Source organism: Sorangium sp. So ce693 (assembly GCF_051521375.1).
GTDB lineage: Bacteria > Myxococcota_A > Polyangia > Polyangiales > Polyangiaceae > Sorangium > Sorangium atrum.
Genome location: NZ_CP150347.1, coordinates 3,922,672 through 4,038,014, shown reverse-complemented (window position 1 = coordinate 4,038,014; position 115,343 = coordinate 3,922,672). Strand labels below are relative to the sequence as shown.

75 protein-coding genes and 5 pseudogenes (2 of these 80 only partly in view) are annotated in these 115,343 nt (G+C 71.1%); 37 read left to right on the top strand and 43 right to left on the bottom strand.

The features are described from left to right. From WMF14_RS15400 to WMF14_RS15385, 4 genes and pseudogenes are all read left to right on the top strand, one after another. Window positions 1-1,092: pseudogene (locus tag WMF14_RS15400) on the top strand (integrase core domain-containing protein); it begins 71 nt to the left of the window's first position. An 868-nt stretch (window positions 1,093-1,960) separates the two neighbouring features. Then, window positions 1,961-2,443, top strand: a complete 483-nt coding sequence (locus tag WMF14_RS15395) for a CoA-binding protein (protein ID WP_437801733.1) — start codon at window positions 1,961-1,963, stop codon at window positions 2,441-2,443. Window positions 2,444-2,741: 298 nt separating this feature from the next. Further along, complete coding sequence (locus WMF14_RS15390) at window positions 2,742-4,907, top strand: SBBP repeat-containing protein (protein WP_437801731.1); 2,166 nt, start codon at window positions 2,742-2,744, stop codon at window positions 4,905-4,907. 365 nt (window positions 4,908-5,272) lie between these two features. Continuing rightward, window positions 5,273-6,640 carry an MFS transporter gene (locus WMF14_RS15385; RefSeq protein WP_437801730.1) on the top strand — a complete coding sequence of 456 codons (1,368 nt, stop codon included), beginning with the start codon at window positions 5,273-5,275 and terminating at the stop codon, window positions 6,638-6,640. Between the two features lie 190 nt (window positions 6,641-6,830). Here WMF14_RS15385 and WMF14_RS15380 read toward each other — a convergent pair whose 3' ends face one another. Then, window positions 6,831-8,036: a hypothetical protein gene (locus WMF14_RS15380; protein ID WP_437801729.1), complete on the bottom strand. Its 1,206-nt coding sequence runs from the start codon at window positions 8,034-8,036 to the stop codon at window positions 6,831-6,833. Window positions 8,037-8,593: 557 nt separating this feature from the next. Between WMF14_RS15380 and WMF14_RS15375 the strand changes: the two genes are divergently transcribed. Both WMF14_RS15375 and WMF14_RS15370 read left to right on the top strand, forming a co-directional pair. Continuing rightward, on the top strand, window positions 8,594-9,244 hold the full coding sequence (locus WMF14_RS15375) for a hypothetical protein (RefSeq protein WP_437801727.1): 651 nt from the start codon (window positions 8,594-8,596) through the stop codon (window positions 9,242-9,244). 60 nt (window positions 9,245-9,304) lie between these two features. Further along, window positions 9,305-9,496: a hypothetical protein gene (locus tag WMF14_RS15370; protein WP_437801725.1), complete on the top strand. Its 192-nt coding sequence runs from the start codon at window positions 9,305-9,307 to the stop codon at window positions 9,494-9,496. 87 nt (window positions 9,497-9,583) lie between these two features. Here WMF14_RS15370 and WMF14_RS15365 read toward each other — a convergent pair whose 3' ends face one another. From WMF14_RS15365 to WMF14_RS15355, 3 genes and pseudogenes are all read right to left on the bottom strand, one after another. Next, window positions 9,584-10,762 carry an ATP-binding response regulator gene (locus WMF14_RS15365; protein WP_437804219.1) on the bottom strand — a complete coding sequence of 393 codons (1,179 nt, stop codon included), beginning with the start codon at window positions 10,760-10,762 and terminating at the stop codon, window positions 9,584-9,586. Next, window positions 10,751-11,248 (bottom strand): annotated as a pseudogene (locus WMF14_RS15360) (PAS domain S-box protein); the annotation flags it as partial. The gene WMF14_RS15365 and the pseudogene WMF14_RS15360, both read right to left, overlap by 12 nt. Then, window positions 11,232-11,774: a hypothetical protein gene (locus WMF14_RS15355; protein ID WP_437804217.1), complete on the bottom strand. Its 543-nt coding sequence runs from the start codon at window positions 11,772-11,774 to the stop codon at window positions 11,232-11,234. The pseudogene WMF14_RS15360 and the gene WMF14_RS15355, both read right to left, overlap by 17 nt. Window positions 11,775-11,903: 129 nt before the next feature. Between WMF14_RS15355 and WMF14_RS15350 the strand changes: the two genes are divergently transcribed. Next, window positions 11,904-13,292, top strand: a complete 1,389-nt coding sequence (locus tag WMF14_RS15350; protein ID WP_437789980.1) for an IS1380 family transposase — start codon at window positions 11,904-11,906, stop codon at window positions 13,290-13,292. Window positions 13,293-13,455: 163 nt separating this feature from the next. On the opposite strand, the pseudogene WMF14_RS15345 reads toward WMF14_RS15350, so the two are convergent. The 3 genes and pseudogenes from WMF14_RS15345 to WMF14_RS15335 all read right to left on the bottom strand — a co-directional run. Continuing rightward, a pseudogene (locus tag WMF14_RS15345) lies at window positions 13,456-13,605 on the bottom strand (alcohol dehydrogenase); the annotation flags it as partial. Between the two features lie 160 nt (window positions 13,606-13,765). Next, complete coding sequence (locus WMF14_RS15340; protein WP_437789980.1) at window positions 13,766-15,154, bottom strand: IS1380 family transposase; 1,389 nt, start codon at window positions 15,152-15,154, stop codon at window positions 13,766-13,768. A gap of 36 nt (window positions 15,155-15,190) precedes the next feature. Continuing rightward, window positions 15,191-15,715: an iron-containing alcohol dehydrogenase gene (locus WMF14_RS15335; RefSeq protein WP_437801723.1), complete on the bottom strand. Its 525-nt coding sequence runs from the start codon at window positions 15,713-15,715 to the stop codon at window positions 15,191-15,193. Window positions 15,716-15,954: 239 nt separating this feature from the next. Here WMF14_RS15335 and WMF14_RS15330 point away from each other — a divergent pair, with 239 nt between their 5' ends. The 3 genes and pseudogenes from WMF14_RS15330 (at window position 15,955) to WMF14_RS15320 (ending at window position 18,914) form a co-directional block, all read left to right on the top strand. Beyond that, complete coding sequence (locus tag WMF14_RS15330) at window positions 15,955-17,343, top strand: IS1380 family transposase (RefSeq protein WP_437789980.1); 1,389 nt, start codon at window positions 15,955-15,957, stop codon at window positions 17,341-17,343. 252 nt (window positions 17,344-17,595) lie between these two features. Next, window positions 17,596-17,787 (top strand): annotated as a pseudogene (locus WMF14_RS15325) (IS4/Tn5 family transposase DNA-binding protein); the annotation flags it as partial. A 302-nt stretch (window positions 17,788-18,089) separates the two neighbouring features. After that, window positions 18,090-18,914 (top strand): hypothetical protein, encoded by an 825-nt coding sequence (locus tag WMF14_RS15320; protein ID WP_437804478.1) that lies wholly within the window; start codon window positions 18,090-18,092, stop codon window positions 18,912-18,914. A 39-nt stretch (window positions 18,915-18,953) separates the two neighbouring features. On the opposite strand, the gene WMF14_RS15315 is transcribed toward WMF14_RS15320, so the two are convergent. After that, entirely contained in the window at window positions 18,954-20,918 is a 1,965-nt protein-coding gene (locus tag WMF14_RS15315; protein WP_437801721.1) for a S9 family peptidase, read from the bottom strand. Between the two features lie 443 nt (window positions 20,919-21,361). On the opposite strand from WMF14_RS15315, the gene WMF14_RS15310 reads away from it, so the two are divergent. Continuing rightward, the gene (locus WMF14_RS15310) at window positions 21,362-22,138 is read left to right on the top strand and encodes a GNAT family N-acetyltransferase (protein ID WP_437801719.1); all 777 of its coding nucleotides are present in this window, start codon (window positions 21,362-21,364) and stop codon (window positions 22,136-22,138) included. Window positions 22,139-22,260: 122 nt separating this feature from the next. Here the strand turns inward: WMF14_RS15310 and WMF14_RS15305 are convergent, their stop codons facing one another. After that, entirely contained in the window at window positions 22,261-22,704 is a 444-nt protein-coding gene (locus WMF14_RS15305) for a hypothetical protein (RefSeq protein WP_437801718.1), read from the bottom strand. 175 nt (window positions 22,705-22,879) lie between these two features. Continuing rightward, window positions 22,880-24,079 carry a hypothetical protein gene (locus WMF14_RS15300; RefSeq protein WP_437801716.1) on the bottom strand — a complete coding sequence of 400 codons (1,200 nt, stop codon included), beginning with the start codon at window positions 24,077-24,079 and terminating at the stop codon, window positions 22,880-22,882. Window positions 24,080-24,362: 283 nt separating this feature from the next. On the opposite strand from WMF14_RS15300, the gene WMF14_RS15295 reads away from it, so the two are divergent. Then, the gene (locus WMF14_RS15295; protein WP_437801714.1) at window positions 24,363-25,508 is read left to right on the top strand and encodes an FAD-binding oxidoreductase; all 1,146 of its coding nucleotides are present in this window, start codon (window positions 24,363-24,365) and stop codon (window positions 25,506-25,508) included. A gap of 67 nt (window positions 25,509-25,575) precedes the next feature. Here WMF14_RS15295 and WMF14_RS15290 read toward each other — a convergent pair whose 3' ends face one another. The 4 genes from WMF14_RS15290 to WMF14_RS15275 form a co-directional block, all read right to left on the bottom strand. Further along, the gene (locus WMF14_RS15290; protein WP_437801712.1) at window positions 25,576-26,628 is read right to left on the bottom strand and encodes a hypothetical protein; all 1,053 of its coding nucleotides are present in this window, start codon (window positions 26,626-26,628) and stop codon (window positions 25,576-25,578) included. Window positions 26,629-26,677: 49 nt separating this feature from the next. Then, window positions 26,678-27,187: a hypothetical protein gene (locus WMF14_RS15285; protein WP_437801710.1), complete on the bottom strand. Its 510-nt coding sequence runs from the start codon at window positions 27,185-27,187 to the stop codon at window positions 26,678-26,680. A 66-nt stretch (window positions 27,188-27,253) separates the two neighbouring features. Next, window positions 27,254-28,918: an FG-GAP repeat domain-containing protein gene (locus tag WMF14_RS15280; RefSeq protein ID WP_437801708.1), complete on the bottom strand. Its 1,665-nt coding sequence runs from the start codon at window positions 28,916-28,918 to the stop codon at window positions 27,254-27,256. 281 nt (window positions 28,919-29,199) lie between these two features. Then, the gene (locus WMF14_RS15275; protein ID WP_437801706.1) at window positions 29,200-31,287 is read right to left on the bottom strand and encodes a hybrid sensor histidine kinase/response regulator; all 2,088 of its coding nucleotides are present in this window, start codon (window positions 31,285-31,287) and stop codon (window positions 29,200-29,202) included. Between the two features lie 199 nt (window positions 31,288-31,486). On the opposite strand from WMF14_RS15275, the gene WMF14_RS15270 reads away from it, so the two are divergent. Together WMF14_RS15270 and WMF14_RS15265 are read left to right on the top strand one after the other, a co-directional pair. Next, window positions 31,487-32,425 carry a PAS domain-containing protein gene (locus tag WMF14_RS15270; protein ID WP_437801704.1) on the top strand — a complete coding sequence of 313 codons (939 nt, stop codon included), beginning with the start codon at window positions 31,487-31,489 and terminating at the stop codon, window positions 32,423-32,425. After that, on the top strand, window positions 32,422-32,898 hold the full coding sequence (locus WMF14_RS15265; RefSeq protein WP_437801702.1) for a sensor histidine kinase: 477 nt from the start codon (window positions 32,422-32,424) through the stop codon (window positions 32,896-32,898). Before WMF14_RS15270 ends, WMF14_RS15265 begins: the two co-directional genes overlap by 4 nt. Here WMF14_RS15265 and WMF14_RS15260 read toward each other — a convergent pair whose 3' ends face one another. From WMF14_RS15260 to WMF14_RS15215, 10 genes are all read right to left on the bottom strand, one after another. Then, window positions 32,899-33,396 carry a response regulator gene (locus WMF14_RS15260; RefSeq protein WP_272103658.1) on the bottom strand — a complete coding sequence of 166 codons (498 nt, stop codon included), beginning with the start codon at window positions 33,394-33,396 and terminating at the stop codon, window positions 32,899-32,901. It lies immediately after the preceding gene. 14 nt (window positions 33,397-33,410) lie between these two features. Next, entirely contained in the window at window positions 33,411-38,861 is a 5,451-nt protein-coding gene (locus WMF14_RS15255) for a trifunctional serine/threonine-protein kinase/ATP-binding protein/sensor histidine kinase (RefSeq protein ID WP_437801699.1), read from the bottom strand. 324 nt (window positions 38,862-39,185) lie between these two features. Then, window positions 39,186-40,256 carry a hypothetical protein gene (locus tag WMF14_RS15250; RefSeq protein ID WP_437801697.1) on the bottom strand — a complete coding sequence of 357 codons (1,071 nt, stop codon included), beginning with the start codon at window positions 40,254-40,256 and terminating at the stop codon, window positions 39,186-39,188. A gap of 30 nt (window positions 40,257-40,286) precedes the next feature. Further along, window positions 40,287-41,408 (bottom strand): hypothetical protein, encoded by a 1,122-nt coding sequence (locus tag WMF14_RS15245; protein ID WP_437801696.1) that lies wholly within the window; start codon window positions 41,406-41,408, stop codon window positions 40,287-40,289. Window positions 41,409-41,717: 309 nt separating this feature from the next. Beyond that, on the bottom strand, window positions 41,718-42,776 hold the full coding sequence (locus WMF14_RS15240; protein WP_437801694.1) for a hypothetical protein: 1,059 nt from the start codon (window positions 42,774-42,776) through the stop codon (window positions 41,718-41,720). Further along, complete coding sequence (locus tag WMF14_RS15235; protein WP_437801692.1) at window positions 42,773-44,983, bottom strand: hypothetical protein; 2,211 nt, start codon at window positions 44,981-44,983, stop codon at window positions 42,773-42,775. Before WMF14_RS15235 ends, WMF14_RS15240 begins: the two co-directional genes overlap by 4 nt. Continuing rightward, the gene (locus WMF14_RS15230) at window positions 44,980-46,413 is read right to left on the bottom strand and encodes a hypothetical protein (protein ID WP_437804216.1); all 1,434 of its coding nucleotides are present in this window, start codon (window positions 46,411-46,413) and stop codon (window positions 44,980-44,982) included. The genes WMF14_RS15235 and WMF14_RS15230 overlap by 4 nt, the downstream gene beginning before the upstream one ends. Before the next feature lie 297 nt (window positions 46,414-46,710). Next, window positions 46,711-47,703: a hypothetical protein gene (locus WMF14_RS15225; RefSeq protein ID WP_437801690.1), complete on the bottom strand. Its 993-nt coding sequence runs from the start codon at window positions 47,701-47,703 to the stop codon at window positions 46,711-46,713. Between the two features lie 511 nt (window positions 47,704-48,214). Further along, window positions 48,215-49,762 carry a hypothetical protein gene (locus tag WMF14_RS15220; RefSeq protein ID WP_437801689.1) on the bottom strand — a complete coding sequence of 516 codons (1,548 nt, stop codon included), beginning with the start codon at window positions 49,760-49,762 and terminating at the stop codon, window positions 48,215-48,217. 45 nt (window positions 49,763-49,807) lie between these two features. Next, window positions 49,808-51,421, bottom strand: coding sequence for a hypothetical protein (locus tag WMF14_RS15215; RefSeq protein WP_437801687.1), 1,614 nt, complete (start codon window positions 51,419-51,421; stop codon window positions 49,808-49,810). Window positions 51,422-51,513: 92 nt separating this feature from the next. Between WMF14_RS15215 and WMF14_RS15210 the strand changes: the two genes are divergently transcribed. Continuing rightward, window positions 51,514-51,753, top strand: a complete 240-nt coding sequence (locus WMF14_RS15210) for a hypothetical protein (protein WP_437801685.1) — start codon at window positions 51,514-51,516, stop codon at window positions 51,751-51,753. Between the two features lie 77 nt (window positions 51,754-51,830). On the opposite strand, the gene WMF14_RS15205 is transcribed toward WMF14_RS15210, so the two are convergent. The 5 genes from WMF14_RS15205 to WMF14_RS15185 all read right to left on the bottom strand — a co-directional run bounded on the left by WMF14_RS15205 (window position 51,831) and on the right by WMF14_RS15185 (window position 59,847). Continuing rightward, the gene (locus WMF14_RS15205) at window positions 51,831-53,444 is read right to left on the bottom strand and encodes a reverse transcriptase family protein (RefSeq protein ID WP_437801683.1); all 1,614 of its coding nucleotides are present in this window, start codon (window positions 53,442-53,444) and stop codon (window positions 51,831-51,833) included. A 438-nt stretch (window positions 53,445-53,882) separates the two neighbouring features. Beyond that, window positions 53,883-56,033 (bottom strand): SWIM zinc finger family protein, encoded by a 2,151-nt coding sequence (locus WMF14_RS15200; protein ID WP_437801682.1) that lies wholly within the window; start codon window positions 56,031-56,033, stop codon window positions 53,883-53,885. Continuing rightward, window positions 56,030-57,739: a hypothetical protein gene (locus WMF14_RS15195; RefSeq protein ID WP_437801680.1), complete on the bottom strand. Its 1,710-nt coding sequence runs from the start codon at window positions 57,737-57,739 to the stop codon at window positions 56,030-56,032. The genes WMF14_RS15200 and WMF14_RS15195 overlap by 4 nt, the downstream gene beginning before the upstream one ends. A 118-nt stretch (window positions 57,740-57,857) precedes the next feature. Continuing rightward, window positions 57,858-58,979 (bottom strand): Kazal-type serine protease inhibitor family protein, encoded by a 1,122-nt coding sequence (locus WMF14_RS15190; RefSeq protein WP_272103644.1) that lies wholly within the window; start codon window positions 58,977-58,979, stop codon window positions 57,858-57,860. Between the two features lie 142 nt (window positions 58,980-59,121). Further along, window positions 59,122-59,847 carry a hypothetical protein gene (locus WMF14_RS15185; protein WP_437801678.1) on the bottom strand — a complete coding sequence of 242 codons (726 nt, stop codon included), beginning with the start codon at window positions 59,845-59,847 and terminating at the stop codon, window positions 59,122-59,124. A 125-nt stretch (window positions 59,848-59,972) separates the two neighbouring features. Between WMF14_RS15185 and WMF14_RS15180 the strand changes: the two genes are divergently transcribed. The 3 genes from WMF14_RS15180 (at window position 59,973) to WMF14_RS15170 (ending at window position 66,289) form a co-directional block, all read left to right on the top strand. After that, window positions 59,973-64,913 carry a sigma 54-interacting transcriptional regulator gene (locus WMF14_RS15180; protein WP_437801676.1) on the top strand — a complete coding sequence of 1,647 codons (4,941 nt, stop codon included), beginning with the start codon at window positions 59,973-59,975 and terminating at the stop codon, window positions 64,911-64,913. 355 nt (window positions 64,914-65,268) lie between these two features. Next, the gene (locus WMF14_RS15175) at window positions 65,269-65,712 is read left to right on the top strand and encodes a BON domain-containing protein (protein ID WP_272103638.1); all 444 of its coding nucleotides are present in this window, start codon (window positions 65,269-65,271) and stop codon (window positions 65,710-65,712) included. A 31-nt stretch (window positions 65,713-65,743) separates the two neighbouring features. Further along, window positions 65,744-66,289: a DUF3341 domain-containing protein gene (locus WMF14_RS15170; protein ID WP_272103636.1), complete on the top strand. Its 546-nt coding sequence runs from the start codon at window positions 65,744-65,746 to the stop codon at window positions 66,287-66,289. Between the two features lie 67 nt (window positions 66,290-66,356). On the opposite strand, the gene WMF14_RS15165 is transcribed toward WMF14_RS15170, so the two are convergent. Then, entirely contained in the window at window positions 66,357-66,956 is a 600-nt protein-coding gene (locus tag WMF14_RS15165; RefSeq protein ID WP_272103634.1) for a cysteine hydrolase family protein, read from the bottom strand. Between the two features lie 265 nt (window positions 66,957-67,221). Here WMF14_RS15165 and WMF14_RS15160 point away from each other — a divergent pair, with 265 nt between their 5' ends. Both WMF14_RS15160 and WMF14_RS15155 read left to right on the top strand, forming a co-directional pair. Beyond that, a complete protein-coding gene (locus tag WMF14_RS15160) occupies window positions 67,222-68,172 on the top strand; it encodes a Ku protein (RefSeq protein ID WP_437801673.1) in 951 nt (316 codons plus the stop codon). Between the two features lie 71 nt (window positions 68,173-68,243). Next, on the top strand, window positions 68,244-69,446 hold the full coding sequence (locus WMF14_RS15155) for a putative sensor domain DACNV-containing protein (protein ID WP_437801671.1): 1,203 nt from the start codon (window positions 68,244-68,246) through the stop codon (window positions 69,444-69,446). A 33-nt stretch (window positions 69,447-69,479) separates the two neighbouring features. Here the strand turns inward: WMF14_RS15155 and cheB are convergent, their stop codons facing one another. The 7 genes from cheB to WMF14_RS15120 are packed head-to-tail and all read right to left on the bottom strand — an operon-like array spanning window position 69,480 to window position 79,308. Beyond that, window positions 69,480-70,517, bottom strand: coding sequence for a chemotaxis-specific protein-glutamate methyltransferase CheB (gene cheB, locus WMF14_RS15150; protein WP_437801670.1), 1,038 nt, complete (start codon window positions 70,515-70,517; stop codon window positions 69,480-69,482). Continuing rightward, window positions 70,514-71,344, bottom strand: coding sequence for a CheR family methyltransferase (locus WMF14_RS15145; RefSeq protein ID WP_437801668.1), 831 nt, complete (start codon window positions 71,342-71,344; stop codon window positions 70,514-70,516). The genes cheB and WMF14_RS15145 overlap by 4 nt, the downstream gene beginning before the upstream one ends. A 10-nt stretch (window positions 71,345-71,354) precedes the next feature. Next, window positions 71,355-73,712 carry a HEAT repeat domain-containing protein gene (locus WMF14_RS15140; RefSeq protein ID WP_437801666.1) on the bottom strand — a complete coding sequence of 786 codons (2,358 nt, stop codon included), beginning with the start codon at window positions 73,710-73,712 and terminating at the stop codon, window positions 71,355-71,357. After that, a complete protein-coding gene (locus WMF14_RS15135) occupies window positions 73,709-76,258 on the bottom strand; it encodes a methyl-accepting chemotaxis protein (RefSeq protein ID WP_437801664.1) in 2,550 nt (849 codons plus the stop codon). The genes WMF14_RS15140 and WMF14_RS15135 overlap by 4 nt, the downstream gene beginning before the upstream one ends. Next, window positions 76,248-76,685 (bottom strand): chemotaxis protein CheW, encoded by a 438-nt coding sequence (locus tag WMF14_RS15130; protein ID WP_437801662.1) that lies wholly within the window; start codon window positions 76,683-76,685, stop codon window positions 76,248-76,250. Before WMF14_RS15130 ends, WMF14_RS15135 begins: the two co-directional genes overlap by 11 nt. Then, a complete protein-coding gene (locus tag WMF14_RS15125; RefSeq protein ID WP_437801661.1) occupies window positions 76,682-78,928 on the bottom strand; it encodes a chemotaxis protein CheA in 2,247 nt (748 codons plus the stop codon). The genes WMF14_RS15130 and WMF14_RS15125 overlap by 4 nt, the downstream gene beginning before the upstream one ends. Beyond that, window positions 78,925-79,308 (bottom strand): response regulator transcription factor, encoded by a 384-nt coding sequence (locus WMF14_RS15120; RefSeq protein WP_437329356.1) that lies wholly within the window; start codon window positions 79,306-79,308, stop codon window positions 78,925-78,927. The genes WMF14_RS15125 and WMF14_RS15120 overlap by 4 nt, the downstream gene beginning before the upstream one ends. Window positions 79,309-79,867: 559 nt before the next feature. Here WMF14_RS15120 and WMF14_RS15115 point away from each other — a divergent pair. The 4 genes and pseudogenes from WMF14_RS15115 to WMF14_RS15100 all read left to right on the top strand — a co-directional run bounded on the left by WMF14_RS15115 (window position 79,868) and on the right by WMF14_RS15100 (window position 84,574). Further along, window positions 79,868-82,396 (top strand): hybrid sensor histidine kinase/response regulator, encoded by a 2,529-nt coding sequence (locus WMF14_RS15115; protein WP_437801658.1) that lies wholly within the window; start codon window positions 79,868-79,870, stop codon window positions 82,394-82,396. A gap of 249 nt (window positions 82,397-82,645) precedes the next feature. Continuing rightward, window positions 82,646-82,765: pseudogene (locus WMF14_RS15110) on the top strand (chromate resistance protein ChrB domain-containing protein); the annotation flags it as partial. A 445-nt stretch (window positions 82,766-83,210) separates the two neighbouring features. Next, window positions 83,211-83,537, top strand: coding sequence for a hypothetical protein (locus WMF14_RS15105; protein ID WP_437801657.1), 327 nt, complete (start codon window positions 83,211-83,213; stop codon window positions 83,535-83,537). Window positions 83,538-83,575: 38 nt separating this feature from the next. Then, a complete protein-coding gene (locus tag WMF14_RS15100; RefSeq protein WP_437801655.1) occupies window positions 83,576-84,574 on the top strand; it encodes a DUF1259 domain-containing protein in 999 nt (332 codons plus the stop codon). A 97-nt stretch (window positions 84,575-84,671) separates the two neighbouring features. Here WMF14_RS15100 and WMF14_RS15095 read toward each other — a convergent pair whose 3' ends face one another. Beyond that, entirely contained in the window at window positions 84,672-85,052 is a 381-nt protein-coding gene (locus WMF14_RS15095) for a response regulator (protein WP_437801653.1), read from the bottom strand. A gap of 85 nt (window positions 85,053-85,137) precedes the next feature. Continuing rightward, window positions 85,138-88,284, bottom strand: coding sequence for an ATP-binding protein (locus tag WMF14_RS15090; RefSeq protein WP_437801651.1), 3,147 nt, complete (start codon window positions 88,282-88,284; stop codon window positions 85,138-85,140). Between the two features lie 362 nt (window positions 88,285-88,646). Between WMF14_RS15090 and WMF14_RS15085 the strand changes: the two genes are divergently transcribed. Continuing rightward, window positions 88,647-90,587: an ABC transporter ATP-binding protein gene (locus WMF14_RS15085; RefSeq protein WP_437801649.1), complete on the top strand. Its 1,941-nt coding sequence runs from the start codon at window positions 88,647-88,649 to the stop codon at window positions 90,585-90,587. Window positions 90,588-90,863: 276 nt separating this feature from the next. On the opposite strand, the gene WMF14_RS15080 is transcribed toward WMF14_RS15085, so the two are convergent. Further along, window positions 90,864-91,889: a phosphatase PAP2 family protein gene (locus WMF14_RS15080; protein WP_437801647.1), complete on the bottom strand. Its 1,026-nt coding sequence runs from the start codon at window positions 91,887-91,889 to the stop codon at window positions 90,864-90,866. Between the two features lie 978 nt (window positions 91,890-92,867). On the opposite strand from WMF14_RS15080, the gene WMF14_RS15075 reads away from it, so the two are divergent. Next, on the top strand, window positions 92,868-93,248 hold the full coding sequence (locus tag WMF14_RS15075) for a KGG domain-containing protein (RefSeq protein WP_437801646.1): 381 nt from the start codon (window positions 92,868-92,870) through the stop codon (window positions 93,246-93,248). A gap of 66 nt (window positions 93,249-93,314) precedes the next feature. On the opposite strand, the gene WMF14_RS15070 is transcribed toward WMF14_RS15075, so the two are convergent. Next, entirely contained in the window at window positions 93,315-95,123 is a 1,809-nt protein-coding gene (locus tag WMF14_RS15070; RefSeq protein WP_437801644.1) for a PE-PGRS family protein, read from the bottom strand. Between the two features lie 811 nt (window positions 95,124-95,934). On the opposite strand from WMF14_RS15070, the gene WMF14_RS15065 reads away from it, so the two are divergent. From WMF14_RS15065 to WMF14_RS15040, 6 genes are all read left to right on the top strand, one after another. Beyond that, complete coding sequence (locus WMF14_RS15065; RefSeq protein WP_437801642.1) at window positions 95,935-97,587, top strand: FAD-dependent oxidoreductase; 1,653 nt, start codon at window positions 95,935-95,937, stop codon at window positions 97,585-97,587. A 193-nt stretch (window positions 97,588-97,780) separates the two neighbouring features. Further along, window positions 97,781-98,848 (top strand): hypothetical protein, encoded by a 1,068-nt coding sequence (locus WMF14_RS15060; RefSeq protein WP_437801640.1) that lies wholly within the window; start codon window positions 97,781-97,783, stop codon window positions 98,846-98,848. After that, window positions 98,848-100,302, top strand: coding sequence for an SBBP repeat-containing protein (locus tag WMF14_RS15055; protein WP_437801639.1), 1,455 nt, complete (start codon window positions 98,848-98,850; stop codon window positions 100,300-100,302). The genes WMF14_RS15060 and WMF14_RS15055 overlap by 1 nt, the downstream gene beginning before the upstream one ends. After that, window positions 100,299-101,924 carry a thrombospondin type 3 repeat-containing protein gene (locus tag WMF14_RS15050; RefSeq protein WP_437801637.1) on the top strand — a complete coding sequence of 542 codons (1,626 nt, stop codon included), beginning with the start codon at window positions 100,299-100,301 and terminating at the stop codon, window positions 101,922-101,924. Before WMF14_RS15055 ends, WMF14_RS15050 begins: the two co-directional genes overlap by 4 nt. Window positions 101,925-102,214: 290 nt before the next feature. Continuing rightward, window positions 102,215-103,303: a hypothetical protein gene (locus WMF14_RS15045; RefSeq protein WP_437801635.1), complete on the top strand. Its 1,089-nt coding sequence runs from the start codon at window positions 102,215-102,217 to the stop codon at window positions 103,301-103,303. 233 nt (window positions 103,304-103,536) lie between these two features. Further along, window positions 103,537-104,892, top strand: coding sequence for a hypothetical protein (locus WMF14_RS15040; RefSeq protein ID WP_437801633.1), 1,356 nt, complete (start codon window positions 103,537-103,539; stop codon window positions 104,890-104,892). Window positions 104,893-104,916: 24 nt separating this feature from the next. Here the strand turns inward: WMF14_RS15040 and WMF14_RS15035 are convergent, their stop codons facing one another. Together WMF14_RS15035 and WMF14_RS15030 are read right to left on the bottom strand one after the other, a co-directional pair. Further along, complete coding sequence (locus tag WMF14_RS15035; RefSeq protein ID WP_437801631.1) at window positions 104,917-109,026, bottom strand: hypothetical protein; 4,110 nt, start codon at window positions 109,024-109,026, stop codon at window positions 104,917-104,919. 286 nt (window positions 109,027-109,312) lie between these two features. Continuing rightward, a complete protein-coding gene (locus tag WMF14_RS15030; RefSeq protein WP_437801629.1) occupies window positions 109,313-110,146 on the bottom strand; it encodes a TetR/AcrR family transcriptional regulator in 834 nt (277 codons plus the stop codon). 59 nt (window positions 110,147-110,205) lie between these two features. On the opposite strand from WMF14_RS15030, the gene WMF14_RS15025 reads away from it, so the two are divergent. The 5 genes from WMF14_RS15025 to mfd all read left to right on the top strand — a co-directional run. Then, the gene (locus WMF14_RS15025) at window positions 110,206-110,676 is read left to right on the top strand and encodes a hypothetical protein (RefSeq protein WP_437801627.1); all 471 of its coding nucleotides are present in this window, start codon (window positions 110,206-110,208) and stop codon (window positions 110,674-110,676) included. Further along, a complete protein-coding gene (locus tag WMF14_RS15020) occupies window positions 110,673-111,272 on the top strand; it encodes a hypothetical protein (RefSeq protein WP_437801625.1) in 600 nt (199 codons plus the stop codon). The genes WMF14_RS15025 and WMF14_RS15020 overlap by 4 nt, the downstream gene beginning before the upstream one ends. Continuing rightward, window positions 111,269-112,141: a hypothetical protein gene (locus WMF14_RS15015; RefSeq protein ID WP_437801623.1), complete on the top strand. Its 873-nt coding sequence runs from the start codon at window positions 111,269-111,271 to the stop codon at window positions 112,139-112,141. Before WMF14_RS15020 ends, WMF14_RS15015 begins: the two co-directional genes overlap by 4 nt. 246 nt (window positions 112,142-112,387) lie before the next feature. Then, on the top strand, window positions 112,388-113,311 hold the full coding sequence (locus tag WMF14_RS15010; RefSeq protein WP_437804215.1) for a transposase: 924 nt from the start codon (window positions 112,388-112,390) through the stop codon (window positions 113,309-113,311). 495 nt (window positions 113,312-113,806) lie between these two features. Then, window positions 113,807-115,343: the 5' portion of a transcription-repair coupling factor gene (mfd, locus tag WMF14_RS15005; RefSeq protein WP_437801621.1), read on the top strand. Its footprint extends 2,279 nt past the window's final position; the window shows 1,537 of its 3,816 coding nt (coding positions 1-1,537); its start codon is at window positions 113,807-113,809; its stop codon lies off the right edge, out of view.

The window sequence follows — 115,343 nt, the reverse complement described above, 5'->3', positions numbered from 1 at the left end:
GACGTTCGCGGAGCTGTGCCGGCGGTTCGGCATCAGCCGGAAGACGGGGTACAAGTGGGTGGAGCGCTACGAGCAGGCCGGACCGAGCGGGCTGGAGGAGCGGCGGCCCGTGGCTCACACGTTCCCGCATGCGACGCCAACGGGGCTCGTCGACGCGCTGATCGAGCTGCGGAAGGAGCGCCCCACGTGGGGGCCGAAGAAGCTGCGCGCCCGGCTGGAGAGCCTGGGCGTGGAGGGGCTACCGGCGGCAAGCACCATCGGCGAGCTGCTCAAGAAGCATGGGCTGATCCGGCCCCGTCGGCGGCGCGTGGTGACGCCACCGACCGCGATGCCGCCGCCGCTGGCTCCAGCGGAGCAGCCTAATGACACATGGTGCGTCGACTTCAAGGGGCATTTCGCGCTCGGCGACAAGACCCGGTGTCACCCGCTCACGTTGACGGATCAGGCGACGCGGTACTTGCTCAAGTGCGAGGGCGTGGCGAAGCCGGACGAGGCCTCGGTGCGGCCGCACTTCGAGCGCGCGTTCCGCGAGTTCGGGCTGCCGCACCGCATCCGCTCGGACAACGGCCCGCCGTTCGCCACGATCGGCATCGGTGGGCTCTCGGCGCTCTCGGTCAGCTGGATCAAGCTCGGCATTCATCCCGAGCGGATCGAGCCCGGTAGGCCGCAGCAGAGCGGCCGCCACGAGCGAATGCACAAGACGTTGAAGGCGGAGGCGACATCGCCGCCAGAAGCCAACTTGGCAGCGCAGCGGCGCGTCTTCGACTGGTTTCGGCACGAGTACAATGATCAGCGTCCGCACGAGGCGCTCGGCCAGAGGACGCCGGCTTCGCGCTACACGCCCTCGCGTCGTTCGATGCCGAGCAAGCCCTCGTCGCCGGAGTACCCGGACACGATGGCCATTCGACGCCTTGACGACCAAGGACGGATGCTGTTCGGGGCTCGCAGACCACCATCTCCGCACTGCTCGCCGGCGAGCCCGTGGGGCTGACGCCGATCGCCGATGACGTCTGGGAGCTGTACTACGGCCCGGTCCTGCTCGCGCAGGTCACCCTCAAGAACAAGGAGCTGAAGCTGGCCAGGGCGCGGTGACCTGCGCGAACTCACGCCGGATCGTGAGAAGAGGCTCGTGTGTACCGCGACCACGGGGAGCGGTTGGTGTATAGGTCCTGGCGATCCGAGAAAGCGCGGCGAGCGTGTCGTGTCGACGAGGATCCGGTCCCCTGTTTCCAGTCCTCCCGGAGCATGGGCCCGTAGCTCAAGGAAGTGTCACCGCAGCTCCCGGTCAGAAGTGTTACCAGGGCTCCGCTCGTACACGCTGCGCGGCTCTGGCGGCTTCCCACGCGGTCCCAGCACCCTCGTGCGTGGCCCTGGCGGGCCTGCGGCGCGGCGCCGGCAGGCTCCTGCGCGGCCTCGGCGCCCTTCCTGCGCGGTCCCAGTACCCTCCTGCGCACTCCAATTGGTGTCCTATCGTACGATCAAACGGCTACTGCGCGGCCCGTGCGCCCATCCTGCGCGTCCAATTTTGTGTTCTATCACGCATTTCAGCGGCTCCTATGCGGCCCCGGCTCGCTCCTGCGCGGCCCCGTCCCCCCTCCTGTGCAGCCCCGGCCCCCCTCCTGTGCAGCCCCGGCCCCTCCTGTGCGCCCCTCTTGGTGTTCTGCGTTACTATAACTCAACACCTGCGCCTGGTCGTCGCCTCCGCTGCGCAGCTCCGGCGTCGTCTTGCGCGGCGCTGCTGTCCCCTCGCGACCTGGGCTTCGCCCTCTTCTCTGACCAAAGCTTCGGTGTCACCGATATCCTTGATCGAGCGACCGCCCCTCGGCGGCTCGGGCTGCCAACCGCCCTTGGCTGCATTCAGCGCGGAGATCGCGACGGCAATGGAGAGAATCTTCATCGCGGAGATCACGCAGGTCCAGGACGACGACGCGCATGCTAGATATTCTCCGCGGCGCAGAACATGCTCGACGTCCCTCTACTCGGCGTGGCGGACATGGAACGGACGCTCAGAAATGCGCGTTCGATCGCCGTGCTGGGGATCAAGCCGGAGAGCCGCCGGGATCTCGATGCGCACCAGATCCCGCTTTACCTCCAGAAGGTCGGCTACCATATCCTCCCCGTCCCGACCCGTTATCCCGAGGCGACCCAGATCCTCGGCGTGCCCGTCCGCCGCCGCCTGATCGAGCTTCCCGCGCCGATCGACGTGCTCAACGTCTTCTGCAAGCCCGAGGAGTTCGTGCCCCACGTCGAGGATGCGCTCGTGTTGCGTCCCTCGGTGGTGTGGTTCCAATCCGGGCTGCTCGAGCTCTCGGCGGCGCGCAGGCTGCTCGGCGCAGGGATTCCGGTCGCGGAGGACTGCATTGGCTGCCGGCGAGCGTCGATGTGGCCTTCCATCGAGCCATTCGAGGCACAACGCTTGGCGGTGAGCTCGCGGACGCCATGAAAACAGCCCCACACTCGACGCCTCCAGGCTTCTGCGGATCCCTGGCGGCTTGACGCGAAGGCTGCAGCGAGGAAAGCAGATCGTGTAGAGTCGGCGGGCGCGGGGATGCCGAGCACAGCCGCGGCCGTGGGCGCGATCCTTCACGGGTCCACGGCGCGCTCGTGCCGTCCGCGTGGCAACGCCCGCATCCTGCCGTAAGCCCCGGAGGGCGCCTGGCATGCCCTGGGTCAGGTCGTATCCTTCATCCCCGCCTCTCCCGGCCGCGGCCGTGCGATGCATGGCGGGAGGGGGAACGTTGATGACGATCCTGAGGACTGCATGGCTTCTCGGTGGGGCGCTCGGCCTCTCGTCCTGCGATCACGCGACGCCAGGACGCATGGACGGCGAGGCGCCCGCCGCTCCGGACGACAGCGCGGCCGGGTCGCAGGCGACCCTGGTCGAGCCTGCGCTCCACTTCATCGAGAGCGGAAGGCCGGCGGAGTCCGCCGCGGGCTATCACGTCCAGGGGCGAGACAAGGCCGTTCACTTCGGGCCCGACGGCATCACCTTCGTCCTGGCCGGCGCCCCGGAGGCATCGCTCCCCCGCTGGGCGGTGAGGCTCGAGTTCGAGGGCCATCGAGCCGGCGTCGCGCCCGAGGGGAAGGATTCCACCGGCGCGGTGGTCAGCTATTTCACGGGCCCTCGCGAGCAGTGGAGGACCGGCCTCCCGACCTATGCCGCAGTCGTTTACGAGGACCTCTGGCCCGGCGTCGATCTCGAGATCTCGGGCACGGCCCACGCGCTGAAATACCAGCTCGTCGTCGCGCCGGGGTCCGATCCGGCGCAGATCCGGCTCACCTACCGGGGCGCGAGCGCGGTGCGCCTGACCGAGGGCGGGCAGATCGAGATCTCCACGCCGGCAGGCAGCTTCACCGACGACGCGCCGCTGTCCTTCCAGGACACCCCGGAGGGCCGCGTGGCGGTGCCGAGCGCGTACGCCCTCGAGGCACCCGCGCTGGACGGGGCGCAGACGTATGGGCTCCGCCTGGGCGCCTACGACCCGACCCTGCCGCTGGTCATCGATCCGGCCGTGCTGATCTACTGCGGCTTCATCGGTGGATCCGGCTCGGACGACGGCGAGGACATCGCGGTGGACCTGGTCGGCAACGCCTATGTCACGGGCTCCACCACCTCCACCCGGACGACCTTCCCGGACATCGTCGGTCCCGATCTCAAATACAACGGTGGCCAGGACGCCTTCGTCGCCAAGGTGGACCCCCGGGGCGCCCTCGTCTACGCGGGCTATATCGGCGGATCCGGGTTCGAGCTCGGCAGGGGCATCGCGGTGGATTGGGCCGGCCAGGCCCACGTGACAGGCATCACGCACTCCGACGATTTCCCCGTCGAGATCGGCCCGGACCTGACCTACAACGGCCAGGGCGACGCGTTCATCGTGAAGATCGACGCCTCCGGCGAGGACATCGCCTATGCCGGCTACATCGGCGGCTCGGGCATCGATATCGGGTTCGACGTCGCGGTGGATAGCTGCGGCGACGCCTATGTGACCGGGAGGGCCGACTCCGACGCATCGACGTTCCCCGCTCAGGTGGGCCCCGATATCACGCAGAACGGCGGCGCCGACGCCTTCATCGCCAAGGTCGACGCCTCCGGCGCAGGCCTCGTCTATGCCGGTTATATCGGCGGCAGCGCGCAGGACGAGGCCTTCTCCATCGCCGTGGACTGGGCCGGCGCCGCCTATGTCACCGGCTGGACCTTCTCGGGCGCGGACACCTTCCCTGTCCAGGTCGGCCCGGATCTCTCCCAGAACGACGGAGGAACCGTCGGCGACGCCTTCGTCGCCAAGGTGAGCCCCTCGGGCACCGGGCTCGAGTACGCCGGCTACATCGGCGGCGCCGGCTCCGACGTCGGCCAGGGCATCGACGTGGACCTCGCAGGCAACGCCTATATCTCCGGGAACACCGCCTCCGACGAGCTGACCTTTCCGGTCAAGATCGGGCCCGACCTGACCTACAACGGCGCCGAGGACGCGTTCGTGGCGAAGGTCAGCCCGTCAGGCGCCGAGCTCGTCTACGCCGGCTATGTCGGCGGCACGAGCCTGGACGGCAGCACGGGGCTCGCTGTCGACCTCGCCGGCCGTGCCTACCTGACGGGCGCGACATCCTCCGCTGATTTTCCCGCCCTCGGGGGGCCCGACCTCACCCACAACGGCGGTTTCGACGCCTTCGTGACCAAGGTCGACGCCTCCGGCGCGCGCCTCGTCTACTCGGGGTTCATCGGCGGATCGAGCACGGACGCCGGCAGAGATATCGCGGTGCACTGGCGCGGTGACGCGTTCGTCGCCGGGTTCACCTATTCGGCGGAGGCGAGCTTCCCGACCGTGAGCCGCCCCGATCTCACCCACAACGGAGACGCCGACGCCTTCGTCGCGAGGATCGGGCAGACGCGCTCCCTCGCCTGGCCCTGAAGCGCGCTTCCGATCGCGATGGCCGACCCGCAGGCGCCCTGACCGCGCACCGCGCGCCGTGATGACCACGGCGCGGACATCCATCGGAAACATACGTTCGACAGCCCATTCGCCGTCGGACATCGGCCGGAAACATACGTTCGACAGCCCATTCGCCGTCGGACATCGGCCGGAAACATACGTTCGACAGCCCATCCAGGGTCCGACATCGACCGGAAACATACCATCTGCAGCCCATTTGTGCTCCGACACCGATCGGAAACATACGATTTACGACCCATTTACGGTCCTTGTTTTATGGATCCGTCCTGAGGCCTCGAGCTGCGCACCGCGAGGTCCTTCAGAACCGCACCTTACGAGGACCCATGACCCAGGCTACCAAGGCGACCAAGATCGAGCTATTTTCGCTGTCGACTCCAGCGATGCGCGCATTCCACTTGACCTGGCTGGCGTTCTTCGCCTGCTTCTTTGCGTGGTTCGCGGTTGCGCCGCTGATGCCGGTCATCAAGGGGGAATTCGGGCTGACCAAGGAGCAGATCGCCAACATCAACATCGCCGCCGTGGGAATCACGGTCGCGGGTCGTCTGGTGATCGGGCCGCTCTGCGACAAGTACGGTCCGAGGGCGACCTACACGTGCTTGCTGGCGCTCGGCGCCATCCCCGTGCTCGGGATCGCGCTGGCGCGGAGCTATGAGGTCTTCCTGTTCTTCAGGCTGCTGATCGGCATGATCGGCGCGAGCTTCGTCATCACGCAGTACCACACGTCCGTCATGTTCGCTCCCAACGTGGTCGGCACCGCGAACGCCACGAGCGCGGGCTGGGGCAACGCCGGCGGGGGGGTCACGCAGTCGACCATGCCCTGGGTGCTCGCGGCGGTGCTGAGCCTGGGTGTCAGCTCCTCAATGGGCTGGCGCCTCGCGATGGTGGTGCCGGGCGCGCTCATGCTCGTCGTGGCGGTCCTCTACTGGAAGTTCACCCAGGACTGCCCGCAAGGGAACTACAAGGACCTTCGCGCGGCGGGCGTCGAGATCGAGGGCGGGAAGAAGGGCGGATGGGCGGTCTTCAAGGCGGCGATGGGCAACTACCGGTCCTGGATGTTGTTCGTCACGTACGGAGCCTGCTTCGGGATCGAGCTCTTCGTGCACAACGTGGCCGCCAGCTACTTCGTGGACCGCTTCAAGCTGGATCTCCAGACCGCGGGCATGGCCGCGGGCAGCTTCGGGCTCCTGGCGCTTTTCGCGCGCGCCGTGGGCGGCATCCTCTCCGATCGGCTGGCCCATCGGAAGGGCCTGGACGCGCGCACGACCCTCCTGTTCGCGCTGATGGTCGGCGAGGGGCTCGGCCTGCTCTGGTTCTCCCGGACGCAGACGGCGGGGATGGCGGTGGTCGCGATGATCTGCTTCGGGCTCTTCACGCACATGGCGTGCGGCGCCACCTACGCGCTCGTGCCCTTCATCGATCGCAAGGCGCTCGGCGGCGTCGCGGGCATCGTGGGCGCGGGCGGCAATGTCGGCGCTGTCGCGGCGGGCTTTCTGCTCAAGGCGGTCGGCGACACCCAGGACTGCTTTGCGGTGCTGGGCTTCGCCGCGCTCGTCTCGTCGGTGTGCGCGATCCTTGTGCGCTTCACGGCCGCCCACAAGGCCAGCGAACAGGCCCTCTACGACAAGGCCCTCGCCGAACGCCTCGCCCAGAGCGGCGCGCCGGCCACGGTCGGCCTCGCGCGCGCGAGCTGAACACGCCTCGAGGGCGCCGCCCTCGTCGGCGACCGCGTGTACGTCATCACCTCGCACGCGGGACGAGAACGGCGTCCTCGAGAGGCCGCGTTACAGATCCCTTGCCATCGACCTCGCCGGCTCGGTACTTCGTCCTTGGGCCTCGTCGCTCGTGCGGAGGGGCGGAGTCACCGCCCCGGCGCCGCCGGCCTCAGGGGCGAGCTGCGGGTCGAGACCCCGAGCTGGAGGTAGTGAGCGCCGCCTCCCCGTCGGTGGCGGCGCCCCCGCCCGTGAACGGCGTTGTGCAGAACAGCGCCTCGACATTCGCCTCCTGGCAGTGGCCATAGGCGTTGGGGGTGCGGTCGCAGCTGAGGGACCGGCACTCCGCAACGTCGAAGCAGATGGCGCCTTCGGACTTGCTGCCGGGGGCGACGTCGTTCAGGCCGTCGTGACAGACGCCCTGGTCGCAGTAACCGCTATAGCTGTCGACGCTGACCAGACCGTCGAACGTGTCGGTGTTCTCGCTGTAGCAGTCCTGGTGGCTGCGGCAGGCGGTGCAGGTGGCGGCCAGGCTGGCCTGGGAGGTGATCTTCATGAGGCCGCTTTCGCAGTCGCCAGGGTCCAGGGCCTGCTCGCCGTTCTTGTGGAGGGGCTGGCAAGTGCGCTCCTCGGGATAGTCCCCGCCGGAGAAGTAGGCGCGTAGGGCGGCCGTGGTCGGCAGGCAGCGGAGCCCGGGCGCGCACAGGTCGTCAGAGCTGCCGTCGCAGGGGCTCCCCTCGGCTGGCAAGGGCGGAGCGGGGCGGCAACGGTCGCCATCCGTCTCGCTGGTGCAGACCAGACCGGCGGCGCAGAGCAGGTCGGGGCAGAGCTCCCCCTCGGCGGGCAGCACCAGGCAGGTCCCGGCGGTCGACTCGGCGCTGGCCGGTTTGCAGATGGTCCCCTTGCAGGGATTCCCGCCCAGCGCGGCGGCGCCGGCCAGGTCGCAGGCGCTGCCCGGTTCCAGAGCCGGCTTCAGCAGGGCGGTGATGTCCAGGCCGCCGTCGGGCTCGCGGCAGCCGTCGCCGGACCGGCGCAGGCGGGCGATGAGGTCGCCGCCGGCCTGTTCGTCGTAGATGTACTGGGGGTTGCCGAGGGCGGGCAGCATCGTCGCCTCGCACAGGGCGGTCTCGCCGGCGGCGCAGGCGGCGTCGTCGGCGTACTTGCCGGTCGTCTGGGTGCAGCAGCGCTGCACCCCGGCGCAGCGGGCAGCGGACCATTCGGCGCAGAACGCGGTCAGGGGCACGGGATCGGCCGGCACCGGCGAGTTGCCGCCCGAGTCGCCGCCCGACGAGCAACCGGTCAGGGTCAGGGCTGCGGCGAGGGCCAGGGCGATGCGTCGCAGCGACGGGGCGGTAGAGCGGAAGCAAATCGATGTCATGGGCGCGGCTTCTATCATGTTGGGTAGCGGAGTTGACGGGCGGTGGAGCCCGAGCCGCCGGCCGATCGCCTCGTGGACGACACGAGACGGCGCGGCAGAGGGCGCTGGCCAGCGAGGCGACCACGGCGGCGTGAGACGACTGGTCGTCTTCAGAAGCTTCAGGATCCAGGGGCGCGGGCTCGGCGGCGGGGCCGGCGGCGGTCCTCCGCACTGACCGACGCGAGCAGCGCGCGATCGGCGACTAGGACTCGATCGCCTTCAGGCAGGCGTCGAGCTCGGCGGCGGTGAACGGCCGGCCTGCGCCGACGGATTCGCTCTCGGAGCTCATCGAAGCGGCGGTGCATCGCACGCGGGCGCCCTCCCGCGAACCGGCGCGCCGGGGCCGCGGCCGGGCGAGGCGCTTGACTCCGCATCGCGCCCGCGCTTCTACCCGCAGGGCAGCTCCGGCGCGAGGGAAGAGCTCGACAGGCTCGGGGCGCTCGCGTGGCCGGCTGGGTCCAGCCGGAATCGTATCTCCTTCAACAAAGAACGGCTCGCTTGACCGAGGGGCATGTCGCATGAACTGGAACGAAGCGCGCGCCACGCTCAAAGAGACGAAGGTACCGAGCGGCTACGAGCTGGTGCAGCTCCGGCGAGCCGATGTCCTCGCGCTGGTGGAGGACCTCCGCGGGTGGTACCCGGACATCGTCGTCGGCGCCGAGTCATGCCACCTGACGCCGGAGTTCTACTACGAGCAGACGATGCTCGCAGACGTCGCCGAGGACCGGCCGATCCTCCCGATCGTCGCGAGGCACCAGGGCGCCATCGTGGCGATGACCACCTTCGAGAAGAACGCGAGCGCGAGGACCATCACGTGCCGGATGGGCGCGATCGCTCCGGCGCATCGCGGCCCGTCCCTCGCGCTCCTCGGCCCGATGCTACTCGAGAGGCTCGGGCGCGCGATCGGAGCAGAGCTCGCGTACTACTTCGCGACGTTGAAATCACCCCATCAGCAGGTCCTGGCCGAACGGCAGAGATACAGGCTGGTCGGGATCATGCCGGCTCACGATCGCGACATGGTCCGGCCGGGTGAGGTGAAGCGGGTGTACGAGGCGATTTACGCCAAGGTGCTCGTCCCCGACGACGCCATCGAGGTGCCGGCGGGCAGCGCGCTGACGGTCCGGACGCGCGCCGTATGGGCGTCGCTCTTCGGCTCGCTTCCAGCGTGACGACGAGGCGCCGGCCGGCACCTCCGACGTTCCGGCCGAGCGGCGCCGCCTCTGACCTCCATGCGTGAGTGTTCCTGGGGAGCGCGCCTATCGGCCGGCGCGCTGGTAGGAGCAGGTCGCGCCGCCGTCGCCCGCCTCGACGAGAGCGCCCGTCTCCACCTCGAAGAGGCGCTGCCGGCGCGCTCGTTCGCGGCGATCCGCTCGCGGGTGGTCCAGGAGCACCGGGCGCTCCTGCTCACGTCGGTATGCTGAAAGAGCACTGCGCGCACACCCAAGACCGGATCGACCGTGCTCCGCGCCTCGACGAGGTCGAGTGTGCAACGGGTGTGGAGTGCGCGCTCAAGCGCTCACGAACGGTGCTCGTTTCGCAAGCCTCGCCACCACGGATACGAGCGCGGCGGGATCGATCGGCTTGGCGAGGTGCTCTTGGAAGCCGGCGCCTAGGGCCGACGCGCGGTCCTCGGACCGCGCGAACGCCGTCATCGCGATGGCCGGTGCGGCCGCCGCGAGCGGCGCGCGGCCGCCGCGGACCTGCCGCATCAGCTCGTAGCCATCCATGCCGGGCATGCTGATGTCGCTCACCAACACGTCGATGGGATGATCCACAAGCCACTCCAGCGACTCGGATCCAGACGCCGTCACGTGCACATCCGCGCCGTGTTCCGCGAGGACGCGCTGCACAAGATCGCGCGAGTCGACGTCGTCCTCCACGACCAGCACGCGCGTGCCGGTAAGGTCCATGGGCTCCCAGCGCGTGACGCTCGCCGCGTCATACGTGCGCCGCCGCGCCAAGTCCGCGGGTAGCTCGACGATGAAGCGCGCCCCAGCGCCGGGGCCGGTGCTCTCGGCGCGGATCGTTCCGCCGTGCCGCTCGACCACATGCTTCACGATCGCCAAGCCTAGGCCGAGACCGCCGTGGTGGCGCGCTACGGACGCGTCGGCCTGCCGAAAGCGATCGAAAATATGCGGCAGGAACTCGGGCTCAATACCCTGCCCGGTGTCGTGGACGTCGAGCACGACGCGAGCCCCCTCGCGGGTGAGTGTCACGTCAACGCACCCGCCCTTAGGCGTGAACTTGATCGCATTGGAGACGAGGTTGGAGACGACCTGCTGGAGCCGCCCCGTGTTGCCCACGACGGGCGCGCCGTACGGCGTGGGGGATGTGCGCAGCGTCACGCCCTTGGCGTCGGCGGAGGCGCGCAGATCATTGACCGCTGCATCGACGACCGGGGCGAGATCGAGCGGAGTGAATTCGAGGCTGAGCTTCCCTGCGGCGATGCGACTTACGTCCAACAGGTCGTCGACGAGCTGCGCCAAGAGGCCCGTGTTGCGCGCGATGACGTCGAGTCCCTTGGCGAGCTGCTCGGCGCTGATGGCAGGACGGCGCAGGATGGCGGTCCAGCCGTGGATCGCGTTAAGCGGCGTGCGCAGCTCGTGCGAGATCGTGGAGACGAACTCGTCCTTGAGACGGCTCGCGCGCTCGGCGTCCGCCCGCGCGGCGCGCTCGCTCTCGAGCAGCAGCTCGCGCTCGGCATCGGCCCGCTTCTTCTCGGTGAGGTCGTGCATGACGATGGCAGCGTAGTGCCCGTCCGCGACGCGCACCGGGGTCATGTTTGCCCACATGGGAACCTCGCCCCCGTGGGCGATGCGCACGGTCACCTCAACGGTCTCGCCGAGCCTGTCGGCGCGCCCTGCCGTGCGCGCGAGGCTGTCGCCTAGCGCGGGCACGATCTCGCCGAGCGATCGCCCGAGGAGCTCGCTGGAGGACAGACCCAGCGTCTGGCAGGCGGTCTTGTTCACATCACGGAGCCGGCCATCAGGCAGGTCGGCGAGGAGGATCGCGTCGCAGCTCTCGTCGAGGGCGGCGCGGAAGCGCTCCAGCTCCGCGATGCGGGCGCGGAGCTCGGGGTAGTAGTTTTTGCGGATCGAGCCCTCACCGAGGCCCAGAACTCTCGCGAGGTTCTCGTCGAGCTCGATGGGCGCGAGATCATAGGGCTCTTTCATATATCTCCTCCACTTGCTTCTGGTCCACAGGTCGAGGATTGGTGAAGATGCAAACGTCATCCATCGCGTGGCGCGCCAGCTCGGGAATGTCGCTGCGCCGCACGCCAGACTGGCCGAGCGTCTCGGTGATGCCGACCTCGCTGCAGAGCGCCTCGATGGCGGCGCGGAGGCGGGCGCACTTCTCGGTGGAGCTCAGGCCTTCGAGCTCGAGGCCCATGGCCTCGGCAATACGGACGTAGCGCTCCTCCGCAGCCGAGAAGTTGAAGGCCACCACGTGCCTGACCACGACCGAGTTGCACTCGCCATGCGGGAGGTCAAGCCAGCCGCCGAGGCTGTGAGACATGGCGTGGAGGACGCCGAGGCTGGCATTCGAGAAGGCCAGGCCCGCCTCCAGGCTCGCGAGCATCATCCGCGTACGTGCCTCGAGATCGCTCGGATCGCGAAAAGACGCCGGGAGGGTCGTCATCACGAGGTGCGCGGCGTCGAGCGCGTGGACGTCGGTCAGCGGCGAGCTGCCGCGCGACACGAACGCCTCGAGTGCGTGACTGAGCGTGGATTTCGCGCCCAGAAATCCGATCCGGGGCGTGAGAAATCCGGCGCTGTAAAAGGAACGCCTTGAAAGAAAGGCTCGGCGTGGCGACCCGTCCGGGTTGCTATGACCAAACGAAGGCACACGCCGAGCACCTCCAAGGTGCGCCGGCGCGAACTCGGGTTCAAGAGGAAAGGCGACGGGCGGCACCAGGAGCGAATCCGGCGGCCAAACCCTGCCATGATTCACATCGCGCCCACGGAGAAGAATCTGACGGGCATCGCAGGGCTTGCCCCATTCGGCGCCTTCATCCGGGAGCTTGGCGTCGACGCGGCCTTGAGCCGCAGGTTCTTCCGGCTGAAGTCGGGTCGCTCGGTTATCTACCCGATGGCCGCGCAGATGCGCCTGCTGATGGACGGCGCGCTCGCCGGCGAGGAGCGCGTCTTCGGCATCGAGGCGCTCGCCGTCGATCCGCTCTTCGTACGCCTCGCCGGCGGGGTCGTCCCGAGCATCGACACCGTCTACCGGGACCTGTGCCGCTTCGACGACGATGCGCTCGAGGCGCTGCACAGCATGGTCGTCGATCACGGGCTTGCCCTGGTTGCTCGCCGAAAGCACCGATTCGTGCATATCGACGTCGACACCACCGTGGAGCCGCTCTTCGGAATGCAGGAGGGGGCGCGGCCGGGCCCGAACCCGCGCTACCACGGCCGGCCGAGCTATCATCCGATCCTGGCGCGGATCGCCGAGGTTGACGCCATCGTCGGGGCCAAGCTGCGACCGGGCGACACGAGCTTCGGCGAAGCCGATGTGCCCTTCGTCGAGAAGTGCATTGATCGCGCGCGCGCCGCAGCTCCGAGTGCAGCCATCTACGTACGGATCGATGGCGCTGGGGATTGCAGCGCCTTGATGCACGCCGTTGCTGCGAAGGGATGCTTTTTCCTGACCAAGGCGCGGATGAGCCCCGATCTGGTGGGCAGGATCGCGTACGCCACCGGATGGCGGACCATCGACCGAGATGCCGACGGTCGTCCTCGACGGCAGGTGACCGAGGTGCTCTTCCGGCGCCGCGATTGGCCCGATGGGGTCCGCGTCATCGCCGTACGCACACGCGACCGGGAGAATGGCAAGCAGATCAACCTTTGGGAGGGGCTCGACTACACGGTGCAGGTCTTTTTGACCAACGAGCCGGTCGAAGCGCCGGAAGACGTCGCGGCGCGGTATGACCTGCGCGCGGGCATCGAGCCGCTCATTGGCGAGCTCAAGCACGGGTGGGGATGCGGTCGCGTGCCGAGCCACTGCTTCAACGCCAATCATGCCGCGCTGCTGCTGAAGCTGCTGACGGCCAACCTGATGCGCCGCTATGTGCTGGAGCACGTTCCGCACCTGGCGAGCTGGCGAACGCCGTGGCTGCGCCGCGCGCTGATCCTCGTTCCGGGAAGGTTGGCCCGGTCGGGTCGGGGCACGACCCTGCACGTGCCGACGTGCTCGCAGCTCGCCCGCTGGCTCAATTGAAAATGAAACCAGCCGAAATGATCGTGGGGGGTAAGGGGGGCGTGCGCCTTCGTGACGCTCTGGGCGTCAGCCAATTGTAGTTTAAACCGCACGCGCTTGGCCGAGCGCCGCTCGCACGGCGCCTTCGGCTCGCTCGTGCCCCCCTGGGCGCGAAATCCACGCTGAGAGCGTCGATGCCGGTGCACGCCGTAAGGCGGGGATCCATCGTCAGGAGCGTCCGGGGATCGACCAGCGAAACGTCCGGCACGATCGCCTTGCTGATAATGGCGACCTTCGTGCGCGCCGCCGGGTCGGTGATGATGGCAAACTGAGCGTGGATTTCGCGCCCAGGGGGGCACGAGCGAGCCGAAGGCGCCGTGCGAGCGGCGCTCGGCCAAGCGCGTGCGGTTTAAACTACAATTGGCTGACGCCCAGAGCGTCACGAAGGCGCACGCCCCCCTTACCCCCCACGATCATTTCGGCTGGTTTCATTTTCAATTGAGCCAGCGGGCGAGCTGCGAGCACGTCGGCACGTGCAGGGTCGTGCCCCGACCCGACCGGGCCAACCTTCCCGGAACGAGGATCAGCGCGCGGCGCAGCCACGGCGTTCGCCAGCTCGCCAGGTGCGGAACGTGCTCCAGCACATAGCGGCGCATCAGGTTGGCCGTCAGCAGCTTCAGCAGCAGCGCGGCATGATTGGCGTTGAAGCAGTGGCTCGGCACGCGACCGCATCCCCACCCGTGCTTGAGCTCGCCAATGAGCGGCTCGATGCCCGCGCGCAGGTCATACCGCGCCGCGACGTCTTCCGGCGCTTCGACCGGCTCGTTGGTCAAAAAGACCTGCACCGTGTAGTCGAGCCCCTCCCAAAGGTTGATCTGCTTGCCATTCTCCCGGTCGCGTGTGCGTACGGCGATGACGCGGACCCCATCGGGCCAATCGCGGCGCCGGAAGAGCACCTCGGTCACCTGCCGTCGAGGACGACCGTCGGCATCTCGGTCGATGGTCCGCCATCCGGTGGCGTACGCGATCCTGCCCACCAGATCGGGGCTCATCCGCGCCTTGGTCAGGAAAAAGCATCCCTTCGCAGCAACGGCGTGCATCAAGGCGCTGCAATCCCCAGCGCCATCGATCCGTACGTAGATGGCTGCACTCGGAGCTGCGGCGCGCGCGCGATCAATGCACTTCTCGACGAAGGGCACATCGGCTTCGCCGAAGCTCGTGTCGCCCGGTCGCAGCTTGGCCCCGACGATGGCGTCAACCTCGGCGATCCGCGCCAGGATCGGATGATAGCTCGGCCGGCCGTGGTAGCGCGGGTTCGGGCCCGGCCGCGCCCCCTCCTGCATTCCGAAGAGCGGCTCCACGGTGGTGTCGACGTCGATATGCACGAATCGGTGCTTTCGGCGAGCAACCAGGGCAAGCCCGTGATCGACGACCATGCTGTGCAGCGCCTCGAGCGCATCGTCGTCGAAGCGGCACAGGTCCCGGTAGACGGTGTCGATGCTCGGGACGACCCCGCCGGCGAGGCGTACGAAGAGCGGATCGACGGCGAGCGCCTCGATGCCGAAGACGCGCTCCTCGCCGGCGAGCGCGCCGTCCATCAGCAGGCGCATCTGCGCGGCCATCGGGTAGATAACCGAGCGACCCGACTTCAGCCGGAAGAACCTGCGGCTCAAGGCCGCGTCGACGCCAAGCTCCCGGATGAAGGCGCCGAATGGGGCAAGCCCTGCGATGCCCGTCAGATTCTTCTCCGTAGGCGCGATGTGAATCATGGCAGGGTTTGGCCGCCGGATTCGCTCCTGGTGCCGCCCGTCGCCTTTCCTCTTGAACCCGAGTTCGCGCCGGCGCACCTTGGAGGTGCTCGGCGTGTGCCTTCGTTTGGTCATAGCAACCCGGACGGGTCGCCACGCCGAGCCTTTCTTTCAAGGCGTTCCTTTTACAGCGCCGGATTTCTCACGCCCCGGATCGGATTTCTGGGCGCGAAATCCACGCTGAGAGACATCGGAGGCGGCGCCCGCCGTGGTGGGGATCGCGACGAGCGGCGGCATCGGGGTGGAGACCCGATCGGCGCCGACGAACTCGAGGATATGCTGATGGTTGGAGCTGACGAGACCGATGCCCTTGGCGCAGTCGGTCGGGCTGCCACCGCCGACCGCCACGATGATGTCGCAGCCGCGGGCCTGGTAAAGCTCGGTCCCAGCGATCACCTCCTCGATGGTCGGGTTCGCGCGGATGTCCGAGAACATGGAGTACGCGACGCCCGCCTTCTCCAGCGACTCGGCGACGTCGGTCGCCCATCCGGCAGCGAGCACGCCGGGATCCGTGACCAGGAGCACGTGCTTCGCGCCGAGGTGCTTGCAGTACCGGCCGGCGAGCAGACGGGCGTCGATGCCGAAGATCACCTCCGGGGTGACGAATTTCCGAAGACTGCGGACGAATCGCTCCATGGGCAGCTACACGGCCCGCCCTGCGCGGTCGCTCCGCGCTGCGCGCGAGCAGTGTTGACTCTCTGGCGCCGCGCGTCGCCACGCGCAAGCAAAGGAGGTGAGCGTGGCGATTTATTGTAGATAGGCGTACTAATCGTGGATTTCGCGCCCAGAAATCCGATCCGGGGCGTGAGAAATCCGGCGCTGTAAAAGGAACGCCTTGAAAGAAAGGCTCGGCGTGGCGACCCGTCCGGGTTGCTATGACCAAACGAAGGCACACGCCGAGCACCTCCAAGGTGCGCCGGCGCGAACTCGGGTTCAAGAGGAAAGGCGACGGGCGGCACCAGGAGCGAATCCGGCGGCCAAACCCTGCCATGATTCACATCGCGCCCACGGAGAAGAATCTGACGGGCATCGCAGGGCTTGCCCCATTCGGCGCCTTCATCCGGGAGCTTGGCGTCGACGCGGCCTTGAGCCGCAGGTTCTTCCGGCTGAAGTCGGGTCGCTCGGTTATCTACCCGATGGCCGCGCAGATGCGCCTGCTGATGGACGGCGCGCTCGCCGGCGAGGAGCGCGTCTTCGGCATCGAGGCGCTCGCCGTCGATCCGCTCTTCGTACGCCTCGCCGGCGGGGTCGTCCCGAGCATCGACACCGTCTACCGGGACCTGTGCCGCTTCGACGACGATGCGCTCGAGGCGCTGCACAGCATGGTCGTCGATCACGGGCTTGCCCTGGTTGCTCGCCGAAAGCACCGATTCGTGCATATCGACGTCGACACCACCGTGGAGCCGCTCTTCGGAATGCAGGAGGGGGCGCGGCCGGGCCCGAACCCGCGCTACCACGGCCGGCCGAGCTATCATCCGATCCTGGCGCGGATCGCCGAGGTTGACGCCATCGTCGGGGCCAAGCTGCGACCGGGCGACACGAGCTTCGGCGAAGCCGATGTGCCCTTCGTCGAGAAGTGCATTGATCGCGCGCGCGCCGCAGCTCCGAGTGCAGCCATCTACGTACGGATCGATGGCGCTGGGGATTGCAGCGCCTTGATGCACGCCGTTGCTGCGAAGGGATGCTTTTTCCTGACCAAGGCGCGGATGAGCCCCGATCTGGTGGGCAGGATCGCGTACGCCACCGGATGGCGGACCATCGACCGAGATGCCGACGGTCGTCCTCGACGGCAGGTGACCGAGGTGCTCTTCCGGCGCCGCGATTGGCCCGATGGGGTCCGCGTCATCGCCGTACGCACACGCGACCGGGAGAATGGCAAGCAGATCAACCTTTGGGAGGGGCTCGACTACACGGTGCAGGTCTTTTTGACCAACGAGCCGGTCGAAGCGCCGGAAGACGTCGCGGCGCGGTATGACCTGCGCGCGGGCATCGAGCCGCTCATTGGCGAGCTCAAGCACGGGTGGGGATGCGGTCGCGTGCCGAGCCACTGCTTCAACGCCAATCATGCCGCGCTGCTGCTGAAGCTGCTGACGGCCAACCTGATGCGCCGCTATGTGCTGGAGCACGTTCCGCACCTGGCGAGCTGGCGAACGCCGTGGCTGCGCCGCGCGCTGATCCTCGTTCCGGGAAGGTTGGCCCGGTCGGGTCGGGGCACGACCCTGCACGTGCCGACGTGCTCGCAGCTCGCCCGCTGGCTCAATTGAAAATGAAACCAGCCGAAATGATCGTGGGGGGTAAGGGGGGCGTGCGCCTTCGTGACGCTCTGGGCGTCAGCCAATTGTAGTTTAAACCGCACGCGCTTGGCCGAGCGCCGCTCGCACGGCGCCTTCGGCTCGCTCGTGCCCCCCTGGGCGCGAAATCCACGCTAATGGTCCTCCCCCGCTTCCGTCTCGGCATTGATCGGATCTCGATCGCCTGCGGGAATTTGAGCCACGGGCGGGTCGTTCCGGGCCGCCATGAGCGACGGCAGTCGGGCTGAGGCCAGGAACTGGGCTTACGAGGAGTTCGGACACGCGGAACTCGGCGATGCGCGCCGCACGATGCGCCTGGTGCGCATGGCGACCACCGCGGCCCTCCGGCCCGGCGGCACGGTTCTCGAGGTGTTCCTCAGCAGCGCGGAGCGACAGGCCGCCTACGACTTCCTGGCCAACCCGGACATCCGGCAGGAGGACCTCCTGACGGCCGTGGCCGTAGCGACGGCGAGCCCATGCGAGAGCCATCCCTTCGTTTTCGTGGCCGTGGACGGCACCAGTCTCACGCTGGCCGACCGTGCGTGCACGAAGGACTTCGGCGCGATCGGCTCGACAGCCAACGGAGCCAGCGGAGTGAAGGTGGTCCACGCCTACGCGGTCTCGCCAGCGGGGGTTCCCTTGGGGATCCTCGACCAGCAGTGGTGGAGCCGTACGCGGCAGAATTCGTCCTTGGGCGACAACGTACTAGCCTTGCCACGGTGGATCCGTCCGACCCCGTGGCCCGGTACCTCCCTCGGCTCGGGCGCGCCCGCGCCGAGGGCCTCGCGCTGCCGCCCGGCGCGCCGGCCGAGGAGCGCCGCGTGGCAGCGCTGGTGGTGCTCGCGTCGATCGTGCGCCGCGAAGGCTGGACCGAGGTCGTCGACCTCAGCCAGGAAGACGCGCTCCAGATCGCCCCGGGAGAGCCGCCGCTCCCCGACGCCTTCGAGGCCCGCGCCCACCGGCGCCTTGTCGAGCATCTCGGCCTCCGGCCCTGCACCGCGTGCGCCGGCGCCAGCGCGAGCCCCGTCGTCTGCGCGTCCTGCATGGGCGACGGCCACATGCGTCGGGTGCGCATCCGCCACGTGCAGGACCGCCCGATCGAGGTGCGCGAGCTCTACGCGCCACGCGAGATGTCCTTCGTGCCGGCGCTGTTCCCGTTCGAGAGCGCCCTGAAGCGCGCGCTGGGCGCCGCGGATCCCCCCGAGCCCCTGCGCTGCCTCGACCTCCGCCCCCGGGCGGTGCGCACCGCCTACCGAGGCGGCGGCGACCGGGCGGTCGAGCCGGATTTTCATGGCCACCATTTTGCCGGCACGATCGAGAGCGCGGTGGCCACCCTCAGCGCGTTCGCCACGGGGGGCCGGATCGTGGCGCAGGCGGTGCGCGCTTACGCGTGGCCGCTGCTCTGGCTGCGCTACGGCCCCGGCGAGCCCGCGCGCGACGTGATCGTCTTCCCCGATCTCACAGGCGCGCTCCAGGCCTTCTCGGGCGCGAGCCCGGGCGAGTTCGGCGGCCCCCCGCTGCAGCGACAGCATCCGCGGGGGTAGAGCGAGCCCTCGCGCAGGCGATCAGCCTGCGGGCCGCGGTCAGGCCGCCTCCGGAGCGCGGTCTCTCGCGCAGTAGCGCTCGATCCACTCGACGATGCGGCGGCTATAGAACACACGGTGGCTCGGCTTGCCGTGCTCGGCGAGGTGGTGATCGCCGCCAGGAAAGCGGATGAACTCGACGGGCGCCTTGCCCGAACGCGCGAGCGCCGCGAAGAGCTCCTCCGACTGGCCGATGGGGCAGCGGTGGTCCTCCTCGCCACACAGGATCAGGGTGGGTGTCGTGGCCTCGCCGGCCGAGGATACCGGCGAGAGCTTGCGGTAGAGCTCTCGCTTGTCGAACGGCTCTCCTCGCATGTCGTGGGGATCGACGTAGTAGCCGGTGTCGGACGTCCCGAAATGGGACTCGAGGTTCGCCACCGGCGCGCCCGAGACGGCGGCGCGGAAGCGCTTCGTTTTGCCGATCGCCCACGCCGCCATGAAGCCGCCGTACGACTTGCCCGCGATGGCGACGCGATCGCCGTCGACCGTGCCCTCGGCGACCAGCTCGTCGATGGCGGCGAGGTGCTCCGGCAGGTCGCGCTCGCCCCAGCGCCCCCGCAGGCGATCGGCGAACTCCTTTCCCTGTCCGGCCGAGCCGACCGGGTTCAAGGACAGGACGGCCCACCCGCGGGACACCAGCACATACCAGTACGGCCGGTAGGTGAAGCCGAACTCGACAGAGGCGTGCGGGCCCCCGTGCACATGGACGAGCAGCGGTACGGGTCCCCCGCCGCCTCCCGGCGGCAGCATCAGCAGGCCGACGTTCTTCATCCCCGACGCGCCACGGAACTCCCGCAGCGAGACGTCGGGCCACGCGCGATCCTCGCCCCACGCCTCGTTGACGTCGATGAGGAGCCGCGCGTCCGAGCCGTCCCAGCGCGCGCTCCCGAGCAGGCCGCAGAGGCGCATGCTGCTCCACAGGAACGCGATGGCTCCCGCGCCGGGCGCCGCGCTGATCTGCGTGATCTGACGATCATCCGAGATGGCCTTGCGGAGCGCGCGCCGCTCGACCGAGACCAGGACGACGTCCGAGGTGCTTTCGGTCGCGAGCACCACGGCGATCTCGCGCCCGTCCGCGGACCACGCCGGGGGCATCAGCTTGCCGAGCGGGAAGCTCGCGACCTCCGTGTCCTCCGAGGTGATCATGCGCGGCTCCGCCTCGCCGCGCGCGTCGACGACCCAGACGTGCAGCCGCGAGGCGCCGTCCTCGCGCGGGCCGTAGAAGGCGAGGGTGCGCCCGTCCGGCGACCAGGAGGGCATCGTGGCGAGCGGGCAGCTGCGCGTCACCTGCCGGAGCCCTTCGCCCGACGGCGTCATCACCCAGAGGTCGCTGCGGTGGGCGTCACGGGGGCCCGCCCGCGTCCGGCTGAACGCGATGAGGCGCCCGTCGGGCGACCACGCCGGGTCGCTCTCGTTCGCGTCACCGCGCGTGATCTGCCGCGCCTCGCCCCCCTCGGCAGGGACGATGAAGAGGTGCGTCCGGCGGTCCAGCAAGAACCCCACCCCATCGCTCTTGTACAGGGCCCTCGTCACCACCCGCGGAGCCCCCGGCGGCGCATCGGAGGCGACCTTCGCCGAGAGGACCAGGGCAGCGCCGTCAGGCGACCAGGCGGGGAGACCAGCGCCCGACTTGAGGTCGGTCAGCCGCCTCGCCTCGCCGCCGTCGATCCGGATCACATAGAGCTGCGCCGGGCCGCCGTCCCGATCCGAGAGGAAGGCGATCCGAGAGGAGTCCGGAGAGAAGCGGGGGCTCTCGTTCGTGTCCGAGCCGAACGTGATCTGCCGTGGAGCGCCTCCGCACGCGGGGATCAGCCACAGGTTGGAGACGTAGGTGTCTGCCTTGGCGTCGATCTCCTCGAGGACATAAACGATCCAGCGGCCGTCGGGCGAGAGGACCATCTCGGCGACGAGCTTGAACGACAGCAGGTCGTCCGGCTCGAAGCGGCGAGCGTCGGGATGTCGCATGGTACGGAAAGGCGAGCCGGGGGGGGCGAATGTCAAGACCTCCTCGGAGCGGCAAGGATCTCACGAGAGGACGCGCCGCGTACGGTGGACGGGATGCGCTTAGGGAACTGCGCATCTCCCCGACAGCAGCGCCGACAGGCTTGCTCGCGCGTCAAGGGGTGATGGGCTCGTCGATTCCATCCGTCGGGATCGCCGGACGGCTGATTCTCGCCGGTGGAGCGAAGGGGCGAATTCATGTGGGCTTCGAGCGCGCGCAGCACGGCTCCTCGGCTCGCGGTCCGGCCGAGCACCTCGAGCGCGCGCCGCGTCCGCCGCGCCATCGCTAGCGCGCACCGCGCCATCCGCACCCGCACCCGCACCCGCTCGAGGCCTCGCCCGTCATCGTCTTCTGGAGGAGGCCGGGATCCGTTGCGAAGGAGATGGCTCGGTGATGGAATGCCCCCGTGGACCGTGACTCCGTACTTGCGCTGTTTGACCAGCAGATCAGGCAGGGGCGCTCAGGCGAGCTGGCGCCTGAACGATCCGGCTTCGCCCGCCACGCCGTACGGGCGGAGGGCTCGGACGGGAGCTGGGCGACCATCGTCTGGTCCGACCTCGATGAGACGACCGTGGACCTCGCGATCGCCGAGCAGATCGCGCGCTTCGCACCGCTCGGGCGTGCCTTCGAGTGGAAGCTTTACACCCACGATCGGCCGGCGGACCTGGGGCAGCGGCTGGTCGCTGTCGGTTTCCATCCGGAGCCGGAGGAGGCGCTGCTCGTCGCCGATACCGCCGAGCTCCCCACGGAGGTCGTGTTGCCCGAAGGCGTGCGGCTGCTTCCCGTGACCGATGCCGAAGGCGTGCGGCTGGTCGTCCGGGCGCACGAGGCGGCCTTCGGTACGGATCACGCTTCGCTGGAGCGCAGGCTGGTGACGCAGCTGGCAGAGGAACCCGAGGCGATGGCCGCCGTCGTCGCGATGGCCGGCGACGTCCCCATCTGCGCTGGCAGGGTCGAATTCCACCGAGGGACGCAGTTCGCCAGCCTCTGGGGCGGTGGGACCGCGCCTGCGTGGCGTGGTCAAGGCGTTTACAGGGCGCTCGTCGCGTACAGGACCCGCCTCGCCGCCGAGCGCGGTCATCGTTACCTCCAGGTCGATGCTCGGCCCGACAGTCAGCCCATCCTGTCGCGGCTCGGCTTCGTCCGACTCGGCACGACCGTCCCGTACATTTACGAGCGGTAGGCGGCGGGCAGCGAGGCGCTGAAGGGGTGGAATCACGGCCTCGAACACCCACCCCGGCTCACTGATCCCTCGTGATCCAGGAGATCTACAATGGCGACCTCTGGTCGCAGCGTGTCTGGTTGCTAGTGCGGCGGCTCGGGCACGAACTCGGCGCCCAGCCGGAAGATCAGGAAATCCTTGATCACGTTGCTGCTGTCGCCGGGCCAGATGAACGGGCTGCCGGCGCCGCGGCTCGGGTTCCACTCGTACCACATCCACCGGGCCGCCTCGTCGATGCCGCAGACGATCGGGAACTCGTTGCCGGGCACCGGGACGTCGGTGGCGGTGTCATTCGCCTCGCCGAACACGACATATCCGCGCTCGGACACCTCCGTCGTCACCCAGCCGACGCTGGTCGTCCGCGGATCCAGGCCTCCGCCGTTGCAGCGCGCGATGTGCTGGTCGATCGTCTCCAGCGTCGGCCCGTGCGAGCCGAGGTCGTAGTCCTCGCCGGTCGCGCAGACCTCCCACGCGCCGTTGCCCGTGAAGACGGGCTCCGCGCCCTCGCGGAAGAACTGGCCGATCACGCCCTGCGTCGAACAGCGAGAGCCAGAGCGGGAGCGAGACGTAGGTGCATTGCACGAGGATCGGCGACGTCGCGGCGCACGTAAAGCCCCACCGCGGGCGCCCGATCGAGGTATCCCGGCGTCGCGCTGGCCTCGGACCGCGGGCCCGGCCAGCGCCGCTGCGGCTGCCCTGGAGCTACCACCGATCCATCTGAAAGTGATCGCGCACGATCCATTGAGGCGTTCCGCAGTCGTGAACGCTGCCCAACGTGAACCGCTGGCCAAAACCGCGCAGCTCCGCCGTCTGCTCGGGTGTCGCGGAGGTGATGTTCGCCAACAGCCGCAAGCTCGGCAGCCCCTCGGCGCGCAGAAGCGACAACGCCGCGTCCGCGCCGAGCGGCGTGAAGAAAGACATGAGCAGCTCTAGCGATCGATCTCGAGCGTGGCTCAACGCGTACGCGGCCGCGTCGTCGAAGTCGCTCTCCTCCACGTTCAACCGCTGCAGCGAGGCCCAGCTCGCGCTCTCCGCCAGGTCACGCCAGAACGCCGGACCCGCCGGAGTTCCCCACAAGCTCAGCGAGCGCAGCCGTGCCGCCAGCGGCAGACCCGACAGGCGCGGCATCATGCCGGCATCCACCTCGCAGCAGCCGAGCGCCAACCGCTCCAACCGAGGCCAGCATGCCCCCTCGAACAGCGTGCACAGCGACCCGCTCAACACCCGCTCGTTGAAGCCCAGCGACAGGTGCCGCAACTGCAGCCAGGCACCCGCGCCGTGCAACGCCTCCAGCCCGGCGTCCCCGATCCGCAGATTCCACAACCCCAGCTGCTCGAGCTCCTCCTTCGGCAACACGCGAGCAAACTCCGCCATCACGGCGTCCCCCTCGAAGCTCGCGCCGCTCGCCTCCAGCACCAGCTGCCGCAGCATCGTCGCCGCGGGAGCCCGCGCCAGCGTCAACGCATCCCCTGCGTCGAGCAAGGCATCGGACAACAGCAGCCGTCGCGGCTTCAACGACTCGAGCGCAGCCAGGCACTCCTCCAGCTCAGCGCGCGGCACTTGCTCGAGCTCCAGCGAGCTCGCGTCCAGCAACGGTACTCGAGTCAGACGCCACAAGCACGCCGCATGATGTTTCCTCACCCGGCGCACCTTGAAGAGCCCCCACTCGAACTCGCCGTCGACCCCATCCTCGTCGCTCAGCTCCCACTCCCCGCGAAGCTCTTCCCGCGCCCTCCGCCGCGCTTGCCACGCTCCCGCCTCGTCGGCTCTCACCCGCCGCTCCCATTCGATCAACTCAACCAGCGGATCACCCGCCGCGCGCAACGTCTCGGCGTACGCGAGCCAGGCCAGCCCATCGGTCGGATCACGCCGCAGCGCGGCCTCGGGCTCCCTGTCGTTCATCGTTCGCCCTCAGCGTCGCATTGCCTGCCATGGCGGGGTTGCCCTTGCACCATCGCGCAAAGATACACCCTTCGTGCACGCCTGCGACAGGCAATGGTGGAATTTGCTCTTGTCGCGCAAAGATGAACATGCTGAGGGGCGTCGCTTGAAGTGGATTGCGCCTCTTGGTGGGTGCGCGCCGTGTCGCGGACGCAAACAGGGCGCCATTCGACGTGGCGGCGATCCCTCTCCACGCGCTCTCGCGTCTTTGCGCTGGATTCCATCGACGTGATAGCCTCGCGCCGTGCAGCGCCCGCAGCAGCTCCGCGAGATCTTCTCCGCGTTCGCCCCACGCGTGATCTCCGGCCCGATATCGCATTACGGCGGCCTGCGGCGGAGCGCGGAGAGCTTCTGTGAAATCGCCCCCGGCTCCTCTGCCGAGCTCTCCGACGCCCTCGGGACGGCCCATCGGCACGGCGTCCCGGTGCGGATCCGCGGCCAGGGGCACGGCCTGAACGGCGCGTCGCTGCCCGACGTGCACGAGCTCCTCCTCCGCACGGAGCGGCTCGGCGACGTCCGCTTCGAGGCGGAAGGCACCGTGACCGCGGGCGGCGGCGCCGTGCTCTGGGACGTGCGCGACGTCGTGGAGCGCCACGGCTTCACGGTGCCCGTCGTGAACGACGGCCACGCAGGGCCCTCCGTCGCCGGCTTCGTCGCCGCGGGCGGCTTCGGGCCGGGCTCCAGCCTGTACGGGGGCTTCTGGGAGAACGTCGCGGCCGTGACGCTCGTCGATGGCACAGGCCAGCTCCGCTGCGTCGGCAGGGACGACGCGCTCTTCCCATGGCTGTTCGGCGCCATGGGCCAGCTCGGCGTCGTCGCCGAGGCAACGCTCGAGCTCGTCCCGCGCGACAGGGCGAATCCCCCGCCCTACCCGACCGGCGCTGGCGCCGCCCGGGAGGTCGTCGCCGCCTCGCGAGAGCTGAAAGGGCCTGGGCTGGACGAGCATGAGCGCGATGAGCAGCTCGTGTGGTTCACGCTTTTCACCCCGGGAAAGCGGCTCGCCGTGGCGCAAGCGCGGATCGCGGCCCTCGAGGCGGCGCACGCAGGCCTCCTCGACTACCGCCGGCGCTACGTGTACCCGATCCGCCAGCGGCGCCCCGTGCCTCCGCTGGTGTATCCGCGCGACGAGCCGTTCTTCGCTATCGGCTCCTGGGGCGCCCTGCGCCTGCCCCCCGGCGACGCGGCGGGCCCGCTGCGCGCCTACGCCGAGGAGCTCACGAGGCACGCCGTCGAGCTCGGCTGCCGCCGGTACATCCAGTCCGAGGCGACCTGGGACGTCGACGCCTACCGCGCCTGCTTCGGCGACGAGACCTACGAGGCGCTACGCAAGCTCAAGGCGCAGCACGATCCAGCGCTCCTCCTGAACCGCGGAGCGGTCTTCGCTCCATGAGACGGGGAATCACGGCACCGCCCTCACGCCACGACATCGCGGGAGCGCTGCTGCCCGTCTCACCCGATCACCCGAACAGCGCCACGTAGGGCGTGATCCCGAGATAGGCCTTCGCCTCCAGCGGCACGCCGGGCCGGTAGACCAGCTTGAGCATGACCCCCTGACGGAGGCGCGCCGGCCACCCGCGGCCCGGCCAGCTCCGCGCCTCCGCCGGCCAGCCCAGGACCGCATCGCGCTTCTCCGGCGAACACGCGCCCAGCGCCACCAGCCGATCGAGCACCGTCGCCCAGCGGACATCCACGACCGGATACGAGATCTCCAGACCCAGCATGGGCTGCACCTCCGCGTCGACGTCGAGGTGGAAGCTGACATGGCTCGTGAACGGGACCACGCTCTCGAGCAGCGCATCGATCTCCGCGATCGCCCCGGGCCAGCCGACCCGGGCCAGGTACGCAGGGACATCGGCCTTCGCCATCGCCACCACCAGCCGGACCGCGGCGCTTCCCCGCGCGGCGAGCGGCGCGACGTGCATCGCCCGCCCGCCTGGAGGCAGCTGCGCGAGGCACAGGAGCAACGCGCCCTCGACCGCCGGCGGCACGGGCCCGCCGAGCAGGAGCGCGAGCGCCCGCCTGATCACGCTCGCCCGCTCCGGGATCGCGGCGCCAGCCGCCGCGCCGGGGCTCGCCGGCACGAGGCCGCCCACGAGCCCGGGCTCGACACAGGGGAACGGGTACGGCGCCGGCACGGGTCCAGGCAGCGCACCGGCGTCAGGGAGGTCGAGCTCGAGCCAGAGCAGCGGGACACCCCGGTGCAGCGGCGAGCCGGCGTCAGCCCACTCGGCGCAGAACTCGACGACCCTCGCCCACGCCGGCGTCGCGAGCAGGTCGAGCTCGGCGCGCCGCCGCACGAGCTCGCGGTGGCCGCCCTCCGCCGCGATCAAACACACCAGCAGATCGACGCGCTCGGACGCCCCGAGGCGGCACTCGACAGCGACGCTGGACGCCGCCGCGGGCAGGCCGCCCGCGACCGCCGCGAGGCGCGCGCATGCCGCCGGAGAGACCAGCGCCGGCGGGAGCAGCGCCGCGTCCGGCGCCATCAGCGCATGGAGCGGGACGATCAAGGCGCGCCTCTCCGAGCGGCGACGCCGCCCCGCGCGCTGGGCGCTCCGCTCATCGCACGCGAGCGCGCTCCACCTCGAACGCCCTCGGCAGCGTGCTCTCGGCCTTCTGCGTCCGCGCCTGCACGCCAAACCAGTCGGGGGGCGCGTTGCCGAGGTTGAACTGCACATCCATGCGCGAGCTCTCCCCGGTCACCACGTTCGAGACCACCCCTCGAATCACCGTCTGCCCCTGGACCAGCGAGCACTGCATGGCGCTCTCGAAGAACGTGCCGTAGACGACCAGCTTGACCACCTGCCCCACCACGCCCGCGGGCGGGTAGACGGCGGTGACATGGAGCACCGGGCCAATCCAGTTGACCACCGGGTCCGGCGACCGCATCGGCAGGCGCTCGACCTCCCGGGCGACTGCATCGGCGATGCGCTTCGGATCGCGCGACCGCAGCACCGCTCGCTGAGGATCGGAGAGGCCGGCGGCCTCCATGGTGTGCTCCGGATCCTCGGCGAAGGCCGCCTGGAGGTTGGGATCGCGGGCGAGATCGGCGATGAAGAACATCAACATGGGGGCCGCTCCACGGTGGGGTGATGCACGCGACGACGAGCTCGCGCGCGCGGCGCCGCACGGCGTTCACCGGGGCGGCGTGTGGTAGTAGATATAGCTCGACGTATCGCAGTTCGATACGACGATGTCCAGCTCGGTCGAGTACGTGTAACGCACCTGCACCTCGTCGCCGGGAACGAGCCGCCGGGCGAAGGAGATCCAGCTCCCCCCGGGGAGCGAGGCGACGTCGCGCGGCGCGACGAGCGCGCCATTGCGACGGATCTCGTCGATCTGCTCGATGACCTGGCGAGAGAGCGTGACGACGGCTCGTTCGCGCTGGATGCGAAACGTCTCCGTCGCTGTCCGCAATGCCTCGCGGCCCAGGTCGGCGAGCGCGATGGTCTCTTGCACGGTGCTCGTCGCAGACACCCAGACGGGCTCCGGGCTGAAACCGCCGCCCTGGCCGAGGTAGATCTGCATCGGCGCGCCCAGCGATTTCGGCGGCGGCGCAGGACCCCAGCGGCCCGCGATCACATCCAGCACGCCATCGCCGCTCACGTCGGCCAGCGCGACGCCTGCCCCCCAGCCGAGGCTCGCCGACCGCCAGGTCGGACCCGGATCGAGCTGCGGCGCATAGGCCTCGAAGCGGGTCGAGCTGGCGCTCGCCGCGCCCGCGCCAGCGCCGGCCGCATCTCCGCCCGTGGCCGCCGCGCCCGCGCCCGCCGCCGGCGCGGCGGACACGCTCGGCGCGCGCGCGCTGCCCGACCGGCCGATGCTCGCGCCATAGTCGCTGTACGAGACGACGAGCCCGGTGGAGGCCCCGAGTCGCCCCGCGTCCAGGAACATCGGGTATCGGATCGCCTGGCTCGCCGTCCAGCCCGGCTCCCGCGGGAGCGAGATGACGCCGCGATCGCGCAGCGCGGCGCGGAAGATCGGGACGCCCGGCATCGCTACGGCGAGATCCAGGAGGCCGTCCTGATCGATGTCGGCGAACTCCATGCCGAAGCTGTGGTCGACCCTGGCGCTCTTCCAGACCGGCAGCGAGGACAGCACGCCATCGACGTTCTCGTAGATCCGCGCAGGGCCCGGCGCGACGCCCTCCTCGAACGCGACGGAGGCCGCGAGATCCAGATCCCCGTCGCCGTCCATGTCGCCCAGCGCGCAGCCGACGCTCGAGTAGCTGTCTCCGCTGCGGTAGCTCGGCGACGGCTCGAGCGCCCCGCCGCGATTGCGATAGACCTTGACGTGCCCCTGCTTCACATCCTGAGGAGGCATGGGGCCGACGCTCACCGCGACGTCGATCCGGCCATCGCGATCGATGTCCCCCACCGCGAGCCCGGTGTTGTACTCGAGATCCCGCGACGACCAGCTGGGCTGCTCAGGGAACCGGCCGGTCCCGTCGTTGTAGTAAACGACGACGGGCTTCGCCGCGAGGTCGTTGCCGTTCGCGATGATGATGTCCTTGAACCCGTCGCCGTCGATGTCGGCCAGCCCCATCCCCATCGAGTCCGCGCCCTCGTCGGCGGACCGCCAGCCCGGCTCCGTCCGGTACGGCAAGCGCATCGGAGCGACAGCCGTCGCCGCCTGCGCCTGCGATTGCGATTGCGTCGGCTCGGGCGGCGTCGCGCGGCCTGCCCCCGTGGCGCAGCCCGACGGCGAAAGGAGCGCGAGCCACAGGGCCACGGTCGAGGTCGCCCCCGCGCGAGCGGCGCGCCGGACGCGCCATTCATCCAGGTCGGTCGCAACATGCATTGCGCGCGCGACACGCAATGCGTGCGAGGCGCGCGCTACGCGCCGGCGCCGATCGAAGATGGAGCCGTCTCGGTCCCTGGGCAGGTGTTCAAAGCTCGGGCTCTTCCGCGCCACAGACCGGAGGATAGTTCAACAGCGTCGGATCCATCACGCCATCGTGGCGCCGGTGACGCGTCTGCAGGCGCCACGCGCGCCCTGTGTCCCGGGTACAGCGTACACGCGCGTGGAATGACGCACACAGCTCATGGCGCTGTGCTCGGGGTGCGGCGCGGGGCCGCAGGTCAGCGCGAGAGCGGGCTCGCCGCGCTGCACAGCTCGCGGCGCCCCGCCGACAGGGCCTCCATCAGCGCGGTGTCCTCGGCTGGCTTGACGAGGTGCTTGTCGAAGCCCGCCTCTCGCGATCTCCGCCGGTCCTCGTCCTGACCGTAGCCGCTCAGGGCGACGAGGCGCGTCGCGGCGAGGGACGGCTCGGCGCGGATGGCGCGGGCCACGTCGTAGCCGTCCATTCCGCCCGGCAAACCGAGGTCGCACAGGACCACATCCGGAGGGCGCGTCCGGGCGGCCGTCAGGCCGGTCGGGCCGTCGAACGCCGTCTCCACGTCGTAGCCGCTCAGGGTCAAGAGCATCTCCAGGCTCTCGGCCGCGTCGTGGTTGTCCTCGATCACGAGGACGCGAACCCCCTGCCGGCTGGCCTCCTCCCCGTCGGAGGCGGCCGACAGGTCCCGGGCGACCGGCGCCGCGAGCGGCAGCCGCAGCGTGAACATCGAGCCGCGGCCGGGCCCCTCGCTGTGAGCCGCCACAGTCCCGCCGTGGAGCTCGACGAGCCCCTTCACCAGCGCAAGGCCGAGCCCGAGCCCCCCCTTGCTCCGGGCCAGCCCCTGATCCGCCTGGCTGAACGGATCGAAGATGCGCGACAGCAGCCCCGAATCCATCCCGACGCCGTCGTCCTCGACCGTGATGACGGCCTGTCCAAACACGCCCCCGTCGCGCCCGGGTCCCGGAGGGCCCGCCTCGACGCGCACCCACACACGCCCGCCCCCGCTCGCGCCCGCGTCGGTGAACTTGCCGGCGTTCTGCAGCAGATTGCCCAGCATCTGCGCCAGCCGGGTGTCGTCACCCTCCACCCAGAGCGGCTCGTCCGGCGCGCTCACGCGGAGCGCCACGCCGTCGGCCTCGAGGTTCGCCCGGTAATCCTCGGCGGTCTGGCGGACGATGCCGACGAGATCGCAGCGCGCCTTGCGGAGCTGGATCCGGCCGCGGGCGATGCGAGAGATGTCGAGCAGGTCGTCGATCAGCCGGACCATGTGCGTCACCTGGCGATCGATCACGTCCCGCGCGCGCCGCTGCACGGGATCCGCCGTTCCGACCCTCCGGAGCATCGCGACGGCCGTGCGGACGGGCGCGAGGGGATTGCGCAGCTCGTGGGCGAGCATGGCCAGGAACTCGTCCTTCCGCCGGTCCGCGTCCCGCAGCGCCTGCTCTGCCAGCTTGAGATCGTGGATGTTGATGGCGATCCCGAACCAGCGGACGATCCGGCCAGAGGCGTCGCGGATGGGCCGCCCGCGCACCTTGAACCACTGGTATCCGCCGTCGCGCCACCGGATACGGTACTCCAGGTCATACGGAGCGAGCCCCCCGACGGCGGCGCGCCAGGAGGCGAAGACCCGCTCCCGATCGTCCGGGTGCAGGACCTCGAGCCAGCGGTCGCCGAACTGCCGCTCGGCGGGCACGCCGGTGAACTCGACCCATTGCTCGCTGAAGAACTCGCAATAGCCGTCGGGCCGGGTCGCCCACACCATGCCCGGTATCGATTCGAGGGTCTGACGGTGAAAGAGCTCGCTCTCGCGCAGGGCGGCCTCGGCCCGGTGGCGCTCGGTCAGATCCAGCATCGAGCCGATCATGCGGGTGGGCGCGCCGCTCGCGCTCCGGCCGATGTAGCCGCGGTCGAGGAAGGGCGCGTACGAGCCGTCGCTCTTGCGAAAGCGGTACTCGTCGGTCCAGCTCTCCCTGTCGCCTTCGATCGCCGCGCGGATCCCCTCGGATACCCGCGCCCTGTCCTCCGGGTGGATGCGGTCGTACCAGCCCTCGGGGCCGTCGCCGAGCTCCTCCGGCGTGCAGCCGAAATGCTGGACGACCGCTCCGTTCCAGTAGACCCGGTTCGTCTCCAGATCCCAGTCCCAGATCACGTCGTTCGTGGCGCGGTTCAGGAGGCGATACTGCTCCTCGCTCCGCCGGACGGCCGCCTCGGCCTCCAGCCGGGCGGCTTCTGCGCTGGCCGCGCGCTCGCGGGCCTCGCTCTCCCGCAGCGCCACCTCGGCCTGCCCGTCCGCGGCGGCGCCCTCGGCGCGCTGGCGGCTAGCCCCGTCCACCCGTGTGCTCCGCATCGTCGTCCTCGCCCGGAGGTTTGCGTAGTGGCGCGCGCGGCGTTTCGCCACCCGCCGGCGCGCTCCTCGCGCCGAGAAACGACGCCGGAGACCTCGGCGATGCGGGCCCCGCGCGGGCCCCGTCAGCCGACGCGACCTCGTCCGTGCGGTTGCGCGCGCGACCTGTGGTAACAATGCATAGAGCGTGGCTGCGCTGGGGAAATCCGCGGAAGAAGGCGCCGCCGACGCGCTCAAGCGACAGCTGGCCGAGCTCGGCGGCGCCGAGGTGTTGCTGCAGGCGATCCTGGACAGCGCATCCGATTGCATCCTGGTGATCTCCCCGGACGGCACGATCCTGCTCTCCGGCCGCGCGCTGCCGAGGGTGAGCTCGACGAGCCTCCTGCGGACGAGCGTCTACGAGCACATCGCGCCGGAGACGCGAGAGGCGGCCCGCTCCTGCGTCGAGCGCGTCGTGCGGTCGGGGGCGCCCGACAGCTGCGAGTGCACGATCCCCAGCGAGCACGGCCAGCCGGCGTGCTATGAGGCGAGGATCAGCCCCATCCTGCGCGGCGGCCGCGTCACCACCCTGCTCATGATCTGCGCCGACGTCACGGAGCGGAGGGCGACGGAAGCGGCGCTCCGGAGGAGCGAGGAGCGCTATCGTTCCGTGATCGCCGCCCTCGACGAGGGGATCGTCCTCCAGGACGCGAGCGGCGCGATCCAGGCGTGCAATGCGAGCGCCGAGCGCATCCTCGGGCTCACGTCCGCGGCGATGGCGGGCCGGGAGAGCCGCGATCCCCGCTGGAGGGCCGTCCACGAGGACGGCTCTGCGTTCAACGGCGACCTGCACCCGGCCATCGTGACGCTCCGCACGGGGGCGCCGCAGAAGAACGTGATCATGGGGGTCCACCGCCCGGAGGGCGAAATGGCGTGGATCTCCATCAACTCGCAGCCGTTGCTCCGCCCGAGCGAGTCCATCCCGTACGCGGTGGTCACGTCATTCCACGACATCACGGAGCGCAAGCGCTCCGAGGAGGAGCTGAGGAGGAGCGAGGAGCGCTTTCGCGCCACCTTCAACCAGGCAGGCTGCACCGCCTCGTCGAGGAGCTGCTCGATATCTCGCAGATCACGGCGGCGCCGATGACGGTGGCGCCGCGGGAGGTCGATCTCAGCGCGCTCCTCCGGGACACCCTGAGCGGGCAGGCGGCGCTGCTCCGGCGCGCGGCCTGTCCGATCACCGTCGACGCGCCGAGCGCCGTCAACGGGCACTGGGACCCGGTGCGGCTCGAGCAGATCATCACCAACCTGCTCTCCAACGCGTCCAAGTACGGCGGCGGCAAGCCCGTCGACGTGGCGCTCGAGGCGTCCGGCGACATGGCGCGCCTCACCGTCCGCGACCGCGGGATCGGCATCGCGGCGGCCGATCACGAGCGGATCTTCCGCCGCTTTCAGCGGGCGACGACGTCGCGCCATTACAGCGGGTTCGGGCTGGGGCTCTGGATCGTGCGCGAGGCGGCGGAGGCGATGGGCGGCGCGGTCCGCGTGGAGAGCCGCCTGGGCGAGGGCGCGATGTTCACGGTCGAGCTGCCGCGCGCGCGGCAGCACGCCGGCCGCTGATCAGCTCGCGTCAGGGGGCATGATCCCGCGCACGAGCTTCTGCGCGCTCGCCATGCTGGAGACCAGGCTGTGATGCTGGACGGCCTTCTCGACCGCCGCCATGAGCCCCGACACGTCGCCATTCTTGTCGAAATAGCCGAACGCCTTGTGGGTCGAGAGCAGGTCTTGCTTCTCCAGGATGTCCTGGAACGCGGTGTAGAAGATGATCGGCACCTTCGGGAACAGCGCCTTGATCTTCAGGTAGGCAGTGAGCCCGTCGATACCCGGCATGCGGATATCCAGGATGACCAGGCTGACCATCTCCGTCATCGCGGCGATGCCCTCCTGCGCGCTCGCGTACAGCCGCACGTCGTAGTCATGCCGCATCGTGAACGCGAGCGCGGACCGCATCCGCGGGTCGTCGTCGATCACGACCACGATCGGCCGCTCCTTGCCAGGCTCCTCCGGCGCCTCGTCCGAAGCTTCGCGGAAGCGCCTGGTGAATTTCGCCGATGTCATCTTGGCGCCTCCTTTCAATTCCCGGAGAGGTTGAGTTCGATCCGGCCGACGGGCGCGCCGGCCGGGTGCAGCGGTTGCGGCGGTTGCGGCGGTTGCGGCGGTTGGTCGAGCGCCGCGCGCGGAAGCCGGACGACGAACGTCGTTCCGCGCTCGGCGGCGCTCTCGACGTCGATGGTCCCGCGGTACATCGCGACGAGGCGGGAGACGAAGCTGAGCCCCAGGCCCACGCCGGTCGTCGGCTTCGTCGAGAAGAACGGCTGGAAGATCTTCGAGAGATCCTCGGACGAGATCCCGTCCGCGTTATCGCTGATGGTGATGACCTGGAGCTCCCCCTCGTCGATCGTCTCGACCCGCATCCGCCGGCCGCGGCCGTCGCCGACAAGGAGCAGCGCGTCGCGCGCGTTCAGGACGATGTTGCTCACGATGGAGTCGAAGTGCGACTCGTACCCGACGACCACCGAGCCGCCCCGGAGATCGAGCTCGACCGAAACGCCCTGGCGCGCGAACTCGTCGCGGTGCCGCGCCGCAACCGACTCGATGACGCGGCGGAGGCTCACGACCTCGTCGCCGGCGAGCGCGACGCCGAGCTTCGAGTACTCCAGGATCCTGTTCGTGACGCTCAGCGCGCGCTCCGTGCAGTCGCCCACCATGCGGAGCACGCTGTCGAGCGTCTCCTCGGCCTCCTCGAGCTCGCCCAGATAGGCGATGGCCGCCTTGATCTTTCCCTCCGGGATGTCGCCCTTGAGCAAGTCGAAGAGCTCGCCGAGCCGGGCTGCGTTCTTCGCGCACAGCGTCTCGCCGCCCTGGGTCACGGACTCGAGCACCATGGCGGCTCCGGAGAGGGCGTTGCGCATCTCGTGCGCGAAGCCGCCCGCCATCTGGTTCTCGACCGCCTCCCGCTCCAGCCGGACGATCGTCGCGTGGGCCTGCTGGAGCTCCGCCGTGCGCTCGCGGACCTTCTGCTCCACGCCCGTGTAGAGCTTCGCGTTCTCGATGGAGATCGCCATCTGCGAGGACAGCATCGAGAGGAGCTCCAGCCGATCCTGGGTGAACGTCCCGGTCGCCGTGTTGTTCTCGAGGTAGATGGCGCCGTAAAGGTCGTTATGGTGGACGATGGGCGTGCACAGGACCGACCTCGGACAGCGCTGCGCGACGTAGTCGTCGCGCTGGAACTGCCGGTCCGTCGAGGCGTCGGAGAGGACGACGCACTGGCCCGTCCGCGCGACGTACTGCACGACAGCGGCCCAGACGAGCGGGCGATCGTGCGCCGCGGCCTTGTCGAGGGGCAGCCCCGGGAAGCGCGTGTCGTCGCGGCCGTCCGTCCAGTCGACCTCGGCCTCGATCCGCAGGCCGTCGCTGTCCCGGAGGACGAGGCAGCCGCGCTGGGCGCCGGCGTTCTCCATGGCGACCGACAGGAGCTTGGCGAGGAGCTTGTCGAGCACGATCTCCCCGGAGATCGCCTGCGCCGCCTTCAGGACCGTCCGTAGATCGAGGCGCGATGCGCCGAGCGACGTGGTCGTGACGAACGTCCGCGAGGGCGCGATCTCCGAGGATCGCTGAGAGTGCGCCTCGCGCGCGGCGAGCTGCGGATACCGCTCCTCCAGGTCCTGCGCCTTGCGGACGGCGCCCCAGAGTCTGTAGTGGTAACTCGCGTCCGCGAGGTACACGCGCGCGAGCTTCTCTTTCCCCTGCGCGAGCCAGAACCGCCCCGCCAGCTCGCAGGCCACCGCGGCCTCGTTCACGTAGTCGTGCTCCGAGGCGGACGCGATGGCGCGGTCGTACAGGTCGAGGGCCTCGGCCGCGCGGCCGTCGAGCCGCGCGAGCTCGGCCTCCACGAGCAGGTACCGGTGCAGGAAGTTGCTGGCGCACGTCGCGGACAGCGCCCTGAGCTTCGCCTGGTTCTCCGACAGCTTCGCGCGGTAGCGCGCCTTGTCCTCCGGCGAGGCCGCCGGGTAGAGCGCGGTCATGGCAAGCGAGTAATAGAAGGTGTGCAGCGGCGTGAACACCTTGCCCGTGCTCGCGCCGAGGGTCGGCTCCGTCTCGGCAGCGTGCTTGTAGGCGAGCTCGTATTCGCCAAACACGAAATAGAGCATGGCCTGCGCCGTATGAATGTAATTGACGGTGTTGAAGTTCTTTGTCGCGTAGAGGCCCGGGAGCGCCTGCTCGGCGTCGAAGAACTCTCCCTCGATCTTCGCCGCGTGCTCGGACCTGCCGGTGAGGTTCCGGATGACCTGCCGCCACACGCTGAGCTGGTTGATGACCTGCTCTTGCTTGAACCTGAACACCTCCTCGATGTACCTGTCGAACATCGACTCGAGGTCCATGAGGTTCTGCCCGGAGACGGCGCCGCAGACGAAGGCGTTGATCAGGCAGTACGCGGCGCTCTCGGCGTCGCCGTTCTCCGCGTAGCTCAGGTATCCTTCGATGAGCGGCGCCTGGCTCTCGCGGGCCGGACGGTAGAAGTGCCGCGAGAGCCCGTAATAGAAGTTGTAGACGCTCGCCTTGTAGAACGGCTCGTCCCGGCGCCGGTGCACCGCGATGGCCAGCTCACCGAACTGGGATCCCGTCGCGATGTCGCCAACGCCGGCGTTGACGAGCACGCTGAACGCCGCGAACGCATAGGACGAGAGCGGCGACTCGCCGTGATCCATCGTCAGGTCGAGCGCGCGGCAGATGAAGAGCCCGAGCATCTCCGGCGCGGCGAAGTAGGACGCATGGATCGCGCGCCGGAGGATCACGAGCGCGGCTTGCTTCGGCGCCTCCGTCATCGGGGCGAGCTGGCCGAGGCGCTCGAGGCCGATCTCGGCGACCTGCTTCGTCGTCTTCGTGTAGGCGTCGAGGAAGTCCTGCATGCCGGGGCTCGCCGGGAACGTCTCTCCGAGCTGCGCGAGCGCCTCCACGGCGATGTCCACGGCCTTCCGGAACTCCGCCTGGGTGTGGTGATAGAGGATCAGGAGCTCGTAGAGCTTGCTCCTGTGGATGACGTCGTGGATCTCGCACAGGGCGGCGTCGACGAGCTCCTTCATCGCGCCCCAGTCGGCGTTCATGCACGCCGCCTCGGCCGCGCCGACGTGGAGCGCGCTCATCAGCGCAGGATCGCCCTGCCATGCGCTCGCGGGCAGGAGCGAGAGGCCTCGGGCGAAGTAGCCGCGCGCCGCGTCGAAGGCGGCGGAGAGCAGCGCGCGCCGGCCCGCGAGCAGGTTCAGCTCCGCGAGGCGCCGCTGCTCCGCGGCGTCGCTCAGCAGGTCGGCGCCGCGGTTCAGGTGGTAGACGACGTCGAAGACCTTCTCCTCGGGGGCGCGCCCGCCCAGGCTCCGCAGGAGGAGCCGGCCGATGTCGGCGTGGAGGCCGCTGCGCTCGCCGTCCTCGATCATGGCGTACGCGGCCTGCTGGACGCGATCGTGGAGGAACCTGTAGTCCGGGAAGACGAGCGGCGCGGCGAGATCGTCGGGAGCCGCGGACTCCATCGGGGAGAGCGGGACGATGAGGCCCTCCTGCAGCGCGGGCACGAGGTGCCGGTAGGCATCGCCGCGCGTCTCCTCGCGGATGACCGCGAGCCTGCCCAGGTCGAAGCGGTTGCCGAGGCAGGACGCCGACATGAGCGCTCGCTGCGTGGCCTCGGGGAGCTCCCGGAGCTTGCCGATCATCAGGTCGACGACGTTGTCCGTGATGTTCCTGGACTCGATGTGCTCGACGTCCCACGTCCACGCCGCGAGCCCGGCGTCGTACCGCAGGCACCCGGTGTGGCGCAGCGTGCGGAGGAACTCGTTGACGAAGAACGGGTTGCCGCCCGTCTTCCGCGCGACCAGTGCGGCGAGCGGCATGACCGCCGCGGCGTCCGCGCGCAGCGCGTCCGCGAGCATCCGGCAGACCATCTCGGTGCCGAGCGGCCCCGGAGAGATCTCGTGCACCCGACCGACCGCCCCTTCCCGTCGAAGCGCGGCGATCGCGGCCGAGAGCGGGTGCGCGGCCCCGACCTCGTTGTCGCGGTAGGCGCCGATCACGAGCAGGCCGCGCAGCTTCGCGTCCGTCATCAGGAGCTCGATGACCCTGAGGGACGCCGCGTCGGCCCACTGCAGGTCGTCGAGGAAGATGGCCAGCGGGCGCTCGGCGTCGCAGAACACGCGGACGAAGTTCTGGAGGACGCGCACGAAGCGGTTCTGGGACTCGGCGGGCCCCAGCGCCGGGACGGCCGGCTGGTCGCCCACGATGCGCTCGATCTCGGGGATCACGTCGACGAGGACCTGCCCGTTCACCCCGAGCGCTGCCTTGATCTTCGAGCGCCACAGCGCGAACTGCGCCTCGGGCTCGGCGACGATCTGCCGCACCAGGTCGCGGAACGCGCTGGTGATCGCGGTGTACGGGGTGCTTCGCTGGAGCTGGTCGTACTTGCCCGCGACGAAATACCCGCGCGCCTCGGTGATGGGCTTGTACAGCTCGTGCGCCAGCGCGGACTTGCCGATCCCCGAGTATCCTGCGATGAGCATCAGCTCGGCGCTGCCCCGCGCCGCGCGATCGAACGCCTCGAGCAGCGCCTGCACCTCGCGCTCGCGCCCGTAGAGCTGCTGCGGGATGCGAAGCTCGCCGGAGGCGTCGGCGCGGCCCAGCGGGAACGGGGCGATCTCGCCCGTGGCCGCGAGGCGCCGCTCGCACTCCTCCAGGTCGTGGAGGAGGCCCGCCGCGCTCTGGTAACGGCCCTCGGCCGCCTTCGCCATGAGCTTCATCACGAGGTCCGACAGGACCTCCGGCACGCCCGGACAGCGCGCGCGCGGCGGGGCGGGCTCGCGCGCGACGTGGCAGTGGACGAGCTCCATGGCGTCCGTCGCGCTGAAGGGCGGCGCGCCCGTGAGGAGCTCGTAGAAGGTGGCTCCGAGCGAGTAGAAATCGGTGCGATGGTCGAGCGACCGGTTCATGCGACCGGTCTGCTCGGGAGAGATGTAGGCGAGGGTCCCCTCGAGCACCGCGGGGCTCTTGATCGAGAGCTCTTCCCGTGAGAGCCGCGTCGAGATGCCGAAGTCGATGATCTTGGCGGCGCCCGTCTCGCGGTTGAATACGATATTGGACGGATTGATATCCTTGTGTATGATTCCGCTTCTGTGCACTTCGTGAAGGGCGCGCGTGATCTGGATCGCAAGCCGGACGAAGTCCGCGGCGTCGAACGGGCGGCGCTGGAGGTGGTGGAGGTGGTGCGCCAGCGAGCGGCCGCCGAAATCCTCGAGGACGAGGAGGAGCCCGTTCTCGTGTCTGCACAGGTCGAGCGCCCGGACGACGCCCGGCACATCCAGGTCGCGGAGCACCGCGTATTCATGCCGGTAGCGCGTGAGCTCCGTCTGGCTGGGATAGTCCGAGCGCAGCAGCTTGAGGATCACGGCGCGCCCGTCTCCGGCGCGCTGGCCCCGGTAGACGCGCGAGCTGCCGCTCTCGTAGATCTTGTCGGTCGCTTGATAACCCGAGATCGTCAGCATCACTCCCCTTGACGTCAGACGTGCTCTGGCGCGGTCAGGCCCGGTCAACAGCCCACGGCGTGGCATGCCCCCACCACGAATGTGTCCTGGATAGTAACACGAAGACGCTTCGAGGCTGGACGAATCTCGCGGGACGGCGTGGGTGGATGTCCGCCGTTGATGCATGTTCTGGCTCAAGGTGCCACTTTGGGGGCGGGGCCTGCGAGGTCTCCAGACAGGCAGCAGGGAACAGAGGGCGATGGCCCGCATGGAGCCGAGACTCTGCCCAACCGCTCGTTCGCCCGGGTGTGAAGTCCGGAGGCGCGAGAGGTGGCACGATCTGCGTCAGGACATCAGGCCGAGCCTGAGGAGCGCATCGGCCCAGAGCGGCCAGAGCGTGCGGTAGGGGTGGGTCGCCAGCACCACGCCGCCGCTCGGCAGGCGACGGACGTGGAACCGGGCGTGATCGACCAGGAACTCGAAGTGGTCGAGGGTGATGTCGACCTGCAAGAGCGGCGAACCGTTGCCTGTCTCCGTGCCCTGTCCGTCGCGCCCCGTGAACGGAAGCGTCCTCTCGTAGATCTCACGCGCGCGCGGCTCTGCGGCGCGCCACGCGCCATCGGGCTTCTCCGCCGCTGCTTCGAGCGCCTCGATCAGGGCGGAGGGCGGCGTCGCGAGCGCCTTGAGAACGGTTTCCCGGGAGAGCGAGCTCGAGTGCCCGCTGCTATGTCTCAGCGCGACGCACGCTCCAGGCGGCGCGGCTTCCGCCCGCGCGCGGAGCGCTTCCAGCGGCAGGCCCGCGATGCGCGACACCCTCTCCTTGTCATGGAGGCAGATCCACGAGAGGGCGAGATCGCGCCCGATGTCGCGAGCGTCTGCGTTGTAGGTGGCGCACAGGCCGACCGGCGCGAGCCAAGTCCGCGCTGTCGTGCAGCCGCCCGTCGGGACGCGCCCGCTCGCGTCCGGCGCGCAGAGGCGGAGCAGGACGTCGTCAATGTCTTCCAGCGCCATGTGCCACGCGAGCACGGCCTCGGCCTGCACGGAGCGCGGGCCCCTCCCCAGGGCGAGGTCCATGTGCATGGGGCAAAAGTCCTCGATCTCGCGGGCGTGCATGTGGATGGGGCCCATCGGCTTGAGGCGTTCGCTCCTGTCGGTGAAGCAGCGAAGAATGCAATGGACGAAGTGTTCGTAGCTCAGCGACGCGACGAAGTAGGCTTCGGCGTCGGTGCGCCCGAAGTGGGCGCGGAGCATGCTGACCACCTCGTCCACGGAGGTCGTGTTGCATTCCGTGTCGCGGTCCATGATCGCGCGGATGCCGTACTGGGGCGCCTTGATGAGGGCCGACAGCGCCGCGCCGAACGCGTCGACCCGCTGTGCCTCGTCGCACCAGGCGAAGAAAAACGGCCCTTCTCTCATTGCTCGATCCTCCTCATGGTGTAGCCTGCGTCAGGCCATCAGGCCGAGCGCGAAGAGCGCGTCGGCCCAGAGCGGCCAGAGCGTGCGGTAGGGGTGCGTGGCCAGCACCACGCCGCCCCTCGGCAGGCGGTGCACGTGGAACGGGGCGTGATGCTCGATGAATCGAGTGTGCGCTCCCGTATTCACGATCACGTTCTCGGTGGGCGCACCCTCCTTCGCTGCCTGAATGGTCTCGAGCGCGATCGGCTCGATCGCGCGCCACGCGTCGTCCGGCACAGCGGAGGCTTCGAGCGCTTCAAGCAGCGTGGCCGGCCGCGTGGAGAGGGCTGCAAGGACTTGCTCGCGCGTCAGCTCGGCGTCACCCGCGAGCGCGACGCGCGTGCCGAGCGGCAGGACCTCGCCGCGCGCGCGCAGCGCGTCCTCCCTCTCTGTGAGCTCGATGGACTTCCTCCAGCGCGCGCGCGGATCGGGTTCATCGCGCACGAGCAGCCCCATCCTCTCCCTCTCTGCGGAATCCTCCAGCTCGGCGTGCTTGCGCGCGCGCGCGACGGTGCCCGCGACCGCGATCCGCGTCCCGCGCGGCGCGGCCTCGATACGCGCTCGGAGCGCATCGAGCGAGTTGCCTGCGGCGCGCGCCACCTTGTAGCCCTCGTGGACGTGCACCCATGACAGGGCGAGATCGCGCGCGACGAAGGAGTCCGCGTGGTATGTTGCGGCGAGCTCGATCGGTGGACCCCAGGCATTGAGGTCTGAGCACCCGCCGGTCGTCACGTGTTCGCTCGAGCAGACACGGATCAAGAAATCGTTGATGTCCTGCTGGACATGCACCGACATCACCGCGGCTTCGACCTCGACGGAGCGGGCGCCGACAGCCACGTCGATGCTGTTTGGGAGCAGATCGTGATGATCGCCGCTCGATGCGCTCAGAGGACCGTCCGGGGACCGACGCTCGTGCTTCTCGTCGGCGCAGCCGATGGTGAGCGGGATGCCGTGGCCGAAGCTCGTCATGGTCCAGAAGCTCGCTCCGATGCTCACATCCGTGCCGAAGGCCGAGCGAGCCACTTCCACGGCTTTCTCGATGGGAAGCGCGGCGTAAGACCTATCGGGACCGGCGAGCGGATGGATCGAGAGCCTCACGAACCACCCCGGCATGACGAGAGCGGACAGCGCAGCCGCAAGCGCGTCGACCCTGTGTCCCTCGTCGCACGCCGCATACAAGCGAAGGGGCTCCTCCCTCAGCGTACGATAGCTGCTTGCGCGACTCACGACGCGATGCCCTCCGACCTGAGCGGAACGGCTACATCATTTACACCTTGCTGACGGACCATTGGTTTCCCTTCGTCACGGAACCAGGTCGGCGACCATCGCGGCCCTCTTGCCGGCCGGCTCCAGCCGTCATTCCCCGTGCTTGATCTTGACCCATGGCGTCACGGCCTCCCGAGCGTGTTGCTTGGCTTGACGTCACGACATCAAGCCGAGCACGAAGAGCGCGTCGGCCCAGAGCGGCCAGAGCGTGCGGTACGGGTGCGTGGCCAGCAGCACGCCGCCGCTCGGGAGCCGCCGGACGTGGAAGGGGGCGTGCTCTTCGAGGAAGCGGGTGTGCTCACGCGTCGTGATGTCTACCCAGAAGGCGGGTGGGACCTCCCCCGCGGCTTCGTCGTCGAGCTGGCGGCGTAGCTCCATGAGCTCGCGCGCCTTCGGCTCGGCCGCGCGCCACGTGTCATCGGGCACCGCCGCGGCCTCGAGCGCTTCGAGCAGCGTGGCCGGCGGCGTCGCGAGCGCCTTGAGGACGGTCTCGCGCGAGAGCGAACCCGTGAGCTCGCTCGTGCCTTTCATGGGCACCCGCGCGCCGCGCGGCGCGGCGTCGACACGCGCGCGGAGCGCCTCCAGCGACGTGCCTGCGATGCGCGAGACGCTCTCCTTGTCATGGAGGCTTACCCACGAGAGGGCCAGATCGCGCGCGAGCTCCGCGGCGTTCGTGTTGTAGGTCGCGGACATCGCGACCGGGGCGATCCAGTCCTCCTCGCCCGTGCAGGCGCCGGTCGGCACGCGCCCGCTCGTGTCCGGCGCGCAGAGGCGGAGCAAGAGATCCTCGACGTCGCCCTGGACCACATGGTAGGCGGCTGCGGCCTCGGCCTCCACGGAGCGGGGGCCCCTGCCCACGGGGATCTCGTAGGGGTAAAAATCCCACTTGCGTTCGCCCGCCTTCGCATTCAGGGGGCCGTAAGGATGGTCACGCTCGCTTTCTTCAGGGTAGCACGCGAGGCTCAACCTCATGACGCGCTTGGAATCGTTCGGCCTCACGCTGGAGCCTACGTGAGCGCTCTTCAAACCTCCGAAGTGGGCGCGCACCATGGCGAGCGCCTCGTCGATGGAGCACGTCCTGCACCTCAGGCTCGCGCTCATCATGAGGCTGATGGCATACTCTGGGATGACCAGCGCGGACAGCGCCGCCGCGAGCGCATCGATCCGTTCTGGCTCGTCGCACCAGGCGAAGAATCGAGGTCCTGAGTTGCTCATAGGCGAATCACCATGATGGGTTTGTTGAAGCCCTCGAGGGTAACGGTCTCGCCAGCGTCCCAATCGAACAGGTAGCCGTCCTTGACGGTGAACTTCTTCGGCTCGAACTTCGCCCCCTGCTCCATGATGAGCTCAAGCCGAGCCACGTCTCCCTCCAGCCCCTTGTCCTTCAGCGCCTTCATCGCATTCGTGAGCTGATCGAGCACGTCGCCGACCGGGATCGTTCCGCCGCCCTTTGCTTCGCTCACGATCAGCTTGTGCCCGCTGGATATCGAGACGAAGTCGGGCGCCATGCCCTCGGAGCCACCGGGGCTTGAGTGTTTCGGAATCCCGACCACCTCGCGCACGGCGTCGTCGCCGACCCCGACGAGCGATCGACCATCGTCCACCAGGAACTTCGCCGCCTTCTTCTCGAAGATGTCCACCTTCTTCTGCTTCGTGACCGCCCCGCGGAGGTTCTTGTACCCCCGGACGCGTTTCGTCTTCACGATCTTGGCGAACGCCTCCTCGATCTCGGCGATCTCCCCGGCCACCCGGATCGCGGCCGGTCGCAGCCCACCGCTGGTCTTGACCGCGCGCCACATCGGCCCGACCGCCCCGAGCCCGAAGCCCAGCCCCGAGAAGATCCGCTCCTCGTCGCTGAGCTCCTCCCCCGAGGGCAAGCACCAAGCCTTGCCCGTCACCGCCTCGCACAGGTCGAGCGCCGGCCCCACCACCGGCACGAACCCGACGCCGATGCGCGTCGTCGCGTGCACCAGCGTCTGCATCACCTCCGCGTACGCCTCGAACCCTTCGCCGATCGTCGACATCGCCCCCGCGAACGCGCTGATCGTCTGGTAGAGCTGCGTCTGCTCCAGGTCGAGCCCGTCCCCCGTCCACTGGTTCAGGCTGTCCTTCATCTGGTCCGCCAGTGCATCGAACCGCGGCTTCAGCACCGTGTCCACCTGTGCCCGCAGGTCTGGCGGCACCGGCGAGTCCTCGAACCAGTCCGACGCATCCATGTACCGCCGCACGACCGCCGTGATCCGGTTCTGTGCCTTCAGGAACGCGTTCGTCTCCGCAACCGACACCCCCATCCGGTCGCGCAGCGCGATCTCCAGCGCCGCGCTGTTCGCTCGCCACGCCCTCACGTTCGCCACGAAGTCCGCCCGCGCGACCACCACGTCGCCGCTCACGTCGGCCTCCAGCGCCGCGATCACGCCGTCGGCGTACGCCGCATACGGGTCCCTCCCCTCCTCGAACGCTCCCTCTACCTCGGCGATGTCCGGCACCTCGACCCACGGCACCTCGCTCTCCCCGAGCGCATACGCCCACGGGTCGTCCGGGTTCCATCCCTCGGCGCGCGCGTCCTGCGTCGCGAGGTCCGCCACCTCGTCGGCCTGCGCGCCGAACTCGTCGATCAGCCGCCCGAGCTCGTCCTCCAGGTCGCTGACGCTCTTCTTCAGGTCGTCGACGAGCTGCTCCATCGCCGCCCGCGTAGCCGGGTCGACCACGTCCTCGTAGCGGTCGAGGATCGCGTCGAGATCGGTCCGCGAGATCTCGTCCAGCGGCCGGCTCACCAGGTCGTGCAGCTCGGTGTCGAGCTGCCGCAGCAGATCCATCCGCGCCCGGAGGTCCGCTATCTTGGCGGCGTTCCGGAGGATCGCCTCCATCAGCTTGCCGATGGCGACCTCCAGCTCCGCGATGTCGCGCGCGAGCGCGGGGTTGATCTCCGCGAGGCTGAGGTCGGCGACGGTGCTGCCATTGAAGCCGGTCCCATCGCGGCGGATGTCGAAGAGCGGCTTGTTCAGCCCGAGCGGCTCCGAGACGAGGTGCACCACGTCGTGCGCGTGGGTACACCAGTTGCCCCCGTTGACGGTGTGGACCCCGAAGTCGAACTGGTTGGCCCCCGTGAGGAGCAGCACCGAGTCGAACCCCGCCTCGAGCGTGTTGCTCCGAGAGCCATCGCCTTCGACCTGCAGCGCGCCCGGGATCCCGTAGGTGGGCAGGGGCGTCTGGTTCACCTCGAAGAGGGCGTCACCCTCCGTCTCCAGCTCGCCGCTCGCGCACGAGTCGACGTCCTGGCGGTTGCTCCAGAGGATGGTGTACGGCGTGCCGGCCCACGCGAACGACGGCGCCAGCACCGCCAGCGCCGTGACCAGCGCGACGAGCCTCTGGAACACCGCGGCGCTCCGCCCGCGCTGCGCAACATCCTTCGAGCCGCTCATGTCCCCTCCGCGCCGCGCACGGCGGCGTCATACGCGATCGCGGCGCCCTTCACGTCGCCAGCGTCGAGCCTCGCCTGAGCCGCGTCGAGCTCCGCCGCGCCCATCCCCTTCTCCCGCAGCGCCGCGAGGCCCGCCGCGATCTTCTGCGGCAAGCCCGTCCTGAGCTCGGCCTCCGCGGCGTCGAACCGCCCTCGGAGCGCCGCACACCCCGCCTCTCGCCACGAGGACGACGCCGCCTCGCAGAGCGGCCGCATCTGCACCAGCGCCAAGAGCTCCCCGCACCGCTCGGCCAAGAGCGGCAGCCCCAGCTTCTCGCTCATCGGCGGCGCCGCCGACAGCGCCGCCGCCCGCGCGCGCGCTCCCTCGCTGAACGCCTCCGAGGCCCGGCGGAGCCGCGACCGCGCGCTCGCCTCGCGCACCCCCTCGTCTGCCTTCAGCGCGACGAGCGCCTGCCGGCGCAGCGCGATGCCGCCGAGCAGCGTCGTCGCCGTCGCGTCGCTCCGGGCGACCCGCCGCTGCGCGTAGCCCAGCATCGCGCTCAGCGAGCGCAGCGCCCCCGACGTCATGTCCGGCACCACCGCGCCGTGCGTCGCAAGGACCTCCCTGTGCGGCGCGATCGCCTCGTCGAACGAGACCGCGAGCGCCTGGAGCTCCGCCGACAGCGTCATCACCTCCGCGGCGAGCTCGCTCGGCGCGCGGCTCGCCTCGCGCGCCGCCGCGAGCACCGCCCGCTCCACGCCGTCGAGCTCGTCGATCGCCGATCGCGACGCCTGCGCCGAGAGCGCCGCATACGCCGCCGTCTCCGCCGCCTCGGTCGCGCGGTACGCGGCGAAGCGCGCCGCCGCGCCCGCGTACCTCGATTGCAGCGGCGCGCCCTCGTCCCGGGCTCGATCGAGGACGGCCTGCACGGCGGCCATCGCCAGCTTGTCCGCGCCGATCGCTGCGGCGAGGGGCTCCTGCTCGGCGCTCGCCTTGCCGGTCATCGCCTCGTTGAAGTTGTCGGCCGCATGGATCGGATCGGCCTGGAGGGCCTCCTCCTGGCTATCCCTGATCAGCCGGAGCAGCTTACCGAGCTCGCCGTGGAGCGTCGCCCGGAGCGACTCGGCGTGCTTCCTCTCGTCGCGCACATAGGACACGACCCGATCGATGGTATCGAACCAGGCCCCGAGCTCCGCCTCGTTCGCGATGAGCTCGTCGGGCGTCACGCGACCCGACCACCGCGCCCACATGAATATCGGCAGCTCGCCGTCCGCTTCGGCCTTGTTCCACGCGCTGGCCGGGCCCTCGCTCGCGTCGACGCAGTGCTCGACAACGCCGGTATTCGGTATCGCGCAGATCCACCCGCTCAGGGGCTCCTCGTGATCCCACAGGCACGCCGGCGCCGTCGCACCAAGCACCAGGGCGGCAAGGGCCGCCGCAACGATCGTCACCAATCGCGCCGTTCTCATCTCATTGCCTCCACCCCGCGATTTTTCTCGCCAAAGCACGCTCACCCGCACGTTCTCCAGGCGCAAGCGCCCTCACGAAAGCGGTAGGACATTGCTCGGCCGAGGAGCACGTGGCTGGCCACGCAGATCCACGGAAATCCACGGAAAATGGATGCAAACTGGCCGCGGGCGAGGGGCCGCCCGTGAAGTCGCCGGCAAGGGCGTGACAGAAGGGAAGAGGGCCCAGGTTGCAGCCGGAGCCCTCGGTCGATGCTCGGATCCGATCAGGGCGCTCTGGGCTCAGGCCGGCACGTCGTCGCCTTCGACCGGATCTTCCTCGTCCTGCGGCGCGCCGCCGGCGCTGCCACTTCCAGCGCTGCCACTTCCAGCGCTGCCGCTGCCAGCGGCGCCGCCTCCTCCGCCGGGCGTCTCGGTCGCCTTCTTCCTGGTGCTCCGGCTGAAGAGCCGCCGTGTCGCGATGGGAACGAGGCGCGGGATGGTCGGATCCTGCTCGTTGGCGCGCTCGAACACCCGCACGATCTGCTCGAGGAGGATCAGGTTGATGCCGTCGGCCCGGTCGAGGTCGCCGCTCGTGACCTTCTGGCCCGCAGGGCGCGCGGCCGCGGTCTTCGCCGCCTGGGTGAGCTCCTCGGCGGTATCTTCGAGGCGCGCGACGTAGTCCTGGTCGAGCCGCATCAGCTTGGCGCGCACGGCGAGGGGGCCCTTCTTCTGCGCGAGGTAACGCTTGCCGAGCGCGGCGAGCTGCGTGAGCCCGCGCGCGAGCGCGCCCGGATCTTCCGCGGTGCCGACCGCCTGCGCGAGCTCTTCGCGCGCCTCCTTGCCCGAACCGGCGACGCCGCGCAGGACCTCGTAGGCCTGATCGCGCAGGAGCAGCGCGCGCGAGTGCCGCTCCCGCAGCGCCGCGTCCGTCGTGGCGCGCGCCGCGTCCTTCTTCTGCCCGGCGCTCTCGTGCGCCTCGAGCAGCCGCTCCAGCGCGAGCGCCTGGTCGACGGCGAGCGCGAGCAGCTCCGGCGAGAAGCCGCGCAGCTTCTCCCGCTTGTCCTTCGACGCGCTCGACCAGCACGCGTGCGCCGTCGCGTAGAGGCGGCGCAGGTCGGTCAAGACACGTGAAGAGGCGATCTGCCGCCCTCGCTCGACGAGCTGGGATTCGGTCGTGCCGTCGAGCAATGCCTCGATGATGCCTGGCTCCGGCTTGCCGAGCCGCTCGGCCAGGGATTCGAGCGTGGGATCGTTGTCGTCGGTCTCTTCGGGACGAGAGGTAGGTTTGGCCATCAGCGCAGGCTAAGGGGGTGCGGAGCGGCATGTCGACCGGGTGGCAAGTTTTGGCCATGGCGCCAGCTAGCGGAGCGTGCCCGTGGATGGCGACGCGCAAGCGCGCGGCGCAGAATCGTCGGCATCGCGGCGGAGGGCGTCGTCATTCCGGGAGGGGGCCGTCGTCATCTGAAATGGACGTCATCGTCATCCGCTCGGAAGCCATCTGCATCCGTCCCAGAGACGTCGTCATCGGGGCTGGGGCCCGCCAGCACGCGGCCGGAGCCCATCAGCATCCGGCCGGAACCCATCGGCATCGGGCGGCGAGCCATCGTCATCCGGCCCGGAGACGTCGTCATCGGGGCGGGTACCCGCCGTCATCCGGTGGGGGGTTCGTCGTCATCCGAGGTGGAACCTGTCGTCATCCGGCGCAGACCCGTCGGCATCCGCTCGCCGGATAGGCGCGGCTACCGCTCCCGCCCGTCGGCTGCCGCGTCCCGAGCGAGCCCGACGGGCGCAACGCCGGCCGGGCTCACGGTGTGAAGCGGTATGTCTCGACGGCGAAGCCGTCGTCGCCCTTGTCGCCGTCCAGCTTGTCAGTCAAGCCGCCCTCGCCCGGCGCGCCGAGGTCGATGGTGACGTTCTCCAGGGTGAGCTGATCCTCGGCCACGTAGGCGATGCCGATCGATGGCCCCCCCGTACCGCCGCCGCCGTGCCCCCCGTCGCCGCCGCGGCCACCCGAGCCGCCCGCGCAGGCCCGAGAACCATCTGCCTGCAGCTGCCCTCCATCTCCACGGAGCCCGCCATACCCGCCGTTCTGTCCGCGACCACCCCGGCCGCCGTCCCCGCCGCTGCCCGGTTGGATCGCGACCTCGCGCAACGTCGCTCTGGCGCCCGCGAAGACGACGATGCCGATGCTGGCACCCCCACTGCCGCCCCCGCCGCCCGCGTTGCCGCCGCAACCGCCGGCGCCGCCGGAGCCGCCGGATGCGCCGCCTTTCGGGGACGCGCCGCACACGGCCGCGCCGCCGACAGAGCCCCCGCCCCCGCCGGGCGTTCCGGGCGCGCCGGCCTTGCCGTCGGTTCCGCTCTCACCCACCCAGCCCGCCCGGGTCATCCGCCCCGGACCGCGCCCGCTCCGGCCGTCCGCGCCGGGATCCCCATCCTGCCCCGGTTCCCCGCGCTTACACCCGCTCTCCTCCGCGCTCGCCCCGCTGCCTCCGAGGCCATGGCCATCAGGGTTCGGGATTGGAAGCGGCGTCCCGTCGCTCCCGGCTTCGCCGCCATCTGCGTGGCCATCGCCCCCTTTGCCGCCCGTGGACACCGAGCCGTCGTCGCAGACCGTGGTGACCGGTGCGCCTCCAGGCACGGTGCCGGCCGAGCAGCCGTCGTTCCCCGGGTTCCCGGGCGCTCCGCTGCGCGCTCGCTCCGGCTGGTCGACGCGCGTGCTGTTTCCGTGGGGCCCCCTCGCGCCATCGTTGACCACGATGTCGCTTCGGATCAGCTCCACCGCCGCGTTCGATTCGACGACGATCCCGTACGCGGTCTGGCCGGCATCGACCGTGTCGAACGGGCCGATCTGTCTGAAGTTCACATCCGTGAGCGTCGTGACGCCGTCGTCGAATTCCTGGCGCTCGCCCTCGTCGGGCACGATGGTCTGCGGGGCTTGTGTCCACGTGACCTGGAGTATCGTCCGCGACCAGTGCGCATCGTACTGCCAGCCGCTATCGCAATTGAACCCGCCGTGGATGTCGATCCCGGAGGGAATGGTCAGGATCTCCGGGTAGACTCGGTTGCACGCGAACACGCGGCGCCGGCCGGCGCGTGCGAGCTCGATCGCGCGCTCCAGCGATGTCACCGGGCTCGCCATCGTGCCATCGCCGCTCCGGACCGATGCGGAGATAGCGAAGACGCCGCAGCCGTCGACCGCCCTGTGCGCGGCGAGCGCCTCGAGGCAGTCGGCCTCCGTCGGCGCTGCCCCACCACACCCCGCCCCGCCGTCGCAGCGGTCGGCCGTTCCACACCCCGTGGAGGCGAGCGCCAACAGCACCACCGCCCCCGCCACTACCCACTGTTGCATCGGTCTCCCTCGTGAATCGGCGCTTCGGCATGGGCACGCCGCGGTTCACCGCGGTGGCTCGATCAGCTGCTCCAACGACCAGATTTCCTGGGCGAGGCCATCGTCTCCTCGGCCGAGCCGTCGGTCGGAGCCGCCACCCGCCCCTCCCTTGCCCGCCGAGTTCAGCTGAACGACGGTGCTCGCCTTGAAATCGATGCCGCCGTGCACTCGGGCGACGGCGAGGGAGTACCCCCCGAGCCCGCCGCCGCCACCGCCGCCGGGGCCGCCCCGCCCTCCGTGGCCGCCCTCGCAGGCATATTCCTCCTGTCCCCGATCATTCATCCCGGCCGCTCCGCCGATGCCACCCGCCCGCCCGTAGCCCCCGGCCTGCCCGCGTCCGCCGGACCCGCCGTCGCCCCCCGCTCCCACAACGATCCACGAGTACTCGACGACCACCTCCGCCCCCACGGTGAGGATGCCGATGCTCGATCCGCCCGCCTGCCCGGCGCCGCCCCCGCGACCACCGCAGCCGCCGCCCCCGCCCGAGCCGCCGGACGCGCCGCCCTGGGGCTCCGTGCTCGCGCAGACACCGCTCCCTCGCGTTCCGCCGCCGCCTCCGCCGCCCCGGCCGATCGTGCCAGGCGTCCCCGCTTCGCCCCAGGCGCCGTGCCACCCTTCGGCGCTGGCGCGCGCGGCCTTCTGCTCGCCGCCCTCGCCCGGCGCGCCCGCTGCGCCGTCCGGTCCGGTCTCGCCCGCGTCACACGCCTCGGCCCCGGCTACCCCCTTCCCGCCGTGGCCGCCGACCAGCGGAGCCGTCGCGGAATCACGCTCGATCACCGCGCCGTTCTCACCGTCGCCGCCGGCATCGCGGTCGCCGAAGCCACCGCGACCGCCGATCGACGTGCTGCCGTCGGGGCACCGCGTCACCGTAGGCAAGGCGCCGTCGACGAGATCCTCCGAGCAGACCGCACCGCCGTGGTTCCCGGGCGCGCCGGCCTCCGCGACGTCGAGCGGCGCGTCCTCGCCGGACGCGCCGGGCGCGCCGTTGCCCGCGATGATCTCGCTCCACGCGACGGTCAACTTGGCGTCGTCCGTCACGATCAGCGCGATCGACGAGCCGCCCGGCTCGATCGCGTCCGCCGCCACGAGCCGCACGCCGAACAGGAGCGAGCGCGGATCGCTGGAAAAGAGGTCCGAGAGGACGGCGCCATGGGAATGCACCCGGATCGGCACGCCGCCAGCAAGTGGCGCGACGACGGTCGGGTGGTCCGCGCCGAGGTAGGCCCAGTCCTCGCGCCCGCAGGCGCGACCTCCCCAGATCTCGACGCCCGACGGAAGGCGCATCGCCTCGTGGAAGTCCTCGGCGCACGCGTAGACGTGCGGCTTGCCCTCCAGCAGCGCCTTCTGGACCGCGTGCTGCAACGTCCGCACAGGCTCTTGCTTCGTCCCCGCGCGGGCGTCGTCTCCGTGGCCCGCGACGAAGACGCCGCACTCCTCTTTCGCTGGCGTCGTGGCGGGGTCGCCGGCGCACGGCGGCTGGGAGGACGGCGGCGGCTCGCAGCTGAAGATCTCGGCGCAGTCGTCGGAATAGCCGACGGCGGCGCCGCACGAGATCATCGCCCAGCTCAGCGCGAGACCGGAGATCGTGGCTCCCGACGCGCCCGCGAAACGGCGTTTCATGGCGCCCGACATTACACGGCCGCAGCACGAGCCTGCAATGACGCTGGGGCTGGAGGCGAGAGGGAGGCGGAGAGGGGAGAAGCCCTCAAGGCATGAGAAAACACGTCGAGAGAAGGCAATGGGCACCAGGCGGCATCGCCTGGACGCACGGCACTGCCACGGACGGCACCGAGCGCGCCGCTCACATCGATCAACAAGAACAACAAGAAACGAACCACCAAGCGCGCCAGGAATTTGTCCTCTTCTTGGCGTTCTTGGGGCGCTTGGGTGGCTCGAAATCTTGCTCTCGGCAGGAGGTTTCGATCCGTTTGTCGCTCCAGGCAGGCGAGTGAGGCGTGCGAAAGAGAGTACTCCGCAGCGGGCCGAACGATGCGACTGAACCCGTAGCGCACGAAGATGCGCCCAGCTATCACCCCGTGAGCGCGTCGAGGGCCGCGAGCAGCGGCGCGGCCCTCTCGCGGTCAATCATCTGCACATAGGCGATCCTGCCGCGGAGGTGCGCCTCGAAGTCCGGCACGCCCTGGCGGTTCTGGGCCGCGAGGCCGGTCTTCTTCGCCGCGTGGAGGATCGCGCGCAGTCGGCGCACCTCCTCGCGCGGGGCAGAGGGCTTGTCGTTGACCACGACGCCCGTCACCACCTGCCGACCGCCGGCGCGCTGGATACGGCCCTTGTCCGGGTTGATGGCGAAGCCCTCCTCCTCGACGATGTGGCGAACGCGGGCCAGCAGCATCGCGATGTCGCCGCGCTTGCCCGGTGGCGCCGAGAAGGTGAGGTCGTCCGCATACCGCGTGTACGTGAAGCCCGCGCGGCCGCACATACCGGCGAGGCGGCGATCGAGCTTCCGCGCGACCTGGTTCGAGATCGCCGGGCTCGTGCAGGCGCCCTGCGGCAGGGCGCGATCGCCGACCGCGACCCAGTAGCGCTGCCCGTCGTACTCGACCGGCCGCCGCGGCGGCTCGGTGCAGAGCAGGGCGAGGAGCGTGGCCACCGCCGGCGAGTAGCCGAGCCGATGGAAGACGCCGCGCACCCGCGGGAACGTGATGGTCGGGAAGAAATCGGACAGGTCGAGGTTCACGACCACGTCGCGGCGCGTGTGCGGGCGCGCGTTGGTGACCGTGGAGCGGCCCTTCACGAAGCCGTGCGCGGGCTCCTCGACGGGCAGCTTCTCCAGGACCTCGCGCAGGACCCAGGCCTGCGCCGCGGCCAGGGATGCGTGGGGCGCCGCGAGCTGCCTCGTCCCGCCCGAGCGCTTCGGGACGTCGAAGTACACGTAGTGAGGGCGCTCGACGGCCTCGCCATGAAAGCAGAGCCAGCGCAGGCGCGGGACCGCGACGCCGAGGGCCGCGGCCAGGTCGGCCGGGGTGGACAGCACGGGCAGCCCGCGCTGGGCGAGCGACTCGACGTGCGAGCGCCGGTCCGCGAGGCCCGCCGAGACGTCGGTGCCCAGGAAGATGATGTCCTCGGCCCGGCGGCGCGCCACCGCCTCGGCGCGCTGCCGCTTGCGCTCGGCGCTCCGGCGCCGCTTCTCCTCCTTGCGGGCGAGCTTCTCGCGCTTGAGCCGCTCGATCGCCTCGTCGGCCGAGCGCGCCGCGTTGGTGCCGGCGAGCGCCGCGGCGTCCTTGTGCCTGAGCCAGAGATCGCCGACGCGGTGGATCTCGGCGATCTGCGCCTCGGTGAGCAGGCCGCGCAGGATGAGGCCCCGATCGATGAGGGCGGTGCGCTCGTCGCTCTGCGGCGGGATGGTGTCCACGCGGCCGATCCAGGCCGTCATGCGCGGGTTGATCTTGAGCGCGCGCTTGCGCAGCTCGTCCGCGGAGAGGCCGAGGATCCCGCCGGCGGCGTAGGGGTCCGCAGGGCGCGGCTTCGCGCCCGCCGCCGCGGCGCGGGCGGCCGGCTGCGCGGCGGCCGCGGGCCCGGCCTGCGCCCCCTTGGCCTGCTCCGCCTCGGCCCCACCCGGCGCTCGCTCGCCCTGCTCGGCCCCGCCCAGGCCGAGCATCGACTTCAGCTTATCCCAGAAGCCCATTCGACCGTTCCTCTGGACAGCACCCGGTCCAGGGTGGTGGGGTAGTTACCCCACCTTGCCAGAATCATGGAACCGCCAAGACGCCATAAGACGCCAAGATTTTTGTGTTTTTCTTGGCGTCTTATGGCGTCTTGGCGGTTCAAAAGACCCCATCTTCGGCCAAAGTACCCCATCACCCGGTCCAGCCCTCCAAGGAAGCCCGCCCGCCCGACTACTTGCTCGTGACCACGCCCGATCACCCAGGCGCCGGGCAGCTGTGCGGTTCCAGGACCGCAGGTCCCTCTGAGTGGAACCGCACAGCTGCTAAAGGCGCCCAAAGAACATCGGGGGTGGGGATGCATGGAAGAACAACCTCCACCGCGGCGGAGCGCCGCAGCATGTTGGGCTCGAGCGGACGGATCTCCTTGCAGGGCTGGACTCTCAGGTGTCTTGTGAACCTCACTTCGTCGATCGCCTGGCGACGAGCCACGCGAGGCCCACCACCGCGGCGGAGCTCGCCTTGAACTGGTCAGCGACGCGCCGGATCTCGGCCAGCACGTCCGCGTGAACCGGGAGCGTCCTGATGACCGGCGCGCGGAGCTCGCGCGCGCGGAGCGCCCGCTCCGCCTCCGGACCGCCCAGCGCGAGGGCCTCGACCCAGGAGCGGCAGCCCTGGATGCGCTCGAACGCGAGATCCCACGACGCCTCGACGACCTCCGCGAGCCCCACCCGCTGGGCGGCCGCGGCGCGCTCGATCTCGACGAGGAGCTCCGCGGGGAACGGCACGGCCTCGCCTCGCGGGGCGGCCGTCGCCGCCCTCGTGCCGCGCGCAGCGGCCTCCGCCTGCCCCGGCGTCTCCGGAGGCTGCTGCGAGGGCGCCGCGTCGCCGCGGCCGGACAGGTGGAGCTTGACCGCAAGCAGGTGCCGGCACGGGCCCGCGCGCAGCCGGTTCTTGTAGAAGTACGAGCAGCTGCACTTCGCCTTCTTGATCGCGCCGTCGGTGTCGAGGAGCAGCTCGCAGCTCGTCGCCTTGGCCCTGGCCATGACGACGCGGCGGCCGCCGGAGAGCGTCTCTTCCCGCGCGATCTCCACGCCGCCCCGGGCGATGCGCCGGCCCTCCGCGAGCTCCGGGGGCTCGGGGCCGAGCAGCGCGTCGGAGAGGGCGACCGGCATCACCGGGCGGCAGCGATAACACTCCGCGGCGTGGTCGTAAACCACCTGCCCCTGCTTCGCGGCGAGGTGCAGCGCGCTGCGAAGCGCGCCGTCCGGCGCGCCCATCGACACGGCGAGCTCGCCGTAGGACGCGCGCCGGACCATCTCGAGGTGGCGCGCGACCCGGTCCGCCAGCTGCGCGTCCGGGGTGAAGGCGTCCGCCATGACGTCGAGGTGAGAGCCCGAGGTCCAGTCGTTCGCCGTCCAGCCCGAGAGCGCGAGCGTGAAGCGCATCTCGCCCATGAAGACGATCCACAGGCTCGGCAGCCCGGAGCCGAGCAGCCGCACCTCGATCCGATCGGCGAGCGGCAAGAGCCGCGCGAGCACTTCGATGCGGCGCCTCCCCCACACCTTGATCTCCTCGGTCGCCTCCGCCCCCGGCGCGCCCCTCGGCGCCCCGGAGCGGTACGGGCCGAGCCCTCCCCCGCCCGCCGCGGGCCCCACGGCCACGGGGACATCGTCGCAGGTGACGCCGCGGCACGGGATGGAGACGCCCCACGGGTCGAGCACGAGGATCGGCGCCTTGCCCGGCGTGAGCTGGAAGCGCAGGCTGCGCGGGCCCGTGCGCTCGCGGTGCCGGTCGAGGTGCGCGAGCAGCGAGTAGACCGCCTCCACGGGGACCTCGACCCTCCGGCACGGCAGGCACATCGCCGCCTGGAGCTGGCCGAAGCCGCGCAGCCACGAGGGCGGGAGATCGATCTTCTCCTCGCGGTAGTCGCCGCGGCCCTCCACGGCGACCTCGAAGCCTGTCGGATCGACGAGGAGCCGCGTCGGCCGGTAGCTGCGGAGCGTCTGGAAGTGCTCGTAGAGCGCGAGCGAGTAGTCGACGTTCGTCGTGCCGAGGCCGGCGTCCTGCGCGCCACGGAAGGCGTCACGATCGACCGAGAGGCAGCCGTAGCTCGACTCGTCCTTGGAGAAGCACTCGAAGAAGACGACGTCGGGCGCGACGGTCACGACCGGATCGCAGGGGACGAGGTGACGGAAGAGCTGCGGATCGCTCTTCGCAAGCTCGTTCGCCCAGCGGACGCGCGCGCCCCAGTAGAGCTTGTGCATCTTCCGGAAGTCGGCCTCGAGGTTCCGCGGCAGCGGCGCGTTCCCGAGGCGCGCGAGCTCGGCCTTCATGGCCTCGCCGTGGATCTCCCGGCGGAGCCGGGCCTCGCGCTCGGCCTCCTGCTGCTTCCACGCCTCGTGGGCGGAGCGATCCTTCGGCAGGCGCCGCAGGTCGCCCACGACGACGTCGTGGAGGGCGCTGATCGCCTCGCGGAAGCGCACCGGCTTCGCGAGCTCGCCGTCGAAGAAGACCCTGGGGCGCGCGAGGTTGGGCGCGAAGCTGAGGGCGGCGCCGCCGCCGAGCTCCTTCATGCCGCTCTTGCCGAGGTAGCGGAGATCGAAGCTCACGCCGCGTCCTCCCCCTCGAACAGCCGGAGCTCCGGGAGCCTGCGCGCGATGGCGTCGCGCAGCGCGGGGGCGCGGAACGCGGCGCGGGCGAGCGCGCCGAGGGCGGCGCGCCGCTCGGGCGCGCGCACGCTGCGGAGCGCGACGCCGAGCAGCGGCAGGAGCGCGTCCGCCTCGCCGGGCCGGGCGACCACGCGGTCCGCGATCTGCCGGACGACCGCGCGCTTGTCGCGCGCGCCGCCGTGGACGGCGAGCAGCGCCGCCGCCCAGACGTGCCGCAGCGCCTCGGGCGAGAAGGCCGCCTTGCGGGCGGCGAGGTGCCGGACCAGAAACGCGCGGGCGTCCGCGTGGGGCGTCTCGGCCAGCGCGGCCCACAGGCCGGTGTCATCGCGGAAGCGGGCGTCGGCCTCGAAGAGCTCGAGCGCGCGGGCGCGGACGTCCTCGTGGCGGGAGTCCAGGAGATCGCGCACGTGCTCGGCCCGGCCGTGGGGCGAGCGCCCGAGCACCTCGATGAGCCACGCGACCGCCTCCTCCCGCACGCGAGGGGCGACCGCCGTCGCGAGGCGCGCGATCGTGTCGAGATCCGCTGCAGTCTCGACGGGCTTCGTCCTCGCCCAGCGGAGGCCGAGCTCCGCGACCGGCGCGGCGCGCGCGCGAGCGAGGTCCACGCACTCGGCGAGCGAGAGCCGCGCCGGCGACACATGCTCGACGACCGCCTCGCAGAGGAAGGCGAGCGCCGCGGCGTTCTCGGTCTGGAGCAGCGAGAGCCAGTCCGCGATCGGCAGGCTCCCGAGGCCCGGGACCTGGCGGAGCAGGCCGGCGGCGAAGGTCTGCACCTCGTCGTGCGGGCTCTCGAGGAGCGCTCGCACGCGGGCGAGCGGCAGGCCGCGGAGCTCGGCGGCGTGGTCGCGCTCGAGGAGCCCGACGGCGAACGCCCGGACGGTGCGGCTCCTCGCGGCCGTGACCAGGCCGAGCACCTCGTCGAAGGCGCCCTGCCACGCCTCGGGGTAGATCGGCGCGGGCTCGAGCTCGGCGAGGGCGGCGCCCTCCGCGAGGCGGACGCCGCGCGGGAGCCGATCGAGGGCGGGCGAGCCCCAGTAGAGCGCGTGGAGCAGCCCCCAGGCGTCGAGCAGGCGCTCGGGCCTGTCGAGGTGCTCGTCGCGGTAGAGCGCGAGCGCGGCGCGGATCGCGCGGCCGTAGCGGGCGGCGTCGCGCCGGCCGAGCCGCCGGAAGTAGCGGAACGCGCGGCGCCGCAGGTAGTGGCGCGTCCGCATCGAGAAGCGCGGCGACTCGACGTCGCCCTTCGGGAGGCTGACCGGCACGCCGGTGTCGCTGACGAGGCAGGGCTCGTCGCTGGAGGTCCTGGTCACCCAGTCGTAGCGGGTCACCTTGACGAGCTTGCGGCGGACGAGGCGATCGAAGGCGACCATGAAGCGGCCGACGATCTCGTCGTCCCCCGCCTGCTCGGCGAGCTTGTAAAGGACCTTGACGAGGGCGCGGTGGTGCGGCCGGTCGCAGCCGTCGTCGATGTAGCGGAGCAGCGCGCGGCGCGCGAACGGGCGCCGGTCCGCGTACCAGCGCGGGGCGAGCGCCTTCAGCTTCCGGCCCGCCTCCGACGCGAGCACCTCGTCCACGAACCGGTCGTCGCCGGCCTCGAAGTGCTCGTCGAGGAGGAGCGTCGACGCTGTCTGGGATCGAGCGGCGCTCATGCGCGGCAGGATGCTACGGAACCGGCCCGGAGCCGGTCAAGGGCGGCGCCGCCGCGCCGCGCGTCGCGCGAGGGGGGGTCGCGCTACGCGCGGCGCGGGCGGCGCCTACGATACCGCCTTACCGGCGCTCGGCGCACTCGCCGCGCGACACGACCGACACGCCCGCCGCGTGCGCGAAGCACTCGTTGCCGTACGTGGTGTCGTCGCAGCCGCAGACCGGGTCGTACTGCTCGGTGCACGCCTCCGGGATGGTCTGGCAGGTGCCCGTCTGATCAGCCGCGCCGCACATGGCCTCGATGCTGTAGTTGCAGAACTCGCCCTTGTCGCACGCGAAGCCCGCGATGCCGCCGCAGATCTTCCCCGCAGGCGCGCACTCGCCCTTGGACGCGACCGACACGCTCGCCGAGGCGGCGGCGCAGGCGTTGCTGTACGTCTGGCCGTCGCAGCCGCAGACCGGGTTGTACTCGAGCGTGCACGCCTCCGGGATGGGCGTGCAGGTCCCCGGCCCGTCCCACGCGCCGCACTCGACCTCGGGGGCGAAGTTGCAGAACTCGCCCTTCTCGCACGTCCAGCCGCCGCGGGTGCCGCACGCCTTGCCCTCTTCCGGAGGCGGCGCGCACTCGCCGCTCGACGCGACCGAGACGCCCGCCGCGTTCGCGGTGCACGCGTTGCCGTACGTGTTCCCGTCACAGCCGCAGACCGGGTTGTACTCCCTGGTGCACGCGCCCGGCGTGGGCAGGCAGGTGCCCGTCATATCGCCCGCGCCGCACTGGGCGTCGGGCGCGAAGTCACAGAAGTACCCGTCCTTGCAGGAGAGGCCGAGGAGGCCGCCGCAGGTATCCCCCGGAGGAGGCGCGCACTCGCCGACCGACGACACCGACGTGCCCGCCGCGTTCGCCATGCACTCGTTGCCGTACGTGTTGCCGTCACAGCCGCAGACCGGCCTGTACTCCTTCGTGCACGCCTTGGGGATGGACTGGCAGGTGCCCGTCTGATCGGCCGCGCCGCACATGGCGTCGAGCTCGTAGTCGCAGAAAAGGCCCTTCTTGCAGGAGAGGCCGAGGAGGCCGCCGCAGGCCTTGCCCTGCCCGCCGCCGCCGCCCTTCACCTCCGCCGAGTCGGAGGCGGTGCTGTCGTCGGCGATCTCCACGTGACAGCCCGCGGCGAGCGGGAGCATCGAAAGCGCGAGCCAGAGGAAGGATCCGATACGGCTGCTCTTGATACGATTCTGGACGTTCATCTGTTCCTCCAAAAGAGCCCCGCCGTCCCCGGCGAGGCGATAGACATCCACGAGCCCCTCCCTTCCAGAGGAAGGGGCGCCTCGCGCCGCGCGCAGTACGTCGAGCGCGGCGCGCGAGTTCGTTGTTCGTCTCCCCGACCGCTCAGTCGGGGAGCGTCAATGTCACGGCGCGGCGCCCAGGCTCCGGCGCCGTGACCTCGAGGAAGAGCACGTCCTCGCGCTCCACCCCTTCACCGTCCGCGCGCACCGTGACGACGGCGGACTCGCCCGCCGGCACCACGAACGCCTCCGCCGGGCTGAACCCGAACGGCCCCGCGCCCCGGCGCAAGCGCGGCGCGCCGATGGCCACATCCTCGGCGCACGAATTGCGGACGACCACGTCGCCTTCGCCGGCCTCGAGCGAGACCCACGCGGCGGGCTCGATCGTGAGGCAAGGCAGGTGCGCCAGCATCGTCCGCGTCGCCTCGATGGGCTCCCCCGTGAGCTGCAGATCCACCGGCTCCGACCGGCGCTCGCCCTGCTTCACCTGGATCCGCAGGACCTGCTCCGTCGACGCGTCCACCGCGGCCACGAAGCTGCCGTCGGCCTTGATCTCCGCGACGACGGGCGCGTCGGCGCTGTCGAGGTTCGTCACCAGGACCACGCCCTCCGCCGGCTCGACCGCGCCAGGCTCTCCCTTGAGGAAGACCTGTTGCCGCAAGACCGTGGGGTCACCCGAGACGCCGACGAGCCCCGTATCCAGGATCGGCTCGTGGACCGGCGGGCTCGGCTGCGGGCTCACGACACAGCCGCCAAGCAGCACCCCGAGGAGCGTCGCGACGCGCGCGCCCCGCCGTCCTCGGTGTCCGTATGTCGTCTGCATCGCCATGCCGGCCATTAGAGCAAACCTGGTGCCGAATGAAAAAGAACGGAAATCGACGCGAAATCCAAGGCACAAGTGTCTCATATAGTGTCTCATTGTCTCAGGTGGCACATTCGTGAGACACTGCGCGGGTGAGCCAAGCCGAAGGGACCCTGCTCGCCCGCCGCTACCGACTGATCCGCCCCCTGGGGCGGGGGGGCCTGGCGACGGCTTGGCTCGCGCGCGACGAGGCGCTCGGGCGGGACCTGTGCCTCAAGCTGCTCGGCCACGCGCGCACGGCGGAGCGGGCGGCGTTCCGCGGCGAGTTCAGGATGCTGGCGGGGCTCTTCCATCCGCACCTCGTCCGGGTGCTCGACTTCGGCATGCTCCGGGAGACCGGCGAGCCGCGCTTCTACTTCACGTCGGAGGCGGTGCTGGGCGCGCCGCTCGACGAGTACGTGACAGGCCGCCGCTTCGAGGAGGCGCGGGCCGCGATCGTGGACGTGCTCGACGCGCTCCGGTTCCTCCACCGCGCGCGCATCCGCCACGGCGACGTGAAGCCGGCCAACATCCTCGTCGGGGCCTCGGGGCGCGCGGTCCTGATCGACCTGTCGTGCGCGGCGCGGCTCGGGGGGAGGCCCGACGACGGCGTCTCCGGCACCCGGGGCTACCTCGCGCCCGAGGTGATCCGCGGCGAGCCGGCCGACGGGCGCGCGGACCTGTTCTCGCTCGGCCGCACGCTCGAGGCGATCGCGCCGCTGCTCGCGGAGCCGCTGCCGGAGGCGATCGGCGCGCTCGCAAAGCGCCTCGTGCGGTCCGAGCCGCGCGACCGCCCGGCCGACGCGGGCGAGGTGCTCGACTGGGTGGGCGCCGCGCCGCGCGCCCTGGCCCCGCCGCCGCCGGAGCCGCCCCACCTCGTCGGGCGCGAGGGTGAGCTGCGCGCGGTCGCCGAGGCGCTCGCCGCGCTCGAGCGAGGCGAGCGCGGCCCGCGCGTCTGCGTGATCTCCGGGGAGCCAGGCTGCGGGAAGAGCCGCCTCCTGCGCGAGGCGACGTGGAGCGCCGAGCTCCGGATGGAGGCCGTGGAGGGCTTCGCCAGGACCAGCGCGCCGGTGGCCTCGATGCTGCGCCGCGCGACCGGCGAGGAGGCGCTCCCCGCCGGCGCGCTGGGCGCCCTGCGCGCGCACGAGCGCCTGACGCGTGCGCGGGGAGGAGGAGGCGGCGACGCGGGGGCCGGGCCGCTGGTGCTCGTGCTCGACGACGCCGACGAGGTGAGCGGGGCGGACCGGGAGATGCTCGAGGCGCTCGCCCGCCTGCTCGGCCCCGAGGATCCGGTCCTGCTCCTCGCCGCCGAGCGCGTCCCGCACGGCGGCGGCCGCGCGCCGCTCGCCGCGGTGGCCGCCGAGGCGGGGCGGAGCGCGCGCGAGGTCGCGCTGCCGCCGCTCGGGCGCGAGGCGGTGCAGCGCTGGATGGACGACATCGGCCTGGGCGACGCCACGGAGGTCGTGCTGCGCGCGAGCGCGGGGTGGCCCGCCGATCTCGTCGTGATCGCGGGGCGGCTCGCCGAGAGCGGGGACGTGGCCGGGCTCGACGCGACGACGCCCGGGGCGAGCGCGCGCTACGCGCTGCGGCTGCGGGGCCTCGGGCGGCCGCTGCGGGACGCGGTGGCGACGCTGGCCGTGCGGGGCGGCGCGGTCGCCGACGAGGAGCTGCCGCCGCTCGGGCTCCCGGTCGCGCACCTGGCGGAGCTCGCCGCCCGCGGCGTCGCCGCCCGCACCGCAGGGGGGTGGACGCTGACGCGCGCCGGGCCGATCGCCGCCCTCCTCTGCGCCCTCAGCGGCGAGGTGGTCCGCGCGGCGCACGCGCGGGCGGCCGCCGCCCTCCCGGCGCACGCCGAGCAGCGGGCGCTGCACCTCGCGCTGTCGGGCGACGCGGCGGCCGCCGAGCGCCTGTTCCTCGAGCGGCGCGCGGAGCGCGAGGCGGATCCAACGCCGTGGGCCGCGACCGCGGAGGCGCTGCTCGAGGCGGCGACGTCGGCGGAGGCCCGGCTCGAGATCGCGTCCACCCTCCAGCGCGCCGGCCGCGCGGCGCGGGCGCGCGAGGTGCTGGAGCACCTGCTCGCGAGCGACGAGGCCGGAGGGCTCGGCCCGCGGCGCGCGCAGGCGCTCGTCCGGCTCGGCGCGTGCCTGCTGGAGCTGGGCGACCCCACGGCGGCGCTCGCGCGGCTCGACGAGGCCGAGCGGGCCGAGCAGGCCGGCGGGGAGGGCTCGGCGTCATCGTCCACGCCGCGCGAGCGCGCGGCCCTCGCCGATCTCGCGAGCCGGGCGCTCTTGCGGCTCGGATCCCACGCGGAGGCGCGGGCCCGCGCCGAGCCGGCGCTCGCGTGGTGCGACGAGCCGGAGGTGCTGGCGAGCCTCCACGAGGACGTCGGCGTCGCGGCGAGCTACCTCGGCGAGCGCCGGCTCGCGGGCCTGCACCTCGGGCTCGCGGCCGGGCTGCACCGCGATCGGCGCGCGCCGAGGGCGCTGGTGAGGGCGCTGTCGTACCAGGCGATCGACGCCTTCCGTGCCGGGGAGGTCGAGGCGTCGCTCGTGGGGTACCGGCAGGCGCTGGCGACCGCGGAGGAGCACGGGCTCGGTGACCTGGTGGCGCGCTGCAGCCTCAACGTGGGCACGGCGTGCCACCAGTCGGGCGAGCTCGGGGAAGCGCTCGCCGCTTACGAGCGCGGGGCGCGGCTCGCCTCCGCCCTGGGCCAGGCGGACCTGGTCCTCGTCCTCGATTTCGATCTGGCGAAGCTCTGGGCGGACGTGGGGGCGTTCGAGCGGGCCGCCCGCGTCGCCTCGCGGGTGGAGGCGGAGGCCGCGCGGCGGGGCGCGCCGTTCTTCGCGGCGGCGGCGGCCTCGGTCCTCGGGGACTGCGCGCTCGCGGCCGGCGACGCCGAGGAGGCGGCGCGCTGCTTCGAGCGGTCGCGGCGCGGCTTCGAGGCGCAGGGGGCGCAGCGGGAGGTGGTGGAGGAGGAGCTGGAGCTCTGCCGGGCCCACCTCGCGCGGGGCGCGGCGGGCGACGCGCGCGCCGCGCTGGGCCGTGCGCGCGAGCACGGAGCCGCCCGGGAGGCGCCCGACCTCGGGGCGCGCGCGGCGCTGCTGGAGGGGCGGCTCGCGCTGCTCGACGGCGAGGGCGACGGCAACCTCGGTCAGGACCTCACCGCTGCCCGGGAGCGCCTCGAGCGCGCCCTCGGCCTCGCCGAGCGCGCGGCGCAGCCCGACCTCGCCGCGGACGTCCGCCTGGCCCTGGCCGAGGCCCACGAGCTCGCCGGCGAGCCCGAGGCCGCCGCGGCGCAGCGGGAGCGCGCGGCAGCCGCCTGGACCGCCATGGCGCGCTCGCTGCCGGAGGCGCTGCAGCACGCCTTCTGGACACACCCCCGGCGCCGCGCGGCCCAGCCGGCGCGCGCGCCCGCGGCGGCCGAGCCCGCGGCGCAGCCGGCGGCGGAGCGCACGGCCAAGCTCGAGCGGCTCCTCGCGGTGTTCCGCAGGCTCAACTCCTCCGTCGAGATCGCCGACATCCTCGCGATGGCGATGGACGCCGCGATCGACCTCACGGCCGCGGAGCGCGGGTTCCTGCTGATCGAGCAGCCGGGCGGCGAGCTGCGCGTGGCGGTCGCGCGCAACGTCGACCGGGAGAAGGTCGGCAGGAGCCACCTCAAGTTCAGCTACGGCATCGCCGAGCGCGCGATCGCGACGCAGGAGCCCGTGGTCACCGTGGACGCCCAGGAGGACCCGCGCTTCCACGAGCACGCGTCGGTGCACGCGATGCGGCTCAGGTCCGTGATCGCCGTGCCGATCCGCTCGCCGGACGGCGTGCTCGGCGCGCTCTACCTCGACAACCGCTTCCGGCGCGCGCGCTTCGCGCCGGCGGACGTCGACCTGCTCCTCGCCTTCGCCGACCAGGTCGCGCTCGCGCTGCGCAACGCGCGGCTCGTCGACGATCTGCGCCGCCGCACCGTGGAGCTCGAGGCCGAGCGGCGCCGCGTCGAGGAGCTCCTGCGCGGCCAGGCCGCGGAGATCGACCGTCTGCAGGAGCAGGTGCTCGTCCGCCAGCAGGCGCTGGAGCACCGCTACGATTACGGCGCCATCGTGGGCCGCGGCCCCGCGCTCCGCGCTGTGTTCGCGACGCTCGACCGCGTGGTCGAGGCGCCGGTCAACGTGCTCGTGACGGGCGAGAGCGGCACCGGCAAGGAGCTCGTCGCGCGCGCCATCCACTTCGCCGGCCCGCGGAAGGGCGGCCCGTTCATGGGGATCAACTGCGCCGCGCTCCCCGCCGCGCTGCTCGAGTCGGAGCTCTTCGGGCACGTCCGCGGCGCGTTCACGGGGGCCGACCGGGACCGGACCGGCCTCGTGGTCGCGGCGCGCGGCGGCACGCTCTTCCTCGACGAGCTGGGCGAGATGCCGCTCGAGGTGCAGGCGAAGCTGCTCCGGGTGCTCCAGGAGCGGGAGGTGCGCCCGGTGGGCAGCGCCGAGGCCGTGCGCGTGGACTTCCGCCTCGTCTGCGCGACGAACCGCGATCTCCTGGCCGAGGCCGCGCGCGGGCGCTTCCGCGAGGACCTCTACTACCGCGTCGCCGTGGTGCAGATCCGGCTCCCGGCGCTGCGCGATCGCCTGGAGGACCTGCCGGAGCTCGCGCTCCACTTCGTGCGCCGCGCCGCCGAGCAGCTGGGCCGCCCGGCGCCGCACCTGTCCCACGAGGCGCTTCGGAGGCTCGGCCAGCACGGCTGGCCCGGCAACGTGCGCGAGCTGGAGAACGTGATCACGAAGGCGGTCGTGCTCTGCGACGGCCGCAGGATCGGCCCCGACGACGTGGACCTGCCCCGCGCGCAGGAAGGCGGCGGCCGCGGCGCGCTGCGACCGCCGCGCGACGAGCGCGCCGCGCTGCTCGCCGCGCTCGAGCGGACCGGCTGGAACGCGCTGCAGGCCGCGCGCGAGGCGGGCATGTCGAGAGCGACGTTCTACCGGAAGCTGCGGAGGCTCGGAATCGAACGGCCGATCGAACCGCCAAACGCACGCACGACCGAACGGCCGAAAGGCGCCCGCGACGACTGAGCCCTTCCTCCAGCGCGGGCCCGATCCGGTGCTGGCGACTGGCGCTCTCGACGACGTCCGTCACAGGCGTACACACGCACCGTCCTCCGCGCGATAGCGCAAGTTCTCCCTTTCTGACATGGCCGGCACGGGGCAGTTCGCCCCACTTGGGGCAGTCCGGCCTCTTTCCAGTCATGAGCTTGCCAGCCGCGCGCCGACGCATGGAAGAGCCGACCCACGGTACGGCGTGAAAAAAGGCATCTCATCCTCCGGCGTGACGGGGGTCATGCTCCGCCGTGGCCACGGCCGCGCACCGACAGGCGCTCTCCACCGGGGGATGGCCAGGGATGGCCCGGGCCTTGCGAGGGCGGCGGGCATGAACACAGCAAAATACCTCCTGCTGATGCCTCTCTCGCTCGCCGCTGCGGCCGGCTGCGATCGAGCGGAAGGCACGACTCGCTCGGACGGCAATCCCGCGGTGCCGGGCGAGATCGCCCAGCGGGCGAACAGCCCCACGCCGACGGCCGCCGACAACACGGGCAAGAACGATCGCGATCGCGATCCCGCCGCGCTGACCCCCGGGGACCAGGGCGAGAACGAGGCCGATCGCACGATCACCCAGAAGATCCGCCAGGCGGTGGTCGCGAACGACACGCTCTCGATGAGCGCGAAGAACGTCAAGATCATCACGACGGGGCAGGTGGTGACGCTGCGCGGCCCGGTGAAGAGCGACAAGGAGAAGGCCGATATCGGCGCGATCGCCCTCGGGATCCCGGGTGTGCAGAAGGTCGATAACCAGCTCGAAGTCGACGTTGACTGAACCGAATCGAACGGTCCGAAAGGAAGACACCATGGCAACGAAGAAAGCGGTCCTTGGCCTCGTGAGCACGCTCGCTCAGGCAGACATCATCGTCGGCGATCTGCAGCGCGCCGGCTTCATGACAGGCGACATCTCGGCGCTGTTCCCCGACAAGCACGGGACGCGGGACTTCGCGCACGAGAAGCACACGAAGGCGCCCGAGGGCGCGACGGCGGGCGCCAGCGCGGGCGGCGCGGTCGGCGGGACCATCGGGCTGCTCGCGGGCATCGGCGCCCTCGCCATCCCGGGGCTCGGGCCCTTCATCGCCGCCGGCCCCATCATGGCCGCGCTGAGCGGCGCCGCGGCCGGCGCCGCGCTCGGCGGCGTGACGGGCGCCCTGATCGGGCTCGGCATCCCCGAGGTCGAGGCCAAGCAGTACGAGGGGAAGATCAAGGGCGGCAACATCCTCATCTCCGTCCACGTCAACGACAGCAACGAGCGCGCGCTCGCCAAGCAGATCCTGGAGCGCAGCGGCGCGACCGACATCGCGGTCCTCACCGAAGAGGGGATCTCGTCGAAGCAGAAGGCCGTCGCCTGAGCGCGACGCTCTCTCTTCCCACGTGACCTCGGGCAGCTGCCCGCCTGACGCCGCGCATCGGCCGGCCTCAGGCGGGCAGCCGCTCGAGGTCGAGCTCGTCCGACGGCGTGATGTCGGCCTTGAGGAAGCGCTGCATCTGCCGGAGCGCATGGCCGTTGTCCTCCTCCGTCTCGGAGGCCGTGCAGTCCGACGGGACGAACAGCCGGTAATCGCGCATGTAGGCGTCGTTCGCGGTGAACAGGACGCAGATGTTCCCCGCCATGCCGGTGAGGAGGAGCGTCTGCGCGCCGAGCGACTCGAGCAAGATCTCCAGCGTGGTGCCGTAGAAGCCGGAGTGCTTGGGCTTGAGCACGAAATAATCGTCCTCTCCAGGCCGCAATAGCGCCGCGATCTCGCGGCCGCGGACGCCCTCTTCCAGGCAGTGCTCGATCTGACGGTGGAAGTTGGATTGCCAGCGGCCGAAGTTGTCGTTCACGTAGACCGCCGGAATGCCGGCGTCGCGACACCGCTGCTTCAGCGCCCGGACGCGGTGCGCCATCGGGAGCGCGTGGGCGAGCAGCCGGTCTCCTCCCGGGAAGTCCAGATCGTTGATCACGTCGATGAGGAGCAGCGCTGTCCGGCTCTCGTCCGGCGCGGCGCCGTGAAGGTCGTGGGAACGCCGAGGCATGTCACGCGGGTTATACAGCGGGCCAAGGCGCGTGGGGCAGCGATCACCACCGATCGGCGCCGCGCCCGGTCCGCCGTGGCGAAACGCGACCTCGGCTGTGGCAGCGCGCGGCGGGAGGCGCAGGATCCGCGATGCCCCCGGGCGGCCGGGACGGGCGCGCGGCGCAGGCTCCGCGAGGACGCGTCGTCGGCCGCCGGCTTGCATTGCCCGCCATGACGGACCTGGCGCGGCCCCTCGGGTCGCCGCCCGGGTCGAAGGAGCGCACATGCCTCGCAGCATCTGGAAAGGGAGTATCAGCTTCGGGCTCGTGCAGATCCCGGTGGCCCTCTACCCCGCCGAGGAGCCCGACGAGCTCCACTTCACGCAGCTCGACAGGCGCACCATGGGGCCGATCCGCTATGAGCGCGTGAACCGGGAGACGGGCGAGCCGGTGAGCTGGGACGATATCGTCCGCGGCTATCCCTACGAGAAAGACGAGTATGTCGTCCTGTCCGACGAGGACTTGCGCCGCGCGAACGTGGAGGCGACGCAGACCGTGGACATCCTCGACTTCGTCGACGCCTCGGAGATCGACCCGATGTACTACGATAAACCGTATTTCCTCGCTCCCGCGTCCCAGAACGGCAAGAAGCGATCGCCGGTGACGGCGTATGTCCTCCTGCGCGAGGCGCTGCGGAAGACGGGCAAGGTCGGTATCGCGAAGGTCGTGATCCGGACGCGCGAGCACATCGCCGCGGTGAGGCCGCACGGCAGAGGGCTCGTGCTGAACCTGCTCCGGTTCGCGCACGAGCTTCGCTCCGACGAGGAGCTCGACCTGCCCGAGATGGACGCCAAGGGAAAGGGGCTCGGCAAGCGGGAGCTGGAGATGGCGGAGCGGCTGGTGGCCGAGATGGCCACCGCGTGGGAGCCGGAGAAATACAAGGACGAGTACCGCGACGACGTGATGAAGCTCATCGAGAAGAAGGTGAAATCCGGCCGCACGACCGCGCCAGCGGAGCCCGTGGAGGAAGAGCGCGAGCGCCGCGCCACCGGCACGGTGGACCTCATCGCGCTGCTCAAGAAGAGCCTCGGACAGAAGGGCGGGAAGGCCGCGAACGACGAGGCGAAGAACGGCGCGAAAAACGACAGACCAGCGCCGGAAGAGGGCGGCAAATCCAGGGCGCGGAAGGCGGAGACCCCGAAGCGGAAGGGCGGCAGCTCGCGTCGGGCCGCGTAGCGAGCACGGCGAAGCGGTCCGCGCGCCGCCCGCCGGGCTGGCCGGGGCGCGGAGGAGGGTAGAGCGAGCTCATGCGCCCCAAGTATCCGGCGGACGTCACGGCGGCTTTCCTCGATCTGCAAGGGCAGGCCCCGCTCGCGGCGCAGAAGCTGGCTCCGGGCGCCCGCGTCGCCCCCGACGAGGCGCCGCCCTCCTTCGCCGCGATCCTGACGCAGCTGATCGAGACGCTGTTCTTCGCGTCCATGGCGACGGAGGAGGGGCGGCTCAACCCGATCGGCGTCGTGTTCGCCGAGCGCCTCGCCGAGTTCGAGTCCGGAGAGCCCGCGTGGGATCTCGTGCGGTTCGGGTCCCCGGTGGCGTTCGACGCGGAGCACCTGGCCAACCTGGCTCCGGCGAGCGCGTGGCCGCGCTCCTTCCTGGCCGTGGTGCCGATCGAGGGGTCGCTCGCCGTCGCCGGCATCGCGGTGCCGCACGGCCGGCCGTCGTTCGCGCTCGATCAGCTCGTGCGCGTCGTCGCCCCGAAGCCCGGCGTCGTGGCCGTGTACCGCGGCGAATGGGAGGTCGTCCGATACGAGCGCGGCGCCGTGCGGACGTGGATGCCCAAGAACCTGCCGCTGCTCGACTCCATCGAGCGGACCGTCGCGCGGGACCAGGCGAGCGCGCTCGCCCGCAACGTGCGCGGCTATCTGCTGCGCATCGTCGAGGGGATGGTCGAGCTCGGCCGCGGCGGGCTCTTGGTCGTACTGGGACCGGGCGAGGGCCTGCCGCAGCTCTTCGGTGAAGAGGGCAATCAGCTCGACACCGAGGTCAAGCGGCTGACCCCTGCCCTGTGCCTCGGCTCGGCCATCCTCGACCTCGCCGGCGCGCACGAGCCCCACCTGCCGGACGGGCAATGCCAGCCGTCCGGGGGGAGGCCGGCGGCCAGCGAATCGGAGCACGCGCTCCAGCGGTCCGAGCGCGTCAGCCGGCTGCTCGAGCTCATCGTCCGGCTGACGACCGTCGACGGCGCTGTCGTGATGAGCCACGCCCTCGACGTGCTCGCGTTCGGCGCGAAGCTGCCGCCTCCGCGGGCGATCATCTCCGAGGTCTTCGCCGCCACGCCCGACCAGCGGATGGACGCGAGCTTGAGCCTCGACGCGCGAGGCACCCGCCACCGCGCGGCCGCGGCGTTCGTCGCGGGGTACCCGGAGCGGATCGCCTTCATCGTCTCCCAGGACGGCAACGCGGCGACGTTCCAGGAGATCGAGGGGAAGGTCGTCTACTGGCCGCTGTGACGAGGCGCGATGTGCGATGTGCGATGTGCGATGTCAGAGATGCCGCAGGATGGCCGCAGGCATCTGATCGATCGGCGCCACGGCCGCGGCGAGCCCGGCCTCCAGCACGCGGCGGGGCATGCCGTAAACGACGCAGGACGACTCGGCCTCCGCGAGGATCCTCCCGCCCGCTGCGCGGATCGCCCGAGAGCCCTCCAGGCCGTCGTCCCCCATGCCCGTCAGCACGACCCCGAGGACGCCCGGCCCGAACTCGGCCGCGGCGCTCGCGAAGAGCAGATCCACCGACGGGCAATAGAGGGACGAGTCGGCCGTCTCCACGAAGCGGACGCTGGCGCGCGTCAGGTCGCGCCGGACCCCGATGTGCGTCCCCCCGCGCGCGAGGACCACGAGCCCGGGCCGGAGCGGGAGATCGTCCGACGCCTCGACGATCGAGAGCGCGCTCGCGTCGTCCATGCGGCGCGCCAGCGATTCCGTGTAGCCAGGCGGAATGTGCAGCGCGACGACGATGGGGGCCGGGAACCCGGCGGGCATCGCCGCGAAGAGCCGCGTCAGCGCCAGAGGGCCGCCGGTCGACGCGCCGATCACGACGACCCGCGTGCGCGAGAGCGCCGGGATCGCGCCAGGCGCGGGCGGCGGCGCGAGCGGCGGCTCTGCGCGGTGGACCTTGGCCTCGGCGGCGGCGAGCACCTTGCGGACCAGCTCTTCCGCGAGGCCGAAGAGGCGATCGGTCGCGAGCGCTGTCGGCTTCTCGACGAGATCGGTCGCGCCTTCCTGGAGCGCCCTGACGCCGAGATCGCTGTCCGCTTCGGCGCTGCTGACGACGATCACCCGCGGCGCGCCCTCGCGCGGCAATGACGCGAGCACGCCGAGGCCGTCGAGGTTCGGCATCACGAGATCCAGCGTGACGACATCCGGCTTGTAGCGCTCGATCTTCTCCAGCGCGTCCAGGCCGTCCATGGCCGTGTCGACGACATCGATGGAGGAGCTCGCGTTGAGGATCTGCCGCAGCACCTTGCGCACGAAGGCCGAGTCGTCGACCACGAGCACGCGGACCGCAGGGCGCCGCCTCATCGCTCCGCGTTCCGGTAGAGGAACACGCCGCCCCGCTCCTCGCAGGAGAGCGCGGTGCCGAGCCTGAAGAGCGACTCGGAGACCCCGACCAGGAGGATCCCGCCCGCGGAGAGCGCCCCCGCGAGGTTCTTGACCACCCACCGCGCCGTGTTGTCGTGGAAGTAGATGAGCACGTTGCGGCAGATCACGACGTCGAGCTGCCCGAGCGACGCGACCTGGGGCGCGTCGAGCAGGTTGATCCGCCGCCAGTCGATCGCCCGCCTGAGGTCGGCGCTCACGACGACGCGATCGGGCGTCACCTGCAACCACCGCTCCGCGAACGGAGGCGGCGGGGCGTTGCTCCGGAGCGAGCGGGGCCCGAGCACGCCGGCCTGGGCCCGCGAGAGCGCCCGCGCGCTGATGTCGCTCGCGATGAGCTCGACCTTGTCGAGCAGGCCCCGCTCGGCCAGGAGCATCGCGAGCGTGAACGGCTCCTCGCCGCTCGAGCAGGCCGCCGACCAGATCCGCGGCCGGCCGCCCGCCGCCACGCGCGGCGCGATGAACTCCGAGACCGCGAGCTCGAGCTGCGCGAACTCGCGGAAGAAGTACGTCTCGCCCACGACCAGCCCGTCGATCAGCGCGTCCATCTCGGCCGCGCCCGCCGGGTCGTAGCGGAGGAAGTAGTAGTAATCGAGCAGCGAGTCGAAGCCGGCGTCGATGGCGCGCGCCGACAGCTTGTCGCCGAGCAGCTCGCGATCGGCCGCGTCGTAGTGGAGGCCGATCTTCTCGACGACGAGCGCGCTGAAGATCGCGAAGACCTGCGGAGAGATGGGGAGGCGGCTCGTCATGCCCACGGGATCAGGCCCACTGTGCAAGGACCGACGCGGACACGCGCCGCACCTCGGGATCTGGATCGGTCCGCGCGGCGCGCTCGACCGCCGCGAAGCCCTCGCGGGTGGCCACCGCGGCGAGCGTCGTGGCGGCCGCCTTCCGCGCCGGCGCGCGCGGCAGCCGGAGCGCCTCGAGGAGCGCGGCGTGCGCCCCGGGGAGCCGCATCCGCGCGAGCGCCGCGGTCAGGAGCGGCGAGAGCTCGTCGTCCGCCGTGCCCAGGGCGTCGAGGATGCCCTCGATGCGGCCCGGCACGGGGGTCGACAGCGCGGCGAGGAGCGGGCCCTGCGCCCGCGACGCGACGAGCAGCGCGACGAGCGTCCTCGTCGCCTCGGCGCCTGGCCGCCCCGCGATGAAGCTGGTCGCGGCCGCACGCACGCTCTCGTCGGGGTCGCCCGCCGCGCGCACGAGCGCCGGCAGGACCTCGGGCGACGAGAAGCCGGAGATCGCCGAGACCGCGACCAGCCGGGTCGCCACGTCCGGGGACGAGAGCGCGCCGAGCAACGTCGGCAGCGACGCCTCCCGCCCGGCGATGCCGAGCCCGATCAGCGCCGACCGCCGCATGTCCGTGTCGCCGTCCCGGGCCGCCTGCTCCAGCGCCGCGAGCGCGAGCTCGCCCTTGATCCCCGACAGCGCCTCGATCGCCGCCACGCGGACCTGGCCGCTCTCGTCCCGGAGCCGCTCGGCGATGACCCCTGCCGCCGCCTCCCACCCGAGCTTCCCCAGCGACTGGCAGGCGTAGTACCGGACCCATGCGTCGCCGTCGCGGAGCCCCGCGAGGAGCGCGTCGATCACGCGAGGATCCCGGCGCGACTGCCCGAGCGCCCGCATCGCCACGGCCCGGATCCGCGCCGTGGGATCGGCCGCGACCGCGAGGAGCGCGTCGAGCGCCGCCGGCGCCGCGAGGGAGGCGAGGCCATGGATCGCCTGCTCGCGCGCCCGCACGTCGGGGTCGCAGAGGCCGTCGAGGAAGACCGGCAGCGCCGACGCAGGCGCGAGGTGCCCGAGGATCCGGAGGGCCGTCCGCCGCGCGGACGGGGTCCCTTCGTGGGCCGCGGCGAGCGCGAGCCCCTCGACGTCCGGGCCGCCGAGGCCCTGGATCGCGGTCGTCGCGGCGTGGACCACGCGGGGGCTCGGGTCATCGAGGACCTGGAACAGCGCGCGCGCCGAGCCGGGCTCCGCGATGCGCGCGAGCGCGTCGCACGCCGCCGCGCGGACCTCCGCGTCCGGATCGGCGAGGCAGCGCTCCACGTCGCCCGCCGCCGCGACGCCCCGGACGAGCGGCAGGAGCAGGAGCCTGCGCGGGCTGTCGCCGTCGCGCAGCGCCGCGAGCACCCGGGGATCCGCGCTCCGCGAGAGCTGGCCGAGCGCCTCCGCGGCGGCGCCCGCGACGGGAGGACCGGCGTCGAGCAGGCGCGTCAGCTCGAGCAGGGCGTCGTCGCCCCCGATCGCGCCGAGCACGCTGCAGAGGGCGGCCTGCTCGGCCGGATCCGCGCCCGCGAGGCTCTGGGAGAGCCGCCGCGCCACGCCGGGCGCCGGCGCCTCGCTCCGGAGCGCCTCGTCGATCGGCGCGGCCGTCCCGTAGCGCTCGCGGTACCGCTCGCGCAGCTCGGCGAGCGCCGCCGCGGCGACGCGCACGACGCCGTCGCTCGGCCGCCCGAGGAGGCGCACCAGCGGCGCCACGGCGCCGCGGCTGCCGGTGCGGCCGAGCGCCCGCGCCGCCTCGAGCACGTAGCGAGGATCATCGAGGAGGACCGCCAGCGGCCCGGTCGCGCGCGGGTCGCCGCTCCGGCCCAGCACGTCGATCGCCGGGAAGACACGGAAGAAATTCCCGCTGGAAACAGCCTCCACGAGCGAGTCGACCGCGGACCTGCCGCCGACCCGGCCGAGCGCCTCGATCGCGGCGACCGCGACGTTGTCGTCGGGGTGCGACGTGAGCTCCGCGAGCCGGGAGACGGCCTTCGCGCTGCCGCGGCGGCCGAGGATCTGCGCCGCGTCGGCGACGAGCGCGGGGCGAGGATCCAGGCTCAGCGCGAGCACGGCGGCGTCGACGTCGCCCAGCGACGCGACGAGCGCGTCGACCGTGGCGGCGACGCGCGCCTCGCTGTCGCGCCGGGTGGAGAGGCACGCGCACAGGGGGTGGACCGCCGCATCGCCGAGCGCGGCGAGCGACGCGACGACGGCCCGCCGCACGGTCCAGCTCGGATCCGCGAGCATCTCGATGAGCGCAGGCGCCCCCGGAGGCCCCGAGGCGGCGAGCCGCTCGACCTGCTCGACACGCTGCCGCTCCGCGTCCGAGATGGCGAGCGCGGGGCGCCGGGCGATCACGCTGTCTCCGGCGGCGCGGGGTGCTGCGTCCCGTTCGCCTTGATGTGGGCGACGGCGTGGGCGACCGTGGCGACGACGCCCGCGACCGCGTCCGCGTGCTCCGCGCTCGCTTGCCGGATCCTGCCGAGCTGCTCGAGCACCTGGCCAGCGTCGCTCGCGATCGCGCCCGTGTCCCTCGCGCGCTTGGCCGTCGAGGCGAGCAGCTCCCGGACCGGATCGCGCAGCCGCGAGAGCGAGGCGGCGTGCTGCTCGCTCCGGGTCGAGAGCTCGCCGGCCCCCTTCTCGGCGGCCTGGAGCGACGACGTGTGCCGGTTCGCGCCCGACGCGAGGGCCATGACGACCTCCGCCTGATCGGCCACGGCCCGCGCCGTCTGCCTGGCGATCCGGCGCACGGCTTCCCCCTCCTTCGCCAGGGCCGCCGTCGCCTTGCCCTGGTCCGCCGTCGCGGCGGTCACCGCCGCCGCGAGCCGCGCGACCTGGCGGGCGGACGCCTCCAGCTGCTTCGCGGCCCGCGCCTGGTCGCCGATGCCCCGCGCCGACTGGACCGACAGCCGCCGGATGTCGTCCATCGCGCGCGCGATCTCGGTCGCGCCGCCCGCCTGCTCCGCGAGGCCGGCGACCATGCGCTGCGACGCGCCCGTGACGTCCTGCGTGAGCGCCGTGATCCCGGCCAGGGTGCGGGTCTGCTCGACCACGGCGGCGCTGGTCTGCTGGGTCAGCGCGCGCATCTGCGCGGCGACCTTGGCGAGCTGCGACGCCCCTGTCGCCTGCTCGTCCATCGCCCGCGACACCCGCTCGGCGGCGGACGTGAGCTGCGCGTTGGCCTTCACGGCGTCCCGCAGCGCGCGCGCCTGCTCGGCGGTCGCGTCCTTCGTCTGCCGGGCCATGCGCCGCATCTCCGCGCTGCCCTGCGCGAGCGCCTGGATCGCCTTGGTCTGCTCGGCCGCGGAGCGCGCGACCGCCTTGCCCTCGTCGCTCATGCGCGAGGCGGTCTGGGTCAGGGAGGCCACCGCCTGCACCTGCTCCGCGTTCGCCCGGTCGATGTCGCGGATCGAGCGGCCGAGCTCCTCGACCCCCTGCAGGATGGACGTGAGCGCCCGATCGGCGTCGCTCGCGAGCCGGGTCCCCTCGTCCGCGACCTTCACGCCCTCGCTCGAGGCGGCCACCGCCTCCCGGGCGCTCGCCTGGAGCGCGCGGACGATCTTGGCGATCTCGGCGCTCGAGACGGCGGCCCGATCGGCGAGGTTGCGGATCTCCTCGGCGACGACGGCGAAGCCGCGGCCGTGCTCCCCCGCGCGCGCGGCCTCGATGCTGGCGTTGAGCGAGAGGAGGTTCGTGCGGTCGGCGATCAGGTTGATGGTCTGGACGATGTCGCCGATCTCCTCCGCCCGCTTGCCCATCTCCTTCATGACCGACGCGGAGTCGGCCATCGCCTGCCGGATGCTCCCGAGCCCGGCGATGGACCTGCCGACCGTCGCGGCGCCCTGGCGCGCGGTCGCGACCCCCTGCTCGGCGGTCGCGCGCGCGGTCTCGACGATGGCGACGATCCGCCGCGTCGAGGCCTCGACCTGCGACGACGTGGCGGCGTTGCCGGCCGCGAGCCCGCTGATCTGCTCGGCGCTCTGCGCGACCTGCTGCGCGGTCCGCGCGAGCTGCTCGGCGGCGACCGCGTTCGCCTCGATGGTCGCCGCGTTCTTCTCGGCGGTGACCGCGACCTCCTCGACCGAGCTCGCGATCTCCATGATCGTGCTCGCGGTCGTCGACGCGCTCCCGTCGAGCGCCTTCGCGCTCTCGGCGACCCCGCGGATCGACCGCGCCATCTGCTCGGCGGTCGCCGCGGTCTCCTCGACCGCGCTCGCCATCTCGGTCGCGTCCTTCGCGACGCGATCGAGGGAGCCGCTCACGCCCACGACGGCCCCGGCCATGCTCGAGATCTGCGCCCCGACCCCCTTGGCGTCGGCCGAGAGGCGCGCGACGCCCTTCGACATCTCCTCGATGGTGGCCCCGATCTCCTCGATGGCCGCGGCGCTGCTCTCGCCGCGGGCCGCCGCCTCGTCGGCCGATCCGCTCGTCACGGAGACCGCGCTGAGGAGCTCCTCGCTGGAGGACGCGAGCTCCTCGGCGCTGGCGCTCACCGCCTTCACCGAGCGGGCCATCTCCTCGAGCGCGACCGCGGTCGTGTCCGTCGAGGCGGCGAGCGCGTCGGCGTCGCCCTTCACGCTGGCGAGCGCGGGGGCGAGCGCGCCGACGCCGCCCGCCATGCCCTCGGTCCCCCTCACGACCTCGACGACGGCGTCGCCCACCCGCTGCCCGGTGCGGGCGAGCGCCTGAGCGGCCGCCCCGGCCTCCTCGAGCTCGCCCGCGAGCGCCCCCGCCATGGCCCCCTGCTCCCTGCCGGCGGTGGCCTGCTCGGCGCCGAGGGCGGCGAGCCGCGCGGCTGCCTGCTCGACGCCGGCGACGGTCGCGACCGCCTGACGGAGCGCGCGCTCGGTCTGCTCCGCCCGCGCGAGCGCGCCATCGATGTCCGCGATTGCATCAGCTGCCATGATCCTGCTCCTCACCGATGATCCTGCCGACGTCGACGAGCATGACGAGGCGCTCCCCGATCTTCGCGACGGCCCTGACGAACCCGGCGCTCTCCTCCGCCATGACCTCGGGGGGCGGCCGCAGCTCGCCCTCGGCGATGTTGACGACCTCGCGCGCGCTGTCCACCAGGAGGCCCACGGTGCGGCCGCCGTGCTGGACGACGATGACACGCGAGTCCAGCGTCGGCTCCGCGCTCGGGAGCCCGAAGCGGACGCGCAGATCCACGACCGGGACCACGCGGCCCCGGATCTGCACCAGGCCGCCGACGTACGAGCGCGTCCCCGGCACCCGGGTCGCCCCGGCGAACGACTCCATGTGGAGCACGTCCGCCGCCGAGATGACGTACTCGGTGTCCGCCAGCTTCAGGACCACGTGCAGCTCGCTCACGAGGCCACCCGGACGAGCGCGCCGCGGCCGCCGCGGCCGGCGGAGAGCCTGCCGCTGAGGGTCACGAGGTCGAGCACGAGCGTGGGGCGTCCATCGCCGAGATCCGTCGAGCCAGACACGCCCGGCACCCTGACGAGCGGGTCCTCGAGCGGCCGCACGACCACCTCCTGCTGGCCGATCACGCGGGTCACGCCGAACGCGAAGGGCGCGCCGTGGCGACGGACGACGAGCGCCCTGCGCGCGGGCGAGGCCCCGATCTCGAAGAGGGCGCCGAGGTCGACGAGGGGAACGACCTCGCCGCGGCGCTCGATCAACATGGTCCCTCCGCGCGCTTCGCCCGCGGCTGGCAACATCGTCCCTCCGCGCGCTTCGCCCGCGGCTGGCAACATCGTCCCTCCGCGCGCTTCGCCCGCGGCTGGCAACATCGTCCCTCCGCGCGCTTCGCCCGCGGCTGGCAACATCGTCCCTCCGCGCGCTTCGCCCGCGGCTGGCAACATCGTCCCTCCGCGCGCTTCGCCCGCGGCTAGCAGCATGCTCCCGCCCCGCGCTTCGCCCGGGGCCGGGCCGCGGATGATGCGGGCGGCATCGATCTCCACGACCTCCTCGACGCCCGCGACGGGCGTCACGAACAGCTGGTCACCGCACAGGAAGGAGAAGGCGTCCACGATGGTCAACGTGAGCGGGATCCGGAGGGTGAAGGTGGTGCCGGCGCCGGGTGACGTGCTCACCGAGAGCTCGCCGCTGAGCTGCTCCACCGCGATGCGGCGCACGATGTCCATCCCGAGCCCGCGGCCGCTGGTCTTCGTCGCCTTATCGAGCGTCGACAGCCCGGGGAGCGTGATGAGGTCGAGCAGCGCCGCGTCGCTCTCGGGCGCGGGGCGGCCGGCCCGCCTCGCCACCAGCGCGCGATCGATGCCGCGGCCGTCGTCGGCGACGCTGAGCTCGAGCTGATTGCTGGAGCGCTCGAAGCAGGAGACCCGGACGACGCCCTCCTCGGGCTTGCCGAGGCGCCGCCGCTCGGCGGGCGGCTCGATGGCGTGATCGACGGCGTTCCGGAGCAGGTGCACGATCGCAGGGAAGACGCGCTCCGCGACCGCCTTGTCGAGCTCGGCCTTGCCGGCGTCGATCTCGAGCCGTACCTGCTTGCCGGTCGCGCGGCCGAGGCCGCGGACGACGAGCGGCACGCGCTCGAGGAGCTCCTTCACGGAGATCATGCGCGCGCGCATGATGGCGCCGCGGAGGTCGCGCAGCGTCCGGTCGTGCTCGCGCAGGATCTCCGACAGATCGCGGGTGTCGACCCCCCGGGCGCGCAGCTCGGCGGCCGCCCGCGCGAGCCGGAACCGCGTGACGACGAGCGCCGACAGCTTGTCGAGCGCGTCGTCGAGGCGCGCTACCTCGACGCGGACGACGCCTCGGAGCTGGGGCTCCTGGTCCACCGGCTCGTCCGGCTCGCGCTCCGCCAGGGCCGCGACGGCCGACGGGACGGGGGGCTCCACCGTGAGCGCGCGGACACCATCCGCCGCCGCCGCGCGCGCGACCTCCTCGTCGGGCGCGCTCGTGAGGACGAGGAGCGCGAAGACGATGCCGCCCGGCGCCCCATCGCCGGCCGGCACCGAGAGCGGGACGACCTTGACGATCTCGGCGAGCTTGCCGACGCGCTCGCGGACGGTCGTGATGTTCACCCCCTCGGCGGTGCGCGCCGGCGAGGGGGTGAAGTCGACCCGCAGCGCGCGCCGCCCGCCGGCCACGCCCTGCGCGAGCTGCACCCGCTCGCCGGGCCCGAGCTTCGCGAGGATCTCGGGATCGGCGCCGATCGTCGGCACGGGCGGCGACGGCGCGGCGGCGAGATCGAGCGCGGTGAGCGCGGCGAGGAGCTCCGGCGCCGCCGGCAGCACCGGCTTGCCCTCGGCGAGGGCCCGGGCCCGCTCCTCGATGGCCCGGAGCCCGCGGAGCAGCACCTCGATCGACGAGGCGGAGAGGTTCCCGGCCGCCCGGTCCGCCGCCCGGAGCACGGTCTCCATCGCGTGGGCGAGATCCACGATCGGCTCCACGCCGACCATGGCGGAGAGGCCCTTGATGGTGTGAAGGGCGCGGAAGAGCTCCCGGATCGGCCTGGGGCTCGACTCGCCGGCCCGGAGGGCCACCTCGACCGCGAGGAGGTTGGCCGTCGACGCGGAGAGGTGCTCTTCCACCTCCACGAGGTAGCCGGCCACGAACTCGTTCACATCGAGCGCGCCGGTCATCCGGCGCCGGCGACGTCGTCCTGCAGGAGCGCGCGCACGCTGGCCAGGATGGCGTCAGGAGTGAAGGGCTTCGTCATGAACTCGGACGCCCCCGCGGCGAGCGTGCGGGCGCGGGACTCCTCATCACCCCGGGTCGTCACCACCAGGATCGGCAGGCTCCGCAGCCTGTCTTGACCCCGGATGAACTCGATCACCTCGAGTCCCCCGATATCGGGCATATTCAGGTCGAGCACCACGAGATCGAACGGCCTGAGCGAGAGCGTCTCAATCGCCTCGAGCCCGCTCGCCGCGTGCGCGAACCCGTGCTGCTCTGCCCGCAGGCAGGCCACCACCATCTCGCGCATCACCCTGCTGTCATCAACGACGAGGATCTCTGCCACAGCGCTGCTCGGTCGAGGGAATAGCCTTTCCGAACACGAGGTGTCAATCGCGCCTGTGCGTCCGCGGGAGAATCAGGGAACTCCCGTCAGCCCCGCCCCGAGCTCCGGTTCCCCGGCTCGGGTGAGCAGCGCGCCGGCCGTGCGCTGCCCGCGCGTCGAGCCGGCGCCGGCGATGTCTGCTGTGCTCGCTGACGAGTCCGGGCTCCCCCGGGGAGCGCCAGTGCGCCAGCGAACGTCGGCAGGCGCGCGAACGCCATGACAGCGGTCGCTGGAAACCGGCGACGGCCGCGTGGCGCGGGGGGCAATGACCAGAAGCAACCTGACGCAACCGGACGTGATCGGACGCAACAAACGCCAGACGCAACCCAGAAGAGAGCGACAGGGCGTCTTTCATCGTATTACGCTTGCATCGTCGCAGGCTCTCACTCAGATGAGACTGGGCGGTAAAGACGCTTGCGGAACCAACGCGTCTCCGCGCCCCGTCCCGCCCCGAGAGGCGCCGCCCTCTAGCGATACGCCTCGCGGCCCCTGCTGCTCCTGGAGAACCATGAATCGGCCAATGACGATGGACTTCGTGCTCGCCGACGCCGCGCGCGATGCGAACGGCCCGCCCCGGCGCCCGGCGCCGGCCGCGGGGCGAGGCGTCCGGGACGTGGGCATGGAGCCTCCGCCGAGCGAGCACGCGCAGCGCGGGGTGGTGTGGATCCTCGACGATTCGTTGCTGGAGGCCGAGATGGCCGCGCGCGCCCTCGCGCCGGGGTACGAGGTCCAGATCTTCACGGACGCCGCCGCGATGCTCGAGCGCGTGGGGGGCGGCGATCTGCCGGACGTCCTCGTGCTCGACCAGGTGATGCCGAGCATGTCCGGCACCGAGATCTGTGGCCTCTTGCGGTCGCGCGCCGCCACGGTCGGGCTCCCGATCCTCATCCTGACCGTGGCCGGGCAGGAGGAGGACCTCGTCGAGGGGCTCACCGCGGGCGCCGACGACTACGTGGTCAAGCCCTGCCCGGCGGCCGCGCTGTCGGCGCGCGTCGGCGCGCTCCTCCGCTCGAAGCGGCTCCGCGAGCGGGCCGAGCGGGCCGAGCGGATCGCGGCGGTGGAGCGCGATCTGCTGCGCGCGCTCATCGAGCAGAGCGGCGACGGCATCATGGCCGCGGACGCGCGCGGGGCGCTCCGGATCTGCAACGGCGAGGCCCAGCGGCAGCACGGGGTGTACGAGCGCGACGCGAGCGACGCGCTCGAGTCGCTCCGGCCCCGCGGGCTGCTCGCGCTGGACGGCCGGCCGCTGCGCCCCGACGAGGACCCGCTCCACCGCGCGCTCCTGGGCGAGAAGGTCGAGAACGCGCGCTGGCTCGTCACGCGCCCGGACGGCTCGATCCGCGCCCTCGCCGGGACGGCGTCGCCGCTCCGGCACGCCGACGGCTCGCCCGCGGGCGCCGTGCTGATCACGCGCGACGAGACCGACGCGATCGAGGCGGAGCGGGCGCTCCGGGACAGCGAGGAGCGCTATCGCGTGATCATCAGCGCGCTCGAGGAGGGCATCACGCTCGAGGACGAGCGCGGCGTCATCCGCACCGCGAACGCGAGCGCCGAGCGGATCCTCGCCCTGCCCATGGCCCAGCTCGTCGGGTCCACGATGCTGGGCCCGCCGTGCAGGCTCGTCCGCGAGGACGGCTCGCCCTTCCCCTTCGAGATGGTCCCCTCGCAGATCGCGCTCCGGACCGGCGCGCCCCAGTCGGGCGTCGTGCTCGGGCTGGAGCGGCCGGGCGGCTCGGTCGTGTGGCTCTCGGTGAACGCGCAGCCGCTCCGCGGCGCGAACGGCTCCGTGGCCGGCGTCGTCTCCTCGTTCTTCGACATCACGGCGCGGAAGCGCGCGGAGGAGGAGCGGCAAGACCTGCTCGCCGCGGCCGAGGCCGCCCGTCAGGAGGCCGAGGCCGCCAGCCACCTGAAGGACGAGTTCCTGGCGACGATGAGCCACGAGCTCCGCACGCCGCTCACGGCGGTCCTCGGCTGGGTCCGGATGCTGCGCACCGGCAAGCTCGCCGAGGAGCGCCGCGACAAGGCGCTGGAGACGGTGGAGCGCAACGCCCAGGCACAGGCGCAGCTCATCGACGACCTGCTCGACATCTCGCGCATCATGGCCGGCAAGCTCCGGCTGGACGTCCATCCGATCGAGCTCGTGCCCGTGATCGACGCCGCCCTCGAGGTCGTGCGGCCGGCGGCCGACGCCAAGGGGGTGCAGCTCCTGCCGCTGATCGAGCCCGGCGTGGGCGCCGTCGCGGGCGACGCGGGCCGGCTGCAGCAGGTCGTCTGGAACCTGCTCAACAACGCGGTGAAGTTCACGCCGCGCGGCGGGGTGGTCCGCATCCGGCTCGATCGCGCCGACGGGTCCGCCGAGATCACCGTGTCCGACACCGGCCAGGGCATCGAGCCCGCGTTCTTGCCGTACGTGTTCGAGCAGTTCCGGCAGGCCGAGAGCGGCACGACCCGCAGGCACGGCGGCCTGGGCCTCGGGCTCACGATCGTGAAGAGCCTCGTGGAGATGCACGGCGGCACGGCCCACGCGCTGAGCGACGGGGAGGGTCAGGGCGCCACGTTCGTCGTCCAGCTGCCGCTCGCGGCGCCGCCGAGCCACGGCCGGGGGCGCCGGCTGGCGCAGCTGCCGAGCGTCTCTGCCGGGAGCGACCGCCCGCCGGAGCTCGCGGCGCTGAACGTGCTCGTGGTCGAGGACGAGGACGACACGCGCGAGCTCCTCGTCACGATGCTCGAGCAGTGCGGCGCGCGCGTGACGGCCGTCTCGTCCGCGGCCGAGGCGCTGCTCGCGGTGAAGGCGCTGCAGCCCGACGTGCTCGTGTCCGACGTCGCGATGCCTGGCGAGGACGGCTACGCGCTGATCCGCAAGATCCGCGCGCTCCCGGCGGCAAACGGGGGGCGGACCCCGGCGATCGCGCTCACCGCCTATGCGCGCACGGAGGATCGCATGCGCGCATTGCGGGCAGGGTTCACCACCCATGTCCCGAAGCCCATCGAACCGGCGGAGCTGCTCGCGGTGCTCACGACCATGTGCGGCTCGAGGGCGGGCGCCTAGGCACAACCAGACCTCGCCATTCCGCGATCCGCCGGCCCCCGTGTGGCCACGGCATGCCTGAGAGCCCTTTTCCGTCCGTCCTGACTCCCGGCTCGATTCGCTGACGGTACGCAGCAGACCGACAGCCCCGGGGATGGCTGCTCCTCATCCATCAGCTCCCGCCCAAGCCCGCATACCTCCGTGTGAAGATCGGACGCCATCTGCAACGTCTGGGCGTCGACGAAGCGTCGGCCGGCCGTGCTGGCCGCCGAGGTACGCGGCCGTACGTGGGTCACCCGCAAGAACATCCACGTCGACCGCATCGCGAGCGCGTGGATCATCCGGCGCTTCTTCGATCCGGAGGCGTGCTTCAAGTTCGTGAGCGGCAAGGCGGTCTGGTTCATGGTGAGCGCCGGGGTCGGGTCGCTGCCGTGCCCCCGTCTGCTGTCTCCCTCCGGCGAAGAAGATCGCGCCCGCCGTCTCCACGGAGAGGGTGAATCGACGGAAGCGCCACAACGCGAGCAGCGACTGGACGATGAACCCGCCGCCGAACGAGTCGAGGCTGAACAGCGCCGCGAGCCGGAAGACGATCCGGCGCGACCGCAGGAGAGGCGCGGCCTTCGCGGTCTGCGTGTGCTGATCGAGCGCGGGCGAGAGCTCGCAGTAGAGAATGCCGACTGCGACCGCGACAGCCGCATACAGCGCGAACCCTGAGCGGGTCCCGATCTGGAGCGGGCTGAGACCGAGCGATGAAAGGTAGTCCGCGGCCGTCGCCGATGAGCCCACGCTCCGCGACCTCCGGGCCTCGGTCAAGTGCAAGGCCGTTTCCGGCAAGGTGGACCAGGCATGTGGTCTCGTCTTCCGCTATCTCGACGAGAACAACTACTACATCACCCCTGCGAACGCGCTCGAGGGCAATGTGCGGCTCTATCATGTCAAGGACGGACGCCGGACGCAGATCGCCAGCTGGAGTGGCGCGGTGACTGGCAACTGGCACGAGCTGCGGGTAGATGCCCGCGAGGACCGGATCCAGGTTCACTGGGACGGGAGCCAGATCATCGACGCGACGGACCGGACGTTCACTGCGCCGGGGAAGGTCGGTGTTTGGACCAAGGCGGACTCGGTCACGTACTTTGACGACCTCACCATCATGCCGCTCTGATCTGAGAAGATGCCGCTTGCACAAGAGGAGAAGAAGCGATGAGGAACATCGTTGATTGGCTCGGTCTCGCCGCGCTGATGGCGCTCGGCTGTAGCAACACATCCCCGGCGCCCTCGGCGGAGCCGCCGGCGGTCGCGCGCCCCGCCGCTCCGCCTGCAGCCGATTCCGCCGCTCAGGCACCGGTGGCCGCCCCGGCCACCGTGGATCCCGCGGTCGTCGAGGCGTCCACGGGGGGCAAGGCGGAGGTCACCGAAGGCGTCGTGAAGGTCTCGTTCCCCCGGAACGACGTCAAGGTCGAGGTGGATGGCTGGGCCATGCCGCCGTTCATGGGCCTCACCTCGTGGGCCGGGTTCACCCCCGGCCACAAGCCGGGCGTCGAGGCCATGGTGATGGGCGATCTCGTCATGTTCGAGGACGAGGTGAACGACGCCATGAGCGCCGCCTTCGATGCCGGGCTCGAGGTCACCGCGCTCCACAACCACTTCTTCTTTGACCGGCCCAAGGTCTACTTCATGCACATCGGCGGCGAGGGCAAGCTGGACGCTCTCGGCAAGGGCGTACGCGCTGCCTTGGACGCGGCGCGGGCCATCCGGCAGAAGGCGCCGAAGCCGCGCGAGCGCTTCGAGGGGCCGGCCATTCCGGCCAAGAGCACCATCGACCCGGCCAAGGTGGAGGCGGCGCTCGGGGTCAAGGTCACCGCCAAGGACGGCATGGCCAAGGCGGTGATCGGCCGACCGGCCGCCGTCGCCGACTGCGGCTGTAAGATCGGCAAGGCGATGGGCGTGAACACGTGGGCCGCGTTCGCAGGCACGGATGACAATGCCGTCGTCGACGGCGACTTCGCGGTCACCGAGGACGAGCTCCAGCCCGTCCTGAAGGCGCTCCGCGCGGGCAAGATCAATATCGTGGCGATCCACCATCATATGATCGGCGAAGAGCCGCGCATCCTCTTCTTTCACTACTGGGGGCGCGGCCCCGTCGCCGAGCTCGGCAAGGTGGTGAAGGGCGCCATCGGCCTGACCAAGAGCCAGCCATGACTGCGGGCCGACGGACTCAGGTTCGAGCGAGCCGGCCAGCTCCCGGCCAATCATGAAAGGCGTGAAGTTTCCAGTCCGCACGCCGCGCGCCGCCGGATCACTCCCTCCGGAAGCTCCGCTCGATGGTGTCCATCAGCTTCAGCACATCGAACGGCTTGCTGAGGATCGCGTCCGCGTCGATGCCGGCGCGCTCCGTCGCGCCGCGCGCGGTCATCACCACCGTGGGCGTGGCGGCGAGCGTCGGGTCGCGCTTCTGCTCGGCGCGAAACTGGAACCCATCCATGACCGGCATCATCAGGTCGAGCAGGACGAGCGCGATGGACGAGGGATCGTCCCGCAGGGTTGCCAGGGCCTCGCGCCCGTTCGCGGCGCAGGCGACGGCATATCCCTCTTCTTCCAGGAGCTCGCTCAAGGTACGGCGAATCGCGGCGTCGTCATCGACGATCAGGATGCGCTTGCTGGCACGGCTCATCGTCATGCGCACTCGCTCCCTTCACAGGGTGACGGCGACCAGGGCGCCACGACCTCGGGCCGGCCCGCGGGCCCCCCTCGCGCCGGGCGCCTCAGGCGCCCTCGAATCCCGGCAGACCCCGCCGGCCCGAGCCCCGAGGGCCGGCGAGCGGCAGGGTCACCTTGAAGGTCGAGCCCTCTCCCAGGGCAGAGCTCACCTCGATCGAACCATCCAGCGCTTCGACCACCTGCATCGTGATGTAGAGCCCCATGCCCAGACCGCCATAGTGCCGCGCCGACACGGCGCGCTCGAACCGCCCGAAGATCCGCCCGATGTGCTCCTGCGCGATCCCGATGCCGTGGTCCGCGATCGTCAACGTGGCCATCGGGCCCATCGGGGCGACGGTGATCTCGATCGGGTTTCCCTGACCATATTTGAGCGCGTTCGAGACGAGGTTTTCGACGACCTGCTCGAGCCGCACCCGATCCCAGCTCCCTGCGACGTCGTCCGCCGCGCTCACGGTGACCCGCGAGCCCGCCTCCGCGATCTCGCCGCCCTCCTGGAAGCGAGACACCACCTGCCGGACGATGTCCGACAGCCGGACCTGCTCCAGCTCCAGGGCGAGGCGCCCCGCGGAAATGCGGGAGATGTCGAGGAGGTTATCGACGAGCCGCCTCAGCCGCTCGCTCTGCCGGCGAACGAGCCCGAGCCGGTCCATGAGCCACGGGAGGCGCTCGCTGTCAGGGCACAGCTCGGGCGCGCGGCGCATCAGGGTCTGGATCTGCAGCGCGAGCGGGGTGAGCGGCGTCTTCAGCTCGTGGGAGGCGATCGAGAGGAACTCGTCCCGCAGCGCGATCGCGCTCTGCGCGTCCCTGTACAGGCGCGCGTTGTCCACCGCGAGCGCGCAGCGGCGCCCGAGCTCCTCCGCCGCCGCGAGGTCCGCCCGGCTGTACCGGCGCTCGGATCGCACGACGATGAAGGTCAGCGTCCCGAAGAGCCGCCCCCGCCGCGCCAGCGGGACGCACATGAACGAGTGCCCCCCGATGGCCCGGATCACCCGGAGGTGATCGTCGTTCTGCGCGATGGCGCACATCTGCTCGTCGGTGAAGTGCTCGACGAGCACCGACCTCTGCTCGAGGAGCACCTTGGTCGGCGGGTGCTCCGGGTTGCCGTCGAGCTTGGGCGCGAAGCGCTTCGCCTCCTCGGCCACGGCGGCGAGCGAGGGGTCCGAGTGCGCCACGCCCACCCGCCGGAAGGTGCCGTCCTCCTCGTCGAGCGCGTCGACGAGGCAGAAGTCGGCGAGCACAGGCACCGCGAGCTGCGCCACCCGCGCGAGCGTCGTGGAATAGTCGAGCGACTCGGCCAGCACCACGCTCGCCGCGTCCAGGAAGCGAGGCAGCTCCTGCGCGCGCTCCCGCTCCGCGGCCTCGACGGCGCGCCGCCGCATCCGCGCCATCTCGATCTGCGTCCGGACGCGGGCGAGGAGCTCGCGCGGCGAGAACGGCTTCACCAGGTAATCGTCCGCCCCCGTGTCGAGGCCCTCGACGACGGCGTCCTCCCCCGCCCGAGCGGACACGAGCACCACAGGGACGCTGCTCGTCCTCGGGTCCGCCCGGAGCTCCCGGAGGAGCGCCACGCCGTCGAGCTCGGGCATCATCACGTCGCTCACCACGAGGTCGGGCGGGCGCGCGAGCGCGGCCTTGAGGGCCGCCCGCCCGTCCGAGACCGCCTCCACGCTCCACCTCGGCGTGAGCAGGTGAATGAGGTACTCGCGCATGTCCGCGTTGTCGTCGGCGACGAGGATCCGCCCCTCTCCGCCCCCCGGGGTGACCTGCACGGGCGCGGCGTCGGCGCGCGGCTCCGGGCCCGTCGGCGCCGCGCCTTCGCACCCACGCGAGGACCACTGGGACGCCTCGAGCACGTGGAGGTTCGTGCTCGCCGCCGAGGGCGCCGGCTCCCCGGCGGCGACCACGCGCTCCGGCGCCAGGTGCGCGCGGCCCCTCGGGATCGCCACGGTGAACGCGCTCCCCTGCCCCACCGCGCTCGAGGCGCGCAGCGAGCCGCCGTGCGCCTTGACGAGCTCCTGGACGAGGGCGAGCCCGATCCCGGTGCCCTCGATGCTCCGGCTGCGCGCGCCCTGCACGCGGTGGAACCGCTCGAAGATGCGCGGGAGCTCCTCCGAGGGGATCCCGGTGCCGGTGTCGCGCACGGTCAGCTCGACGTGGTCCGGGTGAGCGCGCAGCGAGACCGCGATCTCCCCCTCGAACGTGAACTTGAAGGCGTTCGAGAGGAGGTTCATGACGACCTTCTCCCATTGCGCCGCGTCGACGTAGACGGGCTCGGGCAGCGGCGGGCAGTCCACGACGAGCGACAGGCCCGCGCCCTCGATCAGCGAGCGGAAGGAGCTCGCGAGCTCCGCGGTGAGCCGCGCGAGATCGGTGGGCGCGAACGACGTCTGGAGGCGCCCCGCCTCGATGCGGGAGAAATCGAGCAGCGTGTTCACGAGCCGGAGGAGCCGGAGGGTGCTCCTGTGGGCCGCGGAGAGGCCGTCGCCCGAGAGCGACCTCGCCTGGCTCGACAGCGCGTCCTCGACGCGCCCGAGGATGAGGGTGAGCGGGGTGCGGAACTCGTGGCTCACGTTGGCCACGAACTCCGTCTTGAGGCGGTCGAGCGTCGCGAGCTCGTCCCGGTGCTGCGCGACCTCGCGCTCGAGCCGCCGCTGCTCGGTGACGTCCCGCCCCTCGGCGATCATGAAGACGACCTTGCCCTGCCGATCCTTGACGGGGTTCAGGTTGAAATCGATGGTGATGCGCCGCTCACCTTCGTTGCCCCCGAGGACATCGACGTCGTACCTGACGAACTCGCCGCGCGCCGCGCGCCGCACGGCGTCCTTCAGGCGCTCCTGGATCTCCGGCGAGCCCTGCCACCAGCGGCACTCCCAGAAGGGCACGCCGTGCACCTCCCTCCGCTCCACGCCGGCGCCGCGGGTCGAGGTATGGTTCGACTCCCAGCTCGTACCGTGGGCGTCGAGCAGGCCGAAGAACTGGAAAGAGCTGTTCATCGCGACCCGCGCCGCGAGGAGCCGCATCAGCCCCGACTCGCGACCAGGGCTCGCGCGGGCGAGCTCCTGCTTCAGAAGCTCGGTGTCCCAGAGGAGATGTTCTTCGGAGTCATCCACGGGTCGCACGATCGCGAGGTCTTCCAGGCATTCGATGAAGTCGCGCCCTTCTGCGCGTTCCTCGCTCGACCGCTGTTTCATCCCTTCTCGCATCACGCTCGCGGCTGCTCGAGACAGAGAACAGCTCATCCTGATGCGCTTAGCGGAGATCGCCGACCACGCAAGGGCCGAGCGACAGCCACCTTGAACTTCCACGGGGGGCCCGCGCGTGGATCCGGATCGTTCGAGCGCAGGACCACCCCTGCGTGCGCCGCAGCAGCCGATCACCACGGGCTGCTGCTGAGGCAGCAGCCCCCTCCCACACCTCCTCCATGGTCACGGTCAAGGCAGAGCTGGCCCGGTTAGTGCATTTTGAGGACGGAGGATGGAGGACGGAGGGCGGAGGGCGGAGCGCTCAGTGACCGTCAGCTCATGAGGGCGCGCTGGGCGCCCAGGACAACTCGGTGGAACCCAAGACATCTCTTCAGCGCGCCCCCGGCGCTCCGGTGCTCCCGGACACGCCCTTCCGCTTCATCGTTCACTTCGTCGGTCGTTACCGTGCCTGGTACCTGGCGATGTTCGTGTTCGAGTCGGCCCACGCCTCGTGCGGGATCATGATCCCGTACGCCATCGGGCAGGTCATCCAGGGGGTCACGCAGGTGTCGGGCGCTGACCGGGCCGTGCTGAGCGGACGGCTGCGCGACGCGCTGACGCTGTTCGTCGCGCTCATCGCCGGCGAGTTCCTGTTCAGCCGGATCGCCGGCCTCTGCCAGATCCTCGTCGGGCCGTGGCAGCGCCAGAACGTGACCCGCAATCTGTACGCGTACCTCCAGCATCACTCCCATCGTTACTTCAGCAACAACTTCGCCGGAGCGCTCGCCCACCGGATCAGCGAGACGTCGATGGGGGTCTCGCAGACCCTGTGGGCCATCCTCTTCGATTTCTGGCCCATCGCCATCGTCTTCTCGGTCTCGATCGGGCTGCTCTACCGCGCTCACCCGGCGCTCGCCGCGGTCGTCTCGGCCTGGGCGGTGCTGTTCGTCGGCATCTCCTACTGGCTCGCGACCCGGTGCCAGCCCCACGCGGTGCGCGCCGCGTCGGCGCGGAGCGAGACCACAGGCAAGCTCGTCGACTCGGTCACCAACCTCACGAGCGCGCGGCTCTTCGCCCGGTTCGGCTTCGAGCGCGCGTACCTCGACGAGCAGCTCAAGCAGGAGCTCCGCGCGGTGCGCCGATCGAACTGGTACTCCGAGCGCGTGCGCTGGTTCCAGTTCGCCTCCGCCGCGCTGCTCAAGGTGGGGACGCTCTACCAATCGCTCAGGCTCTGGGAGCGCGGCGACATCGGCGTCGCCGAGTTCGTCATGGCGACGAGCCTGTCGCTCCTCATCATCAACGAGGCGCGCAACCTCAGCCGCCGCTTCCTCGAGTTCTTCGAGTTCGTCGGCAACGTCGCGAACGGGGTGAACACCATCGTCCGCTCCCACGAGCTCGTCGACCGCCCCGAGGCCGTCGCCCCGACGGTCGAGCGCGGCCGGATCGAGCTCCGGGACGTGACCTTCGGGTACACGCCCGATCGGCCGATCTTCGAGGGCCTCAACGTGACGATCCCGCGCGGCCAGCGCGTCGGGCTCGTCGGCTTCTCCGGCTCCGGCAAATCCACCTTCGTCAGCCTCATCCTGCGTCTCTACGACATCGACTCCGGTCACATCCTGATCGACGGCGTGGACATCCGCGACATGACGCAGGACGCGCTGCACGCGCAGCTCAGCCTGATCCCGCAGGACCCGAGCCTCTTCCACAGGACGCTCCTCGAGAACATCCGCTATGGCCGGCTGAACGCGACCGACGCAGAGGTGGTCGAGGCCGCGCGGAAGGCGCACGCGCACGAGTTCATCATGCAGATGAAGGAGCAGTATCACTCCATGGTCGGCGAGCGCGGCGTCAAGCTCTCGGGCGGCCAGCGCCAGCGCATCGCCATCGCGCGGGTCATCCTGAAGGACGCGCCGATCCTCCTCCTCGACGAGGCGACCTCGAGCCTCGACTCGATCACCGAGCAGGCCATCCAGGACACGCTGGACGACGTCATGAAGGAGAAGACGGTGCTCGTCGTCGCCCATCGCCTCTCGACGGTGGTCCACCTCGACCGCATCCTGGTGTTCGAGAACGGCCGGATCATCGAGGACGGCACCCACGCCGAGCTGCTCGCGCGAAACGGGGCCTACAAGCGGCTCTGGAGCAAACAGTCGGACGGATTTCTGCCGGTGAGCGCCGCCGAGGAGCCTGCGGCCATGGAGGCGCCGCCGGTCCGCGTGCACGAAGCACCGCGGCTCCAGCCGGCGGCTGACCGCGCCGACGAGCTCCCGCGGGGGACTCCGCTGAAAGCGTGGGAGGCACCGCTCGCCTGAGCGGCCGCCAGAAGGTCGCGTTGGACGACGGCAGCCCCGCGGCGGGCGTCACGGGGCTGAGCGGCACCCACGCTCGATGACGTGGGGCGAGTCCGACACCCGCCGCTTCATCGGCTTTCCTGGCCCGGAGAGCCCCTGCGCCAGGCTGTCGCCCAGCCCGCTGCCGGCGCCCCTGCTCGTGCTCACCGAGCTCAGGCCGAGGCCGGCTCGTTGAGACCTGCTCCCCCGGCTCGAAGGCGCGCGGTTCTGGAGCGCGCCAGCGCCGGAGAGGCGCGCTTACCGGAAGCTCCACGGCTGCGGCTGACCCATGCGGGCGCGGAGGCCCTCTTCCCAGCGGACGAGCCGCGGCGTGAGCCACGCCGTGCCAACGGCCAGGACGACGCCGGCGACCACGTCGACAGCATAGTGCCAGCGAAGGAGCATGGTGGAGACGATGATGTTCATGGAGAAGAACGCGGCCACCACGGCAAGCCAGAAGAGCCGCCGGTCTGTGCGGGCGCGATGGAACGTATACAGGGCGAACCAGAGCGGCGCGGCCGTGTGCAAGGAGGGAAAGACGTCCTTCATCGCGCCGCCGGCCTGCACGACGCTGCTCACGCAGCCCCAGAAGAAGCCGCCGTCCAGCGGCCCCTGGTAGAGGTGGCTCAGCGCCTTGATGGGGCCGTACGCAGGGACCGCCATGTAGCCGAGCTGGCCAACACAGTAGACGAGCGTGGAGCCAACCGCGTACTCCGTCGTCCCCCGGCCGGGGCGGGCGACCCAGACCGCCAGCACCATCGAGAGGAAACAGATCAGGAAGTAGCTGAAGTAGAAGAAGGAGAACCACTCCACGATCGGGCGCGTGTTGAAGCGCTCCATCCAGAGCGCTGGCTCGACGCGGAAGACGAGGAGGTCGAGGTGGAGGAGCTGCGCGTCGACGCTGTCGCTCCGGACCGCCGGCAGGAGGGTCCGGAGCGACAGGTAGTTGAGGAGGAAGGCGCCGACGAGCGAGAGTCGGTAAAGGACGCTCCTCACCAAGGGCGCCAGGAACGTGGCACGACGAACGAGCACACAGACGGACACCAGGGCGGCGATGCCCGCCAGATTGCGGTTCATGGACTGCGCTCGCAGCTCCGTCGGCGGCGCCCCGAGCAGGAAGATCGTCGTCAAGGCGAGATAGCCGATGAGGATCACGTCGTGGAGAGCGAACACGCCGACCAGGCCGCGTAGAGCGTCCTTCAACAGCGCGCCTTCGCGCTCGACGTCGACCAGCCCGCCGGAGCCGGCGACCTCGTCACAGTCCGTTGTGAGCCTCTCTTGCATTCGGGGACGTTCCAGGGATGGCATGGTGCGCATGGGCTACTGACGCCGGGCCGCTCTGTATCACGTGTTCGCGCGTGGCGTCACCGTGACATCGGTGACGCCCCAGCGACCGGGAGGCAACAGGCTGAGCAACTCGGGGGCCACGCGGATGTCGAGTTTTTGACGGGCCGCCTCGCGCCGCTCGACGGCGGCAGGAGCCCCCGCGCCCCCTGCGCGGCGCCCAGGCGACAGCCCACCGCTGCCTCGGCGGGCCGCTCGCGTGCGAACGCGGCGACGCAGCGGCGCAGCGTCTACGCGTCGCCACGATGCTGCCGTCGCGTCCCAGGTTGCGCTGCAGGGCTCGCTGACGCGCAGAATCTGCGCGGCGGCGTCGCCTCTGGATCTGCGCGACGGCTGCGCCCACGACGCCGGGGATCGGCGATGGTGTTCGAGAACGCGCGCCGTCAAGCGCTCTGGACACCGGAGCGCGATCCTCGCGGCGGCCCGGCGGCCGTGACGTCGGCGACGTCGCGAGCGCCCGAGTCGTCCACACGAGAGAGCGCGTCTCTCGACCGCGCGCCGAGGACGAGGCGCGATGGCCCGCCCGCTCACGACCGGTGGGGCAGTCTGCCGCGCGGCTGGCCGTCCGCTGGAACGCCGGTCTCGGCCGGGCTGAGCGGCGCTGGACGCAACGCGATGCAATCGGCGCTGCGCACGTCGGCGCAGAAACCGCGTCCTCCCCCGGGTGCGCGCGGAGCATCGCCGTCACCTCACCCGGCTGGAACGCACCCTGGACGCTCCCGAGCTCTCACGAGAATCCACGGATGCCCCTTGGATCCGCGCGGTGACGTCGCGTGTCCATGGATCCCTCTTCATGGCACTCACGTTGCAGTCCCCCGGAGGAGCCGACATCGTTCAGCGACGATCCCACAGGGCACCACGCCTGGGTCGCCCGTGCGGGTGCTGAAGCGATGCGCCCAGACACCAAGGAGACGACTCATGGCACAGCAACACGGTCAGAGCAGCAGTCGTGGGTTCGCGGCGATGGACCAGAAGCAGCAACGCGCGATCGCGAGCATGGGCGGCAAGGCCGCGCACGAGAAGGGCACGGCCCACGAGTTCAGCTCCGAGGAGGCCCGCGCAGCCGGCCGCAAGGGCGGCGCGAGCGTGAGCCAGAATCGCGAGCACATGGCCGCGATCGGCCGCAAAGGCGGCGCGGCCGTGAGCCAGAACCGCGGACACATGGCGCAGATCGGGCGCAAGGGCGGCGAGTCGCGCGGCGACGGACCGAGCGGCGCGCCGGGTGAGGGCGAACGCGAGGGCGAGCAGGGCAGCAGCACCGCGCAGCGCGCCGACCAGCAGCGCCACGAGACCAACTGAGCGGCGCTGCGGCACACCGGCGTCGGTGATCGGGCGCGCGGGGATCCCTGCGCGCCCGATCTGCCGTCACGGCGACAGGGTGACGAGGAAGACGTCGGCGTTGCTTCGGTCGCCCGCAGGCGCGCTGTGCTCGATGGCGGGGAGGCCTCCGCCGAGCTCGATCCGCTCGCCGTGGAAGAGGCCGGCGGCGACGGTGTTCCCGCTGCCGGTGACGGCCTGGGCCGTGGCGAAGCAGAAGACCCCATCGCGGTAGACGTCGGACCAGAGCTCCTCGGAGAAGTCCTGGCTGAGCTTCGCGACGAACGCGTCGCCCGACTCGGGCGGTTCGATCTCGACCGGCGCCCCGCCGAGCTCGAGCGCCTCCGTGAAGTAACCGCTCAGCACGTGGTTGCCCCAGGGATCCTGCGAGAAGCCCCAGACGAACTCGTCGCCCGCGGAGGGAAGCCCGCGGGCGGCGAGCGGCGCACCCGTCCCTGCGTCGAGCCGGGCCAGGTAGAGGTCGTACTCCCCGACCGGAGCCTGCTCGATGTCCGTGGACCCGACGCGGAACGGAGCGCTGTAGTTGCCGAGGACGACCGGATGGCCGTCGAGCCCGAGGCTGACGAACTTGGCGAACTGCTCGCCGGCGGCGCCGAGCGACCGAGCCCAGGCGAGGCCGCCCGATGCGAGATCGAACCGCAGGACGAGCCCATCGATGCCGTAGATCGGCTCGCCGTCGCGCGAGCCGTCGACGGTGCTCTCCACGGCGTGGCCGTCGATCTCGAGCTTTCCGCCGAACGCGCCGGCCGCGTAGAGGGCCGACTCGCCGACCGCGACGCTGCGGAAGCGCTGCCAGCTCTCCGCGGACCCGAATCGCCGGCTCCAGAGGTGGCCGCCGCTCGGGTCGAGCTTCGCGACGACGACGTTGGGACCGCCGCTCCCCTCGAGCGCGGTCCCGGGATCCTCGCTGAAATTGATGCTGCCGTCGACCATGCCGAGGACGACGATCTCACCCGCCTCGGTGACGGCCACGGCCGTGGCGCCCTGGTCGAGCTCGCCGCCAAAGCGCTTGCTGAAGACGTGGTTGCCGTCGGCGTCGAGCTTGGCGACGAAGAGGTCCTTCCCACCGGCGCTCACGAGCGCCGTGCTCGGGTCCGCGCCGAAGTTGAGGGTTCCCTCGAACTCCCCGGCGACGACGACGTCGCCGATCGAATCCGTGGCCACCGCGAACGCAACCTGCTCGGACTTGTCGCCGAAACGCCTGCTCCAGACGTGGCCCCCCGCTGCGTCGAGCTTCACGACGAAGAGGTCGAGATCACCCTCGCTCACGAGGGCGTCCGCCTCACCGCCGAAGTTGATCGAAGTCTCGAAGCCGCCGACCAGGACGACGTTCTCGTGCGGATCTGCAGCGATCGCCTCGATTCGCTCGTTCTTGGCCTCGCCGGCGCCGCGCCCCCACAGGGCATCTCCGAGGAACGCCGGAGGCTCGCCGCCACCACTTCCGCCCGCGCCGCCGCCGCTTCCTGCGCCCCCCACTCCACCTGATGCGCCCGCGCCCGCTTCGCCACCTTGCCCGCCGGCGCCTCCGACTCCACCGCTGCCGCCGGCGCCCCCGACTCCACCGCTGCCGCCGGCGCCCGCTTCGCCACCTTGCCCGCCGGTGCCTCCGACTCCACCGCTGCCGCCGGCGCCCGCTTCGCCACCTTGCCCGCCGGTGCCTCCGACTCCACCGCTGCCGCCTTCACCGCCTTGCCCGCCGCCGGCTCCGGCCCCGCCCTGCCCGCCGACGCCGCCTTCGCCGCCTTGCCCGCCGGCGCCCCCGACGCCGCTCGCCGACGAGGTGGCGCCGTCCTCGGGCTCCGAGTCGCAGCCGTCGCAGCCCAGGGGAAGTCCCATGCTCGTCAGAAGAGCAATCCGAGCCACTTTCGTCACCAAGTGCGCTTTCATCAATCCTCCATATCCCGACGAAGAGCCCGAGCCACGGGCGCTCGGCGGAGCCAAGGCTGGTCCGGCCCCCCCTCGCCGTGGGCTGTCGAACGTCCTCAATCTGCTGTGTCGTGGACGTCAAGTACGCGTGCGCGCGGATCGAATCAAGCAGCTGTCGCGGCGAATTCGTGGCAACGAGCGGCTACCCGTGGATCCGCCGGAACGACGCGTCCCGCCTGGACGGCGCGCCTCGCCTGGACGGCGCCCCCGCTGACCAACCGTTCTCTTGCACGCTGCCCGCGATGGGCTCGGACGCACGCTGCGCGCCGCAGGTTCGCCTCATCGTGGCAGAATGCCTCACCGTGAGCCCCGCGGCACCTCCGACATACGTGCCGCGCCGGGCGGCGGTGGGCGCGGTACGCGATCTGCATTGTCCCGCGAGCGATGTGGGTAGCTTGGCTCCGGAGCGCCACGACTCTCTTTGCGCTCGCGCTCTTCGCGCGCAGCGGCGATAAGCGCCGCGCGGGCAAGCGTCGGCGCGCGAGAGGCCGGCGTGGCGAGAGGGGCCTGACGAGCTCGCCCGAGCGCGCATTCGCGCGCGAACGAAGAGCGCCGCCGGCGCGCGTCCCCCCGCGCGCGCCGGCGGCGCGGCGGCCATGGAGGCCGTGTCCGCGGCGTCCGGTGCCGCAGATCATCACGCCTCCCGGGCAGCGGACCACACGACCGATCACCGAGACGAAGCGCCGGGCCGAAGCCCTCGGCGTCCAGACGCGGAGCGCCTATGACAGAGCGAGCCTACGATAAGAACACCGCCTGGACCCACGCCGTCATCCCTCCGATGACCCCCCTCGCGACCGACCACGAGGCGGACGTGTGCGTCGTCGGCGCGGGGATCGCCGGGCTGACGACGGCATATCTCCTCGCGAAGGCCGGCAAGAGCGTCGTCGTCCTCGACAACGGCGCCGTCGGCGGGGGCGAATCGGGGCTCACCACCGCGCACATCACGCACGCGCTCGATCGGCGCTGGGCCTCGCTCACGAAGCTCCACAGCAGGAGCCGCCTGCGCCTCGCGGCAAGGAGCCACACGACGGCCATCGAGACGATCGAGCGGATCGTCGCGGAAGAGAAGATCGACTGTGACTTCCGGCGCGTCCACGGCTATCTCTTCGCGGCCCCGGGGTCGCCCCCGGCCACCCTCCGGGACGAGCTCGAGGCCGCGCAGCGCGCCGGGCTCGGCTCCACTCATTACGTCGACCGCGCGCCGCTGCTCGATTTCGATACGGGGCCCGCGGTCCGCTTCCCCGATCAAGCGCAGTTTCATATTCGCAGGTACCTCGCGGGGCTCGCGCGGGCGATCGAGCGCGACGGGGGCAAGCTCTACACGCTCGCGCACGTGGTCGACGTCGACGAGGGCGCCGTGCCTCACGAGGTCGTCGTCAGGACGGCCCGCGGGCACCGGGTGATCGCCGGCGAGGCCGTGCTCGCCACGAACTCCCCCTTCATTCCGCGCATCGCCGTGCACCTGAAGCAAGCCGGTTACCGGACCTACGTCGTCGGCCTGCGCATCCCCCGGGGCGCCGTCCCGCCGGGGCTCTACTGGGACACGGCCGAACCGTTCCATTACGTCCGCCTCGCCAACATCAACGGCGCGGACGGCCCGGACGAGGTGCTCCTCGTGGGAGGAGAGGACCACAAGACCGGACAGGCCAGCGACGCGGACCAGCGCCACGCGCGGCTCGAGGCGTGGGCGAGAGAGCGCTTCACGCAGGCCGGCGAGGTGCTGCACCGCTGGTCCGGCGAGGTGATGGAGACGGTCGACGGCCTCGCGTACATCGGTCGTGTCAAGAAGGGCTCGAGGATCCTCATCGCCACGGGCGACTGTGGCAACGGCATGACGCACGGGACGATCGCAGGCCTCGTGATCTCGGATCTCGTGCAGGGCCGCGAGAGCCGGATGGCGTCGCTCTTCGATCCCACCCGCGTCAACCTGAGCCTGGCCGCCGTCTCCGAGTACGCGAAGGAGAACCTCAATGTCGCGTGCCAGTACGCCTCATGGTTCGGCAAGGGCGATGTCGATGACGTGGCGCAGATCGCGCCCGGCGCCGGCGCCGTCGTGCGCAGGGGCCTGAAGAAGCTCGCCGTCTACCGGGATCCGCAAGGGCAGCTCCACGAGATGTCGGCGATGTGTACGCACCTCGGCGGCGTGGTCTCGTGGAACTCCGCGGAGCGCAGCTGGGACTGCCGCTGTCACGGCGCCCGCTTCGACGCCGTGGGCCGCGTCCTCCGAGGCCCGGCGACGGCCGATCTCGCGCCGATCGCGCCGAGCGAGGCGCCCCTCAGCGCAGGAGGATCCATCTCGCCGCCGAAGGAGCGGGAGGGGGTCGCCGGCCCGACGCCCGCCGTGCCGCTGCCGCTGAGTCGCCCGGCCATGTGAACGGAGCGAGTCGCGAACGCCAACAACCGGTGAGCGCAATGGATGTGGATGGACGTGATCGACGCCATACGCGATGCGCGCGCCATGGGCCCATGAGCACGATGCGCGCGCGCTGGCGTAGTTGACCCCCGCGCGAGCGGCGTGCGATCATGATCGAGTAGTCCGGGACAGTCCCGGGCGGCTTGGTGATGAGATGAAATTGTTGCGCCCCCGTGCCTCCCGCGCCGCAGGCATAGCCCTGGCTGTCCTCTCGGTCGCCGGGGCGCTTCCGGCGCGGGCCGAGCCCTCGGCGGCGGATCGTCAGACCGCGCGGACGCTCCTCATCGAGGGGCGCAAGAAGCGCGACGCGGGGGACATCGCTGGCGCCCGCGAGGATTTCCAGGCGGCCCATGCGCTCGTGCGCGCCCCCACGACGGGGCTCGATCTCGCGCGCGCCGACGAGGCGCTCGGTCGCCTGATCGAGGCCCGGGAGACGGCGTACGAGGTCGTCCACCTGCCCCTCGGGAGCGACGAGCCGCCGGTGTTCACGCAGGCGCGGGCGGCCGCCGCGACGATGGTCGAGCAGCTCGAGGCGCGCATCCCGTCGCTCCAGCTGCGGGTCGAGGGCGCGGCGCTGGACCAGATCGAGGCGCGCGTGGACGGCCAGCCGATCCCCCGCGCGGCGCTCCCCTACCCGCGCAAGCTCAACCCCGGTCGCCACGAGGTGGTGGTGACGGCGCCGGGCTTCCAGACGGGGCGGCGCGAGGTCACGCTGAAGCAGGCGGAGCGCGCCCCGGTGGAGGTCCGCATCCGCCTCGTGCCGGGGCCCTCGACCGAGCCGAAGGCAGGCGCGGCCGCAGGCGGGAGCATGGGTGCAAACGTGGGCGGAGGGCAGCTGCCACCCGCGGATGCGCCGGCGGAGCCTCGCGCGCCGGTACCGCTGTGGGCATGGACGGCGGGCGGCGTGGGGCTCGCGGCGCTCGCGGGGAGCGCGGTGTTCGCTGTCGACCACATGGCCGCGCGGGCTCGGGTCGGGGAGGAGTGCCCCGGGTCCGTATGCGACCGGACCGTCCACGATTTCGAGAGCATGGAGGCGCTCCGAGCGCGGTGGAACCGCAGCCTGGGGCTTTCGGTGACCCTTGGCGCGGTCGGCATCGCCGGCGTGGGCGCGGCGCTGGGCGGCATCCTCCTGCGGCCCAGGGTGGGCGGCGAGCGGGCGTCGTCGCTCGTGCCGATCGCGACGCCCACGGCGCAAGGCGTGATGTGGCAGGGGGTGTTCTGATGAGGGTGCGGTGGTTCTACCCGGCAACGACAGCCGGCGCGGCGCTCGGCGTCGTGATGGTCGGCGCTGCGGCGCTCGGGGCAGCGGCGCTCGGCTGCGCTCCCGAGCTCAGCCTGTCGACCCCCGCGGGGGCCGGCGGCGAGGGCGGCGGCGCGCCGCAGTCGGGCGGCGAGGTGCAGTGGGCGCGCGCGCTCGGGGGCGACGGAGAGCGTGCGGGGGCGAACGTGGCCGTCGCCGACGACCGCACCGCGGCGCTCCTCGGCAGGCTCACGAAGGCGGAGGACGTGGCCCTCGACGACGAGAGCGTGACCCCGATCGGCGAGGAGAACGTCTTCTGGGCGCGGCTCTCGGCGAGCGACGGGTCGGGGCTCGGGCTGAAGCGCTTCGGTGCGTTCGATCCGCAGACGGTGAACTCGCTCGTGCCGGACGGGAACGAGGGCCTCCTGGTCGCGGGGGAGTTCTCCGGCACGCTGGAGTTCGGCGGCGAGCCGCGGACGAGCGCCGGCGGGCGAGACGGCTACGTCGCGAGGCTCGACGCGGAGGGGCAGGAGCTGTGGCTGCAGCCGCTCGGGGGCATCGGCTTCCAGGCCGCGACGAGCGTGGCGACGACGGCGACGGGGCGCCTCGTCGTGGCCGGGCGCTTCTCGGGCGCGCTGCACGTCGGCGAGGACCGGCTCGAGAGCGCCGGGGGCAGCGACGTGTTCCTGGCCAGCTTCGACGCCGACGGCGCGCCGCTCTGGAGCGAGCGGTTCGGCGACGGCTTCGATCAGCAGGCCCGCGCCGTGGCGATGGACGAGCGCGGCAACGCGATCGTGGTCGGAGATTTCGCCGGCACGCTCGATCTCGGCGGCGATCCCCTGGAGAGCGCCGGGGATTTCGATGTGTTCGTGGCGAGCTTCGACGCGCTCGGCAAGCACCGCTGGAGCAAGCGCTTCGGCGACGCGGGGCCGCAGCGGGCCAAGGCGGTCGCGGTGGACGGGGCGGGCAACGTGATCGTGGGCGGGGAGTTCGGCGCGACGATCGATCTCGGCGGGGGCCCTCGGACGGCCGGAGAGCACCCGGCGGTGTTCGTGGCCAAGCTCGATTCGAAGGGCGAGCACATCTATAGCCGGGTGATCGGCGAGGAGGGCGCGTCGCTGGGTCAGCTCCTCGTCGACGGCGCGGGGTACGTGGTCGTGGCGGGGGGGTTCCGCGGAGACACGACGCTGGCGGACGGCTCGGTGACGAGCGCGGGAGACGACGATGTGTTCGTGGCCAAGCTCGATCCGGACGGCGGCTACCAGTGGAGCCACCGCTTCGGCGGCGCTGGCGCGGACCGGGCGACGAGCGTGGCCATCGACAGCGACAGGCAGGTCTACGTGACCGGCGCGTTCACCGGGAAGGTGACGTTCGGGGAAAAGCGGATCGAGGGAGGCGAGGGCACGGACGTGTTCGTGACCAAGCTGTCGCCATGAAGGCCATGAAGGACGGAGGCGCGATGAAACGTGCGGGGACGAGGGGCGTGCGGTCGCGCGGGCGACGGTTCTCGGTGGGGCTCTTGGCGGGCCTGTTCGGGCTGATCCTGCCGGCCACGGGGTGGGCGGAGGACCCCGATACCGATCTGGATGGGGTCGTGGATTCCCAGGACAACTGCGTGCAGGCCCAGAATCCGGATCAAGCGGATGCCGACGGCGATGCGGTCGGCGATGCGTGCGACGACTGCTCGTCCGTCGCCAATCGGGATCAGCGGGATTCGGACGCCGACGGCGTCGGCGACGCTTGCGACAACTGTCCTGTCGCGATGAATCCGGACCAGTCGGATGCGGAGGCGGACGGCACCGGCGACGCCTGCGACGACGATGACGACAACGACGGTGTCCTGGATGCCGACGACAACTGTCCTTTCACGGCGAACGACGATCAGGTGGACGCCGATGGAGACGGCACCGGCGACGTCTGTGAGGCCGGCGACGACGACGGCGACGGCATCGACAACGACGTCGACAACTGCCGCGACGTCCCGAACTCGCTCCAGCAGGACAGAGACGACGACAAGATCGGCGATCTCTGCGACAACTGCCCTGCCACGCGCAATCCGAACCAGGAGGACAGCGACGGCAACGGCATCGGCGACTTCTGCGAGCCCGACATCGACGCCGACGGCGACGGGCTGCGCAACGCAGAGGACAACTGCCCTGCGGATCAGAACCCTGGCCAGGAGAACGCGGACGGGGACAGCCTCGGCGACGCCTGCGATCCGGACAGCGACGACGATGGCGTGGTCGACGTGGAGGACAACTGCGCTGTCGTGTCCAACCTGTTCCAGGAAGATACGGACGGCGACGGCACCGGCGATGCCTGCGAGGACGACGACGACAACGACGGCGTCGTGGACACGGAGGACAACTGCCCGCACGTGCCCAACCAGGATCAGACCGACGCCGACGGCGACCGCCGCGGCGACGCCTGCGACCTCGGGGCCGACGTCGACGGCGACCGCGACGGCATACCGGACGAGACGGACAACTGCCCGCACGTGCCGAACCCCGATCAGACGGACGCCGACGACAACGGCGTGGGCAACGCTTGCGAGGACGTGGACGGAGACGGCCTGAGCGACGCGGCGGACAACTGCGACGAGGAGTACAACCCCGATCAGGCCGACAGCGACGGCGACGGTCAGGGCGACGCCTGCGAGGAAGACGACGACAACGACGGCGTCCCGGACGAGCAGGACAACTGCACCTCCGTGCCCAACGCGGATCAGGCCGACAGCGACGAGGACTATCAAGGCGATGCCTGCGACGTCGATGACGCGGACGACGACAACGATGGCGTCCCGGACGGCGACGACAACTGCCCGCTCGCGGCCAACGCGGATCAGGGGGATGGCGACGCCGACGGAGTCGGCGACGCCTGCGACGACAGCGGTGGTGCGGGCAGCAGCGGCGGCGGGTCCACGGAGCCGGAGGTCTCGTCCGGGCTGGTCTGCGCGATGCAGCGAGGCGAGCGCGGCGGTACGCTCGTCGGCCTCGTGGCGCTCCTCGCCGGCGCGCTGGGCCTGGGCGCCCGCCGGCGGCGCGATCACGCAGCGTGACCGCCGCTGCGCGCGGTCCCGGTGCGCAGCGGCCACGCGGCCACATGGGAACGCCGAGCGTGCCCGCTCGGTGGCTACCTGAAAGAGAAGCGGAAACTGCGAGCACAACGTGGGTTATCACCCCACGACCGCACGCCGGCTTCACGATGGCTTCGCGTTTTTTTCGCGATCGGTCATTTTTCTGAGCCGTGACCTGACCGCGGCGGAACTACTCCGGATGAACGCGCCGGTATCCCCGCTCCGCAGCTCGCGCTGCGGGCGGGAGCGCCTGAGCCACCTCTGGAGACACCATGCGCCTAGCTCTCTCTCTCCCTCTCTCGTTGGTGACCGCCCTGTTTGGACTCACCCTCAGCGCCGGCTGTAGCGACAGCACCGTTGACGGCGCCGCCCCGCCCGGCGGCGCGGGAGGAGGCGACACCGCGAGCGGCGGCGGCAGCGCGAGCGGCGGCGGCAGCGCGAGCGGCGGCGGCAGCGCGAGCGGTGGCGGCAGCGCGAGCGGCGGCGGGGCCGGCACCGGCGCTGCGGGCGGAGGCATTGCGACACCGACGAGCATCGTCGAGTGTCAGGGCAAGACGTACGCGTGCGGCGATCTCGTCGACAACGATGGCGACGGGCTCGTCGACGCGCAGGACCCGGACTGCCTCGGCCCGTGCGACAACACCGAGGGCAGCTACTACGGCGGGATCCCCGGCCAGGCGGGGCCGGCGTGCACCGTCGACTGTTATTTCGACCAGGACTCCGGCTCCGGCAACGACGATTGCCACTGGAACCACAAGTGCGATGAGCACGAGGTCGCACCCGGGTTTCACCCCGAGTCGATCAACGGGACGATGTGCGCCTATGACAGCCGGGCCTCGACGCCGGGCGCAGCGGGCAAGAGCTGCAGCGATCTCAACGGCGAGCAGTCCGATACCTGCCATACGATCTGCGGTCCTCTCACGCCGAACGGCTGCGACTGCTTCGGCTGCTGCGAGCTGCCGGCGGGCGGCGGCAAGTACGTCTGGCTCGGCTCCGACGCCGATGGCACCGGTGAAGGCTCCTGCTCGCGCGGCCACGAGTCCGACCCGACCCGCTGCGAGCCCTGCACGCCCGTGGATGCTTGCCTGAACGAGTGCGGCCACTGCGAGCTGTGCCTTGGCAAGGACACGCTGCCAGACGACTGCTTCGAGAGCGGCACCAGCGGAGCGGGCGTCGGCGGTGGAGGCGGCGGAGCCGCGACAGGCGGCGGCGGAGACGCGACCGGCAGCGGTGGCGGGCCCACCGGCGAGCCCCAAGGCCAGTGCGTAACCGGGGTCCAGCCGTGCGGGCTCGCCGGCCAGGCGCCTTGTGCCGCAGGCTACTACTGTATCACCGGCTGCTGCCAGGTCATCCTGAACTAGCCCAGCGCCGGCCCGGGTTCTCCCTGGATTGGAGGACAGGGATAGAACCACGAAAGACATAGAAGAACCGGGGGGTTGGTATTCGCCCTGCTCGGCGCCCGCTGCGCCTGCGTGATTCACTGCCCCTGCTTGAAGCGGCGACGAGATCGCAGGCCGCGGCGCTGGCCGCTCACGGGCCGAGGAGCTGTGCCTGCGGCGACAAGACAGGTTCGAAAGGAGACGAGTCGATGGTGATGCGCTCGATATCTGTTGGATTGCTGTGCGCCTTGATGGGGATGGGGTGCGGCGGCGACGACGAGGGTCAGCCGCAGAGCTGCTCGGTGGCCGAACAGACAGGGTGCGCCGCGCCGCAGGTGTGCGAGGAGGTGGAGGGCGCCCAGCCCGCTTGCTTCGAGCCGGTGACCCTGAGGGGGCGCGTCTACGACTCGCTCGACGACAAGGCCGTCGCGGGCGCGCGCGTGCTCGCCCGGGACCCGAGCGACGCGGTGATCTCCCGGGTGGCGGTCACCGGAGCCGACGGGACCTACGAGCTCGTCGTGCCCGCGCGGCGCGATCTGAGCGGCGCTCCGGTCGAGGCCAACATCACGCTGCGCGCCGACGCGCAGGCTTACGAGACGTTCCCGAAGGCGCCGCGGGTCGCGCTGCCCATCGACCTCTCCACGGCGGCGGGCAAACCGCTCGCGATCGAGTCGGCGGCGACGGAGATCTCGCTGTTGCCGCTCTCGGACAGCGATGGGCTCGGTTCCATCTCCGGGGTCGTCCACGCCGACCAGCCCGGCGGGACGCTGCTCGTCGCGGGCGGCGCCACCGGCGCGGCCGATCTCGACGGCAGCTACACCATCTACAACGTGGCTGCGGGCGACGTGACGGTGAACGGTTATGCCGCGGGCCTCGCGCTCGACACGGCGAGCGCGACCGTCAGCGCCGGCAAGGAGACGACGGGCGTGGATCTTCACGCGACCGGAGACGCCACGGCGGTGGTGAGCGGCAAGGTCGAGATCGTGAATGCTCCAGGCGGGAGCGCGACCTCGGTCATCCTCGTCGTGGCCGATACCTTTGACGAGGCGACCGCGCGCGGCGAGACCCCGCGAGGGCTCCGGCAAGGCGACGTCACCGGCGAGTTCTCTATCGCTGGGGTCCCCGACGGCGATTACGTGGTCCTCGCCGCGTTCGAGGACGATGCGCTCGTGCGAGATCCTGACACGTCGATCGGCGGGACCGAGATCGTGCGCATCACGGTCTCCGGCCAGGACCTGATGGTCCAGGAGTCGTTCAAGGTGACGGGCGCGATCGGCGTGGTCTCGCCCGGCGCGAGCGCGCTGGAGGAGGTCAGCGGGACACCGACGTTCGTCTTCGAGGACGACTCCAGCGAAGATCTGTACGAGGTGCGGTTGTTCGACGCGCTCGGCGCGAAGATCTGGGAGGACCTGGAGGTGCCCAGGGTGACGGGGAGCGAGACCGTCTCTGTCGAGTACGACGGTCCCGGGCTGATCCCCGGGATGATCTACCAGTTCAGGACCACCTCGAAGAAGGACGGCACGCCCATCTCGCAGACCGAGGACCTGAAGGGGGTCTTCGTCTACAGGTGATCGCAGGGCGCGCGCGCGCCGCCGTCAGCAGCGACGGCGGCGAGCGCGGCGCGCGCTGCCGAGCGCCACGAGGACGCCGCACAGCGCGAGCGCGCGGTCCGCTCCTGGCGCGTGCCCGGTCTCACCGCCCATGGCGGTATACGCGCAGCTGATGCTCAAACAGCAGCATGGGCCCGGGGGCGCTCCTCCGTCGGATTGGCCTCCTCCCCCTTCCCCACCCCCACCCGCCGCATCTCGACCACCACCGACCCCAGCGCCGCCCGCCCCGCCGGCATCGGTGGAGCAATCGCCGCCGGCGCCGTCGCTCCTGCCTCCAGCGCCCTCGGCCGGTCCTCCGGCGTCGCCGCCGCCGCCCGCACCGCTGCCGCCAGCGCCGTTACCGCCCGCGACGCCGCCGCCTGCTCCGCTGCCGCCCGCTCCGCTGCCGCCCGCGTCGCCGCCGCCTGCGCCGACTGCAGTTCCTCCGTCGTCTCCGCCTCCGACCCCTCCCACCGTGGCGCCGCTTGGCGTGTTCCGGCAGCCGAAGAAGGGATGGCACTCGTCCGTGGTCGTCGGATCCCCGTCATCGCAGTCGAGCGGGAGGTCGCTCAGACAAAGTCCCTGGAAGCAGACATCGCTGCCATTACAAACATCGAAATCATCGCAGCTGGCGCCGTCCGGCAGGCTCACGTCCGCGGGGCAGCTCCCTGCGCCGTCGCAATACTCCCCTGGATCGCACAGCGAGGTCGCGATGCGGCAGATCGTGGTCGGCGGCTCGGCGGTGCACAGATCCGAGCAGCAATCCCCGTTGCGCCGGTTGCCGTCGTCGCACTCCTCGCCTAGCCCGAGCTCGCCATCGCCGCAGATGGCGGGCCTCACCATGAGCACCGTCGGATCGGCCGCGCCGGCGAACAGGGGCTCGTCGGTCATCGCGCTCGACTCGTTGACGCCGTCCGAGTCCGCGTCGAAGAACAGCGTGCCCTGGTTCGTGACGACGAGTCCATCGGTCAGGGGAAGGAGGATCGCTTCGATCGTGAGCACCACCCACTCCCCCGGCTCGACCTCGCCGTCCCAGCCCACCGTGTTGGTGGTGGGATCGGCCGAGACCGCGCCGCTGTCCGCGAACGCGCCTTCCAGCAGGAGCTCGGGCGGGAGCACGTCAACGAACTCGAACCCTGCGTTGTCGTGCTGCACGCGCCCCCCCGTGTTGCTGATGAGCGCCGTATAGGCGAGATCCTCGCGGGGGATGCGCTCGCCGAGGACCGTGAGATAGCAGATCAGGCGCGCCGGCACGGAGACGTCGACGCGCACGCCGCTCTCGTTGTTCTCCGGCGCCGGATCGTAGTCGCTGGAGCTCACCTTCGCCGTGCCCTCGATCTCCTCGTTGACCGTGCGTGGCGCGAGCGTGGGCGCGACCAGGGTGACCGCGATCGACGAGCTCTCCCGTGCGGCGAGCGAGGCGCGCCGGCACACCAGCTCTTCGCCGGCCGGATCGCACGTCCAGCCGGTCCCCGCGGCGCTGACGAGGCTCGCCCCGGCGGGCAGCGCGGACGACACCACGACGTCGCTCGCGTCGCCCGGCCCTTCGTTGGCGACGTCGATCGTCACCGTGAACTGCGCGCCCGGCGACACAGGATCCGGCGCGGCCGATTGGGTGATGGCCAGGTCCGCCCCGCAGGCGCCGGACACGACCGGCACCGCCGCGAGCGCGATGTTGTCGACCGCGACGCCGCACGGCCCAGGGCGCCCGATATCCGTGCAGACCCGGCTGTCGTCCTGCGTGTAGTCGAATCGGAGCCTCACGGTCCGCCCCCGTAACCCGGCGCCTGGGAAGCGGATCGACACGTGCTTGCTCCCGCTGGAGCTGCCGGACCATACCGCGTTGTCCTCGAGGTAGTCCGGGTCGTCGCGGGCTGGAAGGTGCTTGGGGAAGTGGTGGCTCCCGCCGGTGATGATCCGCTCGGCGAACGCCTCCGCGAGGACCGCCCGGGGCGCGGCGCCAGCCGTGAGATCCTCCACGTGCAGCGTCAGGCCGTCGAACGCCTGGATGAGCTTTTGCGGATCGTCCTCCAGCTCGTAGGTGAGATCGAAGTCGAGCGTGACGTAGGAGTTCCCGGAGCTCTCCGGGATGGTCACGGCGGGCGACACCAGCGCGACGAGCGACGTCACCGCCTCCTCGTCGTGAAACGCCGCGTTGTTTCCGGGCGTCAGCGTCTGCGCGACCGTCCACGGCGAGGCGGAGGCCGACCCGCCGGCGCGCACCGACTGCCACCCGGAGGGCAGCGCGGGCGCGCTCGCGGCGTTGAAATCCTCGCGGAGGAGGACCTCCGCGGCGCCCGGCGAGCCCGTCTCGAGCTGGATCGGCAGCTCGACCGTGCCCTGAGCCGAGCTCACCGTGAGCGTCAGGTCGATCGGCGTTCCCGGAACGAAGTCCCGGGCCGTCCTGAGGACGAACGGCGCGTCGCCCGCGACGGTGCGGAGGGGCTCGATATCGGGGTAGAGCGCGCTCGCCCTCACGATGGTCACGGAGGGCGTATCCGTCGACAGCGTGGCGGTGATCCGCGAGACGGTCGTCCTGCCGGAGATCGGGTTGGCGAGGTAGTTCTCGAGGTAGACGCCGACGTCGACGAGCTCCCCGGGATCGATGCGCTCGTTCGCGAGGGCGCCGCACGCGGTGTCCGCGATCCGGGTGCCGGCCGCGCGCAGCGGCGGGACGCGCGCGAGCTCGTCGAGGACGTCCAGGTGGACGTTGGGCGCGATCAGGGATGTCGACGACGGCTGCCCCTCGTCGAACCGCGGCGGGGTGGCCGTCATGCTGAAGACGCTGTAGAGCTCGCCGGCGAGCGCCACGCCGCCGATGCGGTCGCCGAGGTTCTGCCGGGAGGCGTCGTTGCCGTGGCCCGCGTGAAAGGGGTGGTCCGAGATCGCCGCAGGCGCGCTGAAGGAGGCGCCTTGATCGCTCGACGCGGTGTGGACGATCTCGGTCATGTCACCCGAGCTCTCGACATCCTGGTCGTAGTAGACGACGTGCGCCGTGCCGGTCGTTCGGTCGACGGCCACGAAGGGGAAGAACTGGGCCCGATCGCGCCCTGGATTGCTGTTGAGGAGGACGGCGGGGCCTGCGGTGCACTGCTCCGTGAAGGAGCGCAGCGCGATGTCCCCTGTCCCGCGGGCGCCGCTCCGCTGATAGACGACGTAGACCTGCCGCGTGGCCTGGTCGACGTCGATCGACGGGGCGCTCCTTCCTTGGTCGACGCCGAGGATCTGGTCTTCCGCGGGGTAGCTGGCCTCGTCGAGGAGGGTGAGCGGCTCCCAGGTGACGCCTCCGTCGATGGACCGGCGGCAACCGATGTTGCGCAGCGAGGTCCCCGGCTCGATGGCGCGAAAGACGGCGTAGACGACCGAGTCCCGGTCGGTCGCCCCGGGGAGGATGCGCGCGCTCGGCCCGTCGAGATCGCCGCCTGCAGGCGCCTGGGCGATCGTGGCCGCGGGCGACCAGGTCTGGCCGAGATCGTCGGAGTGGCTGTAGAGGACCCTCGGAGACGCTCCGCCGCGCTGAACCCAGGTGACGGAGAGGCGCCCGGTCGCCGCGTTGACGTCGATGGAGGCCTGCTCGGCGCTCTCCCCCGCGACGAACGCGGGAGCCACCTCGACCGGTGCGGACCACGAGGAGCCGGCCGTGCTGCCGGGGGTCGAGCCATGGATGCAGAGGCCCTGGAGGCCGTCGGTGGGCCGGACGTAGGTGGAGGAGCTGACGAACACGTCGCGGGTCGGATCGTGGACGACGCGGGGGGCGCCGAGCACCCGCCCGCCGGCGGCCGAGGGCAGCGCGCCCACGCCGTTCGGGCCGAGGACCTCGGCGAAGGATCTGCCGCCATCGGCGGAGCGCGCGACGCCGGACAGGCTGATCGGATCTGCGAGGGCGCCGCGCGGATCGGTGTAGGTCGCGACGAGGATGCTCGCGTCCGCGTTGGCGGCGATCGCGGCCTGGTGCTGGGCGCCGAGCGCATCGGGCGCGTGCACGGTGCGGTCGGCGCTCGCGACGGCCGCGAGCCGCGCCGAGCCGAGCGCATCTGGTTCGTCGCTGCCACAACCGGCGCCGGCGGTGAGGAGCCCCCCGCTGAGCAACCAAGCGACCGTGCGTCGCGCGCGCATAACACCTCCGAACCCAGATAGATGCCGCGAGCTCGCAGGACGTGCCGATTTCCCCGACATTGCGCGGCCTGGCCGGCGAACGGGCGCGATGTGCTGGGGTCGGTCTCGGTCTCGCACAATTCCAGCGCAAGCCCCGCGCCGCGCGAGGTATGCGCCCGGCGCGAAGGCGCGCGCCGACGCGCTTTCCCTTTCTTCCTCGCTGGCGAGCCGTGTGCCAGGAGCCGGTGCGTCGCGCGCGGAGCGTCCTGCGAGCGCTCTGGCGCCTGAACGCGCCTGGGCGGACGGCTCAGGCGCGGCGCCCTGGGCCGCCGCGGTCGTGGCCCGCCTGGAAGGCGGTCGGCTCGGGTGGACGGACGGGGAGGACGAGGTCCGCGAGACGGCGTGCCGCGGCGAAGGCCACCTCCGAATCTGCGGCGAGGCCCTCACCCGGGTTGGCGGTGGACCCCTCACCCAAGTTCGGTTCCTCACCCGTGGCGGTCCCCTCACCCAGGTTCGGTTCCTCACCCGTGGCGGTCCCCTCACCCAGGTTCGGTTCCTCACCCGGGTTGAATGGGGTCCCACCCGGGCCTCCAGGGGGGGCCCTACCCAGGCTGGAAGGAATTTTCCCGGAAGAAACCTCACCCAGGTTGGAGCGCCCGCTCAGTGCGAGCATCGCGATGCCATGAAGGCCCGCGAAGAGCACGTGGGTATCCTCCTCCGGCCGCCTGCTGCCATGATGGCGCAAGAGCTCGACGAATGAGCTCCAAAGAGGGCGCGCGAGCCGCAGGCGCCCCTGCTCGCGCAGGCGGGCGCGGTCGAAGCGGCGCTCGGCCATCAGCCAGTACAGGTCCGGATGGCACAGCGCGAACTCGACGTAACCGACGGCGAGCGACCGCGCGTCGGCGCCGCCGCGCGCCCGCGCGTCGAGGCGCTCGGCGAGCCGCCGCCACCCGAGGCCATCGACGCGGATGAGGAATCCGTCGAGCGAGCCGAAGTGGTGATACAGCACCATCGTCGTCTGGCCCAGGAACGCGGCGATCTTGCGGGCCGTCAGATCGTCGCGCGTCAACCGTCCCTCACAGAGCGCCGTGAACACGCGCTCCACCGGTTCATCGGCATTCATCACACCCATGCCCACCATCTTGCCACGTCCGCGCCTCGCCCGTTGACGCCATCAGGATAACTTTGTTATACTTGGTCATGGGATGGCTGCTTCGCAACGCAACGTCGGTCTCCTGTGCGCAGCGCGGGGGCCGCCGCTGGCTGGTAGGGTTGACGCTCGCGGGGGCGTGCACATCGCGACCGCCGGCGGCGGACGACGCGCCTGTAGCGCCGTACGCGGTGGCGGACGGGTGGCCGCGTGTCCCTGACGGGATGGTGTTCGGCCCGGCGCTTGACGTGGCGGTCGACGCGCGGGGGCGCGTGCTGGTGAGCCATGCGGCCGGGCGCACGTCAGGGAACGACGCGCCGATCAGCGAACCCACGATCTTGGTCTTCGATCCAGAGACGGGCGAGCTGCTCGACGCGTGGGGAGAGGGGCTGTTCTTCTATCCGCACGGGATCGAGGTGGATCGCAACGACTTCGTCTGGGTGACGGACTCCGAGCAGAACCGGGTGTTCAAGCTGACGGCGGAGGGGGATGTGGTCATGACCCTCGGCGAGGCGCCATGAAGGGCATCGGTGTGTGGATCCTCGTATTGCTCGCAGGCATCGGGTGCGCGGCGAGCCCGGAGCAGTTCGACCGGCCCACCAACGTGGCCTTCGGCCTGGACGGCGACGTCTATGTGGCGGACGGCTACAACCATGCGCGGATCGCGCGCTTCTCCAGGGACGGCGAGTTCGTCATGGAGTGGGGCGAGAAGGGCTTCGGGCGGGGACAACTCGACACGCCTCACGGCATCGTCACCGACGACGAGGGGCGCGTTTACGTGGCAGACCGGGAGAACGCGCGTGTTCAGGTCTTCAGCGCGAACGGCGACTATCTGGCGCAGTGGAAGAGCGCCGCGCTGGGGCGACCGTGGGCGATCGCCTTCGGACCCGATCGGCACGTCTACGTCGTAGACGGAGGCGATCAGGATCCGGAGCGGCCCCGGGGGCATGTGCTGCGGATGAGCCTCGACGGGAAGATTGTGGACCGGTGGAGCACATCGGGGGACGGTCCCGGGGAGATCGATTGGGGGCACGGGATCGCCGTGGGGCACGACGGCAGCGTCTACGTCACCAGCCTGAGGGGTCGCGGCGTGCAGAAATTCCGGAGGACGAAGTGAGGAGGCGGGCGTTCGGGCTCGGGCTCACGGTCACCGTGGTTGCGTTGGCGGGGGCGGCGCCGAGCTGGGCACAGACGACGGGGGACATTCCGGTGCGACCTGGCGGCCGCGGCCATATTGCGCTGTACGGTATCTTCACGGCCTCGCCGCAGGACCGGGCGCTGAATACGATTCATGTCGCGGCGCAGGTGGCGGCGGGCGTTCGCCTGAACAGCTGGCTGCTCGCAACCACGGACGTCACCTCGGCCTGGACTACGTTTCGGATCGAGAGCGAGGCGCGGCGCTCGGCGTTCCGGTTCGGGAATCCGTTCGTGACCGTGCAGGCGGCGCTGCTCGAGGAGCGAAACCGCTCGATCTATGCCGGGGTCGGGGTTGCACCGCCGGTGACGACGTTCCCTGGCACCATCCCGGAAAATACGGAGGTCGAATACAATTACGCCGTAGCTACGGCCGCGCGCGGGTTCGCGGATTACTGGATGTGGGCACCGAACGCGATCCCGATCGCGCTGTTGCTCCGCAGCCGGGCGGAGCTGTACATGCCGGTGATCGTTGGCGCTGAGCTGGATCCAGCCGTGCTCGTTTCCGTAAACGCCAATCCGTCTCGGCTGGCGGTCGTGGCCGCCGCTCACGCCGGCTTGCGGATGGGCCCGCTGACACCCGGAGTGCGGGTGCAGATGCTCGCACAGTCGGCGCCGCTCGCAGGGCGAGATTTCTCACAGTGGGCAGCAACCTTATATGCGAATGTGGAATTAGAGCCGGTGTTCGTACGCTCCCAGGTTGCGGTCAACCTGGATGCGCCGTCCGGGGTGACCGGGCAGCGAGGGGCAACAACGTGGGGGGTGTCGCTAGGAGGCGGGGTCCACCTGTAGAGCTGTTGAGCTCTTGTTTGGTTTTGTTGCCGACCCACGATGCATCGCCTCCGTGGCCTTCGAGCAATCGACGTCTACCGAGCTACGTTGCGCTCTGCCCTTTGCACTCTGCCCTGCCCCCCCGACCTGACCACTGGGTGGCGGAAGGTGGCGGAGTGGATGGCGGCCGCCACCGCTTCAATCACCAAAATCTTCAAAAATCGGCGGACTTCGAGTCCGGCACGGCGCTTGACATACCCGTCGGACATGAGCCAGCCTCGTGCGATCGTCCCCGGCGCTACGTATCTACTCACCCGCCGTGTACTGCGAAGGCACTTTCTCTTCCGCCCCGACTCCGCGATCACACGGCTCGTGATCTATACCCTGGCTGTCTCGGCCCACCGCTATGGTATCCTCATACACGCCCTCTGCGTAATGTCCACGCACATTCATATCGTTGTCACAGACACGCACGGCGAGCTCCCACGATTTCTACAGAGATTCCATCGGCTTATCGCTCTCGGGACCAAGATCTTGCGCGCGTGGGAAGGGCCGGTGTGGGACCATCGAGCAACCAGCGTGGTACGGCTAGCAACACGGGACGCTCTGGTGGAGAAGATCGCTTACACACTCGCAAATCCGGTCGCTGCTGGTCTCGTACGGCATGCGCATGAGTGGCCAGGAGCCAAGGTGCTCGTCGGCGACATCGGCCGCGGCGTGCTGCGGGCCCAAAGACCTGAAATATACTTCAATCCACGGAACCACGAATGGCCAACCGACGCAGCTCTTGCGATCACACTTCCGCCGTCAATCAACGACTGCGACGCTGACAAATTTCGCCACGAGATCACCGAGAGGATCGATCTGCACGAGAGACAGGCTCGCACTACCCTGCAACGACAAAGGCTTGGTTTCCTGGGGGCTGCGCGCGCGAGGAACATTTCTCCTTACAAGCGAGCAACGAGCATCGAGCCACTTCGAGATCTCAATCCAACATTCGCAGTCGGCCGCAGACAGGCAGACGCACAGAACGCCGCCATCGCTGCCGTTCACGCCTTTCGCATCGCATACCGACACTCGATCAATCAATGGCGCGCAGGTGTTCGCAGCGTAACTTTCCCTGCGGGAACGTGGTGGATGCGCGTGTTCCACGGTGTCACCGTTAACGCGGGCGAGCCAGCGGCCGCATAGATGCAGGACCAGCTCACATTGACCCCAGAGCATTTCAAAAGCCGAAACCTGGGATATCAGCTCGCCCGCCGCGCAACACTACCGACACCTGAATACGACAGGGCGTTATTGCAGGCAACGACAGGACCACACATTCGTTCTCCTCCAGGGCTTGACTCATGCACTATGTCGGGCGATTCGGCTGGCCGGCAGGCGCACCGGTTCGCCAGCTCGGTTCGCTCGATGATACCAGGTTCGGCGTGAACAGAGTCCGAGCGGTCGAAATGCCGGCGTGGAGTCGAGAGTCGACATTACCGTCGTGACTAGAGGCCATTCAGGACCGGGGCCGATCTGAAGTACCCGTCGTGTAACGCCCCCTCCTACGACGTCCACGCGATACGCTCCCAGCACGGTGTGGTCGCGCCCCCGGCCGCAGCACGGCAGGGTGGCACCTGCGCGGCGCGAACCACGGTCAGGTCGCGCGCGAAAACAACGGCGGGTCGAATCGCTCCGCCCATGCTAGACCGCGCTGCGCCGATGCCCCCCGAGCGCTCCCGCACCTCCACCTCGAGCTCCCCGCTCAGCGCCACGATCGCCGAGCTCTCAGGCCACGTCGACGACAGTGCTTCGAACGATACCGCTACCAGCGGCCCGCCCGCCTCCACGCCGGCCGACTTCGAGCCGCTCCCGTCGTTCGACATCCCGGCAGACCGCGCGGTCATCACGCCCCGTGAGCTCGCCGCAGAGCTCGCCGCGGCGCCACCTGGCACCCGTCATGTCACAGGTTCGGCCGGTTCGGCCGGCGCCCTCGTCATCCGTCGCCTCGTCGCGGCCGCCGCCGGGCGCCGGATCATCGCCCTGACTCCCGACGTCGACAGCGCCCGCGCTCTGGCGGCCGACGCGTCGTTCCTGCTGGTCGATCGGGACGCCGACGACGCCGAGGCCGCCGGCTCGACCACGTTCGGCCGCGTCCTGCTCTACCTGCCGAACGAGGCCAGCCCTTACGCGGATGTCAACCCGGACCGCCGGGGCGCCCAGACACGCCTCGCCACGCTCTTCCACCTCGGCATGGACCTTCCCTGGTCGGTCCTCGTCTGCCCCATCACCGCGCTCGCCCGCAAGGTCGTACCCAGGGACGAGATCACCGAACACGCCGAGCTCGTCATCGCCGAGCAGGAGATGGATCGCGACGCGCTCTCCGCCCGCCTCGGTGCATCCGGCTACGTCCGCAGCCCCCTGGTAGAAGATCCCGGGACATTCGCCGTCCGCGGCGCCCTCCTCGATATCTGGGCGCCCTCCGCCGAGCTGCCGGTGCGCATCGACTTTTACGGAGACATCGTCGCATCGATCAAGACCTTCAACCCCGACGACCAGCGCACGGTCGCCGACGTGAAGGAGGTCTGGATCCCGCCGGCGCGCGAGGCGATCCTCACGCCTGCAAATGTCGAGCGAGCCCGCCAGCGGGTGCGCGCCGCGTGTGACGTCATCGACTTCCCCTCGACCAAGGCGCGCGCCTTGGTCGACGACGTCGCGAGCGGTCGCGCCTTCTTCGGGGCCGAAGGCTACTTGCCTGCCTTCATCGACCTCGTCTCCTTCACGTCGTACCTGCCCGACGACGCGCTCATCGTCCTTGAGGACCCATCCTCCGTCACCGCCGCCGTGCGCGACGAGCTCGGTCGCGCCGCGGCCGATCGGAGCCACAAGGACCGTGAGCCGCACTTCCCGCTGGCCGCCTTCTACGAGGACGAGGTGCACATTGCCTCGTGGCTCGGCGCCCGTACGGTGCTTGCCCTGCACCGCACCGGGGTTGAGGGTGCTGCGGAAAATCGGAACTCGCTGGAGCGCTTCGAGGTCGTCCCTGAGGACGTTCCATCGCTTGCGACGCGCGATCAGTCGGACCTCGAGCGCGCCATCAAGATCGCCCGTGCTTCACGCGGCAAGCACGGCGCCCTCGACCCGCTCGTTCGTCGCGTGGTCGCATGGCAGGAAGCGGGCCTACGAGTGCTCATCGCCGCACGCGCGCAGACCCAGGTTGAGCGCCTCGTCGCCCTGC

Bases quoted from the DNA above. Each gene is read 5' to 3' on its own strand.
- WMF14_RS15395 (WP_437801733.1), top strand. From the start codon at position 1,961: ATGCTCGACGTCCCTCTACTCGGCGTGGCGGACATGGAACGGACGCTC.
- WMF14_RS15070 (WP_437801644.1), bottom strand. From the start codon at position 95,123: ATGGGACTTCCCCTGGGCTGCGACGGCTGCGACTCGGAGCCCGAGGAC.
- WMF14_RS15175 (WP_272103638.1), top strand. From the start codon at position 65,269: ATGAACACAGCAAAATACCTCCTGCTGATGCCTCTCTCGCTCGCCGCT.
- WMF14_RS15055 (WP_437801639.1), top strand. From the start codon at position 98,848: ATGAGGGTGCGGTGGTTCTACCCGGCAACGACAGCCGGCGCGGCGCTC.
- WMF14_RS15075 (WP_437801646.1), top strand. From the start codon at position 92,868: ATGGCACAGCAACACGGTCAGAGCAGCAGTCGTGGGTTCGCGGCGATG.
- WMF14_RS15080 (WP_437801647.1), bottom strand. From the start codon at position 91,889: ATGCAAGAGAGGCTCACAACGGACTGTGACGAGGTCGCCGGCTCCGGC.
- WMF14_RS15185 (WP_437801678.1), bottom strand. From the start codon at position 59,847: ATGGCGATGCAGACGACATACGGACACCGAGGACGGCGGGGCGCGCGC.
- WMF14_RS15340 (WP_437789980.1), bottom strand. From the start codon at position 15,154: ATGACCAAACGAAGGCACACGCCGAGCACCTCCAAGGTGCGCCGGCGC.
- WMF14_RS15300 (WP_437801716.1), bottom strand. From the start codon at position 24,079: ATGAACGACAGGGAGCCCGAGGCCGCGCTGCGGCGTGATCCGACCGAT.
- WMF14_RS15155 (WP_437801671.1), top strand. From the start codon at position 68,244: ATGCGCCCCAAGTATCCGGCGGACGTCACGGCGGCTTTCCTCGATCTG.
- WMF14_RS15385 (WP_437801730.1), top strand. From the start codon at position 5,273: ATGACCCAGGCTACCAAGGCGACCAAGATCGAGCTATTTTCGCTGTCG.
- WMF14_RS15235 (WP_437801692.1), bottom strand. From the start codon at position 44,983: ATGAGCGGCTCGAAGGATGTTGCGCAGCGCGGGCGGAGCGCCGCGGTG.
- WMF14_RS15195 (WP_437801680.1), bottom strand. From the start codon at position 57,739: ATGAGCGCCGCTCGATCCCAGACAGCGTCGACGCTCCTCCTCGACGAG.
- WMF14_RS15350 (WP_437789980.1), top strand. From the start codon at position 11,904: ATGACCAAACGAAGGCACACGCCGAGCACCTCCAAGGTGCGCCGGCGC.
- WMF14_RS15265 (WP_437801702.1), top strand. From the start codon at position 32,422: ATGACGGTGGCGCCGCGGGAGGTCGATCTCAGCGCGCTCCTCCGGGAC.
- WMF14_RS15030 (WP_437801629.1), bottom strand. From the start codon at position 110,146: ATGGTGGGCATGGGTGTGATGAATGCCGATGAACCGGTGGAGCGCGTG.
- WMF14_RS15090 (WP_437801651.1), bottom strand. From the start codon at position 88,284: ATGAAACAGCGGTCGAGCGAGGAACGCGCAGAAGGGCGCGACTTCATC.
- WMF14_RS15330 (WP_437789980.1), top strand. From the start codon at position 15,955: ATGACCAAACGAAGGCACACGCCGAGCACCTCCAAGGTGCGCCGGCGC.
- WMF14_RS15020 (WP_437801625.1), top strand. From the start codon at position 110,673: ATGAAGGGCATCGGTGTGTGGATCCTCGTATTGCTCGCAGGCATCGGG.
- WMF14_RS15335 (WP_437801723.1), bottom strand. From the start codon at position 15,715: ATGGAGCGATTCGTCCGCAGTCTTCGGAAATTCGTCACCCCGGAGGTG.
- WMF14_RS15145 (WP_437801668.1), bottom strand. From the start codon at position 71,344: ATGACGAGCCGCCTCCCCATCTCTCCGCAGGTCTTCGCGATCTTCAGC.
- WMF14_RS15220 (WP_437801689.1), bottom strand. From the start codon at position 49,762: ATGCAACAGTGGGTAGTGGCGGGGGCGGTGGTGCTGTTGGCGCTCGCC.
- WMF14_RS15170 (WP_272103636.1), top strand. From the start codon at position 65,744: ATGGCAACGAAGAAAGCGGTCCTTGGCCTCGTGAGCACGCTCGCTCAG.
- WMF14_RS15280 (WP_437801708.1), bottom strand. From the start codon at position 28,918: ATGCATGTTGCGACCGACCTGGATGAATGGCGCGTCCGGCGCGCCGCT.
- WMF14_RS15100 (WP_437801655.1), top strand. From the start codon at position 83,576: ATGAGGAACATCGTTGATTGGCTCGGTCTCGCCGCGCTGATGGCGCTC.
- WMF14_RS15315 (WP_437801721.1), bottom strand. From the start codon at position 20,918: ATGCGACATCCCGACGCTCGCCGCTTCGAGCCGGACGACCTGCTGTCG.
- WMF14_RS15165 (WP_272103634.1), bottom strand. From the start codon at position 66,956: ATGCCTCGGCGTTCCCACGACCTTCACGGCGCCGCGCCGGACGAGAGC.
- WMF14_RS15125 (WP_437801661.1), bottom strand. From the start codon at position 78,928: ATGACCGGCGCGCTCGATGTGAACGAGTTCGTGGCCGGCTACCTCGTG.
- WMF14_RS15160 (WP_437801673.1), top strand. From the start codon at position 67,222: ATGCCTCGCAGCATCTGGAAAGGGAGTATCAGCTTCGGGCTCGTGCAG.
- WMF14_RS15025 (WP_437801627.1), top strand. From the start codon at position 110,206: ATGGGATGGCTGCTTCGCAACGCAACGTCGGTCTCCTGTGCGCAGCGC.
- WMF14_RS15370 (WP_437801725.1), top strand. From the start codon at position 9,305: ATGCGTGAGTGTTCCTGGGGAGCGCGCCTATCGGCCGGCGCGCTGGTA.
- WMF14_RS15225 (WP_437801690.1), bottom strand. From the start codon at position 47,703: ATGGCCAAACCTACCTCTCGTCCCGAAGAGACCGACGACAACGATCCC.
- WMF14_RS15060 (WP_437801640.1), top strand. From the start codon at position 97,781: ATGAAATTGTTGCGCCCCCGTGCCTCCCGCGCCGCAGGCATAGCCCTG.
- WMF14_RS15190 (WP_272103644.1), bottom strand. From the start codon at position 58,979: ATGAACGTCCAGAATCGTATCAAGAGCAGCCGTATCGGATCCTTCCTC.
- WMF14_RS15065 (WP_437801642.1), top strand. From the start codon at position 95,935: ATGACAGAGCGAGCCTACGATAAGAACACCGCCTGGACCCACGCCGTC.
- WMF14_RS15240 (WP_437801694.1), bottom strand. From the start codon at position 42,776: ATGAGCAACTCAGGACCTCGATTCTTCGCCTGGTGCGACGAGCCAGAA.
- cheB (WP_437801670.1), bottom strand. From the start codon at position 70,517: ATGAGGCGGCGCCCTGCGGTCCGCGTGCTCGTGGTCGACGACTCGGCC.
- WMF14_RS15215 (WP_437801687.1), bottom strand. From the start codon at position 51,421: ATGAAACGCCGTTTCGCGGGCGCGTCGGGAGCCACGATCTCCGGTCTC.
- WMF14_RS15245 (WP_437801696.1), bottom strand. From the start codon at position 41,408: ATGCCGGGGTGGTTCGTGAGGCTCTCGATCCATCCGCTCGCCGGTCCC.
- WMF14_RS15375 (WP_437801727.1), top strand. From the start codon at position 8,594: ATGAACTGGAACGAAGCGCGCGCCACGCTCAAAGAGACGAAGGTACCG.
- WMF14_RS15390 (WP_437801731.1), top strand. From the start codon at position 2,742: ATGACGATCCTGAGGACTGCATGGCTTCTCGGTGGGGCGCTCGGCCTC.
- WMF14_RS15250 (WP_437801697.1), bottom strand. From the start codon at position 40,256: ATGAGAGAAGGGCCGTTTTTCTTCGCCTGGTGCGACGAGGCACAGCGG.
- WMF14_RS15260 (WP_272103658.1), bottom strand. From the start codon at position 33,396: ATGACATCGGCGAAATTCACCAGGCGCTTCCGCGAAGCTTCGGACGAG.
- WMF14_RS15205 (WP_437801683.1), bottom strand. From the start codon at position 53,444: ATGGGCTTCTGGGATAAGCTGAAGTCGATGCTCGGCCTGGGCGGGGCC.
- WMF14_RS15010 (WP_437804215.1), top strand. From the start codon at position 112,388: ATGAGCCAGCCTCGTGCGATCGTCCCCGGCGCTACGTATCTACTCACC.
- WMF14_RS15050 (WP_437801637.1), top strand. From the start codon at position 100,299: ATGAAGGCCATGAAGGACGGAGGCGCGATGAAACGTGCGGGGACGAGG.
- WMF14_RS15210 (WP_437801685.1), top strand. From the start codon at position 51,514: ATGAGAAAACACGTCGAGAGAAGGCAATGGGCACCAGGCGGCATCGCC.
- WMF14_RS15095 (WP_437801653.1), bottom strand. From the start codon at position 85,052: ATGACGATGAGCCGTGCCAGCAAGCGCATCCTGATCGTCGATGACGAC.
- WMF14_RS15380 (WP_437801729.1), bottom strand. From the start codon at position 8,036: ATGACATCGATTTGCTTCCGCTCTACCGCCCCGTCGCTGCGACGCATC.
- WMF14_RS15135 (WP_437801664.1), bottom strand. From the start codon at position 76,258: ATGGCAGCTGATGCAATCGCGGACATCGATGGCGCGCTCGCGCGGGCG.
- WMF14_RS15045 (WP_437801635.1), top strand. From the start codon at position 102,215: ATGCGCCTAGCTCTCTCTCTCCCTCTCTCGTTGGTGACCGCCCTGTTT.
- WMF14_RS15285 (WP_437801710.1), bottom strand. From the start codon at position 27,187: ATGTTGATGTTCTTCATCGCCGATCTCGCCCGCGATCCCAACCTCCAG.
- WMF14_RS15115 (WP_437801658.1), top strand. From the start codon at position 79,868: ATGACGATGGACTTCGTGCTCGCCGACGCCGCGCGCGATGCGAACGGC.
- WMF14_RS15255 (WP_437801699.1), bottom strand. From the start codon at position 38,861: ATGCTGACGATCTCGGGTTATCAAGCGACCGACAAGATCTACGAGAGC.
- WMF14_RS15035 (WP_437801631.1), bottom strand. From the start codon at position 109,026: ATGCGCGCGCGACGCACGGTCGCTTGGTTGCTCAGCGGGGGGCTCCTC.
- WMF14_RS15040 (WP_437801633.1), top strand. From the start codon at position 103,537: ATGCGCTCGATATCTGTTGGATTGCTGTGCGCCTTGATGGGGATGGGG.